At 64.5% G+C, this 88,727-nt stretch carries 83 protein-coding genes and 1 tRNA gene (2 of these 84 running past the window's edge); 56 read left to right on the top strand and 28 right to left on the bottom strand.

Translation table 11 applies throughout. The annotated features are described in order from the left end of the window. Positions 1–1,364: the 3' portion of a caspase family protein gene (locus OEW28_RS02110; protein WP_263734352.1), read on the top strand. It extends 82 nt beyond the left edge of the window; only the last 1,364 of its 1,446 coding nucleotides appear in the window; its start codon lies off the left edge, out of view; it ends in the stop codon at positions 1,362–1,364. A gap of 3 nt (positions 1,365–1,367) precedes the next feature. Next, the gene (locus OEW28_RS02105) at positions 1,368–2,084 is read left to right on the top strand and encodes a hypothetical protein (protein WP_263733073.1); all 717 of its coding nucleotides are present in this window, start codon (positions 1,368–1,370) and stop codon (positions 2,082–2,084) included. A 75-nt stretch (positions 2,085–2,159) separates the two neighbouring features. Here the strand turns inward: OEW28_RS02105 and clpB are convergent, their stop codons facing one another. Then, positions 2,160–4,775 (bottom strand): ATP-dependent chaperone ClpB, encoded by a 2,616-nt coding sequence (clpB, locus tag OEW28_RS02100; RefSeq protein WP_263733072.1) that lies wholly within the window; start codon positions 4,773–4,775, stop codon positions 2,160–2,162. Positions 4,776–5,159: 384 nt separating this feature from the next. On the opposite strand from clpB, the gene OEW28_RS02095 reads away from it, so the two are divergent. Then, a complete protein-coding gene (locus tag OEW28_RS02095) occupies positions 5,160–5,402 on the top strand; it encodes a hypothetical protein (RefSeq protein ID WP_263733071.1) in 243 nt (80 codons plus the stop codon). A gap of 187 nt (positions 5,403–5,589) precedes the next feature. Then, a complete protein-coding gene (pyrF, locus tag OEW28_RS02090) occupies positions 5,590–6,312 on the top strand; it encodes an orotidine-5'-phosphate decarboxylase (RefSeq protein ID WP_263733070.1) in 723 nt (240 codons plus the stop codon). 45 nt (positions 6,313–6,357) lie between these two features. On the opposite strand, the gene serB is transcribed toward pyrF, so the two are convergent. Next, positions 6,358–7,230 (bottom strand): phosphoserine phosphatase SerB, encoded by an 873-nt coding sequence (serB, locus tag OEW28_RS02085; RefSeq protein ID WP_263733069.1) that lies wholly within the window; start codon positions 7,228–7,230, stop codon positions 6,358–6,360. Positions 7,231–7,384: 154 nt separating this feature from the next. Between serB and OEW28_RS02080 the strand changes: the two genes are divergently transcribed. The 7 genes from OEW28_RS02080 (at position 7,385) to OEW28_RS02050 (ending at position 15,911) form a co-directional block, all read left to right on the top strand. Then, positions 7,385–8,542 (top strand): phosphoserine transaminase, encoded by a 1,158-nt coding sequence (locus tag OEW28_RS02080; RefSeq protein ID WP_263733068.1) that lies wholly within the window; start codon positions 7,385–7,387, stop codon positions 8,540–8,542. An 87-nt stretch (positions 8,543–8,629) separates the two neighbouring features. Continuing rightward, entirely contained in the window at positions 8,630–10,225 is a 1,596-nt protein-coding gene (gene serA, locus OEW28_RS02075) for a phosphoglycerate dehydrogenase (protein WP_263733067.1), read from the top strand. 166 nt (positions 10,226–10,391) lie between these two features. Continuing rightward, positions 10,392–10,991 (top strand): dimethylsulfonioproprionate lyase family protein, encoded by a 600-nt coding sequence (locus OEW28_RS02070; RefSeq protein ID WP_263733066.1) that lies wholly within the window; start codon positions 10,392–10,394, stop codon positions 10,989–10,991. 61 nt (positions 10,992–11,052) lie between these two features. Further along, positions 11,053–11,790 (top strand): metallophosphoesterase, encoded by a 738-nt coding sequence (locus OEW28_RS02065; RefSeq protein WP_263733065.1) that lies wholly within the window; start codon positions 11,053–11,055, stop codon positions 11,788–11,790. 41 nt (positions 11,791–11,831) lie between these two features. After that, positions 11,832–12,392 (top strand): DUF2585 family protein, encoded by a 561-nt coding sequence (locus tag OEW28_RS02060; protein WP_263733064.1) that lies wholly within the window; start codon positions 11,832–11,834, stop codon positions 12,390–12,392. Between the two features lie 47 nt (positions 12,393–12,439). Beyond that, positions 12,440–13,618 carry an acetyl-CoA C-acyltransferase family protein gene (locus OEW28_RS02055; RefSeq protein ID WP_263733063.1) on the top strand — a complete coding sequence of 393 codons (1,179 nt, stop codon included), beginning with the start codon at positions 12,440–12,442 and terminating at the stop codon, positions 13,616–13,618. Between the two features lie 106 nt (positions 13,619–13,724). Beyond that, positions 13,725–15,911, top strand: a complete 2,187-nt coding sequence (locus tag OEW28_RS02050) for a response regulator (RefSeq protein WP_263733062.1) — start codon at positions 13,725–13,727, stop codon at positions 15,909–15,911. Here OEW28_RS02050 and recQ read toward each other — a convergent pair. After that, positions 15,908–17,950 (bottom strand): DNA helicase RecQ, encoded by a 2,043-nt coding sequence (gene recQ / locus OEW28_RS02045; protein WP_263733061.1) that lies wholly within the window; start codon positions 17,948–17,950, stop codon positions 15,908–15,910. The two genes, OEW28_RS02050 and recQ, sit on opposite strands and share 4 nt — an antisense overlap. A 62-nt stretch (positions 17,951–18,012) precedes the next feature. Further along, the gene (locus OEW28_RS02040) at positions 18,013–18,306 is read right to left on the bottom strand and encodes a YggT family protein (RefSeq protein ID WP_263733060.1); all 294 of its coding nucleotides are present in this window, start codon (positions 18,304–18,306) and stop codon (positions 18,013–18,015) included. 133 nt (positions 18,307–18,439) lie between these two features. On the opposite strand from OEW28_RS02040, the gene OEW28_RS02035 reads away from it, so the two are divergent. The 6 genes from OEW28_RS02035 (at position 18,440) to arfB (ending at position 23,615) form a co-directional block, all read left to right on the top strand. Next, positions 18,440–18,970, top strand: a complete 531-nt coding sequence (locus tag OEW28_RS02035) for an acyl-CoA thioesterase (RefSeq protein WP_263733059.1) — start codon at positions 18,440–18,442, stop codon at positions 18,968–18,970. Between the two features lie 64 nt (positions 18,971–19,034). Further along, complete coding sequence (locus OEW28_RS02030) at positions 19,035–20,390, top strand: MFS transporter (RefSeq protein ID WP_263733058.1); 1,356 nt, start codon at positions 19,035–19,037, stop codon at positions 20,388–20,390. Beyond that, on the top strand, positions 20,387–21,280 hold the full coding sequence (gene mepA, locus OEW28_RS02025; protein ID WP_263733057.1) for a penicillin-insensitive murein endopeptidase: 894 nt from the start codon (positions 20,387–20,389) through the stop codon (positions 21,278–21,280). Before OEW28_RS02030 ends, mepA begins: the two co-directional genes overlap by 4 nt. Then, complete coding sequence (locus tag OEW28_RS02020) at positions 21,253–22,149, top strand: esterase-like activity of phytase family protein (RefSeq protein ID WP_263733056.1); 897 nt, start codon at positions 21,253–21,255, stop codon at positions 22,147–22,149. The genes mepA and OEW28_RS02020 overlap by 28 nt, the downstream gene beginning before the upstream one ends. Positions 22,150–22,239: 90 nt before the next feature. After that, a complete protein-coding gene (locus tag OEW28_RS02015; protein WP_263733055.1) occupies positions 22,240–22,863 on the top strand; it encodes a queuosine precursor transporter in 624 nt (207 codons plus the stop codon). A gap of 332 nt (positions 22,864–23,195) precedes the next feature. After that, positions 23,196–23,615, top strand: coding sequence for an alternative ribosome rescue aminoacyl-tRNA hydrolase ArfB (gene arfB, locus OEW28_RS02010; RefSeq protein WP_263733054.1), 420 nt, complete (start codon positions 23,196–23,198; stop codon positions 23,613–23,615). A gap of 17 nt (positions 23,616–23,632) precedes the next feature. Here arfB and OEW28_RS02005 read toward each other — a convergent pair whose 3' ends face one another. Further along, positions 23,633–24,859, bottom strand: coding sequence for an argininosuccinate synthase (locus OEW28_RS02005; RefSeq protein ID WP_263733053.1), 1,227 nt, complete (start codon positions 24,857–24,859; stop codon positions 23,633–23,635). 95 nt (positions 24,860–24,954) lie between these two features. Then, on the bottom strand, positions 24,955–25,524 hold the full coding sequence (locus tag OEW28_RS02000; protein WP_263733052.1) for a hypothetical protein: 570 nt from the start codon (positions 25,522–25,524) through the stop codon (positions 24,955–24,957). 217 nt (positions 25,525–25,741) lie between these two features. Between OEW28_RS02000 and ilvA the strand changes: the two genes are divergently transcribed. Further along, a complete protein-coding gene (gene ilvA / locus OEW28_RS01995; protein WP_263733051.1) occupies positions 25,742–26,989 on the top strand; it encodes a threonine ammonia-lyase IlvA in 1,248 nt (415 codons plus the stop codon). Here the strand turns inward: ilvA and OEW28_RS01990 are convergent. Then, complete coding sequence (locus OEW28_RS01990) at positions 26,986–27,330, bottom strand: Hpt domain-containing protein (RefSeq protein WP_263733050.1); 345 nt, start codon at positions 27,328–27,330, stop codon at positions 26,986–26,988. The two genes, ilvA and OEW28_RS01990, sit on opposite strands and share 4 nt — an antisense overlap. Positions 27,331–27,533: 203 nt before the next feature. Here OEW28_RS01990 and OEW28_RS01985 point away from each other — a divergent pair, with 203 nt between their 5' ends. Then, positions 27,534–28,748: a PP2C family protein-serine/threonine phosphatase gene (locus OEW28_RS01985; RefSeq protein WP_263733049.1), complete on the top strand. Its 1,215-nt coding sequence runs from the start codon at positions 27,534–27,536 to the stop codon at positions 28,746–28,748. Here the strand turns inward: OEW28_RS01985 and OEW28_RS01980 are convergent. Beyond that, entirely contained in the window at positions 28,745–29,194 is a 450-nt protein-coding gene (locus OEW28_RS01980; RefSeq protein WP_263733048.1) for an NUDIX hydrolase, read from the bottom strand. The genes OEW28_RS01985 and OEW28_RS01980 overlap by 4 nt on opposite strands. Before the next feature lie 76 nt (positions 29,195–29,270). Between OEW28_RS01980 and hslO the strand changes: the two genes are divergently transcribed. The 8 genes from hslO to OEW28_RS01940 all read left to right on the top strand — a co-directional run bounded on the left by hslO (position 29,271) and on the right by OEW28_RS01940 (position 38,192). Beyond that, positions 29,271–30,272: an Hsp33 family molecular chaperone HslO gene (gene hslO / locus OEW28_RS01975; RefSeq protein ID WP_263733047.1), complete on the top strand. Its 1,002-nt coding sequence runs from the start codon at positions 29,271–29,273 to the stop codon at positions 30,270–30,272. Beyond that, positions 30,259–30,861 (top strand): CoA pyrophosphatase, encoded by a 603-nt coding sequence (locus OEW28_RS01970; protein ID WP_263733046.1) that lies wholly within the window; start codon positions 30,259–30,261, stop codon positions 30,859–30,861. The genes hslO and OEW28_RS01970 overlap by 14 nt, the downstream gene beginning before the upstream one ends. Then, positions 30,858–32,000 carry a CCA tRNA nucleotidyltransferase gene (locus OEW28_RS01965; protein WP_263733045.1) on the top strand — a complete coding sequence of 381 codons (1,143 nt, stop codon included), beginning with the start codon at positions 30,858–30,860 and terminating at the stop codon, positions 31,998–32,000. Before OEW28_RS01970 ends, OEW28_RS01965 begins: the two co-directional genes overlap by 4 nt. A gap of 53 nt (positions 32,001–32,053) precedes the next feature. After that, positions 32,054–32,650 (top strand): LysE family translocator, encoded by a 597-nt coding sequence (locus tag OEW28_RS01960; RefSeq protein WP_263733044.1) that lies wholly within the window; start codon positions 32,054–32,056, stop codon positions 32,648–32,650. Positions 32,651–32,708: 58 nt separating this feature from the next. Further along, a complete protein-coding gene (locus OEW28_RS01955) occupies positions 32,709–34,565 on the top strand; it encodes an ABC transporter ATP-binding protein (protein WP_263733043.1) in 1,857 nt (618 codons plus the stop codon). Beyond that, positions 34,562–36,397, top strand: a complete 1,836-nt coding sequence (locus OEW28_RS01950) for an ABC transporter ATP-binding protein (protein ID WP_263733042.1) — start codon at positions 34,562–34,564, stop codon at positions 36,395–36,397. Before OEW28_RS01955 ends, OEW28_RS01950 begins: the two co-directional genes overlap by 4 nt. Further along, entirely contained in the window at positions 36,394–37,620 is a 1,227-nt protein-coding gene (locus OEW28_RS01945; RefSeq protein ID WP_263733041.1) for a class I SAM-dependent RNA methyltransferase, read from the top strand. Before OEW28_RS01950 ends, OEW28_RS01945 begins: the two co-directional genes overlap by 4 nt. Positions 37,621–37,694: 74 nt before the next feature. After that, positions 37,695–38,192, top strand: coding sequence for a L,D-transpeptidase family protein (locus OEW28_RS01940; protein WP_263733040.1), 498 nt, complete (start codon positions 37,695–37,697; stop codon positions 38,190–38,192). A 34-nt stretch (positions 38,193–38,226) separates the two neighbouring features. Here OEW28_RS01940 and dalA read toward each other — a convergent pair whose 3' ends face one another. Beyond that, positions 38,227–38,736 carry a divisome-associated lipoprotein DalA gene (dalA, locus tag OEW28_RS01935; RefSeq protein ID WP_263733039.1) on the bottom strand — a complete coding sequence of 170 codons (510 nt, stop codon included), beginning with the start codon at positions 38,734–38,736 and terminating at the stop codon, positions 38,227–38,229. A 188-nt stretch (positions 38,737–38,924) separates the two neighbouring features. Here dalA and OEW28_RS01930 point away from each other — a divergent pair, with 188 nt between their 5' ends. Together OEW28_RS01930 and OEW28_RS01925 are read left to right on the top strand one after the other, a co-directional pair. After that, entirely contained in the window at positions 38,925–39,530 is a 606-nt protein-coding gene (locus OEW28_RS01930; protein WP_263733038.1) for a L,D-transpeptidase, read from the top strand. 145 nt (positions 39,531–39,675) lie between these two features. Continuing rightward, on the top strand, positions 39,676–39,855 hold the full coding sequence (locus OEW28_RS01925) for a hypothetical protein (RefSeq protein ID WP_263733037.1): 180 nt from the start codon (positions 39,676–39,678) through the stop codon (positions 39,853–39,855). A 54-nt stretch (positions 39,856–39,909) separates the two neighbouring features. On the opposite strand, the gene hemH is transcribed toward OEW28_RS01925, so the two are convergent. Both hemH and OEW28_RS01915 read right to left on the bottom strand, forming a co-directional pair. Further along, positions 39,910–40,974 carry a ferrochelatase gene (gene hemH, locus OEW28_RS01920; protein WP_263733036.1) on the bottom strand — a complete coding sequence of 355 codons (1,065 nt, stop codon included), beginning with the start codon at positions 40,972–40,974 and terminating at the stop codon, positions 39,910–39,912. Between the two features lie 52 nt (positions 40,975–41,026). Then, positions 41,027–41,857, bottom strand: a complete 831-nt coding sequence (locus OEW28_RS01915; protein WP_263733035.1) for a methyltransferase domain-containing protein — start codon at positions 41,855–41,857, stop codon at positions 41,027–41,029. Positions 41,858–41,879: 22 nt separating this feature from the next. On the opposite strand from OEW28_RS01915, the gene OEW28_RS01910 reads away from it, so the two are divergent. The 4 genes from OEW28_RS01910 to OEW28_RS01895 are packed head-to-tail and all read left to right on the top strand — an operon-like array spanning position 41,880 to position 44,174. Next, positions 41,880–42,602, top strand: a complete 723-nt coding sequence (locus tag OEW28_RS01910) for a ComF family protein (RefSeq protein WP_263733034.1) — start codon at positions 41,880–41,882, stop codon at positions 42,600–42,602. A gap of 35 nt (positions 42,603–42,637) precedes the next feature. Continuing rightward, complete coding sequence (gene grxC / locus OEW28_RS01905; RefSeq protein ID WP_263733033.1) at positions 42,638–42,895, top strand: glutaredoxin 3; 258 nt, start codon at positions 42,638–42,640, stop codon at positions 42,893–42,895. Positions 42,896–42,898: 3 nt separating this feature from the next. Beyond that, positions 42,899–43,729 (top strand): carbon-nitrogen hydrolase family protein, encoded by an 831-nt coding sequence (locus tag OEW28_RS01900; RefSeq protein ID WP_263733032.1) that lies wholly within the window; start codon positions 42,899–42,901, stop codon positions 43,727–43,729. Between the two features lies 1 nt (position 43,730). Continuing rightward, a complete protein-coding gene (locus OEW28_RS01895) occupies positions 43,731–44,174 on the top strand; it encodes a MarR family winged helix-turn-helix transcriptional regulator (protein ID WP_263734351.1) in 444 nt (147 codons plus the stop codon). A 26-nt stretch (positions 44,175–44,200) separates the two neighbouring features. On the opposite strand, the gene ubiG is transcribed toward OEW28_RS01895, so the two are convergent. Beyond that, entirely contained in the window at positions 44,201–44,944 is a 744-nt protein-coding gene (ubiG, locus tag OEW28_RS01890; RefSeq protein WP_263733031.1) for a bifunctional 2-polyprenyl-6-hydroxyphenol methylase/3-demethylubiquinol 3-O-methyltransferase UbiG, read from the bottom strand. Between the two features lie 64 nt (positions 44,945–45,008). On the opposite strand from ubiG, the gene pip reads away from it, so the two are divergent. From pip to infB, 6 genes are all read left to right on the top strand, one after another. After that, complete coding sequence (gene pip, locus OEW28_RS01885; RefSeq protein WP_263733030.1) at positions 45,009–45,977, top strand: prolyl aminopeptidase; 969 nt, start codon at positions 45,009–45,011, stop codon at positions 45,975–45,977. Next, complete coding sequence (tspO, locus tag OEW28_RS01880; protein ID WP_263733029.1) at positions 45,974–46,438, top strand: tryptophan-rich sensory protein TspO; 465 nt, start codon at positions 45,974–45,976, stop codon at positions 46,436–46,438. Before pip ends, tspO begins: the two co-directional genes overlap by 4 nt. Before the next feature lie 125 nt (positions 46,439–46,563). Next, positions 46,564–47,133 carry a ribosome maturation factor RimP gene (gene rimP / locus OEW28_RS01875; RefSeq protein WP_263733028.1) on the top strand — a complete coding sequence of 190 codons (570 nt, stop codon included), beginning with the start codon at positions 46,564–46,566 and terminating at the stop codon, positions 47,131–47,133. A 1-nt stretch (position 47,134) separates the two neighbouring features. Beyond that, positions 47,135–48,745 carry a transcription termination factor NusA gene (gene nusA, locus OEW28_RS01870; protein WP_263733027.1) on the top strand — a complete coding sequence of 537 codons (1,611 nt, stop codon included), beginning with the start codon at positions 47,135–47,137 and terminating at the stop codon, positions 48,743–48,745. Between the two features lie 16 nt (positions 48,746–48,761). After that, on the top strand, positions 48,762–49,391 hold the full coding sequence (locus OEW28_RS01865; RefSeq protein WP_263733026.1) for an RNA-binding protein: 630 nt from the start codon (positions 48,762–48,764) through the stop codon (positions 49,389–49,391). After that, positions 49,388–51,922, top strand: a complete 2,535-nt coding sequence (gene infB, locus OEW28_RS01860; RefSeq protein WP_263733025.1) for a translation initiation factor IF-2 — start codon at positions 49,388–49,390, stop codon at positions 51,920–51,922. The genes OEW28_RS01865 and infB overlap by 4 nt, the downstream gene beginning before the upstream one ends. Before the next feature lie 24 nt (positions 51,923–51,946). On the opposite strand, the gene OEW28_RS01855 is transcribed toward infB, so the two are convergent. The 4 genes from OEW28_RS01855 to OEW28_RS01840 all read right to left on the bottom strand — a co-directional run bounded on the left by OEW28_RS01855 (position 51,947) and on the right by OEW28_RS01840 (position 54,839). Beyond that, positions 51,947–52,084, bottom strand: a complete 138-nt coding sequence (locus OEW28_RS01855) for a hypothetical protein (protein ID WP_263733024.1) — start codon at positions 52,082–52,084, stop codon at positions 51,947–51,949. 132 nt (positions 52,085–52,216) lie between these two features. Beyond that, positions 52,217–52,618 carry a (deoxy)nucleoside triphosphate pyrophosphohydrolase gene (locus tag OEW28_RS01850; protein WP_263733023.1) on the bottom strand — a complete coding sequence of 134 codons (402 nt, stop codon included), beginning with the start codon at positions 52,616–52,618 and terminating at the stop codon, positions 52,217–52,219. Continuing rightward, on the bottom strand, positions 52,615–53,976 hold the full coding sequence (argJ, locus tag OEW28_RS01845) for a bifunctional glutamate N-acetyltransferase/amino-acid acetyltransferase ArgJ (RefSeq protein ID WP_263733022.1): 1,362 nt from the start codon (positions 53,974–53,976) through the stop codon (positions 52,615–52,617). Before argJ ends, OEW28_RS01850 begins: the two co-directional genes overlap by 4 nt. A gap of 20 nt (positions 53,977–53,996) precedes the next feature. Then, positions 53,997–54,839 carry a peptidylprolyl isomerase gene (locus OEW28_RS01840; protein WP_263733021.1) on the bottom strand — a complete coding sequence of 281 codons (843 nt, stop codon included), beginning with the start codon at positions 54,837–54,839 and terminating at the stop codon, positions 53,997–53,999. 184 nt (positions 54,840–55,023) lie between these two features. On the opposite strand from OEW28_RS01840, the gene secA reads away from it, so the two are divergent. Together secA and OEW28_RS01830 are read left to right on the top strand one after the other, a co-directional pair. Then, the gene (secA, locus tag OEW28_RS01835) at positions 55,024–57,738 is read left to right on the top strand and encodes a preprotein translocase subunit SecA (RefSeq protein WP_263733020.1); all 2,715 of its coding nucleotides are present in this window, start codon (positions 55,024–55,026) and stop codon (positions 57,736–57,738) included. A gap of 67 nt (positions 57,739–57,805) precedes the next feature. Then, entirely contained in the window at positions 57,806–58,813 is a 1,008-nt protein-coding gene (locus tag OEW28_RS01830) for a hypothetical protein (protein WP_263733019.1), read from the top strand. Here OEW28_RS01830 and radC read toward each other — a convergent pair whose 3' ends face one another. From radC to dnaK, 3 genes are all read right to left on the bottom strand, one after another. Beyond that, positions 58,814–59,572 carry a RadC family protein gene (radC, locus tag OEW28_RS01825; RefSeq protein ID WP_263733018.1) on the bottom strand — a complete coding sequence of 253 codons (759 nt, stop codon included), beginning with the start codon at positions 59,570–59,572 and terminating at the stop codon, positions 58,814–58,816. A 57-nt stretch (positions 59,573–59,629) separates the two neighbouring features. Then, positions 59,630–60,775 carry a molecular chaperone DnaJ gene (gene dnaJ, locus OEW28_RS01820; RefSeq protein ID WP_263733017.1) on the bottom strand — a complete coding sequence of 382 codons (1,146 nt, stop codon included), beginning with the start codon at positions 60,773–60,775 and terminating at the stop codon, positions 59,630–59,632. Positions 60,776–60,844: 69 nt separating this feature from the next. After that, complete coding sequence (gene dnaK, locus OEW28_RS01815; protein ID WP_263733016.1) at positions 60,845–62,758, bottom strand: molecular chaperone DnaK; 1,914 nt, start codon at positions 62,756–62,758, stop codon at positions 60,845–60,847. A 224-nt stretch (positions 62,759–62,982) separates the two neighbouring features. On the opposite strand from dnaK, the gene OEW28_RS01810 reads away from it, so the two are divergent. Continuing rightward, a complete protein-coding gene (locus OEW28_RS01810) occupies positions 62,983–63,573 on the top strand; it encodes an alpha-ketoglutarate-dependent dioxygenase AlkB family protein (protein ID WP_263734350.1) in 591 nt (196 codons plus the stop codon). A 2-nt stretch (positions 63,574–63,575) separates the two neighbouring features. Here the strand turns inward: OEW28_RS01810 and OEW28_RS01805 are convergent, their stop codons facing one another. Beyond that, positions 63,576–64,337, bottom strand: a complete 762-nt coding sequence (locus tag OEW28_RS01805) for an ABC transporter permease (RefSeq protein ID WP_263733015.1) — start codon at positions 64,335–64,337, stop codon at positions 63,576–63,578. A gap of 191 nt (positions 64,338–64,528) precedes the next feature. On the opposite strand from OEW28_RS01805, the gene cysQ reads away from it, so the two are divergent. The 9 genes from cysQ (at position 64,529) to OEW28_RS01760 (ending at position 74,772) form a co-directional block, all read left to right on the top strand. Beyond that, positions 64,529–65,311: a 3'(2'),5'-bisphosphate nucleotidase CysQ gene (cysQ, locus tag OEW28_RS01800; protein ID WP_412174770.1), complete on the top strand. Its 783-nt coding sequence runs from the start codon at positions 64,529–64,531 to the stop codon at positions 65,309–65,311. Next, positions 65,308–66,108: a 3-deoxy-manno-octulosonate cytidylyltransferase gene (locus OEW28_RS01795; protein ID WP_263733013.1), complete on the top strand. Its 801-nt coding sequence runs from the start codon at positions 65,308–65,310 to the stop codon at positions 66,106–66,108. Before cysQ ends, OEW28_RS01795 begins: the two co-directional genes overlap by 4 nt. Next, on the top strand, positions 66,105–67,298 hold the full coding sequence (locus OEW28_RS01790; protein WP_263733012.1) for a glycosyltransferase family 2 protein: 1,194 nt from the start codon (positions 66,105–66,107) through the stop codon (positions 67,296–67,298). The genes OEW28_RS01795 and OEW28_RS01790 overlap by 4 nt, the downstream gene beginning before the upstream one ends. Positions 67,299–67,493: 195 nt before the next feature. Then, positions 67,494–68,387: a UTP--glucose-1-phosphate uridylyltransferase GalU gene (gene galU / locus OEW28_RS01785; protein ID WP_263733011.1), complete on the top strand. Its 894-nt coding sequence runs from the start codon at positions 67,494–67,496 to the stop codon at positions 68,385–68,387. Positions 68,388–68,390: 3 nt separating this feature from the next. Further along, positions 68,391–69,377, top strand: a complete 987-nt coding sequence (gene galE / locus OEW28_RS01780) for a UDP-glucose 4-epimerase GalE (protein ID WP_263733010.1) — start codon at positions 68,391–68,393, stop codon at positions 69,375–69,377. Beyond that, on the top strand, positions 69,367–70,596 hold the full coding sequence (locus OEW28_RS01775; RefSeq protein WP_263733009.1) for a glycosyltransferase family 4 protein: 1,230 nt from the start codon (positions 69,367–69,369) through the stop codon (positions 70,594–70,596). The genes galE and OEW28_RS01775 overlap by 11 nt, the downstream gene beginning before the upstream one ends. A 42-nt stretch (positions 70,597–70,638) precedes the next feature. Then, positions 70,639–71,649: a glycosyltransferase family 2 protein gene (locus OEW28_RS01770; RefSeq protein ID WP_263733008.1), complete on the top strand. Its 1,011-nt coding sequence runs from the start codon at positions 70,639–70,641 to the stop codon at positions 71,647–71,649. Between the two features lie 10 nt (positions 71,650–71,659). Further along, positions 71,660–73,357 (top strand): beta-1,6-N-acetylglucosaminyltransferase, encoded by a 1,698-nt coding sequence (locus tag OEW28_RS01765; protein WP_263733007.1) that lies wholly within the window; start codon positions 71,660–71,662, stop codon positions 73,355–73,357. A 5-nt stretch (positions 73,358–73,362) separates the two neighbouring features. Then, positions 73,363–74,772: a nodulation protein NodH gene (locus tag OEW28_RS01760; protein WP_263733006.1), complete on the top strand. Its 1,410-nt coding sequence runs from the start codon at positions 73,363–73,365 to the stop codon at positions 74,770–74,772. Here OEW28_RS01760 and OEW28_RS01755 read toward each other — a convergent pair. The 8 genes from OEW28_RS01755 to OEW28_RS01720 all read right to left on the bottom strand — a co-directional run bounded on the left by OEW28_RS01755 (position 74,760) and on the right by OEW28_RS01720 (position 79,935). After that, positions 74,760–75,224: a PTS sugar transporter subunit IIA gene (locus OEW28_RS01755; RefSeq protein WP_263733005.1), complete on the bottom strand. Its 465-nt coding sequence runs from the start codon at positions 75,222–75,224 to the stop codon at positions 74,760–74,762. The two genes, OEW28_RS01760 and OEW28_RS01755, sit on opposite strands and share 13 nt — an antisense overlap. 33 nt (positions 75,225–75,257) lie before the next feature. Further along, complete coding sequence (gene hpf, locus OEW28_RS01750) at positions 75,258–75,833, bottom strand: ribosome hibernation-promoting factor, HPF/YfiA family (protein WP_263733004.1); 576 nt, start codon at positions 75,831–75,833, stop codon at positions 75,258–75,260. 536 nt (positions 75,834–76,369) lie between these two features. Beyond that, positions 76,370–77,131 (bottom strand): LPS export ABC transporter ATP-binding protein, encoded by a 762-nt coding sequence (gene lptB, locus OEW28_RS01745; protein WP_263733003.1) that lies wholly within the window; start codon positions 77,129–77,131, stop codon positions 76,370–76,372. Next, a complete protein-coding gene (gene lptA / locus OEW28_RS01740; RefSeq protein ID WP_263733002.1) occupies positions 77,131–77,625 on the bottom strand; it encodes a lipopolysaccharide transport periplasmic protein LptA in 495 nt (164 codons plus the stop codon). The genes lptB and lptA overlap by 1 nt, the downstream gene beginning before the upstream one ends. A 7-nt stretch (positions 77,626–77,632) precedes the next feature. After that, positions 77,633–78,235: a hypothetical protein gene (locus OEW28_RS01735; protein ID WP_263733001.1), complete on the bottom strand. Its 603-nt coding sequence runs from the start codon at positions 78,233–78,235 to the stop codon at positions 77,633–77,635. Between the two features lie 4 nt (positions 78,236–78,239). Then, positions 78,240–79,208: a KpsF/GutQ family sugar-phosphate isomerase gene (locus OEW28_RS01730; protein ID WP_263733000.1), complete on the bottom strand. Its 969-nt coding sequence runs from the start codon at positions 79,206–79,208 to the stop codon at positions 78,240–78,242. Position 79,209: 1 nt separating this feature from the next. After that, the gene (locus OEW28_RS01725) at positions 79,210–79,824 is read right to left on the bottom strand and encodes a ribonuclease D (protein ID WP_263732999.1); all 615 of its coding nucleotides are present in this window, start codon (positions 79,822–79,824) and stop codon (positions 79,210–79,212) included. 26 nt (positions 79,825–79,850) lie between these two features. Beyond that, a tRNA-Leu gene (locus OEW28_RS01720) sits at positions 79,851–79,935 on the bottom strand. Between the two features lie 139 nt (positions 79,936–80,074). Here OEW28_RS01720 and OEW28_RS01715 point away from each other — a divergent pair. The 5 genes from OEW28_RS01715 to gltB form a co-directional block, all read left to right on the top strand. Beyond that, positions 80,075–81,064: a complex I NDUFA9 subunit family protein gene (locus tag OEW28_RS01715; RefSeq protein ID WP_263732998.1), complete on the top strand. Its 990-nt coding sequence runs from the start codon at positions 80,075–80,077 to the stop codon at positions 81,062–81,064. Further along, positions 81,061–81,864, top strand: a complete 804-nt coding sequence (locus OEW28_RS01710) for an undecaprenyl-diphosphate phosphatase (RefSeq protein WP_263734349.1) — start codon at positions 81,061–81,063, stop codon at positions 81,862–81,864. The genes OEW28_RS01715 and OEW28_RS01710 overlap by 4 nt, the downstream gene beginning before the upstream one ends. A 164-nt stretch (positions 81,865–82,028) precedes the next feature. Further along, a complete protein-coding gene (locus tag OEW28_RS01705; RefSeq protein ID WP_263732997.1) occupies positions 82,029–83,465 on the top strand; it encodes an NAD(P)-dependent oxidoreductase in 1,437 nt (478 codons plus the stop codon). Positions 83,466–83,552: 87 nt separating this feature from the next. Continuing rightward, positions 83,553–84,266, top strand: a complete 714-nt coding sequence (locus tag OEW28_RS01700) for a hypothetical protein (RefSeq protein ID WP_263732996.1) — start codon at positions 83,553–83,555, stop codon at positions 84,264–84,266. Next, positions 84,263–88,727 carry the 5' portion of a glutamate synthase large subunit gene (gltB, locus tag OEW28_RS01695; RefSeq protein WP_263732995.1) on the top strand. 74 nt of this gene lie beyond the right edge of the window, so the window shows 4,465 of its 4,539 coding nt (coding positions 1–4,465); it begins with the start codon at positions 84,263–84,265; its stop codon lies off the right edge, out of view. Before OEW28_RS01700 ends, gltB begins: the two co-directional genes overlap by 4 nt.

Here is an 88,727-nt window from a genome sequence, read left to right as displayed (position 1 = left end):
TTTCGAATACGGTCAACGATGCGCGGCTTCTGGCCTCGACGCTGGACAGAATCGGATTCGAGGTCACCACACTTATCGACACCCCCCAGGAGGAATTGCGCGCCGAGCTTGAGAAGTTCGCCTTTCGATCGGAAACCGCCGACCTGGCGCTTGTCTATTTCGCGGGTCACGGCGTTGAGGTCGCGGGAGAGAACTTTCTGCTGCCGGTCGATGTGAACGTGCGGTCGAACAAGGACGTCCAGCGCCAGTCGATTTCGCTGAAGGATGTCCTGCATGTCGTCGACAGTGCCCGCAAGATGCGGATCGTCATCCTTGACAGTTGCCGGGACAATCCGCTTGGAGACTCGATCCTGCGCGAAAGTGACGAAGTGTCGGGATCGTCGCGCGGCGGCGGACTTGCACCGCCCTCGCCCGATCGCGGCACTCTGGTTGCCTTCGCGGCCCGCGACGGTCAGGTCGCGCTGGACGGCGACGGCGTCAACAGCCCCTTTGCCAAGGCCCTGTCGGAAAAGCTGGCCGAACCTGGTCTTGAGATCAGCCTGATGTTCCGGCAGGTGCGGGACGAGGTTCTTGAGGCGACGCGCAATCTGCAGGAGCCGAACACCTACGGCTCTCTGTCGGGTCAGCCGTTCTATCTGGCAGGGTCTCCGGAACTGCGCGAACAGCTTGCGACGGACGACCGGCGCGTGGCCTGGGCAGCGCTCGGCGCCAACCAGGAATCCCAATTGCGTTCGCTCGCCGATTCCGGTGATGCGCGGGCGATGCTGGGGCTGGCCTACATGCGGCTGGATACCGGTGGATCGGGGTTCGACCCCGCGCAGGCGGCCTCGCTGTTCACGCGCGCCGCCGATGCCGGATCGCCCGAGGCGCAGTACGAACTTGCGAAGCTCTATGAAAAAGGCATCGGCGTCCCCCAGGACGACGCCCGCGCGATCGAGCTTTTCCAGAAATCCGCCGACCAGGGTTTTCCGGACGCGGTCAACGACATGGGGTTCTTTTATTATCAGGGCAGCTTCGGCCTGCAACGGGACGCGCTCAGGGCGCTGGCCTATTTCGAACAGGCCGCGGACCTCAGGCACCCGCAGGCGATGTTCAACTTCGCAGCGCTGATCGACGACGGCCTTGTCCCGCAAAAGGGGCCATCGGATGCCGGACGCTATCTGTATCAGGCGCTGCGGTCCGGCAGCGCCGCAGTATTTCAGCAGCTTTCCGAGCGCCCGGCCATGTTCTCGCTGGACACGCGCAAGGCATTGCAGACACAACTTGCTGAACATTCGTTCTATTCAGGCGCGATCGACGGCGACTTCGGGCCTGGAACGCAAAAGGCGGTCAGGGTCGCCTACGGATTGAATACGGAGGGTTAAGATATGAGAGGGTTTCAGTTGCACATCAGGGGCTTGAGGGGGCTGGCCAGCGCCGGCGCGATTCTGTCGGTGCTTTTGTCCGCGAATGCCGTGGAAGCCGCGCCTGTGACGGGGCTGCCGGCCGATCTGGGGATCGGCGTCACCGGAATCATCATGGGCGAACCCAACACGATGCTGTTCCGGGCGCAGTGCGGCGATTCTGACGGTGAGGGGGGATGCGAGGAGCCCGGGCCCGAGAAGACCAATCCCGCAACGCCGGTGACCGAGAACACGACCGACCAGATCGTCGACGTCATTTCCACAGCGCAGGAAACCTGCTCGGACGAGTGGATCAATGACACCTACCGTATCGACTGCATCCGGCAAACGCTGCTTCTGGCGGCAGCCCGATTGCCCAATCGCGGCGACTATGCGCCCGTCAAGGACGCGCTGCTTGACGCGGCAGACAAGCTGGACCGGATCGTGGAGCAGAACGCAAGCGCGTCCTCTGGCCGCGTAACGCCGCCGATCGGCGGCCGGCCTCTGGCCCCGACGCTGCCGCCGCTGCGCGCCGTCAGTCCCGAAGCGCAGGAAAGAGCCGTCGCCGAGGCGATCGCGGTCCTTGAAGAGGCCGAAACGATCCTTCTGCGTTCGGCTGAGAACTCCGAGCGCAGGCTCGTTCACTATCAGCAGGTTGCCCAGGCAATCGATTCGACCAAGGTGCTTCTGCGGTCGTCCTGATCTTCCGTCCGAGACCTTCAGTTCGGACAGCCCAATCAAGGAAAAAGCGCGGGGATCACTCCCCGCGCTTTCGCATCAGTGCAAGACCGCGTCCTCCGGTCTTGGGCGAGACGACTTCGATACCCGCTCGCCAACGATCAGCCCTTCGGCGCCGGCGCTTACGTGCACGGTCTCGCCGTCCTTGACATCGCCCGCCAGGATCATCTCGGCCAGCGGATCCTGAAGATGGCGCTGGATCACACGCTTCAGCGGACGGGCGCCGAAAACCGGATCGTAGCCCTCGTCGGCCAGCCAGGTCCGCGCCGCGGGATCAAGATCAAGCGCGATCTTGCGCTGCGCCAGACGCTTTTCAAGCCGCTGCAACTGGATCTGAACGATTCCGTCCATATCGGGGCGCGTCAGCCGGTCGAAGATGATCTGATCGTCCAGACGGTTCAGGAACTCGGGCCGGAAATGCGCCCGAACGGCCTCCATAACGTCCCGCCGCGCCTGGGCGCCATCCGCACCATCCGCCAGTTGACTCAGCGCCTGGCTGCCCAGGTTCGACGTCATCACGATGAGAGTCTGCTTGAAGTCCACAGTGCGGCCCTGGCCATCGGTCAGGATGCCGTCGTCCAGCACCTGCAACAGCACGTTGAAGACATCCGGATGCGCCTTTTCGACCTCATCGAACAGGACGACCTGGTATGGACGCCGACGCACGGCCTCGGTCAGGACGCCGCCTTCGTCATAGCCGACATATCCCGGAGGCGCCCCGATCAGACGTGCGACCGAATGCTTCTCCATGAACTCGGACATGTCGATGCGGACCATCGCGTGTTCGTCGTCGAACAGGTATTCGGCAAGCGCCTTGGTCAATTCGGTCTTGCCGACGCCGGTGGGCCCGAGGAACAGGAAAGAGCCAAGCGGACGGTTTTCATCATTCAGGCCAGCCCGCGCGCGGCGCACGGCGTTCGACACCGCGACCACGGCCGCGTGTTGCCCGACGACGCGCTTCCCAAGCTCTTCTTCCATCTTGAGAAGCTTTTCGCGCTCACCCTCCAGCATCTTCGAAGTCGGGATCCCGGTCCAGCGTTCGACGACCTCGGCGATCTGCTCGGGGCGAACGGCCTCTTCAACCATCAGCCCGTCTTCCTGGGTCTCGGCCTCTGCAAGTTTGCGTTCGATCTCGGGGATGCGGCCGTACTGCAGCTCGCCCGCTCTGCCAAAGTTCCCCTCGCGCTTCGCGTGTTCAAGCTCGTTGCGCGCCTGCTCCAGCTCACCCTTGAGCGACTGGGCGACGTTCAGCTTGTCACGTTCGGCCTGCCACTTTGCCGTCATTTCCGAAGACCGCTGCTGAAGCTCGGACAATTCCTTTTCCAGCTTTTCCAGCCGATCCTTCGAAGCCGAGTCGTCTTCCTTCTTTAAGGCCTCCGCCTCGATCTGCTTCTGCAGGATCTCGCGGTCCAGCGCGTCCAGCTCCTCGGGCTTGGAATCGACCTCCATGCGAAGGCGCGATGCGGCCTCATCCACGAGGTCGATCGCCTTGTCGGGCAGGAATCGGTCGGTGATGTAGCGATGCGACAGCGTCGCTGCGGCGACGAGCGCCGAATCGCTGATCCGAACGCCGTGGTGCAGCTCGTACTTTTCCTTGATGCCGCGCAGGATCGAAACCGTATCCTCGACCGTCGGCTCCTCGACCATCACCGGCTGGAAGCGCCGGGCAAGCGCCGCGTCCTTCTCGATATACTTGCGGTATTCATCCAGCGTGGTTGCGCCGACGCAATGCAGCTCCCCCCGAGCGAGCGACGGCTTGATCAGGTTCGCCGCATCCATGGCACCCTCGGTCTTGCCCGCGCCGACAAGCGTGTGCAACTCATCGATGAAAAGGATCACCTCTCCGGCCGCCGCTTCGATTTCCTTCAGGATCGCCTTCAGCCGCTCCTCGAACTCGCCGCGGTACTTCGAACCGGCGATCAGGGCGCCCATGTCCAAAGCCATCAGCTTCTTGTTGCGCAGGCTTTCCGGCACGTCGCCATTGACGATCCGCAGGGCAAGGCCCTCGGCGATGGCGGTCTTGCCAACGCCGGGCTCGCCGATCAGCACTGGGTTGTTCTTGGTCCGGCGGCTTAGCACCTGCATGGTGCGGCGAATTTCCTCGTCGCGACCGATGATCGGATCGATCTTGCCCTCTTCGGCCATTTCGGTCAGGTCGCGCGCGTATTTCTTGAGCGCGTCGTATCCCTCCTCGGCCGAGGCCGAGTCGGCCGTGCGGCCCTTGCGGATATCGTTGATCGCGGCGTTCAGCGCCTGGGCCGACACCGCGCCGGCCTCCAGCGCGTCCTTGGCGCGCGTGTTGACCATCGCCAGGGCCATCAGGATGCGCTCGACCGGAACGAAGCTGTCTCCAGCCTTCTTCGCGATCTTTTCGGCCTCGTCCAGCACCCGCACCAGCGACGTGTCGACATAGACCTCGCCAGAGCCTCCCGAGACCTTGGGCTGCTTGGCGACCGCGGCCTCGACCGCTTCGACGACGCGTTCGGGAGCGCCACCCGCACGGCGGATCAAGTTGGCGGAAAGCCCCTGCTCATCATCCATGAAAGCCTTCAGCAGATGCTCGGGCATCACGCGCTGATGTCCCTCGCGCATCGCGATGGTCTGGGCGGCCTGAAGGAAACCACGCGACCGTTCCGTGAACTTTTCCATGTTCATCGGCACACTCCTTTACAAAGCACCCATCCGTCGGCGCCCGCTTTGCGGCACACCTTCCTGGGCCTGATCATTACTTGGGAAGCAAGGCCGCGCCCATCAAGTGCGCCCCGCCCGGGAACAGCCCGAAACGCCCCGAAAAAACTTCGCTTCCCGTCGGCCCGTGAACGCGATCGTAAGACTCCCGTCCCAATGTCGCCTCACATCACGAGGGAAGCCTTCAATGTCCAGCCTTGCGAAATCTGCTGTCGCCGTCATCAATGCTCTTCGCTGCCGCGGGTTTCGGGCGGAGTCGCCTCAGCTAGCGGCGATCGCATGGCAATCCCGCCTGCATGTGGGCCGATGCAAGGTCGCGGTATTCGGCGCCGGCCGTCGCCGGGCATCGTGATGCGGATCCTCTCGGCCCGCGTCATCCATGCCCGTCGCTCGTCGACTGCGGGAAGGGTCGACGCGCTGGTTCGGCTGCTCAGCGAACCCGTTTCAGGCGCGGCCGTCGCGTGGGTGGACATCGCGGTTTCGGCCCCCGCCCGGGCACCCGGCGCCGCGCCCTTGCGCGACCGCCTGCTTGCCGCGGCGAAGCTGGTCTTCGCCGCAAACCCGGGATTGCGCCAGACGAGGCGCGTGGCCTGATCGGTCGCAGACTGGCACCAAGCGCGAGCGGCTTGCTTGGTCATCCGGTTCCGGGTCCACGCCCCGAGCTGAAATCGCGCTGCGATCCACCCCGATCTTCACGACGTCCCGCTGTTCGGCCTGCGTCGGGTCCTTGACAGGCGCGCCATGTCGCCCCAAACCCCCGCAAACCGCGAGGGAGATCCAGATGACCCAGCCTGATGACCGCCTCATCGTCGCGCTAGACGTTCCCAACGCCGTCGCCGGACTGGAACTGGCTGACAGGCTGGGCGACTCCGTCGGCTTCTACAAGATCGGGCTTGGCATGCTGACCGGCGGCGGGCTGGCGCTGGCCAACGAGCTGAAGCAGGAACACGGCAAGCGCATCTTCCTCGACATGAAGCTGTTCGACATCGGCGCAACGGTCGAGGCCGCGGTGCGCGGAATCGCACAGTTCGACCTCGATTTCCTGACGGTGCACGGCGATCCGCATGTCGTTCGCGCGGCAAAGGCCGGCGCCGCGGGCAAGGAGCTCAAGATCCTTGCGGTGACGATCCTGACATCGCTCGACCGGGCTGACCTCGACGCAGGACTGATCGTTCCCGGCGACGTCCGCGACATCGTCATCGAACGCGCGGCCCGCGCCTTCGCAGCGGGGGCCGATGGGGTGATCTGCAGCCCGAACGAGGCTGCGGCGATCCGCGCCATCCCCGAGGCCGAGGGCCGGCTGATCGTGACGCCGGGCGTACGGCCTGCGGGGGCTGCCCTCGGCGACCAGAAACGCGTCGCAACACCGGCACAGGCCGTGGCGGACGGGGCCGATCACATCGTGGTCGGCCGTCCGATCTGGACAGCGCCCGATCCTCGCGCGGCGGCGCAAGCCGTGATAGCCGAGCTTGCCTCGCCCCAGGCGCTGCAGCCGAACCGATAGACGCCCTCGGATCACCCGTCACGGACCGCAGAGGGTTCGATTGCCTCAGGCGAACTCGTCCACTGAATAACCCTGGATGTAGAGAAGCGCGGTCAGATCGCCGTGGTTGATGCGGATATCGCATTGCGCGGCGACCACGGGCTTGGCGTGCAGCGCGACGCCCGCTCCAGCCAATTGCAGCATTCCCAGATCGTTCGCCCCGTCGCCGACCGCCAGCACGTCCTGATACGTCAGCCCTAGCTTGGCGGTTATCTCCCTCAGCGCGGCGATCTTCGCCTCGCGGCCCAGAATCGGGCGCGCGACGTCGCCGGTCAGGGTTCCGTTGTCTGCAAGAAGCGTGTTGGCGCGGTGCTCGTCGAAGCCAAGCCTTTCCGCGACAGCCTCGGTAAAGGCGGTGAACCCGCCGGAGACCAGCGCAGCGTAGCCTCCGTTCGCCTTCATCGTCGCGATCAGTTCGCGACCGCCGGGCGTCATCGTGATCCGTTCGGCCAGAACCTGGGCAATCACGGTGTCGGGCAGCCCCCGAAGAAGGCAGACGCGTTCAAGCAAGGCGCCCTCGAAGTCCAGCTCTCCGTTCATCGCCCGCGCCGTAATTTCCGCCACGCGTGGCCCGACACCGGCCATTTCGGCCAGTTCATCGATGCATTCCTGCCCGATCATGGTCGAGTCCATGTCGGCCAGCAGCATCTTCTTGCGCCGCCCTTCGGCCTGCTGAACGACCAGATCGACGCCAAGGCCCTGAAGCCCGGCCCAGACGTCCCACCGGTTTTCCGGCACGGCAGGCAGGGCGAATTCCGCGGCGATTCCGGGATTGAGCCAATGCGCTTCCCCACCGCCCCAGGCGTCGCGCAGCGCTTCGACCGCGCTGCGATCCAGATTGGCCCGGTCCGGGCTGGAAAGAAGGGTCGCGATGTACATCGATACGTTTCCGATAGTGGACGCCGGGCGTCGCATTTTGTGCCTCAAGCGGCGCTTTAGGACAGTTTTCCCGCTTGCGCCAGCCCCGGCACCCGAATATCGCTGTCGGTGGGACACCCCTCCCCAACGAGGGGCGACTATCTGGAAGGATACCATGACCGACGTAACGACCCCGGCCGCGCGGCCGGCAAATCCGCGCTTCTCTTCGGGCCCCTGCACGAAGATTCCCGGTTTCTCCCTCGACATGCTTGCAGACGCGCCGCTTGGTCGGTCGCATCGCGCGGCTATTGGCAAGGCCAAGCTGAAAGAGGCGATCGACCTTACCCGCGAAATTCTGGGCGTGCCCGCGGACTACCGCATCGGCATCGTTCCCGCCTCCGACACCGGCGCGGTCGAAATGGCGCTCTGGTCGCTTCTCGGCGCCCGCCCGGTGGAAATGCTGGCATGGGAATCGTTCGGCGAAGGCTGGGTCACCGACGTGGTCAAGCAGCTGAAGCTGGATGCGACGGTGCGCAAGGCCCCCTACGGCGAGATCGTGGACTTCGCCGAGGTCGATTTTGACAAGGACGTCGTCTTTACGTGGAACGGCACGACCTCGGGTGTGCGGCTGCCGAACGGCGACGCGATTCCGGCCGACCGCGCCGGCCTGACCATCTGCGACGCAACCTCGGCGGCCTTCGCGATGGACCTGCCGTGGGACAAGCTCGATGTCGTCACCTTCTCCTGGCAGAAGGTTCTGGGCGGTGAGGGCGCACATGGTGTCCTGATCCTCGGCCCCCGCGCGGTCCAGCGGCTGGAAAGCTACACGCCCGCCTGGCCGCTGCCCAAGATCTTCCGCATGACCAAGGGCGGCAAGCTGATCGAGGGCATTTTCGTCGGCGAAACCATCAACACCCCGTCCATGCTTTGCGTCGAAGACTATCTCGTCGCGCTGAACTGGGCCCGTTCCATCGGTGGCCTAACCGGCCTGATCTCGCGGGCCGAGGCCAATGCGAAGGCGGTGCGCGACTTCATCGCGGACAAGTCATGGATCGCGGATCTCGCGGCCGATCCCAGGACGGCCTCGACGACCAGCGTGTGCCTGAAGTTCACCGATGCACGCATCACTGACGGTGCGGCCTTTGCCAAGGCCGTCGCGAAGCGGTTGGAAAAGCAGGGCGTCGCACTTGACGCCGGCGCTTACCGCGACGCGCCCCCGGGTCTGCGCATCTGGTGCGGATCGACGGTGGAAACCGCCGATGTCGCCGCGCTGATGCCGTGGATCGAGTGGGCCTTCCTGGCCGAGATCGAAGCCCTTCAAGCCGCTGCCTGACCTGTCCCGCCCGTTTGGACGGCCCTGTTCGCGCGCCGCGCGGCAGGTGCCGGACCGGACGGGCGCCACAAAATGGAAAACCCCATCATGGCTCCCAAAGTTCTCGTATCCGACAAACTGAGCGAAACCGCCGTCCAGATCTTCCGCGACCGCGGTGTTGACGTCGATTACCTGCCCGACCTTGGCAAGGACAAGGACAAGCTCCTTGAGGTGATCGGCCAGTACGATGGCCTTGCCATCCGCTCGGCCACCAAGGTCAGCGACAAGGTCCTGGCCGCCGCGACCAACCTCAAGGTGATCGGCCGCGCCGGCATCGGCGTCGACAATGTCGACATTCCGGCGGCGTCCAAGCGCGGCGTCATCGTGATGAACACGCCTTTCGGCAACTCGGTCACGACAGCTGAACACGCGATCGCGATGATGTTTGCCGTCGCCCGGCAACTGCCCGAGGCCAGCGTGTCGACCCATGACGGCAAGTGGGAAAAGAACCGCTTCATGGGCGTCGAGCTTTTCAACAAGACGCTGGGCGTGATCGGCGCGGGCAACATCGGGTCGATCGTCTGCGATCGCGCGCTTGGCCTGCACATGAAGGTCGTCGCCTATGACCCCTTCCTCAGCGAAGAGCGCGCAAGATCAATGGGCGTGACCAAGGTCGAGCTGGACGAACTGCTGGTGCGCGCCGACTTCATCACGCTGCATGTGCCGCTGACCGACAAGACGCGCAACATCCTGTCGCGCGACGCGATCGCCAGGACGAAGAAAGGCGTGCGCATCATCAACTGCGCACGCGGCGGCCTTGTCGATGAGGCGGCCCTGGCCGAGGCCCTGAGGTCGGGCCACGTAGCCGGCGCGGCCTTCGACGTGTTCGAGGTCGAGCCCGCCACCGCCTCGCCGCTGTTCCATCTGCCCAATGTCGTCGTGACGCCGCACCTGGGCGCCTCGACCACCGAGGCGCAGGAGAACGTGGCGCTCCAGGTGGCCGAACAGATGTCGGACTATCTTCTGACGGGTGCCGTCCAGAACGCGCTGAACATGCCCTCTGTCACGGCCGAGGAAGCCGCGGTGATGGGCCCCTGGCTGAAGCTTGCGGATCACCTGGGCGCCTTCGCGGGTCAGCTGACCGACGAGCCGGTCAAGGCGATCAACGTGCTTTACGACGGCACCGTTTCGATGATGAACCTGCAGGCGCTGAACTGCGCCGCGATCGCGGGGATCATGAAGGCCACGAACCCGGACGTGAACCTGGTCTCGGCGCCTGTCATCGCGAAGGAGCGCGGCATCCAGATTTCCACCACGCGGCAGGAAAAGGGCGGGGTCTTCGACGGCTACATCAAGCTGACCGTGGTCACCGACAAGCGCGAACGCTCGATCGCGGGCACGGTCTTTTCGGACGGCAAGCCGCGCTTCATCCAGATCAAGGGCATCAACATCGACGCCGAGATCGGGTCGCACATGCTTTACACCACGAACGAGGACGTGCCGGGCATCATCGGCACCCTGGGTCAGACGCTGGGCAAAGCGGGCGTGAACATCGCGAACTTCACCCTGGGCCGCGCCAGCGCCGGCGGCGACGCGATCGCGCTTCTGTACCTCGACGAACGTCTGCCCGAGGCGACGCAGAAGGCGCTGATCGCCACCGGCATGTTCAGCTCCGTCCGGCCGCTCGAGTTCAACGTGGCCTGATTCGGCTGAGTGCCATCCGGACTGGCGCCGCCCGCGCCGCGCCAGTCCTTTCCCGACCTTCGCGCTTCCACCTGCAAAAAAACGACCAAGCCCTGTCGCTACAAGCCGCGTTGCAAGACGGAATCAAAGGCAAATTCGGCGCCGCTGATTCACATCGGGGGCCGCCATGGAACAGACCGTTTTCGATACGCTTCTCAGCGCGCTCGCTGGGGTCTACCAGTCCGAAGGCCGGACCGAGGCAGAGCGCACCGCACGCGCGCTGACGACGACACCCGCACAACATGCGTTCCTTCCGCAGCCGCCATGCGAACTTGACGCGATGATGCGCGCCCTTCTGGCGACCTCGGACCACCCCGCCGCGCAGGCGATACTGGATGCTCAGCACCTGATCCCATGGGGGACCAACCCCGTGGCCGACCGGATGAGCGATACCGCGGCGTCGATCTGCGCGGTCACAACGCTGATGGGACCCGAAGGGCCGATCCTGACGCCCGATCTGCGGCTTGGTCTGTTTTATCAGCGGCCCGACACGTATTATGCGCTGCACAATCACGACGCCGACGAAACCTATGTGATCCTCGCGGGCAGCGCGCTTTGGACCGCGGGCGATGACATCAGGGTTCGCAAGGCGGGGGATTACATTCATCACCCAAGCCTCATGCCCCATGCGTTCCGCACGGGATCGGAAGGTATCCTGGCGCTCTGGCGCTGGAGCGGTGACGTCAACACGCATTCCTACGCCTTCCTGCCCGACGCGGCCGCCTGAACACTGCGTTGCAGCCCCCGCGTCACCGGGCTAGGGTCCCGCCCGACTCGAGGGCGAAGACATGCGGACCTATGCAATCGGCGACATTCATGGTCACCTGGACAAGCTTCAGGCGGCGCATCGGCTGATCGCGCAGGACAGGGCCGAGCAATCGGACAGCGGCGCCCCGGTCGTCCATGTGGGCGATCTGGTGGACCGCGGTCCGGACAGCCGGGGTGTGCTGAGCTTTCTTCTGGCGGGTCTGGAACGGGGCGAGCCCTGGGTGGTGCTCAAGGGCAACCACGACCGCATGTTTTCGGGCTTTCTCGAAGACCCGGACTACCACGACCCCGGGCTGCGCGCCGAACTGAACTGGATCCATCCGCGCCTTGGCGGCAGCGAAACCCTTGCCTCCTACGGCGTTGACGGGGTCGGTGAGCGCTACATGACCGATCTTGCCGCCGAGGCGCGCCGAAAGGTGCCCGTGGCGCATCGCGATTTCCTGGCCGGGCTGGAAACGTCGTTCGCGCGTGGAGAGGCGGTCTTCGTCCATGCCGGAATACGCCCCGGTGTCCCGCTGGCGCAGCAGACGGAAACCGACCTGATCTGGATACGCGCGCCGTTTCTTGACGACTCCCGCGATCACGGTGCGCTTGTCGTTCACGGCCACACGCCCGTCGACCAGGTCACGCATTATGGCAACCGGCTGAACATCGACACTGGCGCGGGCTACGGCAAGGCGCTGTCCGCGATCGTGATCGAGGGCCAGAAGGTCTTTCTTCTGTCGCCACGCGGGCGTGTTCCGCTACGTCACGAATAGCGGTGCTTTACCGAACGGTGCGGGCGTGCTTGCCTGCGCGCATGAGCAAAGCAACGCGCCCCTATTGGATCGTCCTGGCTATTTTCACCGTGGCGGCGTTGTGGTTGCTCTGGGCCGGGCGCGTTCCGATCTGCACCTGCGGCTACGTCAAGCTCTGGCACGGCGAAACCATCAGTTCCGAGAATTCCCAGCATCTGACGGACTGGTACACCCCGTCGCATATCCTGCACGGCATCCTGTTCTATCTCGCGCTTTGGCTGATCGCGCGGCGCATGTCCTTCGGCTGGCGCCTGGTGATCGCGACCGCGGTCGAAGCCGGGTGGGAGATCATCGAGAACTCCAACTGGATCATCGAGCGATACCGAGCCGTCACGATATCGCTCGACTACTACGGCGACAGCGTGATCAACGCGCTTGCCGACATCCTCGCCATGGTGATCGGCTTCCATCTTGCGCGTGTTGTGCCAGTCTGGGTCAGTGTCGTGATGGTGATCGGGTTCGAGGCGCTGACGATGTGGTTGATCCGCGACGGGCTGGCGCTGAACATCCTCATGCTGCTCTATCCGCTCGATGCCGTGCGCGACTGGCAGGGCGGCCTTTGACAAGCCGGCGCGGACCGATCCAGCGCCCAGACAAAAGGAGAAGACCCATGGCCGACGACATCGTCATCCTTTCCGCCGCACGAACCGCCATCGGCACCTTCGGCGGCAGCCTGTCCGCAATCGGTCCGATCGACCTTGCGGCGATCGTCGCGCGCTCGGCGCTGGACCGGGCGGGGGTTGCGCCGGACAGCATCGGTCAAGTCGTCTTTGGCCACGTCATCAACACCGAACCGCGCGACATGTACCTGTCACGCGTCGCGTCGCTTGGGGCGGGCGTTCCGAACGGCACCCCGGCGATGAACGTCAACCGGCTGTGCGGGTCTGGCGCGCAGGCCATCGTTTCGGCGGCGCAGGCGCTGATGCTGGGCGATGCGGACTTCGCCCTTGCCGGTGGCGCCGAATGCATGAGCCGGTCGCCCCACATGCTTCGGACCGTCCGATGGGGTCAGAAGATGGGCGATACGACGATGATCGACATGATGACCGGCGCGCTGACCTGCCCGTTCGGCACCGGCCACATGGGTGTGACCGCCGAGAACGTCGCGCGCGAACACGGCATCGACCGCGCCGCGCAGGACGCCCTTGCCCTTGAAAGCCAGGCACGCGCCGCCCGCGCGATCGCGCAAGGCCGGTTCAGGGATCAGATCGTCCCGGTCGAAATCGCGACCCGCAAGGGCACGGTCGTCTTCGACACTGATGAACACCCCAAGGCGACCACGCCCGAGGCATTGTCGGCGCTGCGGCCGGCGTTCCAGAAGGACGGCACCGTGACCGCGGGAAATGCTTCGGGCATCAACGACGGCGCCGCAGCACTTGTCCTGGGCCGCGCAAAGGCTGCCGAACGCGCAGGCCTAAGGCCCCGTGCCCGCATTCTCGGCTATGCCCACGCCGGTGTGCGACCCGAGGTCATGGGCATCGGCCCGGTCCCGGCGGTCCGTGCGTTGTGCGCGCGCACCGGGCTCACGGTCGACGATTTCGACGTCGTCGAATCGAACGAAGCGTTCGCGGCGCAGGCCTTGGCGGTGTCGCATGAACTTCGATTCGACCTCGGGAAGGTGAATCCCAACGGCGGCGCGATCGCGCTTGGCCATCCGGTCGGCGCCACGGGCGCAATCATCACGGTCAAGGCGCTGCACGAACTGGAACGTATCGGCGGGCGGCGCGCGCTGATCACCATGTGCATCGGCGGCGGGCAGGGAATCGCCCTGGCCATCGAAACGGTCTGACCCGGCCAGAGCGGGTACCGCTTTCCATTGCCGATTGCCATTAAGGCTCCCTTCACCGAGCCGGGCCATTCTGCCGGAGGTGCGCGGGGGGAGGCTTCCGGTGAACATGGCGGAAAGGCTTTTCAGGGAAAGGCGGGCGCGGCTCGCGGCAGAGCGTCTGCTCGACCAGAAGAAGCGGGAGCTTTTCCTGGCCAACGAGCAGCTGGCGCGGCACGCTCTCAGCCTGTCGGACCAGATCGTCGCGCAGCGCGGCTTCCTGCAATCAGCCTTGCGCGAGGCCGAGACGCTCAAATGCCAGCACGGTCAGTATGTCAGCGATCTAGAATCCGCGCACTTGCAGGCGCAAACGGCCAAGCAGCGGCTCTGGGACGCGCTGGACACGATCCGCGACGGCTTCGCCCTTTTCGACCGGAACCTGCGCCTTGTCGTGGCCAATCGTGCCTACCTGGCCCCTTTCGACGGTCTTGTCGAGATCGAGCCCGGCGTCCACTACGACACGATCCTGAAGGTGATGGCCGAAAACGGCCTCGCCGAGATCGAGGGTATGGATGCTCAGGACTGGCGCCACGACATGACTGCCCGCATGATGCGCGAGGTGATCCCACCCCGCGTGGTCCGCTTGCGCGGCGGGCATCACATCCGTCTGATCGATCGCCGCTGCGACTCGGGTGACCTTGTCAGCCTTGTTCAGAACATCACCCGGACGATCGAGCGCGAAGCCGAACTGAAGGACGCGCGCGAAAGGGCCGAAGCGGCAAGCCGCGCAAAGTCGGCGTTTCTGGCCAACATGAGTCACGAGATTCGCACGCCCATGAATGGCGTCGTCGGCATGGCGGAACTGCTGTGCGACACCGCGCTGAACGAAGAGCAAAGGCTTTACGCGGAGACCATTCGCACCTCGGGCGAGGCGCTGCTGGCGATCATCAACGACATTCTGGACTACTCCAGGGCCGAAGCCGAGCGGCTGCGACTGGCCCCTGGTCCCTTCGACCTGGATCATTGCCTGCATGAGGTGATGCTGCTGCTTGAGCCGGCGGCGCGCGACAAGGGCATTCGCCTTCTGGTCGACTTCGACATGTTCCTGCCCACCCGCTATGTCGCCGACGGCGGCCGCGTGCGGCAGATCCTGACCAACCTGATGGGCAATGCCGTGAAGTTCACCGAATCCGGACATGTTCTGACCCGCGTTGTCGGAATGGAGACGGGCAAGCGCGAGTATGAGCTTCATCTGACGATCGAGGATACCGGGATCGGCATCGCCGAGCAGCACCTGCATGACATCTTCGAAGAGTTCCACCAGGTCGAGGATCTGTCGAACCGGAAGTTCGAGGGCACGGGCCTTGGTCTGGCGATCACGCGCCAGCTGGTCAACCTGATGGGGGGCACGGTCTGGGTCGACAGCGAGCTGGGCCACGGGTCGTGTTTCGGGTTCACCCTACGGCTGCCCGCGGCCGAACCGATCACGGTCGATCGGCCCGACCGTCCGATCCAGCTGCGCTCGGCCCTGGTTCTTGACGAGCTTCTGGTCAACCGAAGGATCATCGAGCGGCAACTGCAGACCTACGGGCTGACCGTGACATCCTGCCGCTCCGCAGCGGAAGCGCTTATGGTCTTTGGCGACGGGACGGGTTTCGATCTGGTCCTGATGGATGGAGATCTCGATACGGCCGAAGGCCAGCCCGTGTCAGCCGCTTTGCGCGCCAAAGATGCGTCCGTTCCGATTCTGGGGCTTTTTGCGGACCCAGATGCGCCGGGACCTGGCGAAAGCTGCACCGCGCGGCTGCAAAAGCCGATTCTGCGCAGCGAGTTGTATCATCACCTTCGGGAACTGTCGCCGCCTGCAGCCAGTGCCGTGGACTCCGGCGCCGCCTTGGCCGACGGAGACCGGCAGATGCGCGTCCTCGTCGCCGAGGACAATCGCACCAACCAGCTTGTCTTCCGCAAGATGGTTCAGGATCTGGACATCGCGCTGGAGTTCGCCGCCAACGGCCGCCAGGCGATCGAGCTTTGGCGAAGCTTCCGCCCCGACCTGATCTTCATGGACATCTCGATGCCAGAGATGGACGGGCGGCAGGCAAGCCGGGCGATCCGTGCGCTGGAAGAGGGAACAGGCACGCGCGTGCCAATCGTGGCCCTGACGGCACACGCACTTGACGGGGAAGAGGGCCGCATACTGGCGGAAGGAATGGATCGCTACCTGACCAAGCCGCTGCGCAAATCCGCTCTGGTCGAACGCATCGCGGAGTACCGGCCCGAATGCGCGTCGCCTGCGGCGTCGGAAAGCTCGGTCTAGCCTTCGCGCAGCACTGCCAGGAAAGCGTCCGCGAAACGGTCCGCCTTCTGCGCCCCGACCCCGCCGATGCGCTCAATTTCCGCGCGGGTCCTCGGGCGGCTTTCGACGATGCGGGCCAAGGTGACGGGCGTGCAGGACAAGAATTTCCCGGTTCCATCGGGGCCGCGCGCCAGATCCTGCTGCACCGCTGCGAGCCGGTCGAAGACCTCCCCTTCCGAACGCTTCGCCATGCGCAGTCGGGCGGGATGCGGCGCGCTGTCCAGGGCGCCGGTGATCACCTGCAGGAACGCGCCGCCGTAGCTTTCCAGTTTCTTGGCGCCGACGCCGCTGATCCGGGCCATTTCGTCAAGCGTCGCGGGCCGCCGCTCGGCCATTTCGATCAATGTGCGGTCGGGAAAGATCACATAGGCAGGGACGCGCGCGGCCTCGGCAAGGGCGCGGCGCTTTGCCTTCAGCGCGGACAGCAGCGGCGCGTCCTCGTCCGATACAAGCGTGCGCACGACGGGACCAGACGGCGCGCGGATCGTGTCGCGACGCAGCGTGATTTCCGCCTCGCCGCGCAGGATCGGACGCGCGGCCTCGGTCATGCGCAAGGCGCCCTGACGTTCGGGATCGGGACGGAAAAGATCGTGGCCCAGCATCTGACGGAAGATCGCCTGCCATTGGGCCTTGGTGCGGTCGCGCCCCACGCCGAAGGTCGGCAAGGCATCATGCCCGCGCTCGCGCACCTTGTCCGTCGCCTGCCCTGTCAGGATGTCGATCAGGTGCCCCGCGCCAAAGCTTTCGCCCGTTCTGAGTGCGGCCGACAATGCCTTGCGCACCGCCTCGGTCCCGTCGAACAGATCGGGCGGCGTGTCGCACAGGTCGCAGTTGCCGCAGGGTTCGGCGTCTTCGCCGAAATAGGACAGAAGCCGCCGGCGCCGGCAACACGTCGCCTCGGCCAGCCCAAGCAGCGCGTTGAGCCTTGCGTGGTCCGCCGCCTTTCGGTCCTGCGGGGCCAGCCCCTCGTCGATCTGGGCACGGCGGAGACGGATGTCGTCGGGGCCGTAAAGCGTCAGGGTCTCGGCCGGGGCACCATCACGCCCCGCCCTGCCGATTTCCTGGTAGTAGGCCTCGATCGACTTGGGCAAATCGGCGTGGGCCACCCAGCGGATGTCCGGCTTGTCGATCCCCATGCCGAAGGCGACCGTGGCCACGACAATCAGACCATCCTCGCGCTGGAAACGCACCTCGACCTCACGCCGGTCGTCGGCCTCCATTCCGCCATGGTAGTGGCAAGCGGGATGACCCGCCTCGCGCAGAGCCTTCGAAAGGGTTTCGGTCTTGGCGCGCGTGCCGCAATAGACGATGCCGGACTGTCCCTTACGCGCGGCGACGAACTCCAGGATCTGACGCCGCGGCTGGTTCTTGACCGAGAAGGCCAGGTGGATGTTCGGCCTGTCGAAACCGCGCAGGAAGGACGCGGGCTGCTGCCCATCGAAAAGCCGCGTGACGATTTCGGCCCTGGTCTCTTCGTCCGCGGTCGCGGTGAAGGCGGCAAGCGGCACGCCAAGCGCGCGGCGCAGATCACCGATGCGCAGGTAGTCGGGACGAAAATCATGGCCCCATTGGCTGACGCAGTGGGCCTCGTCCACGGCGATCAGGCTGGTTCCGATCCGACGCAAGAGCGACAGCGTCCCGCCGGACGCGAGCCTTTCAGGCGCCATGTAGAGCAGCTTCAGTTCGCCTGCGTCCAGGGCGGCAAAGACCTCTGAATTCTCGGCTTCGGTATTGCCCGATGTCAGCGCTCCGGCCGCGACGCCCGTTTCACGCAGCGCCCGAACCTGGTCCCGCATGAGCGCGATCAGCGGGGAAATAACCACCGTCACGCCGTCGCGCAGCAGCGCGGGAAGCTGGTAGCACAGCGACTTGCCCCCGCCCGTCGGCATGATTGCAAGCGTGTTCCGCCCGTCCGCCACGGCGGCGACGATTTCTGCCTGTCCGGGACGGAACCCGGCGAATCCGAAAACGGAGGATAGGATCTCCTCGGCGCGCTGCATCGTTGATCTTGTCTCTGCTCGTTGCCCCCGAATCTTTCACGAAGGGCTGGACGAAGCAAGGCTCAGTAGCCGTAGAAGAAGCCCGCGTTGTTCTGCAGCACGATGCGCAATGCGATCAGGGCAAGGAATGCGACCAGAGGCGCAAGGTCAAGCCCCGGCGTCTGCGGCAGGAATCGCCGGATCGGGGCATAGATGGGCTCCAGCATGCGGTTCAGTCCGAACCAGATCTGGGCAACCAGCGTCTGGCGCGTGTTCAGGACCTGGAAGCTGATCAGCCAGGACATGATGATATGCGCGATCATGACGAACCAAACCACGTCGAGGATCAGCATCAGGATGTCAAACAACGACTTCATCGGGCCTCCGGCAAATCAGGTCGGACCAGAGGTAAGCGGTCGCCCCGCGGCGCGCAACCATCTAACGCAACGTCGCTGTTGACCTTGGCGGTGCTTGGGGCCCCGATGCGGCCAAACCCTGTCCGGAGCCGCCATGTATCCCTTCGTCCGCATGTTCAAGGAAAGTTTCCGTGCGCGCCGCGCGACCCCTTTGGACCTGACCGATACCCACGTTTCGCATCACATCTGCTGGCCCTGGGACCTGGATCCGTGGGTTGAACTCAACAATGGCCGCACGCTGACGATGTATGACCTTGGCCGCCTGCCGATGGCGATCCGCACCGGGCTGATATCCGCCCTTCGGGCCAAGGGATGGGGCATCACCGTCGCGGGCAACACATTGCGATATCGCCGCCGCGTCCGCGCCTGCCAGCGGATCGAGATGCGCAGCCGCTGCATTGGCTGGGATCACCGCTTCTTCTACATCGAACAAAGCATGTGGCGGAACGGTGAGTGCACCAGTCACATGCTTCTGCGTTCCGCCATCACATCCGGCGAAGGGATCGTGCCACCGTCAACGGTGCTGGGCGCGATGGGCCGCGACACGCACAGCCCCGACCTGCCGGAGTGGGTCAGGGCCTGGATCGCCGCCGATGCGCTGCGCCCCTGGCCGCCGAAGCGCTGAGCCGCCTTGCACCCCTTGGCCTTTTCAGGCTTGATCGGGAAAAACAGCTAGGGGCGCAGCGGGCATGGCCGTTTCGGCACGGAAACGCATCTGGGGCTGGTTCTTTTTCGACTGGGCCAGCCAGCCGTACAGCACACTTCTGCTGACGTTCATCTTCGCCCCGTACTTCGCCGAGGTTGCACGCGCACACTTCGCCGCTTCAGGCGCCGGACCCGAAGCCGCCGCGGCCCAGGCCCAGGCCTACTGGTCGGCCGGTCTGACGGTGACGGGGCTTTTCATCGCGGTTCTCGCGCCTGTCCTTGGCGCGGTTGCGGACGGCAGCGGCAACCGGATGGGCTGGATCCGCGGGTTCTCCGTCCTTTACGTTGCGGGCGCCTTCGCGCTGTGGTGGACGCTGCCGGGTGGAGGCATCTTCTGGCCGCTCGTGTTCTTCGGCCTTGGCCTGATCGCGATGGAATTCGCAACCATCTTCACCAACGCCCTGATGCCGCAGCTCGCCGTGAAGGAGGAACTGGGCAGGGTTTCCGGATCCGGCTTTGCCTTTGGCTATGCGGGCGGCGTTCTGGCGCTGTTCGTGATGCTTCTGCTGTTCGCGGAAACCGCCGCGACAGGGCGAACCTTCGCCGGAATCGAGCCGGTCCTCGGGCTTGACCCCGCCGCGCGCGAAGGGACACGTGCTGTCGGCCCCTTCACCGCGATCTGGTACGTCCTGTTCATGATCCCGTTCTTCCTGTGGGTTGCAGAGCCCGCGCGACCGGCGGCACATGCCGCCACGCGCGCACTTGGCCGTCTGTGGGCAAGTCTGAAGGCCCTGCCGCAGCGCAAGAGCCTGGCGGCGTATCTGGCGTCCTCGATGTTCTATCGTGACGCGCTGAACGCGATCTATGGGCTGGGCGGCGCCTTTGCCTCGAACGTGCTCGGTTGGGGCGTCGTCCAAAGCGGCACATTCGGCATCATCGCCGCTATCACGGCGGCGGTGGCCTGCTGGGCAGGTGGGCGGCTTGATCGCCTCGTCGGTCCGAAGCCCGTGATCATCGGCTGCATCCTGATTCTGATCCTGGTCTGTGCGACCCTGATGGGGCTGTCGCGCGACGCGGTCTTCGGGATCGCGCTGACCGAAGGGTCATCCCTGCCCGACCAGATCTTCTACCTTTGCGGCGCGCTGATCGGAGCGGCTGGCGGCGTGCTGCAGGCATCAAGCCGGACGCTCATGGTCCTTCATGCCGACCCCGACCGCGCTGCGGAAGCCTTTGGGCTTTATGGTCTGTCGGGCAAGGCGACGTCGTTCCTGGCTCCGGCGATGGTGGCGGCCGCGACCACGGCGACAGGCAGCGCGCGGCTGGGGATCGCACCGCTGATCCCGCTGCTTGCGCTTGGGTTGTTTCTTCTGATCTGGGTCCGACCGAGAGGTGACCAATGACATTTCGCATCGCCCTTTTGCTGATTTCCCTGTTTGCCGCCGTGCCGGCAGGCGCCGAACAGCTTGCCAACCAGCTTTTCGGAGCGAAGCGCGCCGCCTCCGCCCAGCCATCCGAACCCATCGGCTCCTACGCCAAGGGATGCGGCGCGGGCATGGTCCAACTGCCGGAAAGCGGGCCGACGTGGCAGGCGATGCGGCTTTCGCGCAACAGGAACTGGGGCCAGCCGGAACTGGTCGAATACCTGGTCGACCTGTCGCGCAAGGCGCAGTCGGTTGGATGGCCGGGGCTCTACATCGGGGACATGTCACAACCGCGCGGGGGGCCGATGACCTCGGGGCACTCAAGCCACCAGATCGGTCTGGATGCCGACATCTGGCTGCTGCCACCTTCCCGCCTGAACCTCAGCGTGACGGACCGCGAAAAAGTCAGTTCGGTTTCGGTCAGGACCAGCGATCAGACACGGATCAACGGAAACTGGACGGCTGCGCACGCGGCCTTGCTGAAGATCGCTGCCTCTGATCCCAGGGTCGACCGCATCTTTGTCGCCGCAGCGATCAAGATAGAACTTTGCCGAACGGCGACAAAGGCCGACAAGCGCTGGCTGCAGAGGATCCGGCCGCTTTACGGACATGACAGCCATTTTCACGTCCGCCTGAAATGTCCAAGGGGAGCGCGCAACTGCGAAACCCAGCGGCCCACCGTCGCCGAACTTTCAAAGGGGGGCGACGGCTGCGACGAAACCCTGAACTGGTGGGTGACGACCTATCTGGAAGAACTGAAGAACCCCCCCAAGAAGGCGAAGCCGAAGGGCAAGCGCAAGAAGACGGCCCGCGAATACACCATGTCGGATCTGCCCAGACAATGTTCCGTCGTGCTGTCCTCGGACTGAGCGTCGCGCAGGCGGTCCTGATCGCGCCCGTGCTGGCAGCGCCCGTGCTGGCAGCGCCGGTCGCAGAAGTGCTGGGGTCCTTCGTCTGGTCGCAGGGTGACCCGGATCTTGGCGGACTGTCTTCGCTGGAACTCACGCCCGACGGGTTAGGCTTTTTCACCGCATCGGACAGGGGGCGTCTTTTTGCGGGACGGTTCGAAAGGAACGCGGGCGGGGTGGTGATCGGCGCCACGGTCGACCGGACAACCCCGCTGCTTGACGAAGCCGATGGCCCGCCGCCGGGTAAGCTCGTCGACTCCGAAGGCTTGGCCACGCTGCCCGATGGCACGATCGTCGTCAGCTTCGAGCAGGAACACCGCCTGTCCTTTTGGCCGATTCACGACGCCGCAGCATCGGTTGCCTTGGCACCTGCGATTTCGCGCGGTTGGCGTGGCAATCAGGGCACGGAGGCGCTGGCCGCAGGACCGGACGGAACGCTCTGGGCCGTGTCCGAGAGCGCCACATCCGGGGCGCACGACGTCCTGCGATTCCGGGATGGCGACTGGCTGCCGGCGCTGCGGCTGGCGCGGACGGGCACCTGGCATCCGGTTGGCGCAGATTTCGGCCCCGACGGTCGGCTCTACCTGCTGGAGCGTGACTTCTGGCCCTTCATCGGCTTCATGACGCGGGTCCTGCGGTTCGAGGCCACAGAGGCGGGTCTGTCCTCTGCCGCGGTGCTTTTCGAAACCCGCGCGGGCGAATTCGACAACCTGGAAGGTCTGGCGACCTGGCAGGACGAAACCGGCGCGACGCGGCTTACGCTGATCTCGGACGACAATTTCCTGCGCCTCCAGCGCACCGAGATCGTGGACCTGCGGGTTACGGAATGACTTGACCGGGAAGACGCGGGCAACTAAAGCGCGCCCGTCCCGGATGGTCCGGGGCCAAGTCTCCGCGACCTTGTAAAAAACGGATACATCATGACCCGTAATCTGATCCCCGGCATTCTTGCCATGGCCGCCATCGTCGTGGCCTCGAACATCCTCGTGCAGTTTCTGTTCGGCCAGTGGCTGACCTGGGGCGCATTCACCTATCCCTTCGCCTTCCTGGTAACCGACCTGACGAACCGCCTGCACGGCGCCCCCGCGGCGCGCAAGGTCGTGGTCGCCGGTTTCGTGGTCGGCGTGATCTGTTCGCTGATCGGCAGTCAGATCATGGGCGAGTTCGGGCCCCTCGTCACTCTCAGGATCGCCATCGGTTCCGGCGTCGCCTTCCTGGCCGCGCAGCTTCTGGACATCAGCGTCTTCAACCGGCTCCGGCAGGGCAGCTGGTGGCGCGCGCCGCTCGTATCGACGCTGGTCGGGTCCTCGCTGGACACGGCGCTGTTCTTCACCATCGCATTTTCGGGCGCCCTGACCTTCATCGAGCCTGCGAACGATGTCAGCTGGGCGGGCGAGTCCTTGCCGCTTCTCGGCGTCGGCCCGATGGTTCCGCTATGGGTCTCACTGGGTTTCGCGGACTGGTTCGTGAAATTGTTCCTGGCCGGTGTTGCATTGGTGCCATTCCGACTGATTGTCGGGAAATTGACCACACGGGTTGCGTGAAAAGTTTTGACAAACACAAAATCTGTGGCAGCCTGTGGATAACGGCAACCCAGCGAAAGGAGGTGATCCAGTGTCTAGAGTGATATTGGAGAGAGGTGTCAGGACAGTCGGAGGGGCCGTGGCCTGAGGGCAATCCCGAGGGTTTCAACTCACGACTGGGCCAAGCCGAACCCCGGCACCCTAACTGGTCCATCTCCTTAGATCTCGGAGGGCCGTTCCAAATCGGAACGGCCCTTTCCGTTCCCGAAAACCCGTTCAAGGAACAAGCTGCCCTGTTGCGGCGCCGGACCGCGACCCTTGACCAGACCCAGCCCCAGGCGCAAGTAACCCCCATGCTTTGGATCACGGACACCATCACCATCGCCGACTGGGAACTGAGCGAAAGCTTCAGCCGTGCATCCGGCCCCGGCGGACAGAACGTCAACAAGGTTTCAACGGCGGTCGACCTGCGGTTCGAGGCCGAACGCAGCCCGCATTTGACGGACGCGGTCAAGGCGCGGCTCAAACGGCTGGCTGGTCGTCGCTGGACCGACAGCGGCGCGATCGTCATTCGCGCGGAAGAAAGCAGGAGCCAGGCGCAGAACCGGGAACTGGCGCGGGAAAGATTGGTCGAGTTGATCCGCAAGGCCCTGGTCGCGCCCAAACGGCGTATTGCGACGAAGCCCACGCTTGGTAGCCAGCGCCGCAGGCTACAGGCGAAAGCAGAACGCAGCGCCGTAAAGGCGCTGCGTGGCAAGGTCGACGACGATTAGTCCACAAGCGGCGGGCTTCAGCCCTTGACCCGCTCGTTCCGCGTGGCGATCAGCTTCAGACGCAGCGCGTTCAGGCGGATGAAGCCTGCGGCATCCTTCTGGTCATAGGCGCCGGCGTCCTCTTCGAAGGTCACGTGCTTTTCGCTGTAAAGCGAATGGTCCGACCAGCGCGCGACGGTGCGGGCCGATCCCTTGTAAAGCTTCACGCGCACGGTGCCGCTGACGTGTTCCTGACTCTTGTCGATCAGCGCCTGAAGCATCTCGCGCTCGGGGCTGAACCAGAAGCCGTTGTAGATCAGCTCGGCGTAGCGGGGCATGATCGAATCCTTCAGGTGGCCCGCGCCAGCGTCCAGGGTGATCTGCTCTATCCCGCGATGTGCCTCGAGCAGGATCGTGCCGCCAGGCGTTTCATAAACGCCGCGCGACTTCATGCCGACGAAGCGGTTTTCCACGAGGTCGAGGATGCCGACGCCGTGCTTGCCGCCCAGTTCGTTCAACTTCGTCAGGATCGTCGCGGGGCTCATCGCCGCGCCATTGATCGCGACGGCATCACCCTTTTCAAAGGTGATCTCGACGAACTCGGGCTCGTTCGGCGCGTCTTCGGGGCGCGTGATGCGCTGAAGCACGTATTCGGGCGCCTCTTCGGCCGGGTTTTCCAGAACCTTGCCTTCGGAGGATGTGTGCAAAAGGTTCGCGTCGACCGAGAACGGCGCATCTCCGCGCTTGTCCTTGGCGATCGGGATCTGGTTCGCCTCGGCGAATTCCAGCAGCTTGGTGCGGCTGGTCAGGTCCCATTCCCGCCAGGGTGCGATGACCTTGATATGCGGGTTCAGCGCATAGGCCGAAAGTTCGAACCGGACCTGGTCGTTGCCTTTGCCCGTCGCACCATGTGCCACGGCGTCCGCGCCGGTTTCGGCAGCGATTTCGACCAATCGCTTGGAGATCAGCGGGCGAGCGATCGAGGTGCCAAGAAGATAGAGCCCTTCGTAAAGCGCGTTGGCGCGGAACATCGGGAACACGAAGTCGCGTACGAATTCTTCGCGCACATCCTCAATGTAGATGTTCTCTGGCTTGATCCCAAGAAGCTCCGCCTTCTTGCGGGCGGGATCCAGTTCTTCACCTTGACCCAGATCGGCGGTGAAGGTCACGACCTCGCAGCCGTATTCGGTCTGAAGCCATTTCAGGATGATCGAGGTATCGAGACCGCCGGAATAGGCAAGGACGACTTTCTTCGGGGCAGACATGGGGCGGCCTCATTGCATGACGTCAATTCGGCTGCCGTTTATTGGGTTTCGCCGTGCCGGGCAAGGGCGGAGGGCAGCGGAAATCCAAAGTAGCGTCAGGCACCGATGCCCAGAACGCTGCGGATCAGTTCCACGGCCTCTGCAGACAGCTTCCGTCCATTGGCTGCGGCCGCCAGTGCCTTGGCCTCTGTCTTGATCGCTGCGTTCAGGGTTTCCAGATCGGCAGCCGAGCCACTTGCGCCATAGGCATTCTGCGCGTCGATCGTCGCCTCCGCCGCCGCGAGGTACTCGCGATAGCGGCCGACCTGGCTACGCGCGCTGGCACGCTTGATCGCGTTCACATCCGCCATGATGGATTCAAGCGCCTTCAGCTCGGACGCAAGCAAACCATAGTTCGCGTTCACCGAAATCTTGATCGATTGGACTGCGGCGGCCTTGGCCTTGCCCTTGGCCTTGCCGTTGTTGCCGGCGTTGCCACTGTTTCCACCATTGCCGTTCCCGTTGCCGCCACCGTTGCCGCCACCGTTGCCGCCACCGTTACCACCGTCATTCTTGGCGTAAGCGGCGCCAAAGCCTGCAACTGATGCGACAGGGGCAAGGGGGCCGCTCATCAGGGCGGCGATGGCGATAACCGTTATGAAGGTCTTGGCATTTGCAGCAGACATCCGATCCACCGTTAGTCTGAACTCGGGACGACACATATGAACTCTGGCCTATTGGGACAGATCGGATTGTCAAAAATATGGCGATGCCGTGTCACGTTTGCAGGGTCACCTTTGCAGGGGTCCTAGCGCCAAAGGCGAAATCAGGCGCGGCGGTCTTGACATCGGCCCGCCGGAATGCGGCAAAGGGGGCGAACTTCGAAATGCGGGATGCTGGACCGTGACTTCCTTCACCGACCGTGCCGACGACACGGCGACTTCGCTTCGCGCCCTGTTTCCGGAAACGCCGCTGCAGCTGAACGTCCATCTTTCACAGCGCTTCGGCGCAGAAGTCTTCCTGAAGCGCGAAGACCTGACGCCCGTGCGCAGCTACAAGCTGCGCGGCGCCTTCAACGCCATGCGGAAGGTGCTTGCCCGCGATCCGAGCCAACGCCATTTCGTCTGCGCCTCGGCTGGCAATCACGCGCAGGGCGTCGCCTATGCCTGCCGCCACTTCGGCGTTTCCGGAACAGTCTTCATGCCGGTGACGACACCTCAGCAGAAGATCGACAAGACCCGCGCCTTCGGAGAGGACAACGTGGAGATCCGGCTGACCGGCGACTACTTCGATCAGACGCTGGCCGCCGCCCAATCCTATTGCGCCCAGGCAAACGCCTGGTTTCTGTCGCCGTTCGATGATGAAGACGTGATCGAGGGTCAGGCCAGCATCGGGGCTGAGATCCTGCACCAGCTTGGCCGGGCACCCGATCTGGTCATCCTGCCGGTCGGGGGCGGAGGGCTTTCCGCCGGCGTCACCTCTTACCTTCGGGAAGCAGCACCCTCAACGCAGATCCGCTACATCGAGCCCGCTGGCGGCGCGAGCCTTGCCGCGGCGATCGCCGCCGGCGAACCGGTGACGCTGAAGCGAATAAACAGTTTCGTGGACGGTGCGGCTGTCGCGCGCATCGGGACCCTGACCTTCGACCGTCTGAAGGATGTCAGTCCCGACAAGGTCCATTCCGCGCCGGAGGACCGCATCTGCATCACCATGCTCGAGATGCTCAACGTCGAGGGGATCGTTCTGGAACCCGCCGGAGCGCTTTCGGTGGACGCCCTTCCGGAACTTGCCGAAGAGATCGCGGGCAAGACGGTGGTCTGCGTGACATCCGGTGGCAACTTCGACTTCGAACGGCTGCCGGAGGTCAAGGAGCGCGCGCAAAGATACGCAGGGCTCAAGAAGTACTTCATCCTGAGAATGCCGCAGCGTCCTGGCGCGCTGAGGGAGTTTCTTGAGATGCTGGGACCCCAGGATGACATCGCCCGTTTCGAGTACCTCAAGAAATCCGCGCGCAATTTCGGTTCCGTCCTGATCGGAATCGAAACGAAATCCGCGGAAAACTTCGTGAGATTGGCACAGCAACTCGACGCGGCCGGCTTCGTTTACCGCGACATCACAGATGACGAAACGATTGCCGAATTCCTGATCTAGGCCGCCGTGATTCGGCCGTCCCTCTTGCGCAACCCGGCCACGAAGGCGACGCGTGACTCTGCGTAGCAGTCGATGACGGCGCCCATATTGACCTTGGCGGCATTGCCATGTGCCGCCAGACGCTCGCCCTCCTGGCAAAGCGCGCCGAAATCGAGGAACCCGAGGTTCCATGCGCTGCCTTTCAGAAAGTGAAGATCTTCTTCGAACTTCGCCGGGTTGGGGTCCGATCGCAGCCGGGATACGACCGATTCCACCTCTTCCAGGAATATTTCCACGACCTCGTCGAAGCTGTCGTCTCCTATTTCCATCCGCAGGCTGTTCACCCTGGACCAGTCGATCATCTCGCGCACCCCTACAGCCGGCTTGGGCCAAGGCTAGGCGCCCGCCCTTGATGCGCGGTTAACGGCTGACCGGCGAGTTCAGTTCAGGTCGCGTTAATGTCCCGTTCCTAAGGTGCGGCTCGTGTCAGAGGCTGGATGCTTTCGTGAACCCATTACCGTTCAAAGCACAACGTGGTGTGCCGGCAGGGCTTTCCCCTGCTGCCTTGGCCCGTCGGATCCTGGTCGTCGACGACAGCCGTGTGCAGCGAAAGATACTTGCAAGCCAGATCGCGCGTTCGGGTCACCGAGTGACCGAAGCCGGATCGGGGGAAGAAGCGCTGGAGATCTGCCGCCGCGAGGCGCCCGATGTCGTCATCTCGGACTGGATGATGCCGGGAATGAGCGGACTCGACTTCTGCAAAGCGCTGCGAGAACTTGAGTTCGACGGATACATCTACTTCATCCTGCTGACCTCAAAGACCGAAACCGCCGAGGTCGCCTTGGGTCTGGATATCGGCGCCGACGACTTTCTGACAAAGCCCGTTTCCGGGGATGAGCTTCGGGCGCGCATCGCGGCGGGCGAACGGATTTTGCGGGTCGAGCGTGAGCTGAAGGACAAGAATCGGCTGCTGAAGACCACGTTGGACCAGCTTCAGTCGCTGTATGACTCGATTGACCGCGACCTGATCGAGGCGCGAAAGCTCCAGCAAAGCCTGGTCCGAGAGCGATTCCGAAGTTTCGGCAATGCGGATGTGACGCTGCTCTTGCGTCCTTCCGGCCATGTGGGCGGCGATCTGGTCGGTTTTTTCCAGATCAGCGCGTCGCGGATCGGTGTCTTTTCCATCGACGTCTCGGGCCACGGAATCACCTCGGCCCTGATGACCGCCAGGCTCGCGGGGTTCATGTCGGGAAACTCGCCCGAGCAGAACCTTGCCCTGCTCCAGACCGGCGCAGGCTACGGGGCACGCCCGCCGGACGAACTGGCAGGTCTGCTGAACAGGATCGTCCTGAGCGAGATGAAGACCGAAACCTACTTCACCCTGGCCTATGCAGAGGTCGATCTGGCCACGGGACAGGTCAGCATGGTGCAGGCTGGCCATCCTCATCCCATCGTGCAGCGCGCAAGCGGCAAGGTCGAGTTTCTGGGCAGGGGCGGCTTTCCGATCGGGCTGGTCGACGATGCGAGATATGAGGTGATCAAGGTGCAACTGGACGCAGGGGATCGCCTTTTCCTGATGTCCGATGGGATCACGGAAGCCCCCGATCCGGACGGCCGCGAGCTGGGTGCGGAGGGGTTGGCAGGTCTGATGCACCAGTGCCGCGGCCGACAGGGCGACGCATTCATGCAATCGCTGATGATGCAGCTTGACGCCTTCTCGGGCGGAGAGTTCCCCGATGACGTTTCAGCCGCGTTGATCGAGTTTCGTGGGAGACCCTAGAGCCCCGCGCCCCCGAACGCGCGCGCCAGGAAATGCCTGTCGCCCTCGTTGTCCAGGATCCGCGCCGCATCTTTCGCGGGAACCCAAAGGGCCTGGTGACCGGGTTCCGTAGGCGGGCCAAGCCGCCGGGTCGGGCGTGCGATGTAGATCGTACATATCTTTTCGGCCCACTTGTCGTATTCCGGCATGTAGGTGAAGCGGCGGAAGGCGCCCAGCCGGCGAGGCTGGGCAATCGTCCAGCCGGTTTCTTCGTAAACTTCGCGGTGAAGGGCGCGCAATGGCGATTCCCCCGGATCGACTCCGCCGCCAGGAAGCTGGAACTCGGGCGCGGGCTCTGCCTGGTATGTGATCAGCACGTCACCATCCCGCGCCAGGACAGCATAGACGCCGTGCCGGATGCGGTATTTCTGATCCTTGCGAACCGGTTCGCCGAACCGCCTGATCATGCCCGTCCCCTTGGCGCACAGGTTGCCGTTCCCATATGGAAGCGGTATGCCAAGGCTTCGGCCAAAAGGAAACCCCATGACAAGCCTGTCGCAGATCGTCTGGGACGACACCGTCCTTCCATTTCAACTCGACCGCTCCGATATCAGGGGACGCGTGGCGCGTCTTGACGGCGTTCTGGAACGGATTCTGCGCCAGCATGACTACCCCGCAGCGGTCGAGGCCCTTGTCGCCGAGGCCGCCCTTCTGACCGCGCTGATCGGGCAGACGATCAAGCTGCGCTGGAAGCTTTCCCTGCAGATCAGGGGCGACGGCCCGATCCGGATCATCGCCACCGACTACTACGCCCCCGCGACGGAAGGGGGGGCGGCGCGCATCCGCGGTTGGGCCAGCTTCGACGCCGAAAGGATCGTGCCGGACGGCCATGCCTTCAGCCAGATCGGCAACGGATACTTCGCGATCCTGATCGATCAGGGCGCGGGCAGCGTGCCCTATCAGGGCATCACTCCGATCGCCGGCGGATCGCTTTCTTCCTGCGCAGAGACCTATTTCGCGCAGTCGGAACAGCTGCCGACGCGCTTTTCGCTGGCTTTCGGGCGGTCGCAACTTCCGGGGCAGGGCGAGCACTGGCGCGGCGGCGGCGTGATGCTGCAGCACATGCCGAAAGCCTCGCCGCTGGCAGCCCGCGATGACGCGACCGGCGAAGGCGGCCTGCTGACGGCGACCGATATCCTTGAGGGCGAGGAAGGCGAAAACTGGAGCCGCGCCAATCTGCTGCTGGATACGGTCGAGGATCTGGAGCTGATCGGCCCCTCGGTTCAGCCCACCGACCTTCTGATCAGGCTTTTCCACGAAGAGGGACCGCGGGTTTTCGATGCCCAGGCGGTGCAGTTCGGCTGCACCTGCTCGGCCGACAAGGTGCGGCAAAGCCTGTCCATCTACTCGTCCAAGGACATCGCGCACATGACGACCGATGAAGGCATCGTGACGGCCGACTGCCAGTTCTGCGGCGCGCATTACGAATTCGATCCTGAAACACTGGGGTTCGAGGCGCAGGAGCGTCCGGATGACGAGGACTGATCCATTTTCCGGCATTGCGGCCGCTCTCGCAGCGCCGGGACGGCCGACGTCGGACTATGACCTGAACCCCGGTGTCCTGCTGCCAGAGGGCCGCAGACTGAAACCGGCGGCGGTTCTCGTGGCGTTTCAGGCTGGCCGGGCCGGGCTCGAGATCGTGCTGACCAAGCGCGCATCCCACCTGAAGAACCACCCGGGCCAGATCGCCTTTCCGGGCGGAAAGGTCGACGCCACCGACGCTGACCCGGTTGCCGCCGCCCTGCGAGAGGCGGAAGAGGAGATTGGCCTGACCTGCGCGAACGTGAGCGTGATGGGCACCACCGAGGCGCATGAAACCGTCACCGGGTTTTCCGTGACCCCGGTCCTGGGCCGCATTCTGGAGCCGTTCCAGCCCGTGCCCGAGGCCGGAGAGGTCGAAGAAGTCTTTTCGGTGCCGCTTGCCCATTTGGCCGACCCGCAGAACTACCGGGTCGAGCAGCGGCGCTGGCGCGGTGAGTGGCGGCGATACTATACGGTTCCCTACGGGCCCTATTACATCTGGGGCGCAACCGCGCGTATCCTGCGCGCGTTGGCTGACCGGATGGACGCATGAAGATCACGGGCGACTGGTTCGAGGCGGCGCATGTACGGCAGGTGCTTGCGGTGCTGACGGGCGCGGGGCACCAGGCGTTCTTGGTCGGCGGCTGCGTGCGCAACGCGCTGTTGTCGCAACCGATCGCGGACATCGACATATCGACCGACGCCCTGCCCCAACGCGTGATCGACCTGTCCAGGTCGGCAGGGCTCAAGGCCGTTCCGACCGGCATCGAACATGGCACCGTCACCGTCGTCGCCGAGGGCGTCGGGCATGAGGTGACAACCTTTCGGCGGGACGTGGAAACCGACGGGCGGCGGGCTGTTGTGGCCTATTCTACCCGGATCGAGGATGACGCGGCCCGGCGCGACTTCACCATGAACGCACTTTACGCGGATGCCTCGGGGCAGATCGTCGATCCGATGGGGGGGCTCGCGGACCTGAACGCCCGGCGCGTGCGCTTCGTGGGCGACGCGGATCAGCGCATCCGGGAGGATTTCCTGCGTATTCTCAGGTTCTTCCGGTTTCACGCGTGGTACGGCGACCCGGACGAGGGGCTCGACCCCGAAGGCTATGCTGCCTGCGCGGCCAATTCGGCTGGTATAGAGACACTTTCGCGCGAACGGATCGGGCATGAGATGCGCCGTCTTCTGGCGGCGCCCGATCCCTCGCGGGCGGTTGCGGCGATGCAGGCTGCGGGGCTTTTGTCGCGGGTCGTGCCGGGGGCCGATGCGCGCGCGCTGGCCCCACTCGTGCATCTGGAACCTCCTTATGCGCCGGACTGGATTCGCAGGCTGATGGTGCTGGGCGCAGAAGATCCGGTCGAGCGGCTTCGGTTGTCCCGGGCCGAGGCGCGGCGGGTCGAGGCGCTTGGGGCCGCGCTGTCGGATGGTGAAGGCATTGCCACGATCGCCTATCGAAGCGGCGCGGATGTTGCGCGGGATGCCGTCATGATCACGTCCGCAGGGATGTCGCAGCCCTTGCCGCCCGGTTGGGAGGACGCTGTCGCCAAGGGTGCCAGCGCGGTTTTCCCGGTGCGCCCCGGGGACCTGATGCCCCGATACTCCGGCCCCGCCCTTGGCGAGAAGCTTCGAGCGCTCGAGGAACGCTGGATCGCGTCCGGCTTTGAATTGTCACGGGAACAATTGCTGTCTTGAAGGGCGGCGTCCCGGCGGCAAGACTTTGCGCCCATCATTCGCGCGAATCTGTAATGTCACCTGAAAACCTTGTCGCGCTTGTGGCGCTGGCCGCAGGAACGCTTTTCACGCCTGGCCCGAACAACGCCATGCTGGCCACGTCCGGGGCAAACTTCGGCTTTCGCCGCACGCTGCCTCACATGCTGGGCGTCGCGATCGGGTTTCCAGCCATGGTGCTGATCGTCGGGCTGGTCCTGGGCGGAATCTTTCAATCCAACGCAATTCTTCGGGAGTCCCTGCGCTGGGGCGGCGCGCTTCTGTTGCTGTGGATCGCGTGGAAGATTGCGATCTCTGGCGGGGTCGCCCTGGCCGGCACGTCCGCCGGACCGATGGGCTTTCCGGCCGCCGCCGCGTTCCAATGGATCAACCCCAAGGCCTGGGCCATGGCGGTCGCCGCCACGTCCCAGTTCGTGACCGGCTCGGCGCCCGTTCTGGCGGCGCTCATCGTCACGCTCACCTTTCTTGGCGGCGGGCTGATGTCATCGGCCACCTGGGTACTTGCGGGCCAGGCGATCGCACGTTTCCTGACCTCGCCGAGCCGGCACCGTATCTTCAATCTTTCGATGGCCGGGCTCATCGTGCTGTCGGTGGCCCAGCTTCTTTGGCACTGACATTTCCATTTCGCCCTCTGCGAGATATACACGGGACTGAGTTCAAAAAGGCTTTTCCATGTTCCGGTTCTTCGAGAACCTCGTCGATCCCTACGTGGCATACGAGGAAACCGACGCGCCCCCGCGCCGCCTGTTTTCCTTTCTGCGGGACTACACACGCCCCTTCCGCAAGGTCTTCGTCCTTGCCATGGCGGTCAAGATCGTGACTGCCCTGACCGAGGTCGGCCTGCTGTGGTACATGGGGCGCATCGTCGATTTCCTCGCGTCCGAGGATCCGCGCGCCGCGCTCTCTGACCATTGGATCGAACTGGCGGCGGCGGCGGTCTTCGTGCTGTGCCTGCGCCCGTTCATAGCCGGCCTCGACGTCGCGCTGCTTCACAACGCAATCGTCCCGAACCTGCGCACGCTGGTCAGTTGGCGGGCGCATCGGCATATCCTGCGCCAGCCCGTCGGCTGGTTCGAGAACGACTTTGCCGGCCGCATCGCCAACCGCGTCATGCAGACCCCGCCCGCGACCAGCGACGCGGCATTCCAGCTTCTGGACGCCATGGCCTTTGCGTTCACCACGTTCCTCGGATCCGTGGCGCTTCTGTCCGCGGTCGATTCGCGGCTGATGGTGCCGCTGGTGCTGTGGTTCCTTGGATACCTGTTCCTGTTGCGGGTTTCGGTCGCGCGGGTCGCGCCAGCCGCACAGGCGGCCTCGGGGGCTCGGTCCGCCGTGACGGGGCGCATCGTGGACAGCTACGCCAACATCCACTCGGTCAAGCTGTTCGCCCATGATGACCGCGAAATCGCCTATGCCGGCGAGGCGATCGAAAACGCCCGGACCGCGCTTCAGCGCGAAATGCGGATCATCACCCGCATGGACATCATCCTGACGGCCTTGAACGGCGGCCTGATCGTCGGGCTTTCGACGCTTTCGATCTGGCTGTGGTATTCCGGGGCGGCGTCGGTCGGGATCGTTGCCGTCGCCACGGCGATGGCGCTCAGGCTCAACAACATGACCTACTGGATCATGTGGGCCTCGACCGCGCTTGTTCAGGCCCTGGGAACCGTCGCGGAAGGGATGGAGACCATCGCCCAGCCGATCGGGCTGGTGGACCGGCTAGGCGCAAGGGACCTTGAGTTCCGCGAGGGCTTGATCGAGATCCGGGGCCTCCGCCACCATTACGGTCGCGGCTCGGGCGGGCTGGATGCGATCGACCTGACGATCCAGCCGGGGGAGAAGGTCGGGATCGTCGGTCGGTCGGGCGCGGGAAAGTCCACGCTCGTCAAGCTGCTCTTGCGCTTCTACGACGCCGAGGCGGGCGCGATCATGATCGACGGACAGGACATCGCCCAGGTCACCCAGGCCAGCCTGCGACGCCAGATCGGCATGGTCCAGCAGGAAACCAGCCTTCTGCACCGCTCGGTCAGGGACAACATCCTCTACGGTCGGCCCGATGCGACCGAGGCGGATATGATAGACGCCGCGAAGCGGGCCGAGTCGCATGATTTCATTGAATCCCTGCGCGACCCGGCAGGTCGTGGCGGTTACGGCGCGCAGGTCGGTGAACGCGGCGTCAAGCTATCGGGCGGCCAGCGGCAGCGGATCGCGCTGGCGCGCGTGATCCTGAAGGATGCGCCGATCCTGGTGCTGGACGAGGCGACGTCGGCGCTCGACAGCGAGGTCGAAGCGGTGATCCAGAACACGCTTTACGGCGTGATGGAGGGCAAGACCGTCATCGCCATCGCGCACCGGCTGTCGACCATCGCACGGATGGACCGCATCGTGGTCCTGGAAGACGGCAGGGTTGCAGAAGAGGGCACACACACCCAGCTTTTGGCAATGAACGGACTTTACGCACGCTTCTGGGAACGCCAGTCGGGCGGCTTCATCGGTCTGGAAGATGATACCGAAAGGGCGGCGGAATGAAGCTTGCCACATTGTTCGATGCCTTTGCGCCCGCTGACGGGGCGCCGCCCAACCGACTTCTGGGCTTCTTCGGCTGGTGCCTTTCGGGGTCCTGGCCAACCCTTGCGCTTGCCGCTGCCGCATCTTCGGTCGCCGGGGTGATGGAGGTTGTTACAGCCTTCTTCCTGGGTCAGGTGATCGACGCCGCCAGCGCATCGGGGCCGGAAAACTTCCTGTCCGACAATATCTGGCTGCTTGCCGGGATCGTCTTCTTCTTCGTCGTGCTGCGACCGCTTGCCTTTGGCGCGTCCTCCGCTGCGAACTCGATCGCAGTGGGCCCGAACCTGACGCCGCTTGTCCTGTCGCGGCTGCACCGCTGGACGATGGGACAGGCCGTGACCTTCTTCGACAACGACTTCGCCGGCCGGATCGCGCAGAAGCAGATGCAGACCGCGCGCGCCGTCACCGATGTCGCGACCGAGTTCATCAACACCGTCTGCTTCGCGCTTGCCTCTCTTGTCGGGTCGGCGATCTTCCTGCTGGCGATCGACTTCTGGGGCGCGGTGTCGCTTTGCGTCTGGATCATCGCCTACGTCGGGCTCATCCGCTTCTTCATACCGAGGGTTCGCGTGAACTCGGCGGCGCGCGCGGGGGCGCGGGCGATGGTGTCGGGCCAGGTGGTCGACACGATCACCAACATCAAGACGGTCAAGCTGTTCGCCCATGCGGAACACGAGGACCGCGCCGCGCTGTCGGCGATGCGCGTCTTCCGCGAACGCGCGCTGGAATTCGGGGTGATCTCGGCCTGGTTCCGCCTTGCGCTGATGACGCTGGCCGGATCACTGCCGGTGATCCTTGTGGGTGGCACGCTGATGCTCTGGATGCAGGGCATTGCCACCGCGGGTGACATCGCGGCCTCGGGCGCGATCGCCATCCGCATCGCGCAGATGACCGGCTGGGTCAGCTTCACGCTGATGGCCATCTATTCGAACGTGGGCGAGGTCGAGGACGGGATGCGCACGCTGACGCCGCCGCACACGCTGACCGACGCGCCCGGCGCGGTGACGCTTCCCCGGTCGCAGGGCAAGATCACATTCGACCATGTGAGCTTTGCCTACGGCCGCCGCATCGGAGGGATCGAGGATATCTGCCTGACGATCCAGCCCGGGGAAAAGATCGGCATCGTCGGGGCGTCGGGTGCCGGGAAATCCACCCTGGTCGCCCTGCTTCTTCGGCTTTACGACACCGAGAAGGGCCGTGTGATGGTTGACGACCATGATGTTCGGTTCGTCACGCAGGAAAGCCTGCGGCGCCAGGTCGGGATGGTCACGCAGGAAACGGCGATGTTCAATCGCTCGGCCAGGGACAACATCCTTTATGGCCGGCCGGACGCCACCGAGGCCGAGGTCATCGCCGCCGCCGAGGCCGCCGAGGCTGACGAGTTCATCCGCGACCTGATCGACCACAAGGGCAAGACGGGCTACGACGCGCAGCTGGGCGAGCGCGGTGTCAGGCTGTCGGGCGGACAGCGGCAGCGGATCGCATTGGCCCGCGCGTTCCTGAAGGACGCGCCGATCCTTGTCCTGGACGAAGCGACGTCCGCGCTCGACAGCGAGGTCGAGGCGCAGATCCAGCATGCGCTGGACCGCGTCATGCAGGGCAAGACCGTTCTTGCGATCGCGCACCGGCTGTCCACCATTGCGGCGATGGACCGGATCATCGTCCTGGATCGTGGCCGAATTGTCGAAGAGGGCAGCCACGACAGTCTTCTGGCCCGCGGCGGTCTTTACGCGCGCTATTGGAACCGGCAATCCGGCGGCTTCATCGGTACCGAGGAGGAGGCCGCGCAGTGAGGCTGACAGTCGAACGCCTTGGGCATCTCGGGGACGGGATCGCTCCGGGACCTGTCTTCGTCGCCGGCGCCCTTCCCGGCGAGGTCGTGGAAGGCGCAGTCGAAGGCAATCGCGTGGCCGCGCCGCGGATCGTCGCGCCCTCACCCGACCGCGTCAGGGCCGACTGCCCGCATTATCGCGCCTGCGGCGGCTGCAGCCTGATGCACGCCTCGGACGCCTTCCTGGCAGGATGGAAGCAGGAGGTCGTCCGTTCGGCACTGGAGGGACAGGGCCTTGCCGCACCGGTTCGGGGCATTTCGACCTCGGCCCCCGGTTCGCGGCGCCGTGCGACGCTATCGGGGCGCCGGACGAAGAACGGGGTGGTTGTCGGGTTCCATGGCCGCGCCTCGGATACGGTCACCGCGATCCCCGATTGCCGCCTTCTACGGCCGGAACTGCTGCGGGCCATTCCCGCGATGGAGGAGGTCACTTCGGTCGGGGCATCCCGCAAAGGCGAGCTTTCCATGACTGCGACCCTGACCGAGGGTGGCATCGACCTGGCTGTGACCGGCGGTAAGCCCTTGGACTCAGACCTGTTTTCCGCGCTTGCCGCGATCGCGGGCGGGGCCGATTTCGCGCGCCTGACATGGGAGGGCGAATCCGTCATCGCGGCCCGCCCGGCCGAGCAGCGCTTCGGCCGCACGCTGGTCGCACCCCCGCCCGGCGGGTTCCTTCAGGCGACCCACGAAGGTGAGGCGTCGCTGGTCCGGTTCGTCGTCGAAGCGATCGGGTCCGCGCGGCGCGTGGCCGACCTTTTCGCGGGCTCGGGCACATTCACCCTGCCGATTCTGGAACGATGCGAGGTTCACGCAGCCGAAGGTGAGCGTTCCGCTATTACAGCGCTCGATGCCGCCTGGCGGCGCGCGGCGAACCTGCGCCAACTCACGGCCGAATCCCGCGACCTGTTCCGCAGACCGCTGACACCCGATGAGCTGGCCGGCTTCGATGCTGTCGTCATCGACCCGCCCCGCGCCGGGGCCGAAGCACAGTTCGCCCAGCTCGCGGCGTCGGGCGTGCCGGTGGTCGCGGCAGTGTCCTGCAACCCCGTCACCTTTGCCCATGACGCGCGAATCATGGCCGACGCTGGCTACACGATCGACTGGATCGAAGTCGTGGATCAGTTTCGCTGGTCGCCCCACGTCGAACTTGTCGCGCGCCTTTCACATTCGCCAAAGTCCGCCTAGGCGGAAAACTGCGCACTTCCCGACGCGCCCGTACGCGTGTATCACGCGGGAAAACATCTGCGGCAGGACAGGCGATGAAACCCATAGGAGCAGGACTGGCAATCGTTGCGGCGATGATGCTGTCCGCGTGCGAAAAGTCGAAGTTTCGCAAATACGACGGACCCGAGGTCACGCAGATCCTCGTGCTCAAGGAAAAGCGGACCATGTACCTTCTGAACGGCGAGCGGCCGCTGAAGAAATACGCGGTCGCGTTGGGCGGAAACCCGGTCGGCGACAAGAAGGTCGAAGGCGACATGAAGACGCCCGAGGGCGCCTATCATGTCGATCGCCGCAACCCGAATTCGGCCTATCACCTGTCCCTGGGCATCTCCTACCCGAATGAACAGGACCTCGTCGAGGCCAAGGCACTCGGCAAGCCGCCCGGCGGTGACATCTTCATCCATGGCCGCGCTGGCAAGAACAGGGGAACCAACCCGGACTGGACGGCCGGGTGCATCGCACTGACCGATGACGAGATCGAGGAGGTTTACTCGATGGTCCGCACCGGCACGCCGATTTACATCGCGCCATGAAAACAGGCGGCCAAAAGGCCGCCTTTCCAGTGACTTAGTCGCCAGTCACCAAGGTCCACCAGAGCTTTCCGCTTGGCTCTTGATACCAGGCGAATCCGACCCGCCGGGCCGCGGGATCAAGGATCACGGCGCGGGTGTCGGGAACGTCCATCCACGCCGACAGTGTCTCCAGCTCGGTTTCATATGTCTCGGATATGTTCTCGCCCAGCAGGTTTCCGGGATAGCCCGTGCGGCGCACCCGTTCGACCGGCGAAGAGCCGTCAGAACCGAAGTGCCAGGGACGGTTCTGCACCGCCATGTCGCGCGAATGGGTCGCGGCGGCAGCGGTCAGTTCAGCGCTCAGCACCAGGGGCGGCGCGCCGGCAGCGGCACGCAAGGTGTTGACGGAGTCGACCATCGAATAGGTCACACGCGACGTATCCGAGGGCTTGATGACATAAAGCTTCGGCAACGGCTTGCCGTCGGGGCCAAGCTGCGCAGGCTCTGTCACGCAGGCCGCAAGAGACAGGATCGCGACTGCGACAAGACCGATTTGACGTATCATCTCTGGGTTGTTCCCTGGTTTTGCAGCCCCTTCCTTTACAGGCTCTGCAGCGGCGCTTCAAACGCCAACTGCGGCCATCGGCGGGAAGTTGACGCCTGACGGCGGCGTGAGTTGCCGAAAACCGAAAGCAGGAGTAGGTTCCGCGCATCCTGGCGCCCCTTCGGCGCCCAACCACCATGGAGACAGACATGAGCTCCGATAAGCTTGGCAGGCTTGATCGACGCAGTTTCATCGGTGCCGCGGCCGCTTTGGGCGCCTTGGCAGCCACCCCCGTCCGCGCGCAGTTCGGCGCCGAGACGACCGAATACGAAGCGGACCCGTCCTCGAACTTCCGCCGCAACATATCCAGCTTCCGTGCGCTGGACTGGCGGCCGTATTTCGAAAACACGAAGGGCGGCGCGGTCCTCGTGGACATCACGTCACGGGCGCTGCATTTCTGGTCCGAGGATCAGACGATCTATCGACTTTTCCCAACCAGCGTGCCGCTGACCGAAGACCTGACGCGGCGCGGCCGCACCCAGATCGTACGCAAGGTCGTCGGCCCCGAATGGCGCCCGACGCCCGCGATGCGCGAACGCAATCCCGAGTGGCCGGAGTATGTCGGACCAGGTCCCGACAACCCGCTGGGGACCCACGCGCTCTATCTATCGTGGGAGTATTACAGGATCCACGGCACCCACGACACGCGCAAGATCGGGCGGCGTTCGTCGAATGGCTGCGTCGGGCTCTACAATGAGCACATAGCGGAACTTTACGGTCTGACCAAAATCGGGACGCAGGTGTTGCTTATTTGACGACAGCCCCGAAACCTTTGTGTCTAATGCATGAGGGGCGTTGCAAAAATTCGGCGGGTTCGCAATATTTGGGTCCGCGAGGTACTGAATGAATGCCCGGGCATTCCTCACGAAAACTGTGCCGGGTAAACTTGGAGACTTTCAAATGAAAAAGCTTGCGCTTGCTGCTGCTCTCTCGGTCGCCGCGACCTCCGCTTTCGCCGGCGGCATGGCTGAACCGATCATGGAACCGGCTCCGGTTGTCGAGGAAGCTTCCTCGTCGTCCGCTGGCATCGTTGTTCCGCTGCTGCTCCTGGTGCTCGTCGCCGCTGCGGCTTCGAACTAATCGGGATACCGATCAGGGAAAGAGCGGTGGTTTTCCACCGCTCTTTTTCTTTTGTCAGACCCAGCCCGCAAGGTTGTCTCCCACGACCGCCATCAGCGCTCCGATATGCGCATCGTCGTCGTTCAGGCAGGGGACGTAGGTGAAGCTCTCGCCGCCCGCGTGTTCGAAGGCTTCGCGAATCTCGCCCTGAATTTCCTCCAGCGTTTCAATGCAGTCCGCGGAAAAGGCGGGCGAAATCACAGCGATTCGCTTCTTTCCGGCCTTGGCCAGCTCCGCCACATGTTCGACTGTGTAGGGGCGAAGCCACTCTTCCCGTCCGAAGACGGATTGGAAGGTCGTGTCGATCGCACCGGCTTCCCAACCCAGCCTTTCGCGCAATAGGCGCGAGGTCTTCTGGCACTGGCAGTGATAGGGGTCGCCCTCCAGCAGGTAGCGCTTCGGCATCCCGTGATAGGAGGCCACCAGAACATCCGGGCGATGGTCAAGACCGGCGTAGACCCGCTCGACCGACTTCGCCAGTGCGTCGATGTAAAGCGGGTGATCGAAGTATTCCGGCGCCACGCGCACTGCAGGCTGGCGCTTTTCCTTCATCAGCGCACGAAACAACTGGTCGTTGGCCGTGGCCGAGGTTGCCCCTGCATATTGTGGATAGAGAGGCAGGAACAGAAGCTGCTCACACCCCGCATCAACCATCTTGCGCACGACGCTTTCCGTCGAAGGGTTGCCGTAGCGCATGCAGAATTCGACCATCACGTCCGCGCCGAAACGGTCCGCGACCGCGTTGCGCAGTTTCGCGACCTGGGCCTTGGTAATCGTCATAAGCGGGCTTTCCCCCGCCTCGTGATTCCAGATCGACTTGTAGTTTGCTCCCGAAGTGAAGGGCCGCTTCGACAGGATCACGAGTTGCAGCAGCGGCTGCCATTTCCACGCGGGAAAGTCGATCACGCGGCGATCCGAAAGGAATTCGCTCAGGTAGCGCCGCATCGACCAATAGTCGTAGTTGTCGGGTGTTCCAAGGTTCGCGACCAGCACGCCGATCCGGCGGCGCGGCTGAGGTGGGTGATCCTTGGGTGCATGGGTCAGTCGGCCTTCTCCGGGCCGGTCGAAAGTCGCGGTCATCGGGTTCCCTTCCTATCCCTCAGGGTCGGAGATAGTCGCTTTTGCAGCGGCGTCAAATCCTCTTGCCCGATATGTCGCGCGGTGCGCCCAGCGCGTCGGCCAGCCGCCGTGCGGCGCTTCCAGGACGCAGGGGTTTCTGCTGGCTTTCGTCCGGCGCCCAACCCGTCAAGAAGATCATTTCGAAGGTCGCGCGAATGCGGCCGTCTTCTGCGGGAAAGTTCTTCGCATAGACATGCGCCGCCTCGGGAAAGAGATCGCGCCCCGGCCAGCGCCGGCTTCGCGCGGCAAGCGCGTTGCCCTCGCCCATCGCGCGCAGGTCAGAGACCAGGTGGAACGCCGTACGGTAGGTGACGGTCTTGATTGCCGAATCGGCAACCGGCAGGGCGAATCCCGCGCGCTGCAAAAGCCCTCCAAGGTCGCGGATCTCGGCCATGGGAAGGACACGCAGGGACAGACCACCGCTCTGACGGCTCTCAGCTTCGGCAAGCGCGGCGCGCAATTCGGCAAGGCTCCGGCCGCCGAACATGACGGCCATGAACAGGCCGTCGGGAACCAGTGCCCGCCTGCACTGAACCAGCTGGCCGACAGGATCGTTGGACCAGTGCAGCCCGAAGGCATGGATCACCAGGTCGTGTGCGCCGGGTTCGGCATCCAGCAAATCGGTATCGTCGATCCGCCGCGCCTCTGGCCAAAGGCTTTGCCATGGCTCGCCGAAGCCGCTCACGATCAGCGGCTTCGTAAACGTCCTGTTAACCTCGGCCAGCCTTTCCTTGATCTCATCCGCGGCTTCCTCCTGCAGGAATAGTTCCGCGCCTTGCCGCTGGGCGCGGACACGATTGCGGGCCAGGGCGGCGAGATCGGTCATCAGGGGTGGCGTCTGCATGGCGCGACCCTAGGGGTTCCCAATGGGATTGCAAGCTCTGGTTCGCCTTGTCTTTCCGCCACAATGCCTGAACTGCGGAGCCGCCACCGCAGACGATTTCGGCCTGTGCGGTGCATGCTGGCCAGATGCGGCCTTCGTCTCGGGACTGGTCTGCGACACATGCGGCGTCCCCCTTGCCGGCAGCGATGAGGGGCGGGCGGAATACTGTGATGACTGCCTTGCCATCGCGCGTCCGTGGTCGCGCGGTCGCGCCGCGCTTGTTTACAAGGACCTTGGCCGCAGCTTCGTTCTGGCGCTGAAGCATGGTGACAGGCTTGATCTGGTGCGGCCCATGGCCGAATGGCTTGAGCGCGCGGCCCGGCCGATCGTGGCGCCCGACATGCTTGTCGCACCGATCCCTCTTCATTGGTCACGCCTGCTGCGACGGCGCTATAACCAGTCGGCGCTGCTCTCGCGCGCCTTCGCGGCGCGAATGCAGCTGGATCAGTGTCCCGACCTGCTGGTCCGGGATCGCCGGACCGCGTCGCAAGACCACCGCGACCGCGATGCCCGGTTCGCCAATCTTGCCGGCGCCATCAGGGCGCATCCCCGGCGCGTGGACCGGATCCGGGGGCGCCGGATCCTGCTGATCGACGACGTGATGACCTCGGGCGCGACCTTTGCTGCGGCGGCCGAGGCCTGCCTTGCAGCAGGCGCAACAGAGGTCTGCATTCTTGCTCTGGCACGAGTTGCGAAGGACGCCTAGATCCCTATAGTTGCGCCACACTCAGGCAGGGAACCATGGCCGTCATCGAGATCTACACGACCCCGTTTTGCCCCTATTGCATTTCGGCAAAGCGACTATTGGCCCACAAGGGCGTGACCTATGAGGAAACCGACGTTTCGGGGCAGCCCGAGTTGCGCGAAAAGATGATGATCCGCGCGGGCGGGCGGCGCACCGTGCCGCAGATCTTCATCAATGGCCGCCATGTCGGCGGCTCCGACGACATCCACGCGCTGGACCATCGTGGCCAGCTCGACGAACTTCTGGCAAGCTAGGGTATGAAGGTTGGCCTCATTCAGCTGTGCTCCTCGGATCGGCCGGACGAAAATCTGGCCGCGACACGGACGCTGGTGAGGCAGGCGGCAGAGCGGGGGGCGGCATTTGTCCTGACGCCCGAGGTCACGAACTGCGTCTCCTCTGACCGCGCCCACCAGGAAGGTGTGCTTCGGACCGAGGCCGAGGACCCGACACTTGAAGACCTGTCGGCAGAGGCCAAGGCGCTTGGCATCTGGCTTCTGATCGGGTCGCTTGCGCTGAAGACCACCGATGCGGACGGGCGCTTCGCCAACCGCTCTTTCCTGATCGATCCGCATGGCAATGTCTTCGCGCGCTACGACAAGATCCACATGTTCGACGTGAACGTGTCGGAAACCGAGCAGTATCGCGAATCCTCGGGCTACAGGCCCGGCGCGCGCGCGGTGCTGGCCACGACGCCCTTCGCGAAGATCGGCATGACGGTCTGCTACGACATCCGATTTCCCCAGCTTTACCGCCGCCTGGCCCAGGCAGGGGCCGAAATCCTGACGGTTCCAGCGGCCTTCAATGACACGACCGGTGCCGCGCATTGGGAAAGCCTGCTGCGCGCACGCGCGATCGAGAACGGCGCCTTTGTCCTGGCGCCCGCACAAAGCGGCAGCCATGCCACGCAAAACGGCCGGTCGCGGCGCACCTGGGGCCATTCGATGGTGGTCGCACCCTGGGGCGAGGTTCTGGCAGACGGCGGCACGGATGTCGGCGTCGTCCTTGCCGACATCGATATTGGCCAGGTTGCCCGCGCCCGTCAGCGGGTTCCCTCCCTGACCCATGACCGGGACTTCGAGGGACCCTGACATGGCGGATCAGCACGAAATACTGGCGATCTCTCTTTTTTCCGAAGTCTTCATGGCCGACCAGCTGGCGCGCAACCGCATTTCGCGGGCGCTGCCCAAGGGGATGGAGCTGTCGCATTTTTCCGTGCTCAATCACCTCGCGAACATCGCGGAGGAACGGACGCCCGCGCAGCTCGCGGACACGTTCCATGTCACGCGCGGGGCGATGACGAACACGCTGGCCAAGCTTGAATGGGCGGGCCATGTCCACATCAGGCCGGATTGGGACGACGCGCGCCGCAAATTCGTGTCACTCAGTCCCGCCGGGCGCTCGGCACGCGACGCTGCGCTGGCCTCGATCGCGCCGATCCTCACCGACCTTGTCCGCGCGATCGGCCAGGACAAGGTGCGCGCCGTGCTGCCCGTCCTGCGCGAGCTTCGCGTCAGGCTTGGCAAGGAAAGCTGAGCAAGGACTGGAGTCCGAAAGGGGGATCAGGCCCTCCGGGCTGCCATCACGTAGTTCACGGACAGGTCGCGGTCGGAAATGGACCATTGCCAGCTGATCGGGTTGAAGACGAATCCCTTTCGATCGACAGGCATCAGCCCGCCCGCGCGCATCATGGCATCCAGTTCGTCAGGCGTGATGAACTTGGACCATTCGTGGGTCCCCTTTGGCAGCCAGCGCATGACCCATTCCGCCCCGACGATCGCCGCCATGAAGCTTTTGGCGTTGCGGTTGATGGTCGAGGCGATCATCAACCCGTCCGGCTTCAAAAGCGCGCGGCAGGTTGCGAGGAACGCGGCCGGATCGACGACATGTTCGACGACTTCCATGCAAAGGACGATGTCGTACGACTCGCCCGCCGTCGCCATCGCCTCGGCGGTGGTGTGACGGTAGTCGATCTCAAGCCCCTGGGATTCGGCATGGATGCGGGCAACCGGAATGTTGCGCTCGGCCGCGTCGGCTCCCACGACGTCGGCACCAAGCCGCGCCATCGGCTCTGACAAAAGGCCGCCGCCGCAGCCTATGTCCAGAAGCCGGAGGCCCGCGAAAGGTTTGGGCGCCGTCAGATCACGGCCGAACTCTGCTGCGATCTGACGCGTGATGTAGTCAAGGCGGACCGGATTCATCATGTGCAGCGGCTTGAACTTGCCGTGCGGGTTCCACCACTCTGCCGCCATCGCCTCGAACTTGGCGACTTCGGCGGGATCGACGGTGTTGGGCGCGCCTTGCATCGGTTGCTCCGGTCTTTTCTGGCCCCCATGGCGGGCCGCTTCGTTTGCGGTATATAGTCCATTCATGGACCGGTCCGCAGGGCAAAAGCGCACAGGCGCCCATCTTTATTCGCAGGTCGAACCCTTCGACCGGCGATTTCTTGACGTCGGCGACGGTCACCGGGTCTATCTTGAACAATGCGGCGCGCCGGACGGCCTGCCCGTCCTGGTGCTTCACGGCGGGCCGGGCGGCGGGTCTTCGCCCGCGATGCGCCGGTTCTTCGACCCCTCGGTCTATCGTGTCGTTCTGTTCGACCAGCGCGGCTGTGGCCGGTCCGAGCCGCACGCCTCGGTCGAGGCGAACACGACCTGGCATCTTGTCGCCGATATCGAGCGGATTCGTCAGACTCTGGGCATCGACCGCTGGATCGTTTTCGGCGGAAGCTGGGGTGCGACCCTTGGGCTGATCTACGCCCAGGCCCACCCCGACCGCGTCCTTCACCTTGTGCTGCGCGGCGTCTTCCTGATGACCCAGGCCGAGCTTGCCTGGTTCTACGGCGGCGGCGCTGGCGCGTTCTGGCCGGACCTGTGGCAACGCTTCGCGGGCGTCATCCCGCATGACGAACAGGATGACCTTATCGGCGCCTATCACAAGCGGCTGTTCTCGGGGAACTACGCCGAAGAGGCGCGGTTTGCCCGCGCCTGGACGGGCTGGGAAAACGCGCTGGCAAGCATCGGCAGCGACGGATGTTCGGGCGATGCGCCGGCCGACTATGCGCGCGCCTTCGCCCGGCTGGAAAACCATTACTTCGTGAATCAGGGGTTCCTGGACACCGACGGGCAGATCTTGCGGGACCTTCCGAAGATACGTGACGTTCCCGGCACCATCGTTCAGGGACGCTACGACATGATCTGTCCCCCCGTGACGGCCTGGTCCCTGGCGCAGGCGTGGCGGAGGGCCGAATTGCGGATGATCCCGGTCGCGGGCCACGCGCTGTCCGAGCCGGGGATCAGCGCAGAGCTTGTCCACGTAATGAACGGATTGCGGCAATGAGCGAAGCCTGGATATTTGGCGTGTTCCTGCTGGCAAGCGGCGCGGCCGCGGCGACCGGCGTGATCTTCAAGCCCGGCGCATGGTACGAAAGCCTGAAGAAGCCGTCGTGGACGCCGGCCAAATGGGTCTTTCCGGTGGTGTGGACTTCGCTCTACCTGCTGATGGCCTGGGCGGCCGCGCGCGTGGCGGTTCTACCCGAAAATGGTCTGGCGATGGCGCTTTTCGCGGCCCAGATCGCGCTGAACACGCTGTGGACGCCGGTCTTTTTCGGCGGGCATCGGATCGGCCTGGGCCTAGCCGTCCTGGTGTGCCTTCTTGTCATCGTGATCTGGGCGGCCTGGGTCTTCCTTTCGCTGGACCTGATCGCGGGCTTTGCCATGGCCCCCTATGTACTCTGGCTGTGCCTTGCCACCGCGCTGAATTACTGGATCTGGCGGAACAACTCCTCCGCCGTTTCATAAGACTTGCAGACTCCGCGCCTTTGGCCTATATGGCGTTCAACAGCGGCGCTCGCGGGGTCCAAACTCACGAGCCCACCGGGAAATACCGACGGGCCGCAGGGCCCGTTTTTTGTTGCTTGGAACCTATGACCGAACTGATCGCGAAAACCGCCATCGACCGGCGCCTTGCCGAGATCGTGACCCCGACCATCGAAGGCCTGGGGTTCGAGCTTGTGCGCATCCGGCTGATGGGCGGAAATACCAAGACCTTGCAGATCATGGCAGACCGTCCCGATGGCGGCATCGACGTGGATGATTGCGGGCGCATTTCCGTGGCGGTTTCGGCGGTCCTCGACGTCGAGGATCCCATCGAGGACGCCTATCACCTGGAGGTGTCCTCTCCGGGAATCGACCGCCCCCTGACGCGGCTCAAGGATTTCGACGCCTGGAAGGGCTATGAGGCGAAGCTAGAGACGTCCGAGCTGATCGACGGACGCAAGCGCTTCAAGGGCCAGATCGCTGGAACCGAGGGCGACGAGGTGCTGATCGAGATCGAAGAAGGCACCATCGGGCTGAAGTTCGACTGGCTATCAGACGCCAAGCTTGTCCTGACCGACGAGCTGATCACAGAAATGCTGCGGCAGAAAAAGGCGCAACCCGCGCTGGACGAAACGCAGTTCGACGACATCGAAGAAGATACTTCCGAGGAGGAGTGACATGGCGATTACCTCTGCCAACCAGCTCGAGCTTCTGCAAACGGCCGAGGCGGTCGCGCGGGAAAAGATGATCGACCCGGATCTCGTGATCCAGGCGATGGAAGAAAGCCTCGCCCGTGCGGCGAAGTCCCGCTACGGCTCGGAGATGGACATCCGCGTGAAGATCGACCGCAAGACGGGTCGGGCCGCCTTCACGCGTGTGCGCACTGTCGTCGAGGATGACGCCGTCGAAAACTACCAGGCGCAGCTGACCCTCCAGCAGGCCAAGCAGTACAAGTCCGATCCGCAGATCGGCGACGAGATCGTGGACGAGGTTCCGCCGGTCGACCTGGGCCGCATCGCCGCGCAATCGGCCAAGCAGGTCATCCTGCAGAAGGTTCGCGAGGCAGAGCGCGACCGCCAGTTCGAGGAATTCAAGGACCGCAAGGGCACGATCATCAACGGCGTGGTCAAGCGCGAGGAATACGGCAACATCATCGTCGACATCGGCCGTGGCGAGGCAATCCTGCGCCGCAACGAAAAGATCGGCCGCGAAAGCTATCGCCCGAACGACCGTATCCGCGCCTACATCAAGGACGTCCGCCGCGAGGCGCGCGGCCCGCAGGTCTTCCTGTCGCGGACCGATCCGCAGTTCATGGCGGAGCTGTTCAAGATGGAAGTGCCGGAGATCTACGACGGCATCATCGAGATCAAGGCCGTGGCCCGCGATCCCGGTTCGCGCGCCAAGATCGGCGTCATCAGCTATGACAACTCGATCGACCCGGTCGGCGCCTGCGTCGGCATGCGCGGCTCGCGCGTGCAGGCCGTGGTGAACGAGCTGCAGGGCGAGAAGATCGACATCATTCCGTGGAACCAGGATCAGGCGACCTTCCTCGTGAACGCGCTGCAGCCTGCTGAGGTGTCGAAGGTCGTGATCGACGAAGAGGGCGGCAAGATCGAGGTCGTCGTCCCTGATGAACAGCTTTCGCTGGCCATCGGCCGCCGCGGCCAGAACGTGCGCCTTGCCTCCCAGCTGACGGGCCTGGATATCGACATCCTGACCGAGGCCGAGGAAAGCGAACGCCGCCAGGCCGAGTTCGCGGAACGCACCAAGCTGTTCATGGAAGCGCTGGACCTGGACGAATTCTTCGCCCAGCTTCTGGTCGCCGAAGGCTTCACGAGCCTTGAGGAAGTCGCCTATGTCGATCTTGACGAACTGCTCTCGATCGAAGGCGTGGACGAGGGCACGGCCGATGAACTTCAGGCCCGCGCCCGCGATTTCATAGAGGAACAGAACCGCAAGGCGCTGGAAGCCGCGCGCGCCATGGGCGTCGAGGACAGCCTGATCGCCTTCGAAGGCCTGACGCCGCAGATGGTCGAGGCTTTGGCCAAGGACGGCATCAAGACGTTGGAAGACTTCGCCACCTGCGCGGACTGGGAACTTGCCGGTGGCTGGACCACCGTGAACGGCGAGCGCGTCAAGGACGAGGGCATTCTCGAGAAGTTCGACGTGAGCCTCGAGGAAGCGCAGCATCTGGTGATGACCGCGCGCATCATGCTTGGCTGGGTCGACCCCACCGAGCTTGAGGCGGAAGGAACCGAAGACGAGAACGAAGAGGAGGCCGAGGCCTGAGCCTCGGAGTGCAAGGATGACCCGCGGAGGGCGCGAGATGACAAGGGATGAACCGGAGCGGCGCTGCATCGTCACGGGTGACGTGCAGCCCAAGGCCGGGCTCGTGCGCTTCGTCATCTCGCCCGAGGGGCAGGTTCTGCCCGACCTCGCCGGAAAGCTGCCCGGCCGTGGGATCTGGGTCACGGCCGATCGCGACGTGATCGCCAAGGCCGCCGCGAAAGGGCTGTTTTCCCGCGCCGCGCGCGCCCAGGTCACCGTTTCGACCGACCTTGCCGATATGGTCGAGGACGGGTTGGCCAAGCGCGTGGTCGAGCTGGTCTCGCTGGCGCGCAAGGCCGGCCTTGCGGTCGCGGGGTTCGAGAAGGTCAAGGGCTGGCTGGCCGAAGGACGGGCGAAAGTCCTGCTTCAGGCCTCGGACGGATCGGACCGCGGCAAGGGCAAGCTGTGGACGCCGCCGGGTGGCCGGTGGTTCGGATGTCTGACCTCATCCGAGCTCGGGCTGGCATTCGGTCGGGATTATGTGATACACGGCGCGCTTGCGTCTGGCGGACTCAGCATCCGTGTTGTAGAGGAAGCCGCAAAGCTTAATGGCTTGCGGAAAAATGACGGCGGAGATTCCGCCGGGAAGGAAACGAAGTCGGCATGAGCGATTCAGACGGTAAAAAACCTCTTGGTCTCGGTGGCGGTCGTCCCGGTCAGGTGAAGCAGAGCTTCAGCCATGGCCGAACGAAAAGCGTCGTGGTCGAGACGAAGCGCAAGCGCGTCGTCGTGCCGAAGCCCGGAGCCGCGCCCGCGACGCCTGGCAAGCCTTCACTTGGCGCGGGTGATCCTTCGCGCCGTCCAGCCGGGATCTCCGACGCCGAGATGGAGCGCCGCCTGAAGGCGCTTCAGGCCGCCAAGGCACGCGAGGCCGAAGAGGCCGAAGCCCGTGCCGCGGAAGAGCGCGCACGCGAGGAAGAGCGTGAGCGCCGCCGCGCCGAAGCCGAGGCCAAGGAGCGCGAAGAGCGCGAACGCGAAGAGGCCTTGCGCCTGAAGGCCGAGGAAGACCAACGCCGCGCCCGCGAAGCCGAGGCCCGTGCAGCCCGCAAGGAAGAGGTGCGCAAGCCCGCGCCCGCGAAGCCCGCTCCGGCCGATCCGGCCGCTGCCGAGGCCGCGGCCACGCGCGCGGCGACCAAGGGCGTCGCCGCTGCAGGTCCCCGCAAGACCGACCGCGAACGGGACGACCGTGGCGGTGCACCCGACCGCGACAACCGCAACCGCGGCGGACGCGATGAATCGCGCCGCTCGGGCAAGCTGACCCTGACCGAAGCGCTTTCGGGCGAGGGCGGGCGCCAGCGGTCCCTGGCCGCGATGAAGCGCAAGCAGGAAAAGGCGCGCCAGAAAGCCATGGGCTTCGGCCAGAAGGCCGAGAAGCAAAGCCGCGACGTGCAGCTTCCCGAAACCATCGTGGTTTCCGAACTTGCCAACCGGATGGCAGAGCGGGCCGCCGACGTCGTCAAGGCGCTCATGAAGATGGGCATGATGGTCACGATGAACCAGACCATCGACGCGGACACCGCAGAGCTTGTGATCGAGGAATTTGGCCACCGCGCCGTCCGCGTTTCGGATGCGGACGTCGAGCAGGTCATCGACACGGTCGAGGACAAGGCCGAGGACCTGACCGCGCGGCCGCCGATCGTGACGATCATGGGCCACGTCGACCACGGCAAGACCTCGCTTCTGGACGCGATCCGCAAGACCAACGTGGTTTCGGGTGAAGCCGGCGGCATCACCCAGCACATCGGCGCCTACCAGGTGACCACGCCGAACGGCAGCCTTGTCACCTTCCTCGACACGCCGGGTCACGCGGCCTTCACATCGATGCGCGCCCGCGGTGCGCAGGTGACGGACATCGTGGTGCTGGTCGTCGCGGCGGACGATGCGGTCATGCCGCAGACGATCGAGGCGATCAACCACGCCAAGGCCGCCAAGGTCCCGATGATCGTCGCCATCAACAAGTGCGACAAGCCCACCGCCAACGCGCAGAAGGTCCGCACGGACCTGTTGCAGCACGAGGTCGTGGTCGAAGCGATGTCGGGCGACGTGCAGGATGTCGAAGTTTCCGCGCTGACCGGGAAAGGTCTTCCCGAGCTTCTGGAAGCGATCGCGCTTCAGGCCGAAATCCTTGAGCTTCAGGCGAACCCGGATCGCTCGGCCTCCGGCGCGGTGATCGAAGCCAAGCTGGATGTCGGCCGCGGCCCGGTCGCGACCGTCCTTGTCCAGAACGGCACGCTGCGCCAGGGCGACATCTTCGTCGTGGGCGAGCAGTGGGGCAAGGTCCGCGCGCTGATCAACGACAAGGGCGACCGCGTTCAGGAAGCCGGCCCCTCGGTTCCGGTCGAGGTTCTGGGCCTGAACGGAACGCCCGAGGCCGGCGACGTGCTGAACGTCGTCGAAACCGAAGCCCAGGCGCGCGAGATCGCCGAGTATCGGACGCAGGCCGCCAAGGACAAGCGCGCGGCGGCTGGCGCCGCGACGACGCTGGAACAGCTGATGGCCAAGGCCAAAGCAGACGAAAGCGTCGCCGAACTGCCGATCCTCGTGAAGGCGGACGTGCAGGGTTCGGCCGAAGCGATCATCCAGGCGATGGAAAAGATCGGCAATGACGAGGTTCGCGTGCGCGTCCTGCACTACGGCGTGGGCGCGATCACCGAAAGCGACATCGGTCTTGCCGAAGCCTCCGGTGCGCCGGTCATCGGCTTCAACGTCCGCGCCAACGCGCCTGCGCGCAACGCGGCGAACCAGAAGGGTGTCGAGATCCGCTACTACTCGATCATCTATGACCTGGTCGATGACATCAAGGCGGCGGCGTCGGGCCTTCTCAAGGCCGAGGTTCGCGAGAACTTCATCGGCTACGCGAAGATCCTGGAAGTCTTCAAGGTGTCGGGCATCGGCAAGGTTGCCGGCTGTCTTGTCACCGAAGGCGTGGCGCGCCGTTCGGCCGGCGTGCGCCTGCTGCGCGACAACGTCGTTGTGCACGAAGGAACGCTCAAGACGCTCAAGCGCTTCAAGGATGAGGTCAAGGAAGTCCAGTCGGGTCAGGAATGCGGCATGGCATTCGAGAACTACGACGACATCCGCAAGGACGACGTCATCGAAATCTTCGAGCGCGAAGAGGTCGAGCGCAAGCTCAGCTGATCGAAATGCGAAAGGCCGCCTGACTCAGGCGGCCTTTTTCGTTACGGGATACCCTTCGAACAGCTTGTTGCCGACTCGGATCTGTAGCCTTCCGTCGGACAGAACACGTTCAAGCGTACCCTGCACCTGCACGCAGCTACCGATGACAATGGTCCGCAGCATTGACCCCTCCCCCTGAATGGGTCGCTGTTATCCTTCCCGATTCGTTTCTAATTCTGAACCGGTTGGCGCAATTTGTGGCATAGTTTCCAAGGTTGCGGAAACAAAATGACGCCGGCCGGCGTCAGGGAGTGCTTAAAGCCAATCGCGCAGGATGGGAATCAACGGGATATCGGCCGGCGGCATCGGGTAGTTTCGCAACTCGTTCGCGCGCGCCCAGGCCAGGTTCTGCCCCTCTTTCGCTTGTGGAATGCCTTGCCACTTGCGGCAGGCAAAGAGCGGCATCAGCAGGTGAAAGTCCTCGTAGGCGTGACTGGCGAAGGTCAAGGGGGCAAGGCAGCTTTGCCAGGTGTCGATGCCAAGCTCTTCATGCAACTCGCGGATAAGGGCGGCTTCGGGGCTTTCGCCCGGTTCGACCTTGCCGCCCGGAAATTCCCACAGACCGGCAAGCGACTTGCCCTCGGGCCGCTGGGCCAGCAGCACCCTGCCGTCGACATCGATCAACGCGACGGCCGAAACCAGGATGACGCGCTTCACGACCGGTAGTCGGCGTTGATATCGATGTAGCGATGCGTCAAATCGCAGGTCCAGACGCTTTTCGCGGCCTTGCCAAGGCCCAGATCGACATGGATCACCAATTCCTGGTTCTTCATGTACTCCGAAGCCGCTTCCTCGCTGTAGTCGGGGGCGCGCCACCCCTTTTCCGCCACCAGGAAGTGCCCGAAGCGAATGGCGATCAGGTCGCGGTCGGCGCGCGCGCCGGACTTGCCGATGGCGGCGACGATCCGGCCCCAGTTGGCATCCTGACCCGCGATGGCGGTCTTGACGAGCGGAGAGTTCGCGATGGACATCGCCACCTTGTGGGCATCTGCGGCGTCCGTGGCGCCCGTGACGCGAACCTCGACGAACTTGGTGGCCCCCTCGCCGTCCTTAACGACCTGGTGGGCAAGGTTCATCATCACGTCGCGCAACGCCGACTCGAAGGCCCGGGCGACCTTGCCCCGCATGTCGGTGATCGGCGCCGCGTCGGACATGCCCGTTGCAGCGACGATCAGCGCGTCCGAGGTCGAAGTGTCGCTGTCGACCGTGATCGCGTTGAAGGTGTCGTCCACCTGACGCGAGACCATCTTCTGAAGCGCCTTCGCAGAAATGGAGGCGTCGGTGAAGACATAGACCAACATCGTCGCCATGTCGGGCGCGATCATGCCGGACCCCTTGGCGATCCCCGCGATGTGGATCGTGCCGCCCTCGCCCTCGACTTCCGCCGAAGCGCCCTTGGGGAAGGTGTCGGTCGTCATGATGGCGCGCGCCGCCAGCTCGATCGCGCCGTCATCCAGCGCGGCCGTCAGTTCGGGCAATTTCTCGACGATGCGGTCGTGCGGAAGCGGTTCGCCGATCACGCCGGTCGAGGACGAGAGGACGCGCGACGCGGGAAGCCCCAGGGCCTTGGCGACACCCTCGGTTACGGCATTGACCGAGGTCTGCCCCGCCTTGCCCGTGAAGGCGTTGGCATTGCCCGAGTTGACGACGATTGCCGCGCCATCCTGGCTTTCGGACGCTTTCTGCAGCTTGGCCTGGCAGTCCAGAATGCAGGCGGCACGGGTCGAGGATCGGGTGAAGGCACCGGCCAGCGCGGTGCCGGGCGCCAGGCGGGCCAGCATCACGTCCGTGCGCCCCGCATAGCGAACCCCGGCGGCAATGGCCGCAAATTCGACACCGGCGATGCGCGGGAGCGCCGGGAAACCGTCCTTGGGCGCCAGCGGAGAGACCGGAATCGGCTTCTTGACCACAGGCACCTCGGCCTTGGCGGATTTCTTGACCTTCTTCCTGAGCCTCTGGATCTTTTCCTTCAGCTTCTTCAGATCGGTCTTCAGCTCCGCATCCTTCTTGGCCATGACGGTTCCCTCGCGCTCGCTCAGTTGTCGATAAGTGCGGTGTTCTTCAGGATGGCCGGATCCATCCCCTCGATGTTGCGGGTGATCTCGGCGGCCTCGGTCAGCGCGGTGACCTGGGCTTCCACAGCCTGCTGCTGCAGTTCCCCTGCAAGTTCATCGCGCTTTTCCTCAAGCGTCGGGACGGCGGCCGCGCGGGTTTCCATCAGCTTGATGACGTGCCACCCGAATTGCGTCTGGACAGGTTCGGACAGCGCACCCGGCTCAAGTGCCACGACGGCGTTCTCGAACGGCGCGACCATCATGCCCAGGCCGAACCAGCCCAGATCGCCACCGTTCGGACCCGACGGCCCCGTCGACTTCTCGACGGCAAGCGCCGCAAAATCGGCCCCCGCATCCAGTTCTTCCCGGATCGCCTTGGCCTCCTCCTCGGTCGCGACAAGGATATGGGCCGCATGGTACTCTGTTCCCGGATCGACCTGCCCGTACTTTTCGTCGTAAAGCGCCTGCAGCGCCTCATCAGTCACGGCCGCGTCGGCGATGTCGTTCAGCGCCTCGTTCGCAAGGTAGGCCAGCCGCTGGTTGTCCAGCGTCAGGCTGTCGCGCTTGGACAGCGGCTCGGGCACCTCCTGCGACAGCGCCGTCTGCTGGATCAGCTGTTCCAGGATGCCGTCAAACAACGTCTTGTCGTCCATGGAGAGGTACTGCGCCGGAAGCGCATCGCGCAGCGCGATCATCTGGCCAAGGGTGATGTCCGTGCCGTTGACGGTGGCCACCACGTCATCGGCGGCCGGCTCGTCTGCCAGGACCGGCCCCGTCAGCGCCAGAGCCAGCGCGGCTGCCCAAAGTTTCGTCTGTTTCGGCATGATCATGACCTCCGCTTATGCGGCGAACCCCTGTGGCGTTGACTATCCCCGGCCGGCCCCTTACATCGCTGAGGGTCCTGCGGGGTCCTCGCCGGCCCGCGTTTGGTTGCACTTCTAGGCAACGCGAGGGATGGCGGCAAGCCGCATTCGCAGGAACCGTCAGTCCTACCCGAGCGGAGAAAAAATGCTGGGCCTCGGAACAATCGCGAAGAAGGTCTTCGGCACGCCGAACGACCGCAAGGTCAAGTCGGTCCGTCAGCTGGTCGCAAGGATCAACGCGCTGGAGTCAGAGTATCAGGCTCTTTCCGACGATGGACTGAAGGACAAGACCCGCGAACTGCAGGAGCGTGTGCAAAAGGGCGAAAGCCTGGATGTCGTGCTGCCCGAGGCGTTCGCCAACTGCCGAGAAGCGGCGCGCCGGGCCTTGGGCCTGCGAGCTTTCGACGTTCAGCTGATGGGCGGCATCTTCCTGCACCAGGGCAATATTTCCGAAATGAAGACCGGTGAGGGCAAGACGCTGGTCGCGACCTTCCCGGCCTATCTGAACGCGCTGACGGGCCGGGGCGTGCACGTTGTCACCGTCAACGACTACCTGGCAAAGCGCGACGCCGAATGGATGAGCAAGGTCTACGCCGCGCTCGGCATGACCACGGGCGTGGTCTACCCGTTCCAGCCCGATCAGGAAAAGCGCGACGCCTACCGCGCCGACATCACCTATGCGACCAACAACGAGCTGGGCTTCGACTATCTTCGCGACAACATGAAGAGCCGGATTGAGGACATGTCTCAGCGCGGTCACTATTTCGCGATCGTCGACGAGGTCGACTCGATCCTGGTCGACGAAGCGCGCACGCCGCTGATCATCTCGGGTCCAAGCCAGGACCGTTCCGAGCTTTACAAGACCCTGGACACCTTCATCCCGAAGCTGACCGAAGAACATTACAAGCTGGACGAAAAGACCCGCAACGCGACCTTCACCGAGGAAGGGAACGAGTTCCTCGAGAACATTCTCTGGGAAGCGGGCGTACTGCCCGAGGGTCAGACGCTTTACGATCCGGAATCCACGACGATCGTTCACCACGCGAACCAGGCGCTGCGCGCCCACAAGCTGTTCCAAAAGGACCAGCACTACATCGTGCGGGATGGCGAAGTGGTGCTGATCGACGAATTCACCGGACGCATGATGAAGGGACGGCGCCTGTCCGACGGTCTTCACCAGGCGATCGAAGCGAAGGAAGGCGTCCAGATCCAGCCCGAGAACGTGACGCTGGCCAGCGTGACCTTCCAGAACTACTTCCGGCTTTACGACAAGCTTGCGGGCATGACCGGCACCGCCGCGACCGAAGCCGAGGAGTTCATGGAGATCTACCGGCTGGGCGTGGTCGAGGTTCCGACCAACCGTCCGGTCCAGAGGATCGACGATCACGATCAGGTCTTCCGCACGGCGCGGGAGAAATACGCCGCCATCGTCGAGCGCATCCGGGAAGCCAACGCCAAGGGCCAGCCGATCCTGGTCGGCACGACCTCGATCGAAAAATCGGAAATGCTGTCGCACATGCTGACCAAGGAGGCCATCAAGCACGAGGTGCTGAACGCCCGGCAGCATGAACGCGAGGCCATGATCGTCGCCGAGGCCGGCAAGCTTGGTGCGGTGACGATCGCGACCAACATGGCGGGCCGCGGCACCGACATCCAGCTGGGCGGCAACGTCGAGATCAAGGTGATGCAGGCGCTCAACGCCGACCCCGAGGCGCATCCCGATGAGGTTCGCGCCCGGATCGAGGCCGAGCACGCGGACGAGAAGCAGAAAGTGCTTGAGGCCGGCGGGCTTTACGTCCTGGCGACGGAACGCCACGAAAGCCGCCGGATCGACAACCAGCTGCGCGGCCGCTCCGGCCGTCAGGGCGACCCCGGCCGATCCTCCTTCTACCTCTCGCTCGAAGACGACCTGATGCGGATCTTCGGGTCCGAGCGGCTTGACAAGGTTCTTTCGACCCTCGGCATGAAAGAGGGTGAAGCCATCATCCACCCTTGGGTCAACAAGTCGCTCGAGCGGGCGCAGGCCAAGGTCGAGGGCCGCAACTTCGACATCCGCAAGCAGTTGCTCAAGTTCGACGACACCATGAACGACCAGCGCAAGGCGATCTTCGGTCAGCGTCTGGAAATCATGCAGGCCGAGGATCTGGAAGACATCGTGCAGGACATGCGCCACCAGGTCATCGACGACCTCGTGGACGAATACCTGCCGCCGAAATCCTATGCCGACCAGTGGGACGTCGAGGGGCTTTCCAAGAGGGTGGCGCAGGGCCTCTCTCTCGATGTTCCCCTGGCCGCCTGGGCGGACGAGGAGGGCGTCGACCAGGAGGTCGTCCGCGAACGTCTTTACGAGGCCAGCGACAAGCTTGCCGCCGACAAGTGCGAGGCTTTTGGCGCGGAAACCATGCGCCAGATCGAAAAGCAGTTCTTGCTTCAGACGATCGACGGGAAGTGGCGCGAGCACCTTGTGACACTGGAACATCTGCGCTCGGTCATCGGGTTCCGCGGCTACGCGCAGCGCGACCCGCTATCGGAATACAAGACCGAGGCCTTTGCACTGTTCGAAAGCCTTCTGAACGGGCTTCGGGTCGAGGTCACCGAAAAGCTGTCGAAGGTTCGTCCCCTGTCCGAGGATGAGCAGGCCGCCATGCTTCAGCAGATGGTCGCTGCGCAGCAGGCACAGCGCGCACCCAAGGAAGCGCCGGCGGAAACGCCCGCCCCGGCCGTGGCCGCCGCCGCACCGCTTGCAGCCGCGGGCTTCGTCGAAGGCGATCCCGCGACCTGGGGCAATCCCAGCCGCAACGATCCCTGCCCTTGCGGATCCGGCGAAAAGTTCAAGCATTGCCACGGCCGCTTGGCGTGAGCTAGAGCGCAGCGCGTCCGCCGTAACATCGCCGGGCTTGGCGCAGACTGCGTGTCGTGCGGCTCCGATGCCGCACGACCGGTCGTCTGGAACCGCATCCGACCACGCTCAGGCGCTATCGGTTCGCCCCAATCGCGCCACGCGCCCGCCCAAATCGCGCAATAGCCTTGCCCTCGCGGTCATGGAGGTCGAGATGCGTCTCAATCGCAACGCTGTCGTGGCGACAACGACGTTGTTGGCGGCATTTGCCATCGGATTCTGGGTTCAGAACGACGCCGCGATGGCCCAACGGGCTGCAGCGGGCGCCGACGTCACTGCAATGCCCGGTCTGGCAAAAACAGGCGGGCCCGACCTTGCGGGGGCCGTGCGATATCCCCCGGATTTTCCCGACGGCCAGGTGACGGCGCTAATCTCCGAAGTGACATTTGCCCACCGCCTGCCCGAAGTCGCCGCATCGGCCCCGGCGGCACCATCCGCTGCGGCGTGGGATTTCAGCGCCTACGGCATTGCCTGTCGTCGGCCCGACCTGACCTTGAGCCCTGCCCCGGATGGTATCCTGCACATCGCGTTCGAAGCGCCCTGCCTGCCGGGCACGCCCGTGGACGTATCCTACGGGGCCGTGGTCTTTCGGCTGGCAACCGACACGCTTGGCCGTGCATCGATCGATGTGCCTGCCCTCGCCTCGCAGACGCGGATCGAGGCCAACTTTGCCGACGGCTCTCGGGTGATCCGCCTGAAGACGGTTCCCGATTTCGACGAGCGTCGCACCACGATCCTCTGGTCGGTCCCCGCGGCATGGCAGAACCAACCACAAGACGTGGCCTTTCGGAAAGTCCTGACCAGCGCGGCGGGCGCGGCGGTGGAACTTGTGTCGCTGGATGCCAGGCGTTCGGGTCATCTGGCTGCCACGGTGACGGCGGATCTGTGCGGGAAACCCCTTTCAGGTACGGTTCTTTCCGGAGCTTCGAGAGACGGTGCGCGGCAGATCACTGTCTCAATGCCGGGCTGCGAACTGTCGGGCACGCAGGTGGTGCTGAACGTGGACCGCCTCGTACGGCCCAGCGTGGTGCGGTGACTAGAGGAAGCCCGACGCGCGAAAGCTTGTCTCGCGCGATTTTCCGATGATCAGATGATCATGCAGCGCGATCCCCATGACCTTCAGGGCGTTCTGGATCTGATTGGTCAACAGGATGTCCTGCTCTGACGGCGTCGGATCGCCGGAAGGGTGGTTGTGAACAAGGATGAGGGCCGAGGCATTCAGCTCCAGCGCCCTCTTCACGACCTCGCGCGGGTAGACCGGAACATGGTCGACAGTGCCGCGGGCCTGTTCCTCGTCCGCGATCAGCACATTCTTGCGATCAAGGAAAAGGATGCGGAACTGTTCGGTTTCGCGGTGCGACATGGCGGTATGGCAGTAGTCCAGAAGGGCGTCCCATGACGACAGCACCGACCGGTTCATCACGCGCGTCCGCGCCAGGCGCTGCGCGCAGGCCTCGACGATCTTCAGTTCGGTGATGACGGCATCGCCCACGCCATCGACCTCCGAAAGACGGTCATGCGACGCTGTCAGGACACGGTTGAAGTCGCCGAACCGGTCGATCAGACGCCGGGCCAGAGGTTTCACGTCCTGTCTTGGAATGGCGCGAAACAGCAGAAGCTCCAACAGTTCGTAATCCGGCATCGCGGCCGCGCCGCCCTGCAGGAAGCGTTCGCGCAATCGTTTTCGGTGGTCGCGGATGTATGTCGGCAACCGTCCTGCCGCGAGCGCGACTTCCGGTGCCTCGTCAGTGTCGAAGAGGGAGGGGGCTTCGTCAAAGGCGCGGGGCGGGTTCATGGCCCACACCCTCGCGCCTCATCGTGAAGGAAAGGTTAACGCGGGAACGTGAGGCGGTCAGCCCTTCATGCCGTCCCAGAAACTGCGCACCTTTGAGAAAAAGCTTGAGCTTTCCGGGTTGTTGTTCTCGGCAAGCTTGTCGAACTCCCGCAGGATCTCTTTCTGGCGCGCGGTCAAGTTGACCGGCGTTTCGACCGCCAACTCGATCAGCATGTCGCCGTTGCCGCCGCCACGCAGCGCGGGCATGCCCTTGTTGCGAAGCCGCATCTGCTTGCCCGTTTGTGCGCCCTCTGGAATGCGGACCCGGCTGCGTCCGCCGTCGATCGTGGGCACCTCGACCTCGCCGCCAAGGGCGGCGGTGGCGATGGAGACCGGGATACGGCAGTAAAGGGTCGTGCCGTCGCGCTGGAACAGCGCGTGTTCGCGCACCTCGATGAAGATGTAGAGGTCGCCCGAAGGTCCGCCGCGCATTCCGGCCTCGCCCTCTCCGGCCAGGCGGATCCGGGTGCCGGTCTCGACACCGGCCGGGATGTTCACCGAAAGCTGGCGTTCCTTTTCCACGCGGCCCGAACCCTGACAGTTGCGGCAGGGATTCTTGACGATCTGGCCGACGCCCGCGCAGGTCGGGCACGTCCGCTCGACGGTGAAGAAGCCCTGCTGGGCGCGCACCTTGCCCATGCCGGAACAGGTCGGACAGGTCTGCGGCTCCGATCCGCCCTCCGCGCCGGTTCCGTTGCAGGTTCCGCAGGCCACCGAGGTCGGGACATTGATGGTTTTCTGAACCCCGGAGTATGCCTCTTCCAGCGTTACGCGAAGGTTGTAGCGCAGGTCCGATCCGCGTTGGGCCCGGCTGCGCGGGCCAGCGCCGCCACGGCCACCCATGAAGTCGCCGAACAAGTCCTCGAAGACATCCGAGAACGCGGTGGAAAAGTCGCCCTGGCGCCCGTGCCCGCCACGCGGCCCGCCGCCCATGCCGCCATCAAAGGCCGCATGGCCGTAGCGATCGTAGGCCGCCTTGCGGGTTTCATCCTTCAAGATGTCGTAGGCCTCGTTCACGTCCTTGAAGTCGGACTCGGCCTGTGGATTGTCCTTGTTCCGGTCGGGATGGAGCTCTTTCGCCTTGGTGCGATAGGCCTTCTTGATTTCATCCGCAGAGGCGCCGCGGCTGACGCCCAAAAGCTCATAGTAGTCGCGCTTCGCCATACTGCATCCCCTTGGGAAAGGCGCAGGCCGGCCTGGACAGATCCAAGCCGGCCCCGATCTAAGGTCGCATTACTTGCGTTTGCGATCTTCGCCCAGATCCTCGAAGTCCGCATCCACGATGTCGTCATCGACGCCGCGGGGGCCTTCTTCATCCGTGGACTTTTCACCTTCGGCCTGTTGCGCCTTGTAGATCGCCTCGCCAAGCTTCATCGCGGCATCGGTCAGGTTGTGGATGCCGCCCTTGATCTTGCCGGCATCTTCCGACTTGAGCGACTCTTCCAGAGCGCCGATCGCAAGCTCGATGGCCTCGACGGTGGAGCCGTCGATCTTGTCGCCATGCTCTTCAAGCGACTTCTTGGTCGAGTGGATCAGACTTTCGGCCTGGTTCTTCGCTTCCACAAGCTCCTTGCGGGACTTGTCGGCCTCGGCGTTCGCCTCGGCGTCCTTGACCATGCGCTCGATCTCGTCGTCGCTGAGACCGCCCGAGGCCTGGATGGTGATCGTCTGCTCCTTGCCAGTGCCCTTGTCCTTGGCCTTGACCGACACGATGCCGTTGGCGTCGATGTCGAAGGTCACCTCGATCTGGGGCATGCCGCGCGGTGCCGGCGGAATGTTTTCAAGGTTGAACTGACCCAGAAGCTTGTTGTCGGCCGCCATCTCGCGCTCGCCCTGGAAGACGCGGATCGTCACGGCGTTCTGGTTGTCTTCGGCCGTCGAGAAGATCTGCGACTTCTTGGTGGGGATCGTGGTGTTGCGGTCGATCAGGCGGGTAAAGACACCCCCCAGCGTCTCGATGCCCAGCGACAGCGGGGTGACGTCCAGAAGAACCACGTCCTTGACGTCGCCCTGCAGAACGCCGGCCTGAATCGCCGCGCCGAGCGCCACGACTTCGTCGGGGTTCACGCCCTTGTGCGGCTCCTTGCCAAAGAAGTTCGTCACTTCCTCGATCACCTTAGGCATGCGGGTCATGCCGCCGACCAGAACCACCTCGTCGATGTCGCCCTTCGAGATGCCGGCATCCTTCAACGCGGCTTCGCAGGGTTTCAGCGACTTCTTGATAAGGTCGCCGACCAGGCTTTCCAGCTTCGCACGGGTCAGCTTCATGACCATGTGCAGCGGCGTGCCCGACTTCATGTCCATCGAGATGAAGGGCTGGTTGATTTCGGTCTGCTGGCTCGAGGACAGCTCGATCTTGGCTTTTTCCGCGGCTTCCTTCAGACGCTGCAGCGCCATCTTGTCCTTGCTCAGGTCGACGCCGTGTTCCTTTTTGAACTCGTCGGCCAGGTAGTTGACGATGCGCATGTCGAAGTCTTCACCGCCGAGGAACGTGTCGCCGTTCGTCGACTTCACCTCGAACAGGCCGTCGTCGATCTCAAGGATGGTGATGTCGAAGGTGCCGCCGCCAAGGTCGTAGACCGCAATCGTCTTCGTTTCCTTCTTGTCGAGACCATAGGCCAGCGCGGCGGCCGTCGGTTCGTTGATGATGCGCAGAACCTCAAGACCCGCGATCTTGCCGGCGTCCTTGGTCGCCTGGCGCTGCGCGTCGTTGAAGTAGGCGGGAACCGTGATGACGGCCTGCGTCACCGTCTCACCCAGGTAGGATTCGGCGGTTTCCTTCATCTTCTGCAGCACGACGGCCGAGATCTGCGCGGGCGAGAACTTTTCGCCGCGCACCTCGACCCAGGCGTCACCGTTGCCGCCGTCCACGATCGAATAGGGGACAAGCTTCTTGTCCTTCTCGACCTCGGCGTCGGTGACGCGGCGGCCGATCAGACGCTTGACCGCGAAAACGGTATTCGTGGGGTTGGTGACGGCCTGCCGCTTGGCAGCCTGGCCGACAAGGCGTTCGCTGTCGGTGTAGCCGACAACCGATGGGGTGGTACGCGCGCCTTCGGAGTTCTCGATCACCCGCGGCTGCGACCCGTCCATGATGGCGACGCAGGAGTTCGTGGTCCCGAGGTCGATCCCAATGACTTTGGCCATGTCTTTACCTTTCCTTCGGCGATATTGAGGGAACAGGACCCGATTGCGGCTTCCCGTCCCCGATCCCAGGTTGCGGCCGCCGGGCATCGCCCGATGGCTTCCCGGCGTATATAAGAAGGGGAAATACGGCCTGCAAGCGCGGAAAAGGCGACAATATGATGGAAGATCACGTCGAAAACCGGCCGATCGCCCCGGATCGCGCCGAACGCCCGGAGCCTTCGGGCATGCCCGGCGCGGCAGAGTACTTCGCCGCGCTTCTGGACGATCGGGAACAGGCCGCGATGGTCGCCGACCTGCGCACGGTCGTCGCCCGCGCCCCGCTCTTCTCGCCCCGGACGCGCTTCGGAAAGCCAATGAGCGTCCGAATGACTTCGACAGGGCGCTACGGCTGGTATTCCGACCAGCGTGGTTACCGCTACGAACGTGCGCACCCGTCGGGTCAGCCATGGCCCCCCATCCCGGAGAGCGTGCTGTCGGTATGGCGTCTGCTGGTCGGCGGCACACGGCAGCCGGATTGCTGCCTGATCAATTTCTACGACGGCGCCGCGCGGATGGGGCTGCACCAGGACAGGGACGAGGCGGATTTTTCCTGGCCGGTCCTGTCGATCTCGCTTGGCGATGATGCCCTTTTCCGCATCGGCGCCACGACGCGCGGCGGGCCGACGGAAAGCCTTCGACTGCGCTCGGGCGACGTGCTGCTTCTGTCGGGCGCGGCCCGCCTTGCCTTCCACGGGATCGACCGGACCTATCCCGGCACGTCATCGCTGCTGCCCAATGGCGGGCGCATCAATCTTACCCTCCGCGTGGTCGATTGACCCTAGCCGTTCCACCAGCCTTCCGAGGTGTGCCGGCGCGAGTAGAATTCGCCCATCAGGCCGATCATGATCGCAGCGAGCGTGATGTAGGCCGGCACAGCCAGTGTCGTCGTCTGGGGTTCGTAGTTGATGAAGGCATAGCCGCGCGCCTGGTCGACGATGTGGAACAGCGGATTCCACTCGAACCAGTGATGCAGGTTGTAGGGCATCGTGTTCGCGATGAACATCTTTCCTGAAAACAGCATGTTGGCGCGCAGGAATACTGTCCTGAGGATACCGGTCGTCTTCGGGGCCCATGGGCTCAGCGCCAGAAAAACCAGCCCCAACGCGCTGCCGGACGCCCAGCTGAACAGGACCATGGCGACAAAGCCCACCGGATCGTCAATGTCCACCGGACCGACCAGGACGTGGTAGAAGAACCCGATGATCACGATCGCCGCCACCTGAAGGTAGAGGGTGCTGACCGCCGACGAGATGATCGAGGCGACCGTGTTCATGGGCGCGTGCGCCATCATCGCAGAACCGGGACCCTCGGCGTTGCTGACGGCGCCCAACGCCTTGTTGAAGGTCATGAAGGTGAAGATCCCCGACAGCAAGAACAGGACGAAGTCACCATGGATGCCGGCGCGCCGCACGCCGAAAAGGGTGGACATCAGGTAGAAGAAGCCCAGCATCAGAATGACCTGGAACATCGACGAAAACAGGGCGGCAGCCGGGTTTTGATGACGCCCCTTGATCTTGCGCACGGTCAGCACATAGGTCACCGACAGCAGGGAAGCTGCCGCTGAAAGGGCTGTCCTTTTTCGTTCGACCCTGAACATGCTGCTCTTTCGCCCGTATTTGCGGGATCTTCCTAGCAGGCAAAACTTGCCGTTCCCTTAGCCTGCGAGCATAAGAGGAGCGGCCCGCCCGATCAACGGCTCTGCGGAAAGGGAATACCTTGGATTTTGACCGAATGACCGATGTGATGCGCCGGCTCGCGCTTGAGGCCGGAGACCGCATCATGGAGATCTACAGCGCACCGGATTTCGAGGTCCGCGCCAAATCGGACTCAAGCCCGGTGACCGCCGCGGACGAGGCCGCCGACGCGCTGATCGCCGAAGGCCTGGCCGAGGCATTCCCTCAGATCCCCTTGGTGACCGAGGAACAGTCTGACACGCACGGCCAGTCCGTCGGGACCTTCCTGATCGTCGATCCGCTGGACGGCACCAAGGAATTCGTTCAGCGCCGCGGCGATTTCACCGTCAACATCGCCTTCGTCCAGGACGGCGTTCCCCTGCGCGGTGTCGTCTACGCGCCGGCGAAGGGACGCCTGTTCTATACGCTCGGTGACGGCCGGGCGGTCGAGGAAAAGGGCCCGTTCGAAAAGGACCAGCCGGGCGAGCAGGTTCCGATCACCGTATCGGTTCCCGACAATCGCGGTCTCATGGTGGTGGCATCGAAGTCGCACCGCGACCAGGCGACGGACGACTACATCGCCCGTTATGCGGTCCGCGACATGACCAGCGCCGGCTCATCCTTGAAATTCTGCCTTGTCGCGACCGGCGAGGCCGATTTCTATCCCCGGCTCGGACGCACGATGGAATGGGACACCGCCGCAGGCGACGCCGTCCTGCGCGGCGCGGGCGGCTGCATGGTCCGTTTCGAGGATCACGCTCCCTTCACCTATGGCAAACCCGGCTTCGAAAATCCGTTCTTCATCGCCTATGCGCCTGGCGTTCTGCTGGTGACACCATGAGCGTGCTTGTCGCGATCCCCGCCCGCTATGCCTCGTCCCGCTATCCGGGCAAGCCACTGGTTCCCCTGCGCGGGGCCGACGGCGTGTCGCGCACGCTGGTGCAGCGCAGCTGGGAGGCGGCTATGGCCGTCAAGGGCGTCGACCGCGTTGTGGTGGCAACCGACGACGACCGCATCCGGGCCGAGGCCGAACGCTTCGGCGCCGAGGTGGTGATGACGTCGTCCGACTGCCGCAACGGCACCGAGCGCTGCGCCGAGGCGCACGCGGTCCTGGGCAGCGGCTTCGACATCGTCGTCAACCTTCAGGGCGATGCACCGCTGACCCCGCACTGGTTCGTCGAGGACCTGGTGGCCGGGCTTCGCGCCGACCCCGCATCCGAAGTCGCTACCCCCGTCCTGCGCTGCGACGGGCGCGCATTGAACGGCTTTCTCGAGGACCGCCGCGCGGGCCGGGTTGGCGGAACCACCGCCGTCTTTGGCCACGACCGACAGGGGCTTTATTTTTCCAAGGAAGTGATCCCCTATACCACCCGCCGTTACGACGACGACGAGCCGACCCCGGTCTTCCACCATGTCGGGGTTTACGCCTACCGTCCGGCGGCGCTGGCGGCCTATCCCGGATGGGAGCCCGGCACGCTTGAAACCCTTGAAGGGCTGGAACAACTGCGCTTCCTGGAACGTGGCCGGCGCATCCTGTGCGTCGAGGTCGAGGCGAAAGGCCGTCAGTTCTGGGAACTGAACAATCCCGAGGACGTTCCGCGCATCGAGGCGATGATGGCCGAGATGGGAATGGCATGACGGGCCCCGCGCCCGTCAGCGTCATCGTCGTCTCCCGCCACCGGCCCGCCGAGCTTGCGCTTTGCCTGGCTGCGATCCGCGGGCAGGATCATCCGAACTTCGAGCTTGTGGTGGTGACCGACCCGGCTTCCGCAGGCTTTGTCACGGTGCCCGGGGCCAAGGTCGTCCTGTTCGACGAGCCCAACATCTCGGCCGCGCGCAACGCAGGGCTCGCACAGTCGGCGGGCACGATCGTTGCCTTCATCGACGACGACTCGGCCGCGGAACCCCGCTGGCTCAGCCGCCTGACCGAACCCTTCGCCGACCCCGAGGTCGCCGCGGCCGGCGGCTTCGTCATCGGACGCAACGGGATATCGTTTCAGTGGCAGGCCTCGATCGCCGACCGGCAGGGACGCGCCACCGCGATCGCGGTCGATCCTGACCGGCCGACGGTCCTGGCGGGCGCCCCGGGCCGGGCGATCCGCACCGAGGGGACGAACTGCGCCTTCCGCCGCAGCGTGCTGGCCCAACTGGGCGGCTTCGATCCGGCCTTCCGCTTCTTCCTGGACGAAACGGACGTCAACATGCGTCTGGCCGAACGGCAGCTCAACACCGCCATCGTGCCGCGCGCCCGTGTGCACCATGCCTTTGCGGCCAGTGCGCGCCGCAGGCAGGACCGCACGCCGACCGACCTGACCGAGATCGGGGCGAGCCAGGCCGTGTTTCTTCGCAAGCATGCGCCTGCCGCCGATCATGCAGCTGCGCTGGACGCCCTGCGGTCAGAGCAAGCCCTGCGGCTTGGCAGGCTTTCCAGGGCGGGCAGGCTGGGCAGCGCCGAAGCGGCGCGCCTGCTGCACTCGCTTGAAAACGGGATCGAGGAAGGGATGACCCGGCAATTCGGCGCCCTTTGCCCCCTTCCCGACGCTCCGCCCGACTTTCACCGCATCCCCCCGATCGGGGGACAGATCGGCTACCTCTGCGGCTGGCCCTGGCAGGCGCGGCACCTTCGGAAAAAGGCTTGCGAAGGGTCCTCGACGGCGGTGGTCGTTCTCTTCAGCCCGACGACGCTTTATCATCGCCTGAGTTTCACCGGGACGCATTGGGAACAGCGGGGCGGCCTGTTCGGCAGATCCGACAGATCGGATCCCATCTTCCGCTTCTGGAGGCGGCGAGAAAGGTTCAACCGAGAGGTGAAAAGGATGGACTTTTGACCTTTCCGGACTTAGGCAGCCCGGAGTGGTTTGAACTTTTAACATCAATCAACAGTAATGGGCGCTTTTACCCAATTATTGCCAAATAAAGGCCAATAACAGGGGTACGACTTGCCCCCATTGTCACAGTCGACTTTACTGAGCGATGTTCAGTCTACCGTCTGTGCAGAGTCGCCGGAACAGCGGGGGAGCATTATGAAGCGCAAGGTCACCAAAGCCATCTTTCCCGTCGCCGGGCTGGGAACGCGCTTTCTGCCCGCAACGAAGTCGATCCCGAAAGAGATCATGACTCTGGTCGACAGGCCACTGATCCAGTACGCCATCGACGAAGCCCGCGCAGCCGGGATCAAGGAGTTCATTTTTGTCACCTCGCGTGGCAAGAGCGCGCTTGAGGACTATTTCGATCACGCCAACGAACTTGAGGCGCACCTGCGCCGGAACGGGCGCGACGACCTGCTTGCCGTCCTGAAGTCTACAAACATGGAATCCGGCGCCATCGCCTATATCCGGCAGCACAAGGCGCTTGGCCTGGGCCACGCGGTCTGGTGCGCCCGCCGTCTGATCGGCAACGAACCTTTCGCCGTCCTGCTGCCAGACGACGTGATCACCGGCGACAAGCCCTGCCTTGAGCAGATGGTCGAGGTCTATGCCGAAACCGGCGGCAATGTCGTCGCAGCGATGGAGGTGCCGCATTCCAGGACCTCTGCCTACGGCATTCTGGACGTGAGGGAAGATCGTGGTTCGCTCGTGTGCGTCAAGGGCATGGTGGAAAAGCCCGCCGTCGATGCGGCGCCATCGAACCTGGCAGTCATCGGTCGCTACATCCTGTCACCGGGAATCCTTCGCAACCTCGACCGGATCAAGGCCGGTTCGGGCGGAGAGATCCAGCTGACCGACGCCATTGCCGAGGAAATCAAGCGGTCCGACAACGTCTATGGCTTCCGTTTCCGCGGCCAGCGTTTCGACTGCGGTTCGAAGGCGGGCTTTCTTCAGGCGACAGTCGCGTTCGCGCTGGCCCGCCCGGACCTGCGGGATGAATTTTCCCAGTTCCTGGCCGAAATGACAGCGGTGCGCCGCGCGGCCGAATAGTCGATGACCCGACACGTCCTTGTCACCGGAGGGGCCGGGTACATCGGGTCCCACGCCTGCAAGGCGCTGGCGCGGGCGGGGTTCATGCCTGTGACGTTCGACAATCTGTCGACCGGCTGGCGTGAGGCCGTGCGGTTCGGCCCCTTGGAAGAGGGCGACCTGGCCGACCCCGTCCGTATCGGAGAGGTCTTCGAACGCTGGCGGCCGGTCGCGGTCATGCATTTCGCGGCGCTCAGCCTGGTCGGGGACTCGATGCGCGACCCGGGCCGCTACTGGCGCGCAAACGTGTTCGGCGCCCTGAACCTGATCGAGGCCGCGGTGGCCGCGGGATGCCTCGACTTCGTTTTCTCGTCGACCTGTGCGACCTACGGGGACCAGGACGGCGTGATCCTGACCGAGGACACGCCGCAGGCGCCGATCAACGCCTATGGCGGCTCGAAGCGCGCGATCGAGGACATGCTGACGGATTTCGGCGCCTCGCACGGGTTGCGCTCGGTCATCTTCCGCTACTTCAACGTGGCAGGCGCGGACCCCGAGGCCGAGGTGGGGGAATTCCATCAGCCGGAAACGCATCTGATCCCGTTGCTGCTGGACGCGATCTCTGGCCGGCGGCCCGCCTTGACGGTCTACGGAACGGACTATGCCACGCCCGACGGCACCTGCATCCGCGACTACGTTCATGTGGCCGACCTTGTCGATGCGCATATCCTTGGCCTGAACTGGCTGCTGGAGGGCCACGGCAGCCGCGTCTTCTGCCTGGGAACCGGCAGCGGCTTTTCCGTGCGCGAGGTCATCGCGGAAGCCCACGCCGTGACGAACCGCCCGGTTCCGTTCGTCGAGGGCGAAAGACGGCCCGGCGACGCCACCCGGCTGGTCTGCGGCAGCGCGCGCGCCGTGACCGAACTGGGGTGGAACCCGGATCGCTCGACGATGCGCGCAATGATCACCGACGCCTGGCGATGGCATCAGTCCGGCGGATATGAACGCTGAGCCGAAAGCCCGCCTGCTGGATGTCACCCGGCTCGTGTCGCGGATCGGGCGCGGTCCGCTGACCGGGGTCGACAGGGTCGAGCGCGCCTATCTGAAGGCGCTGCTTGCCCGCCACACCCCGCTGTTCCTTCTGGTGCGCACGCCCTACGGCTACCTCGTCCTTCCGCGAACCGCCGGTCCAGTCATTCTTGGCTGGCTTGCCTCGCCTCGGACCGTACCGCGCGACACGCTGCCCTTCGGACTTGCGCGCAAAGCGTCTGCGCGCCGGGCCGCACGCATCGCACTGCGTGCCCAACGCATCGCCGCGTGCCTGGCGTTCCGGCTCAGATCCACGGTTCGAGCGATCATGCCGCAGGGCGGCGTTTATCTGAACCTGGGCCTTTCGAACCTGTCACGGCAGACCTTGTCGCAACTGCAGGACGTCCCGGGATTGCGGCTGGCGGTGATGATCCACGACACCATCCCGCTGGATCATCCGGAATATTGCCGGCCCGAGGCCGTGGCCGCCTTTGGCGCGGCCATGAGCGCGGTCAGCCGGCACGCCGATCTTGTACTGTGCCCGTCGCGCACCGCGGCGGGGGATGCCGCCCGCCACCTGGCCCGGCTTGGACGGGCACCGGACATCCTGCCGGCCCACCTTGGCCTGGACAGCGCGAAGCCCGATCTTGACCGGGTGCCGAAGGACATCGACCTTGCCCGGCCCTACTTCGTCGTCCTGGGCACGATCGAGCCCCGCAAGAACCACGCGATGCTTCTGGACCTGTGGGAAGAGCTCGAGGCCCGCATGCCCGCCACACGGATGCCGCAGCTGCTGATCATCGGCCAGCGCGGCTGGCGAAACGAGGCCGTCTTCACACGCCTCGATGCGCTGAAGGGCACGAAGTCGCACGTGCATGAATACGGAAATCTGGACGATGCCGCCGTGGCGGCGCTGCTGCTAGGAGCGCGGGCGCTTCTGATGCCGAGCTTCGCGGAAGGCTTCGGCCTGCCGCTCATCGAAGCGGCCCGGCTGGGCACACCCGTCTTGTGCAGTGACATTCCCGTTTTCCGCGAAGTCCTGGGCGACTATGCCGTTTACGCGGATGCAGGCGACATGTATTCTTGGCTCCCAAGAATAATTGACCACGCAGGGAGAGTTCGGGCAGCAGGTCCCGGCCGGGTCTTGGAGGCAGACGTCGGCTGGGCTGAGCATTTCAAGACCGTGTTAAGCGCGGTCTGAGAATGCTGTGTCCGACACAGGACCTGAACCCGTCGGATTGCGATGCGCGCTTTGGAAAGATACAGACTTCGCCTGAGGCGGAAGCGCTTTCTTTGGCGCGCGTTTCGCAAGAGGCGGGAACTTTCCGTGGCAGCCGATCGAACCGGCGGCTTGCGACCGGACGCGATCCTTCTGTTCGCGACGCTGCGAAACGAACGGGTCCGGCTTCCGTATTTCCTTCGCTACTACCGGCAACTTGGCATCGATCACTTCATCTTCGTCGACAACGGGTCCTCGGACGGCACCGGCGACTATCTGGCGGCGCAGGACGATGTGTCGGTCTGGCACACCGACAAGAGCTATCGAAGGTCGCGCTACGGGCAGGATTGGCTGACCTGGCTGATGCGCAAGCACGCGGATGGCCGCTGGGCGCTGACCGTCGATCTAGACGAATTCTTCGTCTATCCGTTCTGCGACACGCGGCCGATCAGGGCCTTGACCGACTGGCTTGACGGTCTGGGAACGCGGGCCTTTCCGGCAATGGTCCTGGACATGTACCCGCGCGGAAGGATCGACGCGCAACCCTATCAGGAAGGCAAGGACCCGTTCGAAACCCTGCAATGGTTCGACGCCGGCAATTACACGATCTCGGTCAACGCGACCTACGGAAACCTCTGGATCCAGGGGGGACCGAGGGCGCGCTGCATGTTCGCCGACAGCCCCGAACAGGCGCCGTCCCTGAACAAGGTGCCGCTGGTCAAATGGCGACGGGACTACTGCTACGTGAACTCCACCCACATGCTTTTGCCAAGGCGGCTCAATCTGACCTACGACCGCAGTGGCGGCGAAACGGCGTCGGGCTGCCTTCTGCATGCCAAGTTCCTGTCCGTCCTTGGGGAAAAGGTGTCCGAAGAACTGCACCGCAAGCAACATTTTGCAGACAGCCGCGAGTATCTGCGCTACGCCGAAACCCTGAACGAGGACCACGACCTGTGGTGCAAGTGGTCGGAGAAGTACGTCAATTGGCGTCAGCTGGAAATTCTGGGATTGATGTCGAAGGGCTGCTGGGCCTGAAGGTGAATTGATGAGTGTCGGCTTCGTCATGCTCTGCCACACGGCGCTGGATCGCGCGGCCGCGGTCGCGCGCCACTGGGCATCCGCCGGTGCCCCGGTCGTCATCCATGTCGATACCTGCGTTCCCAAGGCCGAGGTCGATGCGATGCGCGCAAGCTGTGCCGCCCATCCCGGCATCAGCTTTTCGCGGCGCTTTCGATGCGAATGGGGAACCTTCGGACTGGTTCGCGCGACGCAGGAAGCGGCCGCGCGGATGCTGGCGCTGCACCCGGAGGTGCAGCACGTTTTCCTGACGTCGGGATCCTGCCTGCCGCTCCGCCCGCTCGGCGAGCTTCAGGCGTATCTGGACAGACAGCCTCAGACCGACTTCATCGAAAGCGTAACGACCGCAGAGGTCGGCTGGACCATGGGCGGCCTCGACGCCGAACGCTTCACCCTGCGATTTCCGTTTTCCTGGCGCAGGCATCGGCGCCTGTTCGACGCCTACACAAGGATGCAACGCAAGCTTGGTGTGAAGCGCCGCATTCCGCTGGGGCTGATCCCGCACTTGGGATCGCAATGGTGGTGCCTGTCGCGCGGTACGCTTTCGGCTGTGTTGAACGACCCCAACCGTCCCATCTACGACCGCTATTTCCGCCGCGTCTGGATCCCTGACGAAAGTTACTTCCAGACGCTCGTGCGGTTGCATTCGACACGGATCGAGAGCCGCCCCCTGACGCTGTCCAAGTTCGACCACGAGGGCAGGCCGCACGTGTTCTACGACGACCACCTTCAGCTTCTGCGCCGGTCGGATTGCTTTGTCGCGCGCAAGATCTGGCCCGGCGCAGACAAGCTTTACCACGCGTTCCTGGACACCCAGAGACCGGCGGCGGCGGGCGTCGAGCCCAGCCCGGCCAAGATCGACCGGCTTTTTTCAAAGGCCGCCGAACGGCGCAGGCTGGGCCGGCCCGGTCTTTACATGCAAAGCCGATATCCGCGCGCCGGGCATGAAAACGGATGCACGGCGGGCCCCTATTCCGTGTTCCACGGGTTCTCGACGCTGTTCGAACATTACGACGCCTGGCTGTCGAAGACGCTTGGCCTGCGCGCGCATGGCCATCTGTTCGCGCCGGAACGGGCCGAGTTCGCCGGGGGCGACGGCGTCTTCAACGGCGCCCTCAGCGACAGCGCGGCGCTGCGCGACTACAATCCCAGGTCATTTCTGACCAACCTTCTGTGGAACTGCCGGGGGGAGCGGCAGTGCTTTCTGACCGGTCCGGCCGACAAACTGGACGTGGCGGCCTTCATGGCCGGCGACGCGAACGCGCAGATCTCGGTCGTGACCGGAACCTGGGCCGTTCCCCTGTCGCGCGAGCAGGCAGAGTTCAGCGCCGTCCGGCGCAAGGCGGCACGCTTCCAGCGGGCCGAAACAGAGCTGCTGGCGGTGCTCGGCTCTCCGCGCGTCAAGGCATCGGTCCGCATCTGGACGCTTGTGGATTTCGTCGAAAACCCGATGGAGGCGATCCAGTCGATCTTCGACGAAATCAACCCACGCGCTCCGCATCGCCTGGCAGAGGTCCCGCGCATGGCGGACCTGAGCGGCGTTTCCGATTTCCTTCAAAGGCTCAGGAACCAGGGGATGATGCCCACCATGGTCGGTGACTACTCCGCGATCGACGCCATGCTGGCCGCACCGAAGGAGCATGCGCGCCCCTATCTGGTGCGCTGATCGCGATGGCGGACACCCCTTTCGACAGCTTCGTGATCCTTGCCGCGATGCGCACGGGTTCAAACCTTCTGGAGGAAAGCCTGAACGCCGTCCCCGGCCTTTTCAGCCACGGCGAAGCCTTCAATCCCAGCTTCGTCGGCGGCCCGAAAAAGGACGAACTGCTTGGCATGACCCTGCAAGAGCGGGAAGCTGACCCCGGGCTCATGCTTGACCGCATCGCCGCGGCCGAGGGGTTGAACGGCTTCCGCTACTTCCCCGATCACGACCCGCGAGTGCTTGAGCGTTTCATGCGGGACCGGCGCTGCGCCAAGGTCGTGCTGACCCGCAATCCGCTGGAAAGCTACGTCAGCCTCAAGATCGCGCGCAAGACCGGCCAGTGGAAGCTTGGTCGCGCCCGCGACCGCAAGGACGAGCGCATCCTTTTCGACCCGCAGGAGTTCGAGGGCCACCTTGAGGCCCTTCAGGGGTTCCAGCTGACTGTCCTGCGGCTGCTGCAAGGCACGGGCCAGACCGCCTTCTATCTCGATTACGAAGACGTTCGGGACGAAGACGTGCTGACCGGGCTTGTCACGTTCCTGGGCGTGCCCGTCGGCGCGGTGAAACCCTCGGCCAAGCTGATCAAGCAGAATCCGTCGGATATGGCCGAACTGGTCGCGAACCACGATGAGATGCAGGCCGCCCTGTCCCGGCTCGACAGGTTCAACCTGTCACGCACGCCGAACTTCGAACCGCGCCGCGGGCCTGGCGTTCCCGGGTTCATCGCCGCGCGCGACCTTCCGGTACTGTTCATGCCCGTCCGCGGCGGCCCGTCCGAGCGTGTCACCGCCTGGATGTCCAAGCTGCCGGGCGGCTTGCAGGGCGATTTCACGCAAAAGACGCTGCGTGACTGGATGCGCGCCCATCCCGGCCATCGCAGCTTCACCGTGCTAAGCCATCCCGTGGTGCGCGCGCATCGTGTCTTTTCCGAACTCATGGGAAATGTCGGCGCGGCAGATTTTCGCGACTATCTGAAGCGGGCGCATGGGCTTGCGCTGCCGCGGCCCGATCGCAGCGGCGCCATTTCGGCACAAGAACGTCGCCGGGCTTTCCTGGGGTTCCTCGCGTTCTTCCGCGCCTCATTGGTCGGGCAGGCCTCCGTCCGGCCCGACCCGGCATGGTCCAGCCAGTCCGCGCTCGTTTCCGGGTTCTCGCAGTTCGCCCCGCCCGACCTGATCGCGCGCGAGGATGAACTGGCCGAGGCGCTGGCACACCTGGTTTCGCGTCTGGGTCTTCCCATGCCCGATCTTCCACCCCCACCGGCGGAAACCGCGCTTGCAGAGATCTACGACGCCGAGGTCGAAAAGGCGGCGCGTGCCGCCTATCAGCGCGATTACCTGGTGTTCGGCTTCCGCGCCTGGCGCGATCAGGCCGCCTGACTGGGCCGGGCCTCTGTCAGCACGGCATGCAGAGCGGCCGTGTCGGCATTGGCGCGCAGCTTGGTGCAGGTCGCCGCATCGCGCATGGTGCGCGATACCAGCGCCAGCGCCTTCAGGTGCTCGACGCCGGAGTCCTTGGGCGCGAACAGCGCGAACACCAGATCGACCGGCTGCCTGTCGACCGAATCGAAGTCCATCGGTTTTTCCAGCCTCATGAACACGCCGACGACGCGTTCAAGCCCGTCGATGCGCGCGTGCGGAAGCGCCACGCCGTGGCCGACGCCGGTCGGGCCAAGGCTTTCGCGTTCCTGCAACGCATCGACGGTTTCACTGGCGCTCAGACCGTAGACCGTATGCGCAATATCCGCCAGGTCCTGAAACAGGCGCTTCTTGCTGGTGACGTGGCCGAACACCTTGACCGCCGCGGGCTTGAGAAGGTTGGAAAGTTCCATAAGCCTTTATGTCCTTCGCCGCGGCGCGCCGGGTCAGACCGCGTTTACCGGGTCTATCCAGCCGACGTTCCCATCGTCACGACGGTGAACGACGTTCACGCCGCCATGTTTCTCGTTGCGGAAGACAAGCACAGGCGCATTCGACAGTTCCATCTGCATGACCGCCTCGCCGACGGAAAGCGAAGGGATCTTCGTTTCCATCTCTGCGATGATCATGGGCTGAAGCGTGTCGGGCTCCGCATCCTCTCCGTCTTCGTACGCGGCGAGCACATACATGGGCGCTCCGGCGAATTCAACGGGCTCGGCGCGGTCCCGGTGATGGTCGCGCAGCCGGCGCTTGTGACGGCGCAACTGCTTGTCCATCTTCTCGATGCAGTTGTCGAGCGCGGCATAGATCTCGTTCGCCGCCGCACGCGCGGTGGCCGTCAGGCCGGTCGACAGATGCACCGTCGCTTCGCAAACATACTCATGGCCGTTGCGGGAAAACACGATCACGGCATCGGTCGGACGCTGAGAGTATTTCTCGATCGTCTGCGTAAGCTCGGTCTTCACATGCGTTTGCAGAGCGTCTCCGATGTCGATCTGTTTTCCGCTGATCTGGTAACGCATTGCTCCTCCTTGGGACTTGTTGATCCTCGCGTTTCGGCATGCGCCGAAAGGCAAGGACTTGGTTGAATTCAGGGAGTTGACGGGATGAACCCGGGCTGCATGCGGACCACTCGGGAAACCTTCCGATGAAGACGTTCGGGGATGGGGGTATGCGCATGCATTTGTGATATTTGGCGACACTTCGGCGTCGGATGTCAACGCCCTCCTGTTCGAGTTGGGCACAATTATTCCTTCACGCAAGGGGCCGAGGGCGATCTTTCGCGCGCCCGACCGATGCGTCCAGGGCGCGGAAATCCGGCCTTGACGGCCGTTCAACAACGCGACCCATAGCCCCGACAACGAAAGGGGAAATCGCGGGCGACAGGCTGACCGTGGACAGTCCCCCGGTCGATTGGGCGCAAACGATCGTGCGGATGCGGGATCGGCCGGCATGCCGACGCCACCGGGATCCGGCGTTGGACCACCGGGTTTTTCGTGGCGTCCCCGCCTCCGCGCCACCCGATTCGGGGGACGGAAGGTCAGGACCGAACCGTTGGTCAGGAGATGCGGAAACTTTGCCCCAGATAGACGCGGCGCACGTTTTCGTCACGCACGACCTCGTCGGCGGTGCCGCTCATCAGGACCGCGCCGTCGTGCAGGACATAGGCACGGTCCACGATTTCAAGCGTCTCGCGGACATTGTGGTCAGTGATCAGGACGCCGATGCCCCGGTCCTTCAGGTCATGGACGAGGGTCCGGATATCGCCGACCGAAATCGGGTCCACGCCCGCGAAGGGTTCGTCCAGAAGCAGGTATTTCGGATCGGCGGCCAGACAGCGCGCGATTTCCACCCGTCGCCGCTCACCGCCCGACAGCGACAGCGCGGAGGCCCGGCGCAAGTGCGTGATCGAGAATTCCGAAAGCAGCTCTTCCAGCCGCTCGCGCTGCTTGTGGCGGTCCTGGACCGATATTTCCAGCACGGCAAGGATATTGTCCTCGACCGACAGCCCGCGGAAGATTGAAACTTCCTGCGGCAGGTAGCCGATGCCCAGTCGGGCGCGACGATACATCGGCAATCCGGTCACGTCCCGGCCGTCGATTAGGATCTGACCGCTGTCGGGCGTGATCAGGCCGGCGATGTTGTAAAAGCAGGTGGTCTTGCCTGATCCGTTGGGACCCAGCAGCGCCACGACCTCGCCCCGATTCAGTGTGAGCGAAACGTCACGGATCACCGGACGGCGGCGATAGCTCTTGCGCAGATGCAGCACGCGCAGGCCCGCACTGCCCTCTGCCAGCGTCAGTTCGGGCCGCGTCGCCATCAGTTGCCCCCGGGCTGCAGCACGGTCTTGACCCTGCCGCCCATCTGCCCTGTTCCCGCCGACAGGTTCAAGGACAGCGTTTCGCCGGAAATGGCGGACGCCCCTTGGGTCAGGAGCACCGAGCCGGCCATCACGATCTCGCCCGTGTCGACGGCATACTCGGCGCTATCCGCCTTGGCCGCGTCCGGACCGCTGGTCAGGATGACGTTGCCGGTCGCGATCAGGCGTTCGATGCGGTTCTGGCCCTCGGGACCGTATTCGACCAGGATCTCGTCCGCGCCAAGGCGCATTTCGCCCTGCGCCACCACTACGTTTCCGCTGAAGGTCGCGGTTCCGTCGGTCTGGTTCACGGTTAGCTGGTCCGCCGTGACCTCGACCGGAAGGCTGGTGTCGGCCTTGATGCCGCCAAAGGCGATATCCGCACCCTGCGCCAAGGCGGCGCCCCAGGGTGTGACAGTCAGGCAAAGGGCTGTGATGAATGCACGGACCGACATCGAGACCTCAATTCTCTGGCTCGTATACCAGCTTGACCCCCTGCTTGAAAACCAGAACGTAAGCGTCCGCGCCTTCCGGTGCGGGGCCAAGCGTCATGCCGCCCGCTTCGAGCGCGCCGAACGGCGTCGTCGCCTGGATAGCACCGTCGGACACGACTTCGGTTCTGGACGTGTAGGAAGTCAGGCCCTGCGTCTCGATCCGGTATCCGGTCGAGGTCGACAGGACCACGTCGCCGGTCAGGCTGAAGGCGCCGGCCGCAGGGTCGACCTGACCCGCCGCTGCAGACATCTCGACGCCAAGGCCGCCTTGCGTGCGCAGTTCCGCGGAGATGTCTTCGGCGCGCCCGCCGCCAGCCTCCAGCGGCCGTGCCACGCCTGCCCGCATCAGGAATTCGGTCCCGTCCGAGGTCAGCCCGGAGTACTCCGGGGCCGTCAGGCGCTGTTCGCGGGCCAGCGCATCGACATCAACATCGGCGTAGGGAAGCGCCCCCTCGGTGTCGATCCTGCGGGACACGAGGAAAAGCGTCGAGAGGATCGCAAGGGCCAGCAAAGGCAGAAGGATCTTCAGCCAATACACCAGAACCGAGCGAATGTCGCCGGACCCCGCCATCGGCTCAGGCCACGCCTGCACGCAGGCAGTCGTGAATGTTCAGGATGCCAAGCGCCCGTCCATCGCCATCGGGATCCAGGACGAAAAGACAGGTGATCTTGCGGTCGCGCATCTCGGCCACGGCCTTTTCCGCAAGCGCGCTGGGCGGGACGGTGCGGGGATCGGGGGTCATCACCTCGCCCGCGGTGTGGGTCAGAAGACCCGCCATGTGACGCCGCAGGTCGCCGTCGGTGACGATGCCGACAAGCCTGCCCGCCTCATCGGTGACGCCCGCAACGCCGAAACCCCGCGCGCTCATCGTGACCAACGTCTCGCTCATCGGGGTGGCGCCGCCGACAAGGGGGATGGCATCGCCCGCATGCATCAGGTCCGCGACCTTCAGAAGCCGTGCGCCCAGCTTGCCGCCGGGATGGAAGGTGCGGAAATGTTCGGGCGTGAAGTGGCGATGCTCCATCAACGCCACGGCCAGCGCATCTCCCAGTGCCAGAGTCATCGTCGTCGAAGTCGTCGGCACGATGCCCGTGCCGCAGGCTTCCTCGGCCTTGGGCAGAAGGATTGCCACATCCGCCTGCACAAGCAGGGTGGAACCCGCACGGCTGGCCACACCGATCAGGGGAATGCCGAAGCGGCGGGTGTGGGCAATGATGTCGGCCAGTTCCGGAGTCTCGCCCGAGTTCGACAGGACCAGGGCCACGTCGGCTTCGGTCACCATGCCAAGGTCGCCATGGCTGGCTTCCGCGGGGTGGACGAACTGCGCCGGCGTGCCGGTCGAGGCGAGCGTGGCGGCGATCTTGCGCCCGATGTGCCCTGACTTGCCCATGCCCGAGACGATGACCCGGCCCTTCGCGGCCAGGATCAGCTTCACGGCCTCGGCGAAGGTGCCGTTCAAGGCCGCGGCCAGCGCGTCAAGGCCGCGCGCCTCGATCTCGATCACGCGGCGGGCGGTGGATATGAATGTCTCGGCTTGGGTCATGTCAGTGCCTGAAGATGTCGGCCTCGTCGCCCCACCCCATCAGGTCCAGTTCGGCGCGGGCGGGAAGGAAATCGAAACAGGCCTGCGCGGTCTGGGTCCGACCTTCGCGGGCAAGGCGGCGATCGAGTTCCTCTTTCAACCTGTGCAGGTAAAGAACGTCCGACGCGGCGTATTCCTGCTGCGCGTCGGTCAGGGTCGCAGCCCCCCAGTCCGAGGTCTGTTGCTGTTTCGAGATGTCTACGCCGACCAGTTCCTGCAGCAGGTATTTCAGCCCGTGTCGGTCGGTGAAGGTGCGCACCATCTTGGATGCGATCTTGGTGCAGTAAACCGGCGCTGTCGTGACGCCGAACGCCGCCTTCAGTGCGGCGATGTCGAATCGGCCGAAGTGGAACAGCTTCGTGACCTGCCCGTCCGTCAGCAGCCGGACGAGGTTCGGCGCGCTGGTCTGGCCGCGCGCGATCTGCACAAGGTGGGCGTTGCCGTCGCCGGCAGAAAGCTGCACCAGGCACAACCGGTCGCGCCGCGGGTCAAGGCCCATGGTCTCGGTGTCGATCGCCACGACCGGACCAAGGTCCAGCCCGTCGGGCAGATCGTTCTGATGCAGATGGATCGTCATGTTAACCCCTCATTGGCGAAGGGGTTTGGTGCCCAGAAGAGGACTCGAACCTCCACGCCTTGCGGCACTGGTACCTGAAACCAGCGCGTCTACCAATTCCGCCATCTGGGCTGATGTCGTGGGCTGCGATGTATAGGGGGCCGCTGGCGGTGTCAACGGGGTCGAATGCGAAATCTTGCGGCATCTTTGCGCCTTGTTTGGCAGGGGCGTAGCGGCTAATCAGAGCCCAAGCGGCTATTCGGAGGGTTCCATGTCCAAGCTCGTCACCATCTATGGCGGATCGGGATTCGTTGGGCGCCAGATCGCGCGCCGGATGGCCAAGCTCGGCTGGAGGGTGCGCGTCGCGGTGCGCCGCCCGAACGAGGCGATTTTCGTCAGAACCTACGGCGTCGTCGGCCAGGTGGAACCGATCCTGTGCAACATCCGCGATGATGCGTCGGTCCGTTCGGCCATGATCGGCGCGGACGCGGTCGTGAACTGCGTGGGCATCCTGAACCGATCGGGAAAGAACACATTCGAGGCAGTGCAGTCCGAAGGCGCGGCAAGGGTCGCGCGCCTTGCGGCCGAACTGGGTGTCGGCAACCTGGTCCAGATCTCCGCGCTTGGCGCGGACGCGGACAGTGAAAGCGAATATCAGCGCTCGAAGGCGGCTGGCGAAGCGGCAATCCGCGAAGCCTTCCCCGCGGCCGTGATCCTGCGCCCGTCGGTGATCTTCGGGCCCGACGACACCTTCTTCAACCGCTTCGCCGCGATGTCGCGGCTGGGTCCGGTCCTTCCGGTCGTCGGCGCGGAAACGAAGTTCCAACCCGTGTATGTCGACGATGTCGCCGCGGCGGCCCAGATGGGCGCGACCGGTCAGGCGCCGGCCGGCATCTACGAACTCGGCGGCCCGGATGTGAAGTCGTTCCGCGACTGGATGAAGGTGATGCTGGGCGTCATCAGCCGCCGGCGCCTCGTGCTGGACCTGCCGTTCTGGCTGGCGCGCATCATCGGCACGATCCTGGATTTCGCGCAGGTGCTGACTGGCGGCCTGTTTGAGAACCGCATGCTGACGCGGGATCAGGTCCGCAGTCTTGGCCGTGACAATGTCGTGTCCTCTGACGCGAAAACGCTGATCGATCTTGGCATCGCGCCGACGCCGGTGTCGGCTGTGATACCCGATTACCTTTGGCGTTTCCGCCCTTCGGGTCAGTATGACGCGATCATGGCCTCGGCGAAGAAGCTTCGGAAACATTCCTGATGTATGAAACCGTCGTGGTCCCGCTCCTCCTGGGGTTCCTGGAGGGGTTGACCGAGTTCATTCCGGTCTCGTCGACCGGACACCTTCTTATTGCTGGACACGCGTTGGGGTTCGAGAACGCAGGTCGCACGTTCGAAGTCGTCATTCAGCTTGGGGCGATCCTTGCGATCGTAAACGTCTATCTGGCCAAGATCGTCCGAACCCTCGGCGGTCTTGGGCAAGACCCGCATGCACGGCGTTTCGCGATGTCGGTGCTGATCGCCTTTCTGCCTGCCGTTGCGGCCGGGTTGCTTCTGCACGATTTCATCAAGCTTGTGTTGTTCGAAAGCCAGGCCGTGATCGCCACCGCGCTGATCGTCGGCGGGGTCGTTCTGCTTGTGGTCGACAAGCTGCCGATCATTCCGCGCCACAGGGATGCGGAACGGTTCCCCATGCTTATGGCTCTGGGTGTCGGCGTCGCGCAGTGCCTTTCGTTGATCCCGGGTGTGTCGCGCTCTGGCGCCACGATCGTGGGCGCCCTGTTGATGGGTGCCGACAGGCGCGCCGCGGCGGAGTTTTCGTTCTTTCTGTCGATCCCAACCATGGTGGCGGCGGTCGGGTACGACATCTGGTCCAGCCGGGCCGAGATCGACATCACTGCATTTCATGAGATTGCGATCGGCTTCGTGGCGGCCTTCGTTTCTGCCCTCCTCGTCGTGCGATGGCTACTTTCCTACCTCAGCAACCATGGTTTTGCCCTGTTCGGATGGTGGCGAATCATCGTTGGCGCGGGGGTTTGGGCCGCTATCCTGTGGGGTTGAAGGGCATAAGGTAACTAATTCTGACCTTGTTTTTGCCCCTAATGACCCGATTGCTGCATCGCGGCGGCAAAAAACATGAAAATATGTCAGCATAACTGACTTTTATTTCCTGCGTCGGCAGAGTAGCAATGCGCACCCGGAATTTGCCCAAGGGAGGCGCAGTCATGGCTCAGGAACGGATGCTCAAATTCGTGACCGTCGCGAAGGAGATGCCTGAAAAGCGTGATGCCAGCGTGCGCGCCCAGGACTTTCAGGAGATCTATCGCGAATACGCCGAGACCAAGGCCGCCGAACAGGCCGGCCGCTGTTCGCAGTGCGGCGTGCCCTATTGTCAGACGCACTGCCCGCTGCACAACAACATTCCGGACTGGCTGCGCCTGACCGCCGAGGGCCGCCTTCAGGAAGCCTATGAGCTGTCGCAAGCCACCAACACCTTCCCCGAGATCTGTGGCCGCATCTGCCCGCAGGACCGGCTTTGCGAAGGCAACTGCGTGATCGAGCAATCCGGGCACGGCACCGTCACCATCGGCTCGGTCGAAAAGTATCTGACCGACACCGCCTGGGATCGTGGCTGGGTCAAGCCGATCCGCCCGCAGACCGAGCGCAGCGAAAGCGTGGGCATTATCGGCGCGGGCCCGGCGGGCCTTGCCGCCGCCGACGCGCTGCGCCGCGTGGGCGTGCAGGTCACGGTCTATGACCGCTACGACCGCGCGGGCGGCCTGCTGACCTACGGCATTCCCGGCTTCAAGCTGGAAAAGGACGTCGTCATGGCCCGTATCGCGCAGCTCGAACAGGGTGGCGTGACCTTCGTCGCCAACTGCAACGTCGGCGAGGACCTGAGCTTCGATGCCATCCGTGGCAAACATGACGCCGTCCTGATCGCCACCGGCGTCTACAAGAGCCGCGAGCTTGAGGGCGACGGCGCAGACGCTGCCGGCATCGTGCGTGCGATCGACTATCTGACGGTTTCCAACCGCAAGAGCTTTGGCGACGAGGTTGCCGAATACGACAGCGGCGAGCTGAACGCCCAGGGCAAGCGCGTTGTGGTTATCGGCGGCGGCGACACGGCCATGGACTGCGTCCGCACCGCGATCCGCCAGGGCGCGCAGTCGGTCAAGTGCCTGTATCGCCGCGACCGCGACAACATGCCGGGTTCGCAGCGCGAGGTCGCCAACGCGGAAGAGGAAGGCGTGGAATTCGTCTGGCTTGCCGCGCCCAAGGGATTTGTCGTCGGCGCCGGCGTCGAGGGCGTGACAGTCCAGAAGATGCGTCTGGGTGCCCCCGACGCCTCTGGCCGCCGCAGCCCCGAGGTGATCGCTGGCGCGGACTATGTTGAACCCGCCGAACTCGTCATCAAGGCCCTGGGCTTCGAGCCCGAGGCGCTGCCGAAGCTTTGGGGCGTCGACGGGCTTGAGGTGACTCGCTGGGGCACGGTCAAGGCGCAGTTCGGGACCCATGAAACCAGCCTTCCGGGCGTCTACGCCGCGGGTGACATCGTCCGCGGCGCCAGCCTGGTCGTCTGGGCGATCCGCGACGGGCGCGAAGCCGCGGATTCCATCCTGTCCTATCTTTCGCAGCCCGCGCAGGTCGCGGCCGAGTGAGATCAGCAGAATCCGCGCCGATCCGGCACGGATGACCAAGGTGCTCGGGCGTCGCCCGCAGGACCGCAGCACGAAGGAGAGACCGACATGACGCACCTGCGCACCGTCCTCGCCCTTGGCGCGTGCTGCGCGGCCTTGCCCGCGGCGGCCGGCCAGTTCCCCCTTCCGCAGGGATGCACGGCCTATGCGACCGTGCAGATGCGGTCCTGCCTGGTTTCGCAGCACTACCGCTGCGCGGGCGAACCCGAGGGACACCAGTGGGCTGTCCAGGCCGACGGACAGGGACCGTATTTCGCGAACCTGATCGACGCCGAGACGCGCTGGCTTCAAAGCTACGACCTTTACACCGGCGAACAGGATCAGCTTGCCGAGGAAAGAGACCCTGCGTCCTTCACCGAACTGCTCGAAAGCGGCAGGGACGAATTCGACTTCTTCACCGAGAGCAGCTTTGGCGAACTGCGTCGCTACGTCGGCCATGACCGGCTGACCGGGCGCACAGAGACGATCGACGGAATCGTGCTTGAGCAGACCGAATTCGAACTGTCCGCCTTCGACGCCGATGGCGGGCTGATCTGGACCCGGACGGGAAACCAGTTTGTTCACCGCGGCTGGCGCATCTTCTTCCCGGGGACCGAGCACTTCGAGAATTCGTTCGGCGACACGGTGGACACCGTCGAGAACCCCGTCGAATTCGCGCTGCCCGGTGACAAGGGCTTTCTTGAAGACGAACCGAAATACGACTGCGACACGCTGACCGCGTCGATGCAGCTTCCCCTCATGGATGGAGGACCAAGGCCATGACGATCTATGACCAGGACTGGGTGCAGGCCGAGGAAACCAAGCGCGCGTGGATGAACGAGAACAGCCTTTGGCGCGAAGAGGATGAACATTCCTCCTGCGGAGTGGGGCTTGTCGTGTCGATCGACGGCCGTGCATCGCGCAAGGTGGTGCAGAACGGAATCGACGCGCTCAAGGCGGTCTGGCACCGCGGCGCGGTCGATGCCGACGGCAAGACCGGCGACGGCGCGGGCATCCATGTTCAGATCCCGGTCAAGTTCTTCTACGACCAGGTGCGCCGCACCGGTCACGAGCCGGACATGGAAAAGCTGATCGCCGTCGGCCAGATCTTCCTTCCCCGCACCGACTTCGGCGCACAGGAACGCTGCCGCACGATCGTCGAGACCGAAGTGCTGCGGATGGGCCACTACATCTACGGCTGGCGCCACGTTCCCGTGGACACCTCGGTTCTTGGCGAAAAGGCCAACGCGACGCGACCCGAGATCGAGCAGATCCTGATCCGCTGCGAAAAGGACATCGACCAGGAACAGTTCGAGCGTGAGCTCTACATCATTCGCCGCCGGATCGAGAAGGCGGCGCTGGCGGCGCATATCGCCGGCATGTACCTGTGTTCGCTGTCCTGCCGGTCGATCATCTACAAGGGCATGATGCTGGCCGAACAGGTCGCGGTGTTCTATCCCGACCTTCTGGACGAGCGCTTCGAAAGCGCCTTTGCGATCTATCACCAGCGCTATTCGACCAACACCTTCCCGCAGTGGTCGCTGGCGCAACCGTTCCGCATGCTGGCCCACAACGGCGAGATCAACACGCTGAAGGGCAACGTGAACTGGATGCGCAGCCACGAGATTCGCATGGCGTCTTCCGCCTTCGGCGAGATGGCCGAGGACATCAAGCCGATCATTCCCGCCGGAACCTCGGATTCCGGCGCCCTGGACGCCGTGTTCGAGGCGCTGGTGCGCGCCGGCCGCTCCGCCCCCATGGCAAAGACCATGCTGGTGCCGGAAGCCTGGTCCAAGACGGCGGTCGAGATGCCGAAGTCCTGGCAGGACATGTACGCCTACTGCAACAGCGTGATGGAGCCGTGGGACGGTCCGGCCGCCCTGGCCATGACCGACGGCCGCTGGGTCGTGGGCGGGCTTGACCGCAACGGCCTGCGCCCGATGCGCTACGTCCTGACGGGCGACGGGCTGCTGATCGCGGGTTCCGAGGCCGGCATGGTTCCGGTCGACGAAATGACGGTGCGTGAAAAGGGCGCCCTGGGACCGGGCCAGATGATCGCGGTGGACATGTCGCAGGGGCGGCTTTACCGCGACTGGGACCTGAAGGACAAGCTGGCCGCCAGCCAGCCCTTCGGCGACTGGGTGCAGAAGGTCGTCGAACTGAACGTGCTGATGCGCGACGTGCCGGAAAAGGCGCTGTTCGAGGGCGCAGAACTGCGACGTCGCCAGATCGCGGCGGGATATACGCTGGAAGAACTTGAGCAGGTCCTGGCGCCCATGGCCGAGGACGGCAAGGAGATGATCGCCAGCATGGGCGACGACACGCCACCTGCGGTCCTGTCGTCCAAGTACCGGCCGCTGTCGCACTACTTCCGCCAGAACTTCAGCCAGGTGACGAACCCGCCCATCGACTCCTTGCGCGAAAGCCGGGTGATGAGCCTGAAGACACGGTTCGGGAACCTGACCAACGTGCTGGCCGAGGATTCGAGCCAGACCGAGATCCTGACACTTGACAGCCCCTTCATCGCGAACGCCGAGTTCGACGAGATGGTGCGCCAGTTCGGCGACCGGGTGACGGTCATCGACTGCACCTTCGCCGCGCAGGGCGGCGACGATGCCCTTCGCCAGGCGCTTGAACGCGTCCGCGCGGAAGCCGAGGACGCGGTGCGTTCGGGGGCGGGTCATCTGGTCCTGACCGACGAACACCAGGGCGAAGGCAAGGTGGCGATGCCCATGATCCTTGCCACCTCGGCCGTGCACAGCTGGCTGACGCGCAAGGGTCTGCGGACCTTCACCTCGGTCAACGTCCGGTCGGCAGAATGCATCGATCCGCACTATTTCGCGGTCTTGATCGGCTGTGGCGCGACCACCGTGAACGCCTACCTGGCACAGGATTCGATCGCTGACCGGATCCGCCGCGGCCTGATCGAAGGCAACCTTGCCGACGCCACGCGCCGCTATCGCGCGGCCATCGACGCGGGCCTGCTCAAGATCATGTCCAAGATGGGCATCTCGGTCATCTCTTCCTATCGTGGCGGCCTGAACTTCGAGGCTGTCGGTCTGTCGCGCGCGTTGGTCGCGGAGTACTTCCCCGGCATGCAAAGCCGCATCTCGGGCATCGGCATCACGGGCATCCAGCACAAGGTGACCGAGATCCATGCCAAGGGATTCCGCGGCGGCGCGGATGTGCTGCCGGTCGGCGGCTTCTACAAGGCGCGGCGGTCGGGTGAAAGCCACGCCTGGGAAGCGCAGACGATGCACATGCTGCAATCGGCCTGCGACAGGGCATCCTACGACATGTGGAAGCAGTACTCGGCCCGGATGCGGGCGAACCCGCCGATCCACCTGCGCGACCTGCTGGACGTCAAGCCGATCGGCCGCCCGGTTCCGATCGACGAGGTGGAATCGATCACCTCGATCCGCAAGCGGTTCGTGACGCCGGGCATGAGCCTGGGCGCGCTGTCGCCCGAGGCGCACATGACGCTGAACATCGCCATGAACCGGATCGGCGCCAAGTCCGACTCCGGCGAAGGCGGCGAGGATCCGGCGCACGCGCTGCCGCTGCCCAACGGCGACAATCCCTGCGCCAAGATCAAGCAGGTCGCCTCTGGCCGCTTCGGCGTGACGGCCGAATACCTGAACGCCTGCGAAGAGCTTGAGATCAAGGTGGCCCAGGGTGCCAAGCCTGGCGAAGGCGGCCAGCTTCCCGGCATGAAGGTGACGCAGCTCATCGCGCGGCTGCGCCATTCGACGCCGGGCGTGACGCTGATCTCTCCGCCGCCGCACCACGACATCTACTCGATCGAGGACCTCGCGCAGCTGATCTACGACCTCAAGCAGATCAACCCGCGCGCCAAGGTGACGGTCAAGCTGGTGGCGTCCTCGGGCGTCGGCACGATTGCCGCGGGCGTGGCCAAGGCCAAGGCTGACGTGATCCTGATTTCGGGCCACAACGGCGGCACCGGCGCCAGCCCCGCGACCTCGATCAAGTACGCGGGCCTGCCCTGGGAAATGGGCCTGACCGAGGCGCACCAGGTCCTGGCGATGAACAAGCTGCGCGACCGGATCACGCTGCGCACCGACGGCGGCCTGCGCACGGGACGCGACATCATCATCGCAGCACTCATGGGTGCCGAGGAATACGGCATCGGCACCGCGGCGCTGATCGCGATGGGCTGCATCATGGTGCGCCAGTGCCAGTCGAACACCTGCCCGGTGGGCGTGTGCACCCAGGACGATCGGCTGCGGGCCAAGTTCACGGGCTCGGCGGACAAGGTGGTCAACCTGATCACGTTCTACGCGCAGGAAGTGCGCGAGATCCTGGCCGAGATCGGCGCGCGCTCGCTGGACGAGATCATCGGACGCGCGGACCTGCTGACCCAGGTCAGCCGCGGCCACGCCGACCTTGACGACCTGGACCTGAACCCGCTGCTGATCACCGTCGATGGTTCTGACCGTATCGTCTATGACCGCTCCAAGCCGCGCAACGCGGTGCCCGACACGCTGGACGCCGAGATCATCCGCGACGGCGCGCGCTTCTTCGAAGACGGCGAAAAGATGCAGCTGTCCTACGCGGTCCGGAACACCCACCGCACCATCGGGACGCGTGCGGCAAGCCACATCGTCAAGAAGTTCGGGATGCGCAACAACCTGCAGCCCGATCACCTGACGGTGAAGCTGACCGGCTCGGCCGGGCAGTCGCTGGGCGCGTTCACGGCGCCCGGGATCAAGATCGAGGTATCGGGCGACGCCAACGACTATGTCGGCAAGGGTCTTTCGGGCGGCACGATCGTGGTGCGACCGCCGATGGCCTCGCCGCTGGACGCGGGCGACAACACGATCATCGGCAACACCGTGCTTTACGGCGCGACCGATGGCCACCTTTTCGCCGCTGGACGCGCGGGCGAGCGTTTTGCCGTGCGCAACTCGGGCGCCAAGGTGGTGGTCGAGGGCTGCGGGTCCAACGGGTGCGAGTACATGACCGGCGGCGTCGCGGTGATCCTGGGCTGGATCGGCGCGAACTTCGGCGCGGGCATGACGGGCGGCATCGCCTATGTCTGGGACCCCGAGGGCGAAGCCGAGGATCTCATGAACCTCGACTCCATCGTCACCTCGGCCGTCAGCCATCCGCACTGGGAAGCCGAACTGAAAGGTCTGATCGAGCGTCATGCCGCAGAAACCGGCAGTCGGCGCGCCGCCAGCATCCTGCAGCACTGGGAAACCGAACGGGCGAACTTCATCCAGG

The organism is Albidovulum marisflavi (genome assembly GCF_025751435.1).
Lineage (GTDB): Bacteria > Pseudomonadota > Alphaproteobacteria > Rhodobacterales > Rhodobacteraceae > Albidovulum > Albidovulum marisflavi.
The sequence above is the reverse complement of the archived record's forward strand: the minus strand, read 5'-3'. Positions and strand labels throughout refer to the sequence as shown.

Excerpts from the sequence above, each read along its gene's own strand:
- OEW28_RS01790 (WP_263733012.1), top strand. The coding sequence starts at position 66,105 with ATGACGGGCCCCGCGCCCGTCAGCGTCATCGTCGTCTCCCGCCACCGG.
- OEW28_RS02080 (WP_263733068.1), top strand. The coding sequence starts at position 7,385 with ATGACCGACGTAACGACCCCGGCCGCGCGGCCGGCAAATCCGCGCTTC.
- OEW28_RS01980 (WP_263733048.1), bottom strand. The coding sequence starts at position 29,194 with ATGATCAGGCGGTTCGGCGAACCGGTTCGCAAGGATCAGAAATACCGC.
- OEW28_RS02065 (WP_263733065.1), top strand. The coding sequence starts at position 11,053 with ATGCGGACCTATGCAATCGGCGACATTCATGGTCACCTGGACAAGCTT.
- OEW28_RS01765 (WP_263733007.1), top strand. The coding sequence starts at position 71,660 with ATGAGTGTCGGCTTCGTCATGCTCTGCCACACGGCGCTGGATCGCGCG.
- OEW28_RS01700 (WP_263732996.1), top strand. The coding sequence starts at position 83,553 with ATGACGCACCTGCGCACCGTCCTCGCCCTTGGCGCGTGCTGCGCGGCC.
- OEW28_RS01970 (WP_263733046.1), top strand. The coding sequence starts at position 30,259 with ATGACGAGGACTGATCCATTTTCCGGCATTGCGGCCGCTCTCGCAGCG.
- OEW28_RS02040 (WP_263733060.1), bottom strand. The coding sequence starts at position 18,306 with ATGAAGTCGTTGTTTGACATCCTGATGCTGATCCTCGACGTGGTTTGG.
- OEW28_RS02105 (WP_263733073.1), top strand. The coding sequence starts at position 1,368 with ATGAGAGGGTTTCAGTTGCACATCAGGGGCTTGAGGGGGCTGGCCAGC.
- OEW28_RS01950 (WP_263733042.1), top strand. The coding sequence starts at position 34,562 with ATGAAGCTTGCCACATTGTTCGATGCCTTTGCGCCCGCTGACGGGGCG.
- OEW28_RS01830 (WP_263733019.1), top strand. The coding sequence starts at position 57,806 with ATGCCGCACGACCGGTCGTCTGGAACCGCATCCGACCACGCTCAGGCG.
- OEW28_RS01760 (WP_263733006.1), top strand. The coding sequence starts at position 73,363 with ATGGCGGACACCCCTTTCGACAGCTTCGTGATCCTTGCCGCGATGCGC.
- OEW28_RS01840 (WP_263733021.1), bottom strand. The coding sequence starts at position 54,839 with ATGCCGAAACAGACGAAACTTTGGGCAGCCGCGCTGGCTCTGGCGCTG.
- rimP (WP_263733028.1), top strand. The coding sequence starts at position 46,564 with ATGACCGAACTGATCGCGAAAACCGCCATCGACCGGCGCCTTGCCGAG.
- OEW28_RS01730 (WP_263733000.1), bottom strand. The coding sequence starts at position 79,208 with ATGACCCAAGCCGAGACATTCATATCCACCGCCCGCCGCGTGATCGAG.
- OEW28_RS01705 (WP_263732997.1), top strand. The coding sequence starts at position 82,029 with ATGGCTCAGGAACGGATGCTCAAATTCGTGACCGTCGCGAAGGAGATG.
- OEW28_RS01855 (WP_263733024.1), bottom strand. The coding sequence starts at position 52,084 with ATGCTGCGGACCATTGTCATCGGTAGCTGCGTGCAGGTGCAGGGTACG.
- OEW28_RS01735 (WP_263733001.1), bottom strand. The coding sequence starts at position 78,235 with ATGGCGGGGTCCGGCGACATTCGCTCGGTTCTGGTGTATTGGCTGAAG.
- OEW28_RS01955 (WP_263733043.1), top strand. The coding sequence starts at position 32,709 with ATGTTCCGGTTCTTCGAGAACCTCGTCGATCCCTACGTGGCATACGAG.
- OEW28_RS01915 (WP_263733035.1), bottom strand. The coding sequence starts at position 41,857 with ATGCAGACGCCACCCCTGATGACCGATCTCGCCGCCCTGGCCCGCAAT.
- OEW28_RS01900 (WP_263733032.1), top strand. The coding sequence starts at position 42,899 with ATGAAGGTTGGCCTCATTCAGCTGTGCTCCTCGGATCGGCCGGACGAA.
- OEW28_RS02060 (WP_263733064.1), top strand. The coding sequence starts at position 11,832 with ATGAGCAAAGCAACGCGCCCCTATTGGATCGTCCTGGCTATTTTCACC.
- tspO (WP_263733029.1), top strand. The coding sequence starts at position 45,974 with ATGAGCGAAGCCTGGATATTTGGCGTGTTCCTGCTGGCAAGCGGCGCG.
- OEW28_RS01810 (WP_263734350.1), top strand. The coding sequence starts at position 62,983 with ATGCCCGGCGCGGCAGAGTACTTCGCCGCGCTTCTGGACGATCGGGAA.
- OEW28_RS01940 (WP_263733040.1), top strand. The coding sequence starts at position 37,695 with ATGAAACCCATAGGAGCAGGACTGGCAATCGTTGCGGCGATGATGCTG.
- lptB (WP_263733003.1), bottom strand. The coding sequence starts at position 77,131 with ATGGCGACGCGGCCCGAACTGACGCTGGCAGAGGGCAGTGCGGGCCTG.
- serA (WP_263733067.1), top strand. The coding sequence starts at position 8,630 with ATGGCTCCCAAAGTTCTCGTATCCGACAAACTGAGCGAAACCGCCGTC.
- dnaK (WP_263733016.1), bottom strand. The coding sequence starts at position 62,758 with ATGGCCAAAGTCATTGGGATCGACCTCGGGACCACGAACTCCTGCGTC.
- OEW28_RS01925 (WP_263733037.1), top strand. The coding sequence starts at position 39,676 with ATGAAAAAGCTTGCGCTTGCTGCTGCTCTCTCGGTCGCCGCGACCTCC.
- OEW28_RS02030 (WP_263733058.1), top strand. The coding sequence starts at position 19,035 with ATGGCCGTTTCGGCACGGAAACGCATCTGGGGCTGGTTCTTTTTCGAC.
- clpB (WP_263733072.1), bottom strand. The coding sequence starts at position 4,775 with ATGAACATGGAAAAGTTCACGGAACGGTCGCGTGGTTTCCTTCAGGCC.
- OEW28_RS01930 (WP_263733038.1), top strand. The coding sequence starts at position 38,925 with ATGAGCTCCGATAAGCTTGGCAGGCTTGATCGACGCAGTTTCATCGGT.
- dalA (WP_263733039.1), bottom strand. The coding sequence starts at position 38,736 with ATGATACGTCAAATCGGTCTTGTCGCAGTCGCGATCCTGTCTCTTGCG.
- radC (WP_263733018.1), bottom strand. The coding sequence starts at position 59,572 with ATGAACCCGCCCCGCGCCTTTGACGAAGCCCCCTCCCTCTTCGACACT.
- lptA (WP_263733002.1), bottom strand. The coding sequence starts at position 77,625 with ATGTCGGTCCGTGCATTCATCACAGCCCTTTGCCTGACTGTCACACCC.
- galE (WP_263733010.1), top strand. The coding sequence starts at position 68,391 with ATGACCCGACACGTCCTTGTCACCGGAGGGGCCGGGTACATCGGGTCC.
- hslO (WP_263733047.1), top strand. The coding sequence starts at position 29,271 with ATGACAAGCCTGTCGCAGATCGTCTGGGACGACACCGTCCTTCCATTT.
- OEW28_RS01770 (WP_263733008.1), top strand. The coding sequence starts at position 70,639 with ATGCGCGCTTTGGAAAGATACAGACTTCGCCTGAGGCGGAAGCGCTTT.
- OEW28_RS02015 (WP_263733055.1), top strand. The coding sequence starts at position 22,240 with ATGACCCGTAATCTGATCCCCGGCATTCTTGCCATGGCCGCCATCGTC.
- cysQ (WP_412174770.1), top strand. The coding sequence starts at position 64,529 with ATGACCGATGTGATGCGCCGGCTCGCGCTTGAGGCCGGAGACCGCATC.
- hpf (WP_263733004.1), bottom strand. The coding sequence starts at position 75,833 with ATGCGTTACCAGATCAGCGGAAAACAGATCGACATCGGAGACGCTCTG.
- ubiG (WP_263733031.1), bottom strand. The coding sequence starts at position 44,944 with ATGCAAGGCGCGCCCAACACCGTCGATCCCGCCGAAGTCGCCAAGTTC.
- OEW28_RS01865 (WP_263733026.1), top strand. The coding sequence starts at position 48,762 with ATGACCCGCGGAGGGCGCGAGATGACAAGGGATGAACCGGAGCGGCGC.
- secA (WP_263733020.1), top strand. The coding sequence starts at position 55,024 with ATGCTGGGCCTCGGAACAATCGCGAAGAAGGTCTTCGGCACGCCGAAC.
- mepA (WP_263733057.1), top strand. The coding sequence starts at position 20,387 with ATGACATTTCGCATCGCCCTTTTGCTGATTTCCCTGTTTGCCGCCGTG.
- OEW28_RS02020 (WP_263733056.1), top strand. The coding sequence starts at position 21,253 with ATGTTCCGTCGTGCTGTCCTCGGACTGAGCGTCGCGCAGGCGGTCCTG.
- dnaJ (WP_263733017.1), bottom strand. The coding sequence starts at position 60,775 with ATGGCGAAGCGCGACTACTATGAGCTTTTGGGCGTCAGCCGCGGCGCC.
- OEW28_RS01795 (WP_263733013.1), top strand. The coding sequence starts at position 65,308 with ATGAGCGTGCTTGTCGCGATCCCCGCCCGCTATGCCTCGTCCCGCTAT.
- OEW28_RS01775 (WP_263733009.1), top strand. The coding sequence starts at position 69,367 with ATGAACGCTGAGCCGAAAGCCCGCCTGCTGGATGTCACCCGGCTCGTG.
- OEW28_RS01725 (WP_263732999.1), bottom strand. The coding sequence starts at position 79,824 with ATGACGATCCATCTGCATCAGAACGATCTGCCCGACGGGCTGGACCTT.
- OEW28_RS01715 (WP_263732998.1), top strand. The coding sequence starts at position 80,075 with ATGTCCAAGCTCGTCACCATCTATGGCGGATCGGGATTCGTTGGGCGC.
- pyrF (WP_263733070.1), top strand. The coding sequence starts at position 5,590 with ATGACCCAGCCTGATGACCGCCTCATCGTCGCGCTAGACGTTCCCAAC.
- OEW28_RS01755 (WP_263733005.1), bottom strand. The coding sequence starts at position 75,224 with ATGGAACTTTCCAACCTTCTCAAGCCCGCGGCGGTCAAGGTGTTCGGC.
- galU (WP_263733011.1), top strand. The coding sequence starts at position 67,494 with ATGAAGCGCAAGGTCACCAAAGCCATCTTTCCCGTCGCCGGGCTGGGA.
- OEW28_RS01895 (WP_263734351.1), top strand. The coding sequence starts at position 43,731 with ATGGCGGATCAGCACGAAATACTGGCGATCTCTCTTTTTTCCGAAGTC.
- OEW28_RS02035 (WP_263733059.1), top strand. The coding sequence starts at position 18,440 with ATGTATCCCTTCGTCCGCATGTTCAAGGAAAGTTTCCGTGCGCGCCGC.
- OEW28_RS01960 (WP_263733044.1), top strand. The coding sequence starts at position 32,054 with ATGTCACCTGAAAACCTTGTCGCGCTTGTGGCGCTGGCCGCAGGAACG.
- OEW28_RS01990 (WP_263733050.1), bottom strand. The coding sequence starts at position 27,330 with ATGATCGACTGGTCCAGGGTGAACAGCCTGCGGATGGAAATAGGAGAC.
- OEW28_RS02050 (WP_263733062.1), top strand. The coding sequence starts at position 13,725 with ATGGCGGAAAGGCTTTTCAGGGAAAGGCGGGCGCGGCTCGCGGCAGAG.
- arfB (WP_263733054.1), top strand. The coding sequence starts at position 23,196 with ATGCTTTGGATCACGGACACCATCACCATCGCCGACTGGGAACTGAGC.
- OEW28_RS02000 (WP_263733052.1), bottom strand. The coding sequence starts at position 25,524 with ATGTCTGCTGCAAATGCCAAGACCTTCATAACGGTTATCGCCATCGCC.
- grxC (WP_263733033.1), top strand. The coding sequence starts at position 42,638 with ATGGCCGTCATCGAGATCTACACGACCCCGTTTTGCCCCTATTGCATT.
- OEW28_RS02095 (WP_263733071.1), top strand. The coding sequence starts at position 5,160 with ATGCGGATCCTCTCGGCCCGCGTCATCCATGCCCGTCGCTCGTCGACT.
- OEW28_RS02070 (WP_263733066.1), top strand. The coding sequence starts at position 10,392 with ATGGAACAGACCGTTTTCGATACGCTTCTCAGCGCGCTCGCTGGGGTC.
- OEW28_RS01965 (WP_263733045.1), top strand. The coding sequence starts at position 30,858 with ATGAAGATCACGGGCGACTGGTTCGAGGCGGCGCATGTACGGCAGGTG.
- OEW28_RS02055 (WP_263733063.1), top strand. The coding sequence starts at position 12,440 with ATGGCCGACGACATCGTCATCCTTTCCGCCGCACGAACCGCCATCGGC.
- infB (WP_263733025.1), top strand. The coding sequence starts at position 49,388 with ATGAGCGATTCAGACGGTAAAAAACCTCTTGGTCTCGGTGGCGGTCGT.
- recQ (WP_263733061.1), bottom strand. The coding sequence starts at position 17,950 with ATGCAGCGCGCCGAGGAGATCCTATCCTCCGTTTTCGGATTCGCCGGG.
- hemH (WP_263733036.1), bottom strand. The coding sequence starts at position 40,974 with ATGACCGCGACTTTCGACCGGCCCGGAGAAGGCCGACTGACCCATGCA.
- OEW28_RS02005 (WP_263733053.1), bottom strand. The coding sequence starts at position 24,859 with ATGTCTGCCCCGAAGAAAGTCGTCCTTGCCTATTCCGGCGGTCTCGAT.
- pip (WP_263733030.1), top strand. The coding sequence starts at position 45,009 with ATGGACCGGTCCGCAGGGCAAAAGCGCACAGGCGCCCATCTTTATTCG.
- serB (WP_263733069.1), bottom strand. The coding sequence starts at position 7,230 with ATGTACATCGCGACCCTTCTTTCCAGCCCGGACCGGGCCAATCTGGAT.
- OEW28_RS01910 (WP_263733034.1), top strand. The coding sequence starts at position 41,880 with ATGGGATTGCAAGCTCTGGTTCGCCTTGTCTTTCCGCCACAATGCCTG.
- nusA (WP_263733027.1), top strand. The coding sequence starts at position 47,135 with ATGGCGATTACCTCTGCCAACCAGCTCGAGCTTCTGCAAACGGCCGAG.
- argJ (WP_263733022.1), bottom strand. The coding sequence starts at position 53,976 with ATGGCCAAGAAGGATGCGGAGCTGAAGACCGATCTGAAGAAGCTGAAG.